Origin of the sequence: Cedecea sp. AS113 (assembly GCF_037152415.1) — a bacterium.
Taxonomy (GTDB): domain Bacteria; phylum Pseudomonadota; class Gammaproteobacteria; order Enterobacterales; family Enterobacteriaceae; genus Cedecea.
In genome coordinates this window covers 1-112985 of sequence record NZ_JBBCMI010000012.1, presented here as the reverse complement: position 1 = coordinate 112985, position 112985 = coordinate 1, and the positions used below count along the sequence as shown (strand labels likewise).

110 protein-coding genes, 6 tRNA genes and 1 pseudogene (1 of these 117 running past the window's edge) are annotated in these 112985 nt (G+C 55.1%); 52 read left to right on the top strand and 65 right to left on the bottom strand.

Going from position 1 to position 112985, the window contains the following annotated elements; genetic code table 11:
* Window positions 1–62: the beginning of a histidine phosphatase family protein gene (locus tag WFN87_RS15430; RefSeq protein WP_336983711.1), read on the bottom strand. It extends 553 nt beyond the left edge of the window; 62 of the gene's 615 nt are visible here — the first part of the coding sequence; the start codon lies at window positions 60–62; its stop codon lies beyond the left edge, outside the window.
* Window positions 63–128: 66 nt separating this feature from the next.
* Between WFN87_RS15430 and WFN87_RS15425 the strand changes: the two genes are divergently transcribed.
* The 3 genes from WFN87_RS15425 to WFN87_RS15415 all read left to right on the top strand — a co-directional run bounded on the left by WFN87_RS15425 (window position 129) and on the right by WFN87_RS15415 (window position 1234).
* The gene (locus tag WFN87_RS15425) at window positions 129–431 is read left to right on the top strand and encodes a metalloregulator ArsR/SmtB family transcription factor (RefSeq protein WP_166995667.1); all 303 of its coding nucleotides are present in this window, start codon (window positions 129–131) and stop codon (window positions 429–431) included.
* Between the two features lie 8 nt (window positions 432–439).
* Window positions 440–964, top strand: a complete 525-nt coding sequence (locus WFN87_RS15420; RefSeq protein ID WP_008458218.1) for a rhodanese family protein — start codon at window positions 440–442, stop codon at window positions 962–964.
* Between the two features lie 90 nt (window positions 965–1054).
* A complete protein-coding gene (locus WFN87_RS15415) occupies window positions 1055–1234 on the top strand; it encodes a hypothetical protein (protein ID WP_008458219.1) in 180 nt (59 codons plus the stop codon).
* 112 nt (window positions 1235–1346) lie between these two features.
* Here WFN87_RS15415 and WFN87_RS15410 read toward each other — a convergent pair whose 3' ends face one another.
* Window positions 1347–1634 carry a DUF2623 family protein gene (locus WFN87_RS15410; RefSeq protein ID WP_008458220.1) on the bottom strand — a complete coding sequence of 96 codons (288 nt, stop codon included), beginning with the start codon at window positions 1632–1634 and terminating at the stop codon, window positions 1347–1349.
* Window positions 1635–1985: 351 nt separating this feature from the next.
* Here WFN87_RS15410 and WFN87_RS15405 point away from each other — a divergent pair, with 351 nt between their 5' ends.
* Entirely contained in the window at window positions 1986–2441 is a 456-nt protein-coding gene (locus tag WFN87_RS15405; protein ID WP_008458221.1) for an L-alanine exporter AlaE, read from the top strand.
* A 43-nt stretch (window positions 2442–2484) separates the two neighbouring features.
* Here WFN87_RS15405 and WFN87_RS15400 read toward each other — a convergent pair whose 3' ends face one another.
* Window positions 2485–2829, bottom strand: a complete 345-nt coding sequence (locus WFN87_RS15400; RefSeq protein WP_008458222.1) for a DUF2002 family protein — start codon at window positions 2827–2829, stop codon at window positions 2485–2487.
* Between the two features lie 160 nt (window positions 2830–2989).
* Between WFN87_RS15400 and WFN87_RS15395 the strand changes: the two genes are divergently transcribed.
* On the top strand, window positions 2990–3319 hold the full coding sequence (locus WFN87_RS15395) for a DUF883 family protein (protein ID WP_008458223.1): 330 nt from the start codon (window positions 2990–2992) through the stop codon (window positions 3317–3319).
* Window positions 3320–3390: 71 nt separating this feature from the next.
* Here the strand turns inward: WFN87_RS15395 and pdxR are convergent, their stop codons facing one another.
* Window positions 3391–4767, bottom strand: coding sequence for a MocR-like pyridoxine biosynthesis transcription factor PdxR (gene pdxR / locus WFN87_RS15390; RefSeq protein WP_336983710.1), 1377 nt, complete (start codon window positions 4765–4767; stop codon window positions 3391–3393).
* Between the two features lie 87 nt (window positions 4768–4854).
* Between pdxR and WFN87_RS15385 the strand changes: the two genes are divergently transcribed.
* The 14 genes from WFN87_RS15385 (at window position 4855) to leuA (ending at window position 21593) form a co-directional block, all read left to right on the top strand.
* On the top strand, window positions 4855–5286 hold the full coding sequence (locus WFN87_RS15385) for a carboxymuconolactone decarboxylase family protein (RefSeq protein WP_008458225.1): 432 nt from the start codon (window positions 4855–4857) through the stop codon (window positions 5284–5286).
* A gap of 717 nt (window positions 5287–6003) precedes the next feature.
* Complete coding sequence (gene nrdH, locus WFN87_RS15380; RefSeq protein WP_008458226.1) at window positions 6004–6240, top strand: glutaredoxin-like protein NrdH; 237 nt, start codon at window positions 6004–6006, stop codon at window positions 6238–6240.
* Complete coding sequence (gene nrdI / locus WFN87_RS15375; RefSeq protein WP_008458227.1) at window positions 6237–6647, top strand: class Ib ribonucleoside-diphosphate reductase assembly flavoprotein NrdI; 411 nt, start codon at window positions 6237–6239, stop codon at window positions 6645–6647. Before nrdH ends, nrdI begins: the two co-directional genes overlap by 4 nt.
* Window positions 6620–8764 carry a class 1b ribonucleoside-diphosphate reductase subunit alpha gene (nrdE, locus tag WFN87_RS15370; protein ID WP_336983709.1) on the top strand — a complete coding sequence of 715 codons (2145 nt, stop codon included), beginning with the start codon at window positions 6620–6622 and terminating at the stop codon, window positions 8762–8764. Before nrdI ends, nrdE begins: the two co-directional genes overlap by 28 nt.
* Window positions 8765–8798: 34 nt before the next feature.
* Window positions 8799–9761 carry a class 1b ribonucleoside-diphosphate reductase subunit beta gene (gene nrdF / locus WFN87_RS15365; RefSeq protein ID WP_008458229.1) on the top strand — a complete coding sequence of 321 codons (963 nt, stop codon included), beginning with the start codon at window positions 8799–8801 and terminating at the stop codon, window positions 9759–9761.
* 34 nt (window positions 9762–9795) lie between these two features.
* Complete coding sequence (locus tag WFN87_RS15360; RefSeq protein WP_336983708.1) at window positions 9796–10986, top strand: alginate lyase family protein; 1191 nt, start codon at window positions 9796–9798, stop codon at window positions 10984–10986.
* A 255-nt stretch (window positions 10987–11241) separates the two neighbouring features.
* The gene (gene proV / locus WFN87_RS15355; RefSeq protein ID WP_008458231.1) at window positions 11242–12441 is read left to right on the top strand and encodes a glycine betaine/L-proline ABC transporter ATP-binding protein ProV; all 1200 of its coding nucleotides are present in this window, start codon (window positions 11242–11244) and stop codon (window positions 12439–12441) included.
* A complete protein-coding gene (gene proW, locus WFN87_RS15350; protein ID WP_166879014.1) occupies window positions 12438–13517 on the top strand; it encodes a glycine betaine/L-proline ABC transporter permease ProW in 1080 nt (359 codons plus the stop codon). Before proV ends, proW begins: the two co-directional genes overlap by 4 nt.
* A gap of 55 nt (window positions 13518–13572) precedes the next feature.
* Window positions 13573–14565 (top strand): glycine betaine/L-proline ABC transporter substrate-binding protein ProX, encoded by a 993-nt coding sequence (proX, locus tag WFN87_RS15345; protein WP_008458237.1) that lies wholly within the window; start codon window positions 13573–13575, stop codon window positions 14563–14565.
* A gap of 208 nt (window positions 14566–14773) precedes the next feature.
* The gene (locus WFN87_RS15340; RefSeq protein WP_008458239.1) at window positions 14774–15952 is read left to right on the top strand and encodes an MFS transporter; all 1179 of its coding nucleotides are present in this window, start codon (window positions 14774–14776) and stop codon (window positions 15950–15952) included.
* A gap of 445 nt (window positions 15953–16397) precedes the next feature.
* On the top strand, window positions 16398–16928 hold the full coding sequence (gene mprA / locus WFN87_RS15335) for a transcriptional repressor MprA (RefSeq protein WP_008458241.1): 531 nt from the start codon (window positions 16398–16400) through the stop codon (window positions 16926–16928).
* A gap of 135 nt (window positions 16929–17063) precedes the next feature.
* Complete coding sequence (gene emrA, locus WFN87_RS15330) at window positions 17064–18236, top strand: multidrug efflux MFS transporter periplasmic adaptor subunit EmrA (protein ID WP_008458242.1); 1173 nt, start codon at window positions 17064–17066, stop codon at window positions 18234–18236.
* 15 nt (window positions 18237–18251) lie between these two features.
* Window positions 18252–19790, top strand: a complete 1539-nt coding sequence (emrB, locus tag WFN87_RS15325; RefSeq protein WP_008458243.1) for a multidrug efflux MFS transporter permease subunit EmrB — start codon at window positions 18252–18254, stop codon at window positions 19788–19790.
* 141 nt (window positions 19791–19931) lie between these two features.
* On the top strand, window positions 19932–21593 hold the full coding sequence (gene leuA, locus WFN87_RS15320; RefSeq protein WP_336983733.1) for a 2-isopropylmalate synthase: 1662 nt from the start codon (window positions 19932–19934) through the stop codon (window positions 21591–21593).
* On the opposite strand, the gene WFN87_RS15315 is transcribed toward leuA, so the two are convergent.
* From WFN87_RS15315 to WFN87_RS15225, 19 genes are all read right to left on the bottom strand, one after another.
* The gene (locus tag WFN87_RS15315) at window positions 21590–22354 is read right to left on the bottom strand and encodes a helix-turn-helix domain-containing protein (protein ID WP_166995650.1); all 765 of its coding nucleotides are present in this window, start codon (window positions 22352–22354) and stop codon (window positions 21590–21592) included. The genes leuA and WFN87_RS15315 overlap by 4 nt on opposite strands.
* Window positions 22355–22443: 89 nt before the next feature.
* A complete protein-coding gene (gene luxS / locus WFN87_RS15310) occupies window positions 22444–22959 on the bottom strand; it encodes an S-ribosylhomocysteine lyase (protein WP_008458247.1) in 516 nt (171 codons plus the stop codon).
* A gap of 156 nt (window positions 22960–23115) precedes the next feature.
* Entirely contained in the window at window positions 23116–24672 is a 1557-nt protein-coding gene (gene gshA, locus WFN87_RS15305) for a glutamate--cysteine ligase (RefSeq protein WP_008458250.1), read from the bottom strand.
* A 76-nt stretch (window positions 24673–24748) separates the two neighbouring features.
* Window positions 24749–25177, bottom strand: a complete 429-nt coding sequence (locus tag WFN87_RS15300; RefSeq protein ID WP_008458252.1) for a YqaA family protein — start codon at window positions 25175–25177, stop codon at window positions 24749–24751.
* Complete coding sequence (gene yqaB / locus WFN87_RS15295; RefSeq protein ID WP_039297558.1) at window positions 25174–25740, bottom strand: fructose-1-phosphate/6-phosphogluconate phosphatase; 567 nt, start codon at window positions 25738–25740, stop codon at window positions 25174–25176. Before yqaB ends, WFN87_RS15300 begins: the two co-directional genes overlap by 4 nt.
* A 354-nt stretch (window positions 25741–26094) precedes the next feature.
* Window positions 26095–26171: transfer RNA gene (locus tag WFN87_RS15290), tRNA-Arg, on the bottom strand.
* Between the two features lie 198 nt (window positions 26172–26369).
* A tRNA-Arg gene (locus WFN87_RS15285) sits at window positions 26370–26446 on the bottom strand.
* A gap of 200 nt (window positions 26447–26646) precedes the next feature.
* Window positions 26647–26723, bottom strand: a tRNA-Arg gene (locus tag WFN87_RS15280).
* Between the two features lie 200 nt (window positions 26724–26923).
* Window positions 26924–27000 (bottom strand) — tRNA-Arg (locus tag WFN87_RS15275).
* A 200-nt stretch (window positions 27001–27200) separates the two neighbouring features.
* Window positions 27201–27277: transfer RNA gene (locus tag WFN87_RS15270), tRNA-Arg, on the bottom strand.
* 4 nt (window positions 27278–27281) lie between these two features.
* Window positions 27282–27374 (bottom strand) — tRNA-Ser (locus WFN87_RS15265).
* A 302-nt stretch (window positions 27375–27676) separates the two neighbouring features.
* Complete coding sequence (gene csrA / locus WFN87_RS15260; protein WP_008458257.1) at window positions 27677–27862, bottom strand: carbon storage regulator CsrA; 186 nt, start codon at window positions 27860–27862, stop codon at window positions 27677–27679.
* Window positions 27863–28106: 244 nt separating this feature from the next.
* Window positions 28107–30734, bottom strand: a complete 2628-nt coding sequence (alaS, locus tag WFN87_RS15255) for an alanine--tRNA ligase (RefSeq protein ID WP_336983597.1) — start codon at window positions 30732–30734, stop codon at window positions 28107–28109.
* A 139-nt stretch (window positions 30735–30873) separates the two neighbouring features.
* Window positions 30874–31389: a regulatory protein RecX gene (locus WFN87_RS15250; protein ID WP_336983596.1), complete on the bottom strand. Its 516-nt coding sequence runs from the start codon at window positions 31387–31389 to the stop codon at window positions 30874–30876.
* Window positions 31390–31463: 74 nt separating this feature from the next.
* Window positions 31464–32528 (bottom strand): recombinase RecA, encoded by a 1065-nt coding sequence (gene recA / locus WFN87_RS15245; RefSeq protein WP_008458263.1) that lies wholly within the window; start codon window positions 32526–32528, stop codon window positions 31464–31466.
* A gap of 85 nt (window positions 32529–32613) precedes the next feature.
* Entirely contained in the window at window positions 32614–33123 is a 510-nt protein-coding gene (gene pncC / locus WFN87_RS15240) for a nicotinamide-nucleotide amidase (RefSeq protein WP_336983595.1), read from the bottom strand.
* Window positions 33124–33254: 131 nt separating this feature from the next.
* Window positions 33255–34133, bottom strand: a complete 879-nt coding sequence (locus WFN87_RS15235) for a metal ABC transporter substrate-binding protein (RefSeq protein WP_336819602.1) — start codon at window positions 34131–34133, stop codon at window positions 33255–33257.
* Window positions 34130–35014, bottom strand: coding sequence for a metal ABC transporter permease (locus WFN87_RS15230; protein WP_008458268.1), 885 nt, complete (start codon window positions 35012–35014; stop codon window positions 34130–34132). The genes WFN87_RS15235 and WFN87_RS15230 overlap by 4 nt, the downstream gene beginning before the upstream one ends.
* Window positions 35011–35706: a metal ABC transporter ATP-binding protein gene (locus tag WFN87_RS15225; RefSeq protein WP_166879725.1), complete on the bottom strand. Its 696-nt coding sequence runs from the start codon at window positions 35704–35706 to the stop codon at window positions 35011–35013. The genes WFN87_RS15230 and WFN87_RS15225 overlap by 4 nt, the downstream gene beginning before the upstream one ends.
* 401 nt (window positions 35707–36107) lie before the next feature.
* On the opposite strand from WFN87_RS15225, the gene srlA reads away from it, so the two are divergent.
* The 7 genes from srlA to gutQ all read left to right on the top strand — a co-directional run bounded on the left by srlA (window position 36108) and on the right by gutQ (window position 41031).
* Entirely contained in the window at window positions 36108–36656 is a 549-nt protein-coding gene (gene srlA, locus WFN87_RS15220; RefSeq protein WP_008458272.1) for a PTS glucitol/sorbitol transporter subunit IIC, read from the top strand.
* 9 nt (window positions 36657–36665) lie between these two features.
* Complete coding sequence (gene srlE, locus WFN87_RS15215; RefSeq protein WP_336983594.1) at window positions 36666–37634, top strand: PTS glucitol/sorbitol transporter subunit IIB; 969 nt, start codon at window positions 36666–36668, stop codon at window positions 37632–37634.
* A gap of 11 nt (window positions 37635–37645) precedes the next feature.
* Window positions 37646–38008, top strand: a complete 363-nt coding sequence (gene srlB, locus WFN87_RS15210) for a PTS glucitol/sorbitol transporter subunit IIA (protein ID WP_008458277.1) — start codon at window positions 37646–37648, stop codon at window positions 38006–38008.
* A 29-nt stretch (window positions 38009–38037) separates the two neighbouring features.
* Window positions 38038–38817 (top strand): sorbitol-6-phosphate dehydrogenase, encoded by a 780-nt coding sequence (srlD, locus tag WFN87_RS15205; RefSeq protein ID WP_008458279.1) that lies wholly within the window; start codon window positions 38038–38040, stop codon window positions 38815–38817.
* A gap of 57 nt (window positions 38818–38874) precedes the next feature.
* Window positions 38875–39234, top strand: a complete 360-nt coding sequence (gutM, locus tag WFN87_RS15200) for a transcriptional regulator GutM (protein WP_008458281.1) — start codon at window positions 38875–38877, stop codon at window positions 39232–39234.
* A 68-nt stretch (window positions 39235–39302) separates the two neighbouring features.
* Window positions 39303–40088, top strand: coding sequence for a glucitol operon DNA-binding transcriptional repressor SrlR (gene srlR / locus WFN87_RS15195; protein WP_008458284.1), 786 nt, complete (start codon window positions 39303–39305; stop codon window positions 40086–40088).
* Window positions 40069–41031: an arabinose-5-phosphate isomerase GutQ gene (gutQ, locus tag WFN87_RS15190; protein WP_336983593.1), complete on the top strand. Its 963-nt coding sequence runs from the start codon at window positions 40069–40071 to the stop codon at window positions 41029–41031. Before srlR ends, gutQ begins: the two co-directional genes overlap by 20 nt.
* Before the next feature lie 41 nt (window positions 41032–41072).
* Here the strand turns inward: gutQ and mltB are convergent, their stop codons facing one another.
* Window positions 41073–42149, bottom strand: a complete 1077-nt coding sequence (mltB, locus tag WFN87_RS15185) for a lytic murein transglycosylase B (protein ID WP_336983592.1) — start codon at window positions 42147–42149, stop codon at window positions 41073–41075.
* Between the two features lie 258 nt (window positions 42150–42407).
* Here mltB and WFN87_RS15180 point away from each other — a divergent pair, with 258 nt between their 5' ends.
* The 4 genes from WFN87_RS15180 to gloB all read left to right on the top strand — a co-directional run bounded on the left by WFN87_RS15180 (window position 42408) and on the right by gloB (window position 45827).
* Entirely contained in the window at window positions 42408–43346 is a 939-nt protein-coding gene (locus WFN87_RS15180; protein ID WP_336983591.1) for a LysR family transcriptional regulator, read from the top strand.
* Between the two features lie 346 nt (window positions 43347–43692).
* Window positions 43693–44247, top strand: coding sequence for an OsmC family protein (locus WFN87_RS15175; protein ID WP_008458291.1), 555 nt, complete (start codon window positions 43693–43695; stop codon window positions 44245–44247).
* 34 nt (window positions 44248–44281) lie between these two features.
* Complete coding sequence (gstA, locus tag WFN87_RS15170) at window positions 44282–44893, top strand: glutathione transferase GstA (RefSeq protein ID WP_008458293.1); 612 nt, start codon at window positions 44282–44284, stop codon at window positions 44891–44893.
* Between the two features lie 136 nt (window positions 44894–45029).
* Complete coding sequence (gene gloB, locus WFN87_RS15165) at window positions 45030–45827, top strand: hydroxyacylglutathione hydrolase (protein WP_336983590.1); 798 nt, start codon at window positions 45030–45032, stop codon at window positions 45825–45827.
* A 197-nt stretch (window positions 45828–46024) separates the two neighbouring features.
* Here gloB and WFN87_RS15160 read toward each other — a convergent pair whose 3' ends face one another.
* Window positions 46025–46651 (bottom strand): TetR family transcriptional regulator, encoded by a 627-nt coding sequence (locus WFN87_RS15160; RefSeq protein ID WP_166995630.1) that lies wholly within the window; start codon window positions 46649–46651, stop codon window positions 46025–46027.
* Window positions 46652–46710: 59 nt separating this feature from the next.
* Here WFN87_RS15160 and WFN87_RS15155 point away from each other — a divergent pair, with 59 nt between their 5' ends.
* A complete protein-coding gene (locus WFN87_RS15155; protein WP_336983589.1) occupies window positions 46711–47742 on the top strand; it encodes an MDR family NADP-dependent oxidoreductase in 1032 nt (343 codons plus the stop codon).
* Between the two features lie 213 nt (window positions 47743–47955).
* Here WFN87_RS15155 and trpS read toward each other — a convergent pair whose 3' ends face one another.
* Window positions 47956–48975: a tryptophan--tRNA ligase gene (trpS, locus tag WFN87_RS15150; RefSeq protein WP_336983588.1), complete on the bottom strand. Its 1020-nt coding sequence runs from the start codon at window positions 48973–48975 to the stop codon at window positions 47956–47958.
* Window positions 48976–49251: 276 nt separating this feature from the next.
* Here trpS and WFN87_RS15145 point away from each other — a divergent pair, with 276 nt between their 5' ends.
* A complete protein-coding gene (locus WFN87_RS15145) occupies window positions 49252–49923 on the top strand; it encodes an HAD-IB family hydrolase (protein WP_336983587.1) in 672 nt (223 codons plus the stop codon).
* A gap of 46 nt (window positions 49924–49969) precedes the next feature.
* Here WFN87_RS15145 and WFN87_RS15140 read toward each other — a convergent pair whose 3' ends face one another.
* The 5 genes from WFN87_RS15140 to WFN87_RS15120 form a co-directional block, all read right to left on the bottom strand.
* Complete coding sequence (locus WFN87_RS15140) at window positions 49970–51010, bottom strand: TerC/Alx family metal homeostasis membrane protein (protein WP_008458305.1); 1041 nt, start codon at window positions 51008–51010, stop codon at window positions 49970–49972.
* A 129-nt stretch (window positions 51011–51139) separates the two neighbouring features.
* Entirely contained in the window at window positions 51140–51910 is a 771-nt protein-coding gene (locus WFN87_RS15135) for an anti-sigma factor family protein (RefSeq protein ID WP_008458308.1), read from the bottom strand.
* Complete coding sequence (locus WFN87_RS15130; RefSeq protein ID WP_008458310.1) at window positions 51907–52419, bottom strand: RNA polymerase sigma factor; 513 nt, start codon at window positions 52417–52419, stop codon at window positions 51907–51909. The genes WFN87_RS15135 and WFN87_RS15130 overlap by 4 nt, the downstream gene beginning before the upstream one ends.
* A 20-nt stretch (window positions 52420–52439) precedes the next feature.
* The gene (locus tag WFN87_RS15125) at window positions 52440–52982 is read right to left on the bottom strand and encodes a cytochrome b (RefSeq protein WP_336983586.1); all 543 of its coding nucleotides are present in this window, start codon (window positions 52980–52982) and stop codon (window positions 52440–52442) included.
* Window positions 52979–54067 (bottom strand): catalase family peroxidase, encoded by a 1089-nt coding sequence (locus WFN87_RS15120; RefSeq protein WP_442892777.1) that lies wholly within the window; start codon window positions 54065–54067, stop codon window positions 52979–52981. The genes WFN87_RS15125 and WFN87_RS15120 overlap by 4 nt, the downstream gene beginning before the upstream one ends.
* A 577-nt stretch (window positions 54068–54644) precedes the next feature.
* Between WFN87_RS15120 and WFN87_RS15115 the strand changes: the two genes are divergently transcribed.
* Window positions 54645–56210 (top strand): methyl-accepting chemotaxis protein, encoded by a 1566-nt coding sequence (locus WFN87_RS15115; RefSeq protein ID WP_336983585.1) that lies wholly within the window; start codon window positions 54645–54647, stop codon window positions 56208–56210.
* A gap of 37 nt (window positions 56211–56247) precedes the next feature.
* Here the strand turns inward: WFN87_RS15115 and WFN87_RS15110 are convergent, their stop codons facing one another.
* Window positions 56248–56964, bottom strand: a complete 717-nt coding sequence (locus WFN87_RS15110; RefSeq protein WP_336983584.1) for a Type III secretion system effector HopBA1 — start codon at window positions 56962–56964, stop codon at window positions 56248–56250.
* 131 nt (window positions 56965–57095) lie between these two features.
* Window positions 57096–57512, bottom strand: a complete 417-nt coding sequence (locus tag WFN87_RS15105) for a hypothetical protein (RefSeq protein WP_008458321.1) — start codon at window positions 57510–57512, stop codon at window positions 57096–57098.
* Window positions 57513–57794: 282 nt separating this feature from the next.
* On the opposite strand from WFN87_RS15105, the gene mutS reads away from it, so the two are divergent.
* Window positions 57795–60356, top strand: a complete 2562-nt coding sequence (mutS, locus tag WFN87_RS15100) for a DNA mismatch repair protein MutS (RefSeq protein ID WP_336983583.1) — start codon at window positions 57795–57797, stop codon at window positions 60354–60356.
* A 68-nt stretch (window positions 60357–60424) separates the two neighbouring features.
* On the opposite strand, the gene rpoS is transcribed toward mutS, so the two are convergent.
* The 12 genes from rpoS to cysD all read right to left on the bottom strand — a co-directional run bounded on the left by rpoS (window position 60425) and on the right by cysD (window position 70193).
* Window positions 60425–61417, bottom strand: a complete 993-nt coding sequence (gene rpoS / locus WFN87_RS15095) for an RNA polymerase sigma factor RpoS (protein ID WP_008458325.1) — start codon at window positions 61415–61417, stop codon at window positions 60425–60427.
* A 56-nt stretch (window positions 61418–61473) separates the two neighbouring features.
* Entirely contained in the window at window positions 61474–62607 is a 1134-nt protein-coding gene (nlpD, locus tag WFN87_RS15090) for a murein hydrolase activator NlpD (RefSeq protein ID WP_034809052.1), read from the bottom strand.
* Between the two features lie 130 nt (window positions 62608–62737).
* On the bottom strand, window positions 62738–63364 hold the full coding sequence (locus tag WFN87_RS15085; RefSeq protein ID WP_008458329.1) for a protein-L-isoaspartate(D-aspartate) O-methyltransferase: 627 nt from the start codon (window positions 63362–63364) through the stop codon (window positions 62738–62740).
* Window positions 63358–64119 (bottom strand): 5'/3'-nucleotidase SurE, encoded by a 762-nt coding sequence (gene surE / locus WFN87_RS15080; RefSeq protein ID WP_336983582.1) that lies wholly within the window; start codon window positions 64117–64119, stop codon window positions 63358–63360. Before surE ends, WFN87_RS15085 begins: the two co-directional genes overlap by 7 nt.
* Window positions 64100–65146, bottom strand: coding sequence for a tRNA pseudouridine(13) synthase TruD (gene truD, locus WFN87_RS15075; RefSeq protein WP_008458331.1), 1047 nt, complete (start codon window positions 65144–65146; stop codon window positions 64100–64102). The genes surE and truD overlap by 20 nt, the downstream gene beginning before the upstream one ends.
* Window positions 65146–65625, bottom strand: coding sequence for a 2-C-methyl-D-erythritol 2,4-cyclodiphosphate synthase (gene ispF / locus WFN87_RS15070; RefSeq protein ID WP_008458332.1), 480 nt, complete (start codon window positions 65623–65625; stop codon window positions 65146–65148). The genes truD and ispF overlap by 1 nt, the downstream gene beginning before the upstream one ends.
* Window positions 65625–66335, bottom strand: a complete 711-nt coding sequence (gene ispD / locus WFN87_RS15065) for a 2-C-methyl-D-erythritol 4-phosphate cytidylyltransferase (protein ID WP_336709423.1) — start codon at window positions 66333–66335, stop codon at window positions 65625–65627. The genes ispF and ispD overlap by 1 nt, the downstream gene beginning before the upstream one ends.
* Before the next feature lie 19 nt (window positions 66336–66354).
* Window positions 66355–66681, bottom strand: a complete 327-nt coding sequence (gene ftsB / locus WFN87_RS15060) for a cell division protein FtsB (RefSeq protein ID WP_008458337.1) — start codon at window positions 66679–66681, stop codon at window positions 66355–66357.
* Between the two features lie 185 nt (window positions 66682–66866).
* On the bottom strand, window positions 66867–67190 hold the full coding sequence (locus WFN87_RS15055; RefSeq protein WP_008458338.1) for a DUF3561 family protein: 324 nt from the start codon (window positions 67188–67190) through the stop codon (window positions 66867–66869).
* 50 nt (window positions 67191–67240) lie between these two features.
* Window positions 67241–67846 carry an adenylyl-sulfate kinase gene (cysC, locus tag WFN87_RS15050; RefSeq protein ID WP_336983581.1) on the bottom strand — a complete coding sequence of 202 codons (606 nt, stop codon included), beginning with the start codon at window positions 67844–67846 and terminating at the stop codon, window positions 67241–67243.
* Window positions 67846–69273, bottom strand: a complete 1428-nt coding sequence (cysN, locus tag WFN87_RS15045) for a sulfate adenylyltransferase subunit CysN (protein ID WP_166995608.1) — start codon at window positions 69271–69273, stop codon at window positions 67846–67848. The genes cysC and cysN overlap by 1 nt, the downstream gene beginning before the upstream one ends.
* 11 nt (window positions 69274–69284) lie before the next feature.
* A complete protein-coding gene (gene cysD, locus WFN87_RS15040; RefSeq protein ID WP_008458345.1) occupies window positions 69285–70193 on the bottom strand; it encodes a sulfate adenylyltransferase subunit CysD in 909 nt (302 codons plus the stop codon).
* Between the two features lie 278 nt (window positions 70194–70471).
* Between cysD and WFN87_RS15035 the strand changes: the two genes are divergently transcribed.
* Window positions 70472–71512, top strand: a complete 1041-nt coding sequence (locus WFN87_RS15035; RefSeq protein WP_166995606.1) for an aminopeptidase — start codon at window positions 70472–70474, stop codon at window positions 71510–71512.
* Between the two features lie 31 nt (window positions 71513–71543).
* Here the strand turns inward: WFN87_RS15035 and cysH are convergent, their stop codons facing one another.
* The 3 genes from cysH to cysJ all read right to left on the bottom strand — a co-directional run bounded on the left by cysH (window position 71544) and on the right by cysJ (window position 75927).
* Window positions 71544–72275, bottom strand: coding sequence for a phosphoadenosine phosphosulfate reductase (gene cysH / locus WFN87_RS15030; protein WP_166995604.1), 732 nt, complete (start codon window positions 72273–72275; stop codon window positions 71544–71546).
* 134 nt (window positions 72276–72409) lie between these two features.
* On the bottom strand, window positions 72410–74122 hold the full coding sequence (gene cysI, locus WFN87_RS15025) for an assimilatory sulfite reductase (NADPH) hemoprotein subunit (RefSeq protein ID WP_336983580.1): 1713 nt from the start codon (window positions 74120–74122) through the stop codon (window positions 72410–72412).
* Entirely contained in the window at window positions 74122–75927 is a 1806-nt protein-coding gene (gene cysJ, locus WFN87_RS15020; protein ID WP_336983579.1) for an NADPH-dependent assimilatory sulfite reductase flavoprotein subunit, read from the bottom strand. Before cysJ ends, cysI begins: the two co-directional genes overlap by 1 nt.
* A 302-nt stretch (window positions 75928–76229) precedes the next feature.
* On the opposite strand from cysJ, the gene queD reads away from it, so the two are divergent.
* The 4 genes from queD (at window position 76230) to WFN87_RS15000 (ending at window position 78839) form a co-directional block, all read left to right on the top strand.
* The gene (gene queD / locus WFN87_RS15015) at window positions 76230–76595 is read left to right on the top strand and encodes a 6-carboxytetrahydropterin synthase QueD (RefSeq protein ID WP_162473299.1); all 366 of its coding nucleotides are present in this window, start codon (window positions 76230–76232) and stop codon (window positions 76593–76595) included.
* Window positions 76596–76706: 111 nt separating this feature from the next.
* Entirely contained in the window at window positions 76707–77981 is a 1275-nt protein-coding gene (locus WFN87_RS15010; protein ID WP_336983578.1) for an FAD-dependent oxidoreductase, read from the top strand.
* A complete protein-coding gene (locus WFN87_RS15005) occupies window positions 77978–78250 on the top strand; it encodes a ferredoxin family protein (RefSeq protein WP_336983577.1) in 273 nt (90 codons plus the stop codon). Before WFN87_RS15010 ends, WFN87_RS15005 begins: the two co-directional genes overlap by 4 nt.
* Before the next feature lie 13 nt (window positions 78251–78263).
* Window positions 78264–78839, top strand: a complete 576-nt coding sequence (locus WFN87_RS15000) for a glycerol-3-phosphate responsive antiterminator (protein WP_008458359.1) — start codon at window positions 78264–78266, stop codon at window positions 78837–78839.
* On the opposite strand, the gene WFN87_RS14995 is transcribed toward WFN87_RS15000, so the two are convergent.
* The 5 genes from WFN87_RS14995 to WFN87_RS14975 form a co-directional block, all read right to left on the bottom strand.
* Window positions 78823–79689, bottom strand: coding sequence for an electron transfer flavoprotein subunit alpha/FixB family protein (locus tag WFN87_RS14995; RefSeq protein ID WP_336983576.1), 867 nt, complete (start codon window positions 79687–79689; stop codon window positions 78823–78825). The genes WFN87_RS15000 and WFN87_RS14995 overlap by 17 nt on opposite strands.
* Window positions 79686–80465: an electron transfer flavoprotein subunit beta/FixA family protein gene (locus tag WFN87_RS14990; protein ID WP_336709410.1), complete on the bottom strand. Its 780-nt coding sequence runs from the start codon at window positions 80463–80465 to the stop codon at window positions 79686–79688. The genes WFN87_RS14995 and WFN87_RS14990 overlap by 4 nt, the downstream gene beginning before the upstream one ends.
* Complete coding sequence (locus tag WFN87_RS14985; RefSeq protein WP_205246576.1) at window positions 80443–81798, bottom strand: MFS transporter; 1356 nt, start codon at window positions 81796–81798, stop codon at window positions 80443–80445. The genes WFN87_RS14990 and WFN87_RS14985 overlap by 23 nt, the downstream gene beginning before the upstream one ends.
* A gap of 70 nt (window positions 81799–81868) precedes the next feature.
* Entirely contained in the window at window positions 81869–83323 is a 1455-nt protein-coding gene (locus WFN87_RS14980) for an FAD-binding oxidoreductase (RefSeq protein ID WP_008458367.1), read from the bottom strand.
* 70 nt (window positions 83324–83393) lie between these two features.
* A complete protein-coding gene (locus tag WFN87_RS14975; RefSeq protein WP_008458368.1) occupies window positions 83394–84179 on the bottom strand; it encodes an SDR family oxidoreductase in 786 nt (261 codons plus the stop codon).
* Between the two features lie 349 nt (window positions 84180–84528).
* Here WFN87_RS14975 and WFN87_RS14970 point away from each other — a divergent pair, with 349 nt between their 5' ends.
* Both WFN87_RS14970 and WFN87_RS14965 read left to right on the top strand, forming a co-directional pair.
* A complete protein-coding gene (locus tag WFN87_RS14970; RefSeq protein ID WP_336983575.1) occupies window positions 84529–85827 on the top strand; it encodes an MFS transporter in 1299 nt (432 codons plus the stop codon).
* A gap of 26 nt (window positions 85828–85853) precedes the next feature.
* Window positions 85854–87332, top strand: a complete 1479-nt coding sequence (locus tag WFN87_RS14965; RefSeq protein ID WP_336709405.1) for an FGGY-family carbohydrate kinase — start codon at window positions 85854–85856, stop codon at window positions 87330–87332.
* A 45-nt stretch (window positions 87333–87377) separates the two neighbouring features.
* Here the strand turns inward: WFN87_RS14965 and queE are convergent, their stop codons facing one another.
* Complete coding sequence (queE, locus tag WFN87_RS14960; protein ID WP_336983574.1) at window positions 87378–88049, bottom strand: 7-carboxy-7-deazaguanine synthase QueE; 672 nt, start codon at window positions 88047–88049, stop codon at window positions 87378–87380.
* 262 nt (window positions 88050–88311) lie between these two features.
* Here queE and WFN87_RS14955 point away from each other — a divergent pair, with 262 nt between their 5' ends.
* The 3 genes from WFN87_RS14955 to WFN87_RS14945 are packed head-to-tail and all read left to right on the top strand — an operon-like array spanning window position 88312 to window position 90601.
* Window positions 88312–89025: a nucleoside recognition domain-containing protein gene (locus tag WFN87_RS14955; RefSeq protein ID WP_008458376.1), complete on the top strand. Its 714-nt coding sequence runs from the start codon at window positions 88312–88314 to the stop codon at window positions 89023–89025.
* Window positions 89018–89485: a YjiG family protein gene (locus WFN87_RS14950; RefSeq protein WP_008458378.1), complete on the top strand. Its 468-nt coding sequence runs from the start codon at window positions 89018–89020 to the stop codon at window positions 89483–89485. Before WFN87_RS14955 ends, WFN87_RS14950 begins: the two co-directional genes overlap by 8 nt.
* 3 nt (window positions 89486–89488) lie before the next feature.
* Window positions 89489–90601, top strand: coding sequence for a M20 family metallopeptidase (locus WFN87_RS14945; RefSeq protein WP_336983573.1), 1113 nt, complete (start codon window positions 89489–89491; stop codon window positions 90599–90601).
* Window positions 90602–90695: 94 nt separating this feature from the next.
* Here the strand turns inward: WFN87_RS14945 and WFN87_RS14940 are convergent, their stop codons facing one another.
* Window positions 90696–91523 carry a MurR/RpiR family transcriptional regulator gene (locus WFN87_RS14940; protein WP_336983572.1) on the bottom strand — a complete coding sequence of 276 codons (828 nt, stop codon included), beginning with the start codon at window positions 91521–91523 and terminating at the stop codon, window positions 90696–90698.
* A gap of 176 nt (window positions 91524–91699) precedes the next feature.
* On the opposite strand from WFN87_RS14940, the gene WFN87_RS14935 reads away from it, so the two are divergent.
* Together WFN87_RS14935 and WFN87_RS14930 are read left to right on the top strand one after the other, a co-directional pair.
* Window positions 91700–93256 carry a PTS transporter subunit EIIC gene (locus WFN87_RS14935; protein WP_166995581.1) on the top strand — a complete coding sequence of 519 codons (1557 nt, stop codon included), beginning with the start codon at window positions 91700–91702 and terminating at the stop codon, window positions 93254–93256.
* Window positions 93253–93951, top strand: coding sequence for an N-acetylmannosamine-6-phosphate 2-epimerase (locus tag WFN87_RS14930; protein WP_336983571.1), 699 nt, complete (start codon window positions 93253–93255; stop codon window positions 93949–93951). Before WFN87_RS14935 ends, WFN87_RS14930 begins: the two co-directional genes overlap by 4 nt.
* Before the next feature lie 133 nt (window positions 93952–94084).
* Here WFN87_RS14930 and eno read toward each other — a convergent pair whose 3' ends face one another.
* The 5 genes from eno to rlmD form a co-directional block, all read right to left on the bottom strand.
* Window positions 94085–95389, bottom strand: coding sequence for a phosphopyruvate hydratase (gene eno, locus WFN87_RS14925; protein ID WP_008458382.1), 1305 nt, complete (start codon window positions 95387–95389; stop codon window positions 94085–94087).
* 87 nt (window positions 95390–95476) lie between these two features.
* Complete coding sequence (gene pyrG, locus WFN87_RS14920; RefSeq protein ID WP_008458383.1) at window positions 95477–97114, bottom strand: glutamine hydrolyzing CTP synthase; 1638 nt, start codon at window positions 97112–97114, stop codon at window positions 95477–95479.
* Window positions 97115–97339: 225 nt separating this feature from the next.
* Complete coding sequence (gene mazG, locus WFN87_RS14915) at window positions 97340–98131, bottom strand: nucleoside triphosphate pyrophosphohydrolase (RefSeq protein WP_008458385.1); 792 nt, start codon at window positions 98129–98131, stop codon at window positions 97340–97342.
* A 100-nt stretch (window positions 98132–98231) separates the two neighbouring features.
* Window positions 98232–100463, bottom strand: a complete 2232-nt coding sequence (gene relA, locus WFN87_RS14910) for a GTP diphosphokinase (RefSeq protein WP_008458386.1) — start codon at window positions 100461–100463, stop codon at window positions 98232–98234.
* Between the two features lie 51 nt (window positions 100464–100514).
* Window positions 100515–101828 carry a 23S rRNA (uracil(1939)-C(5))-methyltransferase RlmD gene (gene rlmD / locus WFN87_RS14905; protein WP_336983598.1) on the bottom strand — a complete coding sequence of 438 codons (1314 nt, stop codon included), beginning with the start codon at window positions 101826–101828 and terminating at the stop codon, window positions 100515–100517.
* 61 nt (window positions 101829–101889) lie between these two features.
* On the opposite strand from rlmD, the gene barA reads away from it, so the two are divergent.
* A complete protein-coding gene (gene barA / locus WFN87_RS14900) occupies window positions 101890–104646 on the top strand; it encodes a two-component sensor histidine kinase BarA (protein WP_336983570.1) in 2757 nt (918 codons plus the stop codon).
* Between the two features lie 56 nt (window positions 104647–104702).
* On the opposite strand, the gene WFN87_RS14895 is transcribed toward barA, so the two are convergent.
* Window positions 104703–105275: a TetR/AcrR family transcriptional regulator gene (locus WFN87_RS14895; RefSeq protein WP_008458392.1), complete on the bottom strand. Its 573-nt coding sequence runs from the start codon at window positions 105273–105275 to the stop codon at window positions 104703–104705.
* Window positions 105276–105457: 182 nt separating this feature from the next.
* On the opposite strand from WFN87_RS14895, the gene WFN87_RS14890 reads away from it, so the two are divergent.
* Both WFN87_RS14890 and WFN87_RS14885 read left to right on the top strand, forming a co-directional pair.
* Window positions 105458–106585, top strand: a complete 1128-nt coding sequence (locus WFN87_RS14890) for an MBL fold metallo-hydrolase (protein ID WP_008458394.1) — start codon at window positions 105458–105460, stop codon at window positions 106583–106585.
* 42 nt (window positions 106586–106627) lie between these two features.
* The gene (locus WFN87_RS14885; RefSeq protein ID WP_008458396.1) at window positions 106628–106969 is read left to right on the top strand and encodes a helix-turn-helix domain-containing protein; all 342 of its coding nucleotides are present in this window, start codon (window positions 106628–106630) and stop codon (window positions 106967–106969) included.
* Window positions 106970–107015: 46 nt separating this feature from the next.
* On the opposite strand, the gene WFN87_RS14880 is transcribed toward WFN87_RS14885, so the two are convergent.
* From WFN87_RS14880 to syd, 4 genes are all read right to left on the bottom strand, one after another.
* Entirely contained in the window at window positions 107016–107465 is a 450-nt protein-coding gene (locus WFN87_RS14880; protein ID WP_039297682.1) for a flavodoxin, read from the bottom strand.
* A 17-nt stretch (window positions 107466–107482) separates the two neighbouring features.
* On the bottom strand, window positions 107483–108262 hold the full coding sequence (gene truC / locus WFN87_RS14875; RefSeq protein WP_166995574.1) for a tRNA pseudouridine(65) synthase TruC: 780 nt from the start codon (window positions 108260–108262) through the stop codon (window positions 107483–107485).
* Window positions 108262–108591: a YqcC family protein gene (locus tag WFN87_RS14870; protein ID WP_008458400.1), complete on the bottom strand. Its 330-nt coding sequence runs from the start codon at window positions 108589–108591 to the stop codon at window positions 108262–108264. The genes truC and WFN87_RS14870 overlap by 1 nt, the downstream gene beginning before the upstream one ends.
* 651 nt (window positions 108592–109242) lie before the next feature.
* Complete coding sequence (gene syd / locus WFN87_RS14865) at window positions 109243–109788, bottom strand: SecY-interacting protein (protein WP_166995572.1); 546 nt, start codon at window positions 109786–109788, stop codon at window positions 109243–109245.
* A 64-nt stretch (window positions 109789–109852) separates the two neighbouring features.
* Between syd and queF the strand changes: the two genes are divergently transcribed.
* From queF to WFN87_RS14850, 3 genes and pseudogenes are all read left to right on the top strand, one after another.
* On the top strand, window positions 109853–110695 hold the full coding sequence (gene queF / locus WFN87_RS14860; RefSeq protein ID WP_336709394.1) for an NADPH-dependent 7-cyano-7-deazaguanine reductase QueF: 843 nt from the start codon (window positions 109853–109855) through the stop codon (window positions 110693–110695).
* Window positions 110696–110810: 115 nt separating this feature from the next.
* The gene (gene ppnN, locus WFN87_RS14855) at window positions 110811–112175 is read left to right on the top strand and encodes a nucleotide 5'-monophosphate nucleosidase PpnN (RefSeq protein ID WP_008458407.1); all 1365 of its coding nucleotides are present in this window, start codon (window positions 110811–110813) and stop codon (window positions 112173–112175) included.
* A 509-nt stretch (window positions 112176–112684) separates the two neighbouring features.
* Window positions 112685–112985, top strand: a pseudogene (locus WFN87_RS14850) (hypothetical protein); the annotation flags it as partial.

The following is a 112985-nucleotide window of genomic DNA, read 5'->3' as shown; positions in this document are numbered from 1 at the left end:
CCCTGAATAATCCCCTGTTGATTCCCCTCACTTTCGCCATGCCGTACCAGAATTGCCCGCACGCTCTTTCCTTTGTTGAAAATTTAATTTAGCATTTACTAAATTTAGAGTTATCTAAAGTAAAAATCATGACACCTGAACTTTCCCAGCTTCAGTCCAGTGCGGACGAAGCCGCCAAATTGCTAAAAGCCATGAGTAATCCCCGGCGTTTGCTGATCCTCTGCCTGCTGCTCGACTCCCCAGGCACCGGGGCCGGAGAACTTGCCGCCGCCGCAGGATTGAGCCCCTCAGCGACCTCCCAGCATCTGACGAAAATGAAGGATGAAGGGCTCATAGCGCACCAGCGTAATGCTCAGCGTGTGCTTTATTTCATCAAAAATAGCGCGGTACGCGAAGTGATCGCGACGCTGAAAACCATTTACTGCCCCTGAGGAACATCATGACTATTTCATCCATCTTGCCAGAAGAAGCGAAAAAGCTCATTGCCGGCGGTGCCGCGCTGATCGACATCCGCGAACCGGATGAACATGCCCGTGAGAACATTCCAGAGGCGCATCTGATGCCGCTTTCCGCCATTGAAAACGGCGCCAGGCTGGGGCCGCTAGATCCTCACGACGTGGTGATTTTCCACTGTCAGTCCGGAATGCGTTCTTCTCAGCATGCCCAAAAGCTGGCGGCGCTTGCCGAACCGGCCCAGGTCATGCTGCTGGCCGGGGGCCTCGAAGCATGGAAAAAAGGCGGGCAGGAGATTCTGGCGGATAAAAGCCAGCCTCTGCCAATCATGCGGCAGGTACAAATCGTGGCGGGGACGTTAATCCTGCTTGGGGTCGTGCTCGGGTACAGCGTTAATAGCGGATTTTTCCTGCTTTCCGGCTTTGTTGGAGCAGGTTTGTTGTTCGCAGGTATCAGCGGATTTTGCGGTATGGCACGTCTACTGGCCTGGCTGCCGTGGAACCGGCGCTAGCGTATCTTGCTTTATCCGCCTCGATTTCTGATCTATGGTTATCAGGCGGCAAAACCGCATTAAATTCCCTTAGCATTCAGAGGTTTTTCTATGTTCAAACCAGGTGATGTGGTGCAGCCCAAACAGGGCGGCCCTAAGCTACAGGTGGTTGAGGTTCAGGGAGAAGATTTGATTTGCGTCCCGGCCGCGACCTTAGGTGCGGATCAACTGACGCTGAAAGCAGATTCGGTTTCGCTGTACCAGGAAGAAGGCGATTTCGGCGTTTGCTAAGCAACAAAAAACGGCGTGAGGTTAATCACGCCGTTCTTCTCAATAAAAGTGCCCCTATCCTTGTCGTCGCCATTCATAAACAACCGGGCACGGCGGCAATCCAGGCCAGCAATCAATAGCCCTTCTCATAACCCGCAAAGAAACATCGAACCACAACGTCCGCGTTGACCTCTTTCAGAAAGTCAGCCACAGACTCTTTATCCAGCTGATAGCGGCGAGTTAACACCCCGGCTTCCCAGGCTGCACGCTGGCGATCGCCGGTCTGCTCGGCCATATGGTGAGTAAAGCCCAGCACAAAGCCGCGTTTGTAATCCGCGCAGAAACGCTCCACGTTAACTGCGCTGTCGGCCTGTCGGGCTTTCATTCCGGCCATCAGGCCCTTACCAAAATGGTTATCCATCAGCGACTCCTCATCACTCGCTATATAAATAATTATATAACGATTCTAAGCGCGATGGATATCCCTAAAACCCGGAGTTTTTGGGGGATGTTGTGCATTAAGACGTAATTAAATCATCTCGTTGATAATCAATAAGAAATTAAAAACGGAACCACAAAATCAGGAAATGCCAGCGGCAAAGTGTGTTTCAACGCACTTTATCGACAAAAAACCTATAAATAAAAATTTATAGCTAATTGATGAAAACATTGCAGTGACATACTCTACACACAGTGATTTACATGTTTTATAACACCAATAATTAGCCATAAAAGTAGCGCAAGCGACTACTTTTAAACCGGAGTCAACATTATGTTTTCCCCTGAGTCACGCTTACGCCATGCCGCCGCAGATATTTTTGCAATGGTAGTGTATTGCTCGGTAGTGAACATGATGATTGAGATCTTCCTCTCAGGCATGACCTTCGAGCAGTCGCTCTCTTCCCGCCTGGTCGCCGTGCCGGTCAACATTATTATCGCCTGGCCCTATGGCTTCTACCGCGATGCCTTTATGCGTACCGCGCGCCGCATGACCCCGGCGAGCTGGGCGAAAAACCTGGCTGACGTGCTGGCTTATGTGACTTTCCAGTCCCCGGTTTACGTGCTGATTTTATGGAGCGTGGGCGCTGACTGGCACCAGATTGTGGCTGCCGTGACCTCGAACCTGTTGGTGTCGATGATGATGGGTGCCGCTTACGGCTACTTCCTGGATTTCTGCCGCCGACTGTTTCGCGTCAGCGGCCAGATGGGCGTGAAAGCGGGCGCCTGAGTCCCGACATGCAAAGGCGACTGGCCTGAAGCCAGTCGTTCACTTATTCAGATTCGCCAAATAACCCTGTCAGATATCTTTCCAGCGCAATACGGGAACTGAAACCATGCGGAATACCGTAGTGCTCGTGCGTTTCGCCGGCAAGATAGAGCGGGAACTGCTGGTAGTGATCGCAGGTTTTCATCTCTGAAGCCGGTTCGGCCAGCGACTGGCTGCGCTCTCTCAGGGTAGGGTGAATAATCAGAGCGGTGCGCCCCATGCGCGCTTCGCGGTTAACATAAACGTAATTCTCACCACGACGGTAGCCGTAGGTTTTTGCCGTTACCACATCCATGGTAAAACCCGATTTCTCAAGTACTCGGGCCACCTCATCCGGTCGTAAATACATAGATTTTCCTCGTCATCATTTACTGCATCGCAACCATACAATAAGCAGCATTGGCAACGCTTTCGGAATTGTCCAGAAAGGCCGGCAAAGGCTTTGCGCCGCCCCATAACTAAAATCCATGGTCTACACTTAGCGTTACATCTTAAAAAGGGAGACAATAATGGCTAGCCGAGCAAACAAAAATAACGTTGACGATCAGGTAGACGAAATCAATAACGATGTCAGTCAGCTGGCAGATACGCTGGAAGATGTATTGAAATCCTTCGGCAGTGATGCGAAAGATGAAGTTGATGCCGCACGTAAAAAAGCCGAAGCGCTTCTGAAAGAGACCCGTGCAAGGATTAACGGTAATCAGGGCCGAGTGACGCAAGCCGCGCGAGATGCTGTTGGCTGCGCAGATTCCTATGTTCGCGACAAACCCTGGCAGAGCGTGGGGATTGGCGCAGCGGTAGGTATTGTCCTTGGGGCATTACTGGTGTCACGCCGCTAACCCCAGGCGTTTAACAGTCGATAAATGAGACTAAATGCGCGTTGTAACCCCGGCCCCATTCGCCGGGGTTTTTACTTTATGGCCAACCGCAGTTGAAGCGCATAGCGCTGGGCTATTTCATACGAACTGATATTGGTAAAACTCAGCAGCAAACCACCGGGCCCATGATGTTCAATTCGCCAGTGGCTGAGTGCCTGGACGGCAAGTCCTGCGGCTCTGGCTTTGCCCTCGATAATGAACTCGTCACCTTCGACTTGCATCACCATCTGAATGCCGCCTTCCTGAGGCACAACCGTAAACCCTTGCTCACGTAGCGCCTCCTCGAGCCATAACCGGCGTTCAGCGTAGCACTGACGCATTTTTTTTAAGTGCCGCCAGAAATGCCCCTCCCGCAAGAAGTCGGCGATAGCCTGCTGAATAAGTATTGGAGCGGTACAGGGTTGCCTGCGAGCCTGACGCTGAAAATCTTCTACCGCGTGGGAAGGCACCACCAGCCATGCAACACGCAGGGCCGGAAACATCGACTTACTGAAAGTCCCCGCGTAAATAACCCTCTGCGGGCTGTCCAGACTTTTTAGCGGCGGCAAGGGCTTGCCGTGGTAGCGAAACTCGCTGTCGTAATCATCTTCAATGATCCAGCTTTGTTCCCGACTGGCCCATTCCAGCAGCGCGTGTCGCCGTGAAAGAGAGAGCGCCACGCCTGACGGACTTTGGTGCGCAGGCGTCAAAAGTGCAAAACGGGCATTGGGAAAATGGTTCACGCCGTAATCAACCTGCATGCCCTCATCGTCCACGGGGATCGCCCGGATCGCCATCCCCGCTTTTACAAAATCAGGCCGAACAAAGCGGTAACCCGGATCTTCCAGCCAGATGCCATCCCCGGGCCGCGCAAGCGTGGCGAGGATCAGGGCAATACCAGCCTGGAAGCCGGGGGTAATAAAGATTTGCTCCGGCTGGCAGTCAATGCTGCGGGAGAAGCGCAGGTAATCCACAATCGCCTGCTTCAATGAGGCTTCCCCGCTGGGTTCCGGCAGCATCAGGTCAAAACGAGTTTGCTGCCGCAAACGCCGCCCCATAAGCCTCGCCCAAATAGCCCGGGGGAAGAGATCCAGCGCGGGCAGCCCCATCTGAAAAGGCCTGGGTGCGCCCTGCGGGTGAGCGGCCGAAATGTTTTGACCACCGGGATCGTGCTTCACCGATGGACTCACAAAAGTGCCCGCCTGCCCACGTCGCTCCAGCCAGCCCTGAGCCACCAGGTCGCCATAAGCGTTCTCAACCGTGGCTCTGGCAACCCCCAGCTCTAGCGCCAGCGTCCGGCTGGACGGCAGGCGACTCCCTGCCGCCAGTTCACCGCTGTTTATCGCCTGCTTTAGCTGACGGGCAATTTGCTGGTAGCGCGGCTGAGCGGGATGAGAGGTCACGGTAAGCGGCGCAAATTTTTGTTTCATGGTCTGGTTTTTTAGTTAATTTATGGCTCTCTTTGATAGTCCATCATAGTGGTAAATTGTCCTCACACCAACCTGAGGAGCCACACCATGATCGAATTACGTCAGCCTTACTATGAACTCTCCCCCAACGTGATCAAACCGATGCGGCAGGCGCTGCAGGGGCTGGAAAACGGCCCCCTGAGCAACGAGCTGATCGAGTTGGTTTTCCTGCGTGTGTCGCAGATTAACGGCTGCGCCTATTGCCTGGAGATGCATGCCAAAGCGCTGCGTAAATCCGGCGTTGACCAGGTGAAGCTGGATTCACTGGCGGGGTGGAAAGTCAGCCACCAGTTTACGGAGAAAGAACGTGCGGCGCTGGCATGGGCAGAAGCGCTCACCCTGATTGCCGACAGCAATGCCGAAGATGATGTGTACCAACCGCTGCTGCAGTTTTTCAGCGCCGAGGAGATTGTAGATTTGACCCTGGCGGCCAGCATGATGAATGCGTTTAACCGCGTTGCGATTGGGATGCGGCAGTAAGAGATTTTTTTGTCTTTGAGACACAAACACGTTCTATGTAGCCTGGAGAATATTACGTTCACTTCCAGGCCTGTTTGATATGCAGCCACTGTAACGGTGAGCGTCTTAGGGGAGTCACCGTCACTCCCCTAAGAACCCGGACTCCCGGCGAAATAAATCGCCTCTGTTTTATCTCCCAGTCCTGGGTCGGAGATAAAACAGAGGCGATTTAAGCCGGAGCCGAGCCTCGCTTTTAACCTGCAGCCACACGGGACGTTAACGTTGCTGCAAGTCTTACAGCCACGCCCTTGTTCCCGGCTCTCAGCACCCCCGGTTATGACCCAACTCAGACGGGGTTGAGCTGTCGGGAACGAATCGCGAACGACCCCGAATGTTTGGGTGATAACCGGTGGGTTTACCGCTTCAGCGGCGACGAGCTCGCAGGGCGACGGGGGTTGTCAGGGGCCCCCTGACACGTTCACGTGCTTTGAACATGCATAGGAAACAGGATTACAAGTGACCGGAATCTCAACCGTTCTTTCATAGATAAAGCTCTTTCTACTGAAAAAGATCCCCCTTCCCCTACACTTTTCAACCCCCTACAAAAAATCACAGAAACACTATATCTTGCGTGGTTGAAAATTTTAAAATCAACATCTAGTATTTCTTTCAGTACGAACACACCACCCGCTGTCCACTTTATGCGGCGTTCCATTATTCTAAAGGGAAATACGAATCATGCGCATTACTATTTACACTAAAGATGACTGTGTTCAGTGTCATGCTACAAAACGGGCGATGGAGAGCCGGGGTTTTGCCTTCGACATGATCAACCTCGATCAGTATCCGGAAGCGGCTGACGACCTGCGGGCCAAAGGCTTTCGTCAGCTGCCGGTGGTGGTAACCGAAGCCGAAAGCTGGAGTGGTTTTCGCCCGGATATGATCAATCGCCTGTGCGTTGCTGCCAGCGCATGAGCACCCTCGTCTACTTCTCCAGCGAGTCGGAAAACACCCTGCGTTTTATCGAACGCCTGGGACTGCCCGCCTTACGCATTCCCCTGGAGGTAAAAGCGCGCCTGGAAGTGACGGAACCCTACATTTTAATCGTGCCCAGCTATGGCGGCGGCGGCATTGCCGGGGCGGTACCGCCGCAGGTGATCCGCTTCCTGAACAACCCGAACAATCGCGCGCTGATCCGCGGCGTGATCGCCAGCGGTAACCGCAGTTTTGGCGAAGGGTTTTGCCGGGCCGGGGACGTCATTTCACAAAAATGCCAGGTGCCTTACCTCTACCGTTTTGAGCTACTGGGCACCCCGCAAGACATCGACAACGTGCGTAAGGGAGTAAGCGAATTTTGGCAACGACAGAAGCAGTCCGTTTAGCAACGGAAAGCGTGGACTACCACGCCCTCAACGCCATGCTCAACCTCTATGACAAAGAGGGAAATATCCAGTTTGATAAAGACAAACGGGCCGTGGAAAGCTTCTTTGCCCAGCACGTCTTACCGAACACCGTCAGCTTCCCTAGCCGGCAGGCAAAGCTGGACTATCTGGTGGCCGAGCACTATTACGACGATGCCGTGCTAACCCGCTATTCGCGTCCATTTATCCTTGAACTGTTCGACAGAGCGCACGGCAGCGGCTTTCAGTTCCAGACCTTTTTAGGCGCGTGGAAGTACTACACCAGCTACACCCTGAAAACCTGGGACGGGAAGCACTATCTGGAACATTTCCCGGATCGCGTTTGCATGGTGGCATTGACCCTGGCGCAGGGAGATGAGCCGCTTGCCACACGCCTGATGGAAGAGATGCTCAGCGGCCGTTTCCAGCCTGCCACGCCAACGTTCCTCAACTGCGGTAAGAAGCAGCGGGGCGAGCTGGTTTCCTGCTTCCTGCTGCGGATTGAAGACAATATGGAGTCGATTGGCCGCGCGGTTAACTCGGCGCTCCAGCTGTCCAAACGTGGCGGCGGCGTTGCCTTCCTGCTTTCCAACCTGCGTGAAGCCGGGGCGCCCATCAAACGCATTGAAAACCAGTCATCGGGCGTGATCCCGGTAATGAAGATGCTGGAAGACGCGTTTTCCTACGCCAACCAGCTTGGCGCACGCCAGGGCGCGGGCGCGGTTTACCTCAACGCGCACCACCCGGATATCCTGCGCTTCCTCGATACCAAGCGGGAAAATGCCGATGAGAAGATCCGCATTAAAACGCTGTCGCTCGGGGTGACTATTCCGGATATCACCTTCCAGCTAGCCAAAACCAATCAGCAGATGGCGCTGTTTTCGCCTTACGACGTGGAAAGAATCTACGGCAAGCCGTTTGGCGACATCAGCGTCAACGATCTTTATCAGCAAATGGTGGAGGACGATCGGATTCGTAAGAGCTGGATCAACGCTCGCGACTTCTTCCAGACGCTGGCGGAGATCCAGTTTGAGTCCGGCTACCCGTACATCATGTTTGAGGACACGGTTAACCGGGCAAACCCGGTTGCCGGGCGTATTAACATGAGTAACCTCTGCTCGGAAATTTTGCAGGTAAACAGCGCCTCGACCTACGATGAAAACCTGGATTACGCGCAAACGGGCAAAGACATATCCTGCAACCTTGGTTCGCTGAACATCGCCCATGCCATGGACTCTGAGGATTTTGGCCGCACCGTGGAGACCGCCATTCGCGGCCTGACGGCGGTGTCTGATATGAGCCATATTCGCTCGGTGCCGTCGGTTGAAGCCGGGAATGCCGCCTCCCACGCTATTGGCCTCGGGCAAATGAACCTGCACGGCTACCTGGCGCGCGAGGGCATTGCCTACGGCTCAGCCGAAGGGCTGGATTTCACCAATATCTATTTCTACACCATCACCTGGCACGCGCTTCGCGCTTCCAATGCTTTAGCCCGGGAGCGACAGCAGCGTTTTGCCGGTTTCGAACAGTCGCGCTATGCCAGCGGCGAATATTTCCGACAGTACCTCGAACAAACGTGGGAGCCAAAAACGGAGAAAGTCCGGGCGCTGTTTGCCAAAGCAGGGATTGCGATTCCAGGGCGCGAACAGTGGCAGCAGCTATGCGACGACGTACGCGAGCACGGCCTGTATAACCAGAATTTGCAGGCTATCCCGCCGACGGGATCAATCTCTTACATCAATCACGCGACTTCGAGCATCCACCCGATTGTCTCCCGGATTGAGATCCGTAAAGAGGGTAAAACCGGGCGTGTGTACTACCCCGCCCCGTTTATGACCAACGACAATCTTGAGTTTTACCAGGACGCCTACGATATCGGCCCGGAAAAGATCATCGACACCTACGCCGAGGCCACCCGACACGTTGACCAGGGGCTTTCGCTGACGCTGTTCTTCCGCGATACCGCCACCACCCGCGACATCAATAAAGCGCAGATTTATGCCTGGAAGAAAGGCATTAAAACGCTCTACTACATTCGTCTGCGGCAGCTGGCGCTGGAAGGCACCGAGGTGCAGGGCTGCGTGTCCTGCGCGCTATAACGCAAAGTACCAGGCTAAAGGACAAGGAAAGAAAATGACGCAACTGACGCGCGTAAGCGCCATCAACTGGAACAAAATCGAGGACGATAAAGACCTCGAGGTCTGGAACCGCCTGACCAGTAACTTCTGGCTGCCGGAGAAGGTGCCGCTCTCTAATGATATTCCGGCCTGGCAATCGCTCAGCGAGCAGGAGCAGCAGCTCGTTATCCGCGTGTTTACCGGACTGACGCTGCTGGACACTATTCAGAATACCGTGGGTGCCCCCGCGCTGATGGCCGATTCGCTGACGCCACACGAAGAGGCGGTGATGTCGAATATCAGCTTTATGGAAGCGGTGCATGCCCGTTCCTACAGCTCGATATTTTCCACGCTCTGCCAGACCAAAGATGTGGACGCCGCCTACGACTGGAGCGAGCAGAATGAAGCCCTGCAGCGTAAAGCCTCGATTATTCTGGGCCATTACCGGGACAACGACCCGCTGAAGAAGAAAATTGCCAGCGTGTTTCTCGAGTCCTTCCTGTTTTACTCCGGCTTCTGGCTGCCGATGTATTACTCCAGCCGCGGCAAGCTGACCAACACCGCCGATCTCATTCGGCTGATCATCCGCGACGAGGCGGTGCACGGCTATTACATCGGCTACAAGTACCAGAAAGCGCTGGCGCAGCAGAGCCGCGAGCGCCAGACCGAGCTGCAAAACTTTGCCCTCGATCTGCTGATGGATCTCTACGATAACGAGCTGGCGTACAGCGAAACGCTTTACCGTGAACTGGGCTGGGAAGACGAAGTGAAGGCGTTTCTGAGCTACAACGCCAATAAAGCGCTAATGAACCTGGGCTACCAGGCGCTGTTCCCGGCGGAGATGGCGGAAGTTAACCCGGCCATTCTCGCGGCGTTGTCCCCCAATGCCGATGAGAACCACGATTTTTTCTCCGGCTCAGGCTCCTCCTACGTAATGGGCAAGGCGGTGGAAACCGAGGACGAGGACTGGGATTTCTAGTAATCTGGCCATTGAGCATTTTGCGAGGTGGCTTATGTCGTTATTTCGTTGTTCTGTTTTGGCGCTGCTTTGCGGCAGCGCACCGTTAGCCTTTGGCGCCCCGCTGCTGCTGGACACGGCACAGCTGGCGCACAGTAAGCAAGAGATTAGCCAGCAAAACCCGGCCCTGATGCCCGCCTGGCAAGCCCTTAAGCATAAAGCCGACCAGGCGCTAATTCATCCGCTCTACAGCATCACCCAAAAAAGCCCCGGCGCACCGGCAGGCGATCCTCACGACTATTACAGCTTTTCTGACTACTGGTGGCCCGATCCTAAAAGCCCCGACGGCCTGCCGTGGGTGCGAAAAGATGGCCAGATCAATCCCGTCGCCGTCGGCAAGCAAAGCGATAAAGCCCGCCTGAACAGCATGACCGATGACGTATGGAATCTGGCGCTGGCCTGGCAGTTATCCGGTAAAGATACCTACGCGGAAAAAGCCCGCCAGCAGCTGGTGAATTGGTTTATCACGCCGGAAACCCGGATGACGCCGAATCTCGCTCACGCCCAAACCATTCCCGGGAGAAAAGGCGTGCGCGGCACTGGTATTCTCGACGGACGCGGCTTTGTGCGGCTTATTGATGCCATTGAGCTGCTGCACGACGGCGGAAAGCTGGATGATAAAACCTGGCGCTCGCTCAGGCAGTGGTACCGGGATTATTACCAGTGGCTGACCACCAGCGAAAACGGCCAAAAAGAGGCTGCGGCTGAAAATAATCATGGCACCTGGGACGACGTTCAGGCCGCCGCGATTGCCCTGTGGCTGGGGGATAAGGACGCGGCCAAACAGCGTTTGATTTCTGCCACCCAGCGCATTCCGGTGCAGTTTGACGCCAAAGGCGTGCCGGTGACGGAAATTGAGCGCACGCGTTCCTGGCACTACAGCAACTTTATTCTCGATGCCTGGAACCCGTTAGGGCTGTTGGGTGAAAAAGTTGGGGTCAACGTCTGGCAGGCCAAAAGCGGTGAACACAGCCTGCAAAATGGCTACCTGTACATCGCCCAGTTTGTCGATAGCCAAACCCCGTGGCCGTACCCCAATATCGAGCCGTTCAAGCCCGATGAGGCGCTGGAAAATATGGTGACCGCCGCACATGCCTGGCGGGAAAATAATACATTTAAAGACAAAGCCCAATGGCTGCTTAACCGGAATAAAACTGCCGTCATTAATTTAATTGCTCAGCCGTAATACGCCTGTCATTTCAGCCTGAATCACCCAAATTCAGGCTGAATATTCACCTCATTGACAAAAAATATTCCACCGCACTTATTCCCTCTCAGGCCAGTGCTCATGGGAAATTTCTCCCACATTCATCGCGCGGATATTTTGACATCACAGAATCGAGGGTTGCCTCAGATTCTTAGTATGTTAGGGTATATACCGGTCATTATTTCCATCAGGAATCATCTATAAATAAATTAAATACAGGAAGCCGTTTATTGCATGGCAATTAAATTAGAAGTGAAGAATTTATATAAAGTATTTGGCGAACATCCACAGCGCGCGTTCAAATACATTGAGAAGGGCATTTCCAAGAGTGAATTACTGGAAAAAACGGGTCTGTCGCTTGGCGTAAAAGACGCCAGTCTGGCCATTGAAGAAGGCGAGATTTTTGTCATCATGGGGTTGTCCGGCTCAGGAAAATCCACCATGGTTCGCCTTCTCAATCGCCTGATTGAACCCACCCGTGGACAGGTACTGATTGACGGCATTGATATTGCCAAAATATCAGACTCAGAACTCCGCGAGGTGCGCAAAAAAAAGATCGCAATGGTCTTCCAGTCCTTTGCTTTAATGCCGCATATGACGGTGTTAAATAATGCCGCTTTCGGTATGGAGCTTGCGGGAATTCCGGTCAAAGAACGGCATGAAAAAGCGCTGGATGCGCTACGTCAGGTCGGACTTGAGAATTATGCCCATGCTTATCCCGATGAATTGTCCGGCGGGATGCGTCAGCGCGTAGGTCTAGCCCGTGCGCTGGCCATAAATCCAGACATATTACTTATGGATGAAGCCTTCTCCGCGCTTGACCCCTTAATTCGGACCGAAATGCAGGACGAATTAATTAAGCTGCAGGCAAAACATCAGCGCACCATCGTGTTTATTTCCCACGATCTCGACGAAGCCATGCGTATTGGCGATCGCATTGCCATTATGCAGGGCGGCGAAGTGGTGCAGGTCGGTACGCCGGATGAAATCTTAAATAATCCGGCCAACGATTACGTGCGCACCTTCTTCCGAGGCGTGGACATCAGCCAGGTCTTTAGCGCCAAAGATATTGCCCGCCGCAGCCCGGCTGGGCTACTGCGTAAAACCAGCGGCTTTGGCCCTCGTTCGGCGCTGAAACTGCTGCAGGATGACGACCGCGAATATGGCTATGTCATTGAGCGCGGACAAAAATTCCTTGGCATCGTCTCTACCGATTCACTAAAAGCGGCACTGGCGGCGGGCGAAGGTCTGGACCATGCGTTTCTGGCTTCCCCGGAGGCGGTTTCCGCCGAAACCTCGCTGAGCGATCTGCTCTCTCATGTCGGCCAGGCTCCGTGCGCGGTGCCGGTGGTCAGCGAAGAGGGGCAGTACGTGGGCATCATCTCAAAAGGGGTGCTGCTGCAGGCATTAGATCGTGAGGGGGCAAGTCAATGAGTGACGCAACTAATCCATGGGATACCGGCAGCGCGGCAACAGACGCCGCAACCAGTCAGGCAACAGGTTCTGCAGACGCATGGGGCGCTCCGGCGTCGGATGCGGCCACCAGCGGAGGCGCTGACTGGCTGAATTCGGCCCCGGCAGCCGCGCCTGAACATTTCAATATTCTGGATCCGTTCCACAAAACGCTGATCCCTCTCGACAGCTGGGTGACGGAGGGGATCGACTGGGTGGTGACCCATTTCCGCCCGGTGTTCCAGGGCATTCGCGTGCCGGTGGATTATATTCTCAGCGGCTTCCAGCAGCTGCTTTTGGGGATGCCCGCGCCGGTCGCGATTATCGTCTTTGCGCTGATTGCCTGGCAAATGTCCAGCCTCGGCATGGGCGTTGCCACGCTGATTTCGCTGGTCGCCATTGGCGCGATTGGGGCCTGGTCGCAGGCGATGGTCACTCTCGCGCTGGTGCTGACGGCCCTGCTGTTTTGTATGGTGCTCGGCCTGCCTCTCGGGATTTGGCTGGCGCGCAGCGAACGTGCGGCGAAAATCGTTCGCCCCTTGCTGGATGCCATGCAGACCACCCCGGCGTTTGTTTACCTGGTGCCTATCGTGATGCTGTTCGGCATCGGCAACGTGCCTGGCGTGGTGGTGACGATTATCTTTGCCCTGCCGCCTATCGTGCGCCTGACTATCCTGGGCATTAAGCAGGTGCCGGAAGATTTGGTCGAAGCGGCGCGCTCATTCGGTGCCAGCCCGCGCCAGATGTTGTTCAAAGTGCAGCTTCCGCTGGCGATGCCAACCATTATGGCCGGCGTTAACCAGACGCTGATGCTGGCGCTGTCGATGGTGGTTATCGCGTCGATGATTGCCGTGGGAGGGCTCGGCCAGATGGTTCTGCGCGGCATTGGCCGCCTTGATATGGGTCTGGCTACGGTCGGTGGCGTGGGGATCGTGATCCTGGCCATTATTCTCGACCGCCTGACTCAGTCCATTGGGCGCGATTCCCGCTCCCGTGGCAACCGCCGCTGGTATACCACCGGCCCGCTGGGTCTTGTGACCCGTCCCTTCATGAAATAAGCCTGGCGGCGGCTTCGGCCGCCCCTCGCCCCATCACCATTAAAAAGGAATAACGATGCGACACAACGCTATTTTAGCCACAGCTCTTGCGACACTCGTTACCACCAGCGCTTTTGCCGCAGACCTGCCGGGCAAAGGCATTACCGTTCAGCCGGTACAGAGCACCATCGCCGAAGAAACCTTCCAGACGCTGCTGGTCAGCCGCGCGCTGGAGAAAATGGGCTACACCGTGAACAAGCCAAGCGAGGTGGACTATAACGTAGGCTACACCTCTATCGCTTCCGGCGACGCCACCTTCACCGCCGTTAACTGGCAGCCGCTGCATGATGATATGTACGCCGCTGCGGGCGGGAGCAAGAAATTCTACCGGGAAGGCACCTTCGTGACCGGCGCGGCTCAGGGCTACCTTATTGATAAGAAAACCGCTGACCAGTACCACATCACCAATATCGAGCAGCTTAAAGATCCGAAAATCGCCAAACTGTTCGACAGCAACGGCGACGGCAAAGCTGACATGATGGGCTGTACGCCAGGCTGGGGCTGCGAGGCGGTGATTAATCACCAGAATGAAGCCTATAAGCTGGCGAATACCGTGACCGTGAACCACGGCAACTACTCGGCGATGATGGCCGACACTATCGCGCGCTTCAAAGAAGGTAAGCCGGTGCTGTATTACACCTGGACACCGTACTGGGTGAGCGATGTGCTGAAGCCGGGCAAAGACGTGGTGTGGCTGCAGGTGCCGTTCTCTTCCCTGCCGGGCGAGCAGAAAGATATTGATACTAAACTGCCTAACGGGGCGAACTACGGCTTCCCGGTGAACACCATGCACATTGTTGCCAACAAGGCCTGGGCCGAGAAAAATCCACAGGCGGCGAAGCTGTTTGCCGTCATGAAATTACCGCTGGCGGATATCAATGCCCAGAATGCGATGATGCATAACGGTAAGTCTTCTGAGGCCGACATTAACGGCCACGTCGACGGCTGGATTAAGGCGCACCAGGCGCAGTTTGACGGCTGGGTGAAAGAGGCACTGGCGGCGAAATAAACCGCCCCTCACCCTGACTTTCTCCCCAAAAGGGAGAGGGAATAAACAGACAAACACCTTTTCTCTTCTCCTTCTTTTCTCCCTCTCCCTTCCAGGGAGAGGGCCGGGATGAGGGTCAATAACCGCACGATCCGACACCCACCTTCGCTTCTGCTGTCATCATTTTTCGCTATTATTCAGACCTCTCTTTGGCAAGTTGAAGATAATAATGAAAAACAATACTCACGGACTCAGCCCGGCGCTGATCGTCCTGATGTCCGTCGCGACCGGCCTCGCGGTTGCCAGCAACTACTACGCGCAGCCGCTGCTCGACACCATCGCAAACGCCTTTTCGCTCTCGGTGAATCAGGCCGGATTTATCGTTACCACTGCACAGCTCGGCTATGCCGCAGGGCTGTTGCTGCTGGTGCCGCTTGGGGATATGTTCGAGCGCCGGGGGCTGATCGTCTTTATGACGCTGCTGGCAGCCGGTGGGATGCTGATCACCGCCACCAGCCAGTCCCTGTGGATGATGATTCTGGGCACCGCGCTGACCGGGCTCTTCTCCGTGGTCGCGCAGATTCTTGTGCCGTTTGCCGCGACGCTCGCGGCACCGGAAAAGCGCGGGAAGGTTGTCGGGACTATCATGAGCGGGCTGCTGCTCGGGATTCTGCTGGCGCGAACCGTCGCGGGTTTATTGGCAAGCCTTGGCGGCTGGCGCACCGTTTATTGGGTTGCCAGCGTGCTGATGGCGCTGATGGCGCTGGCCCTGTGGCGCGGGCTGCCGCAGGTGAAGCAGGACAGCCACCTCAACTACCCGCAACTGCTGACCTCAATCTTCAGCCTGTTTATTAAAAACAGCCTGCTGCGTACCCGCGCCTTGCTGGGCTGCCTGACCTTCGCCAACTTCAGCATTCTCTGGACGTCGATGGCGTTCCTGCTGGCCTCGCCGCCGTTTAACTATTCCGAAGGGGTTATCGGCCTGTTCGGCCTTGCGGGAGCCGCTGGCGCGCTCGGCGCTCGCCCCGCAGGCGGGCTGGTTGATAAGGGCAAAGGGCACCACACCACCACCATTGGTCTGCTGCTGCTGTTACTTTCCTGGGCCGCAATTGCTTTCGGTCAGTTCTCTGCCCTCGCCCTGATTGTGGGTATCCTGGTGCTGGATCTCACCGTCCAGGGCGTCCACATCACCAACCAGAGCCTGATATACCGCATGATGCCGGAAGCCCGTAACCGACTGACCGCCGGGTACATGACCAGCTACTTCATCGGCGGCGCGGCGGGTTCTTTGATTTCAGCGAGCGCTTACCAACATGCCGGCTGGAACGGGGTGTGCATTGCCGGCGCCAGCGTCGCCCTACTAAATTTGGTAGTGTGGTGGCGCGGATACCAGCGGCAGGCCGATTAGCGCAATATTGTCGCTTCCCGTAAGGGAAATTGAAGATGTAATGGCGGGGACAGTCTGTTAAGGTTGTCCCCGTTTACTAATTCGAGTGACATTAACGTAGGTTATTTATTAACACCCTATATGGATAGACCCGCAACTGTTTCAGCTGACAACCGCCAGGGGGCGCAATTGTTCTTCAGTCTGAAAGCAGCGTTTCCATTGCCATTTCTCCTGTCCTCAAGGCACAAAGCCTCCGGCTTCGCTGCCGTTAAACGCCGTTATACCACTCGAAACCCATTTTCTCTCCCCACGCTGCTTAGCGCTCTGGGCTACGGCTTAGCGTGGTTTACGCCGATGGTGGCAACAACCAAACGTATATAAACGTATACAAACGTATAAATAATACATTTACTTTATTTGTCACCATCGTTACTATATCGGCTGCAACTAATGAGGTTATGCCAAAATGGATAGTTCGTTCACGCCCATAGAACAAATGCTGAAGTTCCGCGCCAAACGTTATCAGGAGTTCCCGTACCAGGAAGTTCTGTTGACGCGTCTTTGTATGCACATGCAGGGTAAACTGCTGGAAAACCGCAATAAGATGCTGAAGGCGCAGGGGATCAACGAGACCTTATTCATGGCACTCATTACCCTTGAGTCCCAGGAAAATCACAGCATCCAGCCTTCTGAGCTGAGCTGCGCGCTGGGTTCATCCCGCACCAACGCCACGCGTATTGCCGATGAGCTAGAAAAACGCGGCTGGATTGAGCGCCGTGAAAGCGACAATGACCGCCGCTGCCTGCATCTGCATTTGACCGAAAAAGGTCACGAATTCCTGAGACAGGTACTGCCACCGCAGCATAACTGCCTGCATCAACTGTGGTCCGCTCTGGATGCTGACGAAAAAACACAGCTGGAAACAATCACCCGTAAGCTGCTCAACCGCCTCGACCAGATGGAAGAGGACAAAGTGATCCTTGAAGCTCTGAGCTAAGCTTTTACCGTCTGTACGTCTGACCACAATCCGATTTCAAAACAACGCTCAGGCCAGCAATCTCCTTGCTGGCCTGTCAGGTCTAACAGGTCGGCTCAGCTGACCGGAAATAATAATAACCAGGTGGAGATTAGCATGAGCGCAAATGCGGAGACTCAAGCCCCGCAGCAACCGGCTAACAAGAAGGGGAAACGTAAAAGCGCCCTGATCTTGTTGACCTTGCTCTTTGTCATTATTGCTGTGGCATATGGAATCTATTGGTTTTTGGTGCTGCGTCACTTTGAAGAGACCGATGATGCTTATGTGGCAGGCAACCAGGTGCAGATCATGGCCCAGGTCTCCGGTAGCGTCACCAAAGTCTGGGCGGACAATACCGATTTTGTGAAACAGGGTGATGTGCTGGTCAGCCTCGACCGCGCCGACGCCGAACAGGCGTTTGAAAAGGCCAAAACCCAACTGGCCTCCAGCGTGCGGCAGACTCGCCAGCTGATGATCAACAGCAAGCAATATCAGGCCAATATCGAACTGCAGAAAACGGCTCTGGCCCAGGCGCAAAGCGACCTGAACCGCCGTATTCCGCTGGGCAGCGCCAACCTGATTGGCCGCGAAGAACTGCAGCACGCCCGTGATGCCGTCACCAGCGCTCAGGCTCAGTTGGATGTGGCCGTGCAGCAATACAATGCTAACCAGGCCATGATTCTCGGCACCAAACTGGAAGAGCAGCCTGCGGTTCAACAGGCGGCGACCGAAGTGCGTAACAGCTGGATGGCGCTGCAGCGTACCACCATCGTCAGCCCGATGACCGGCTATGTTTCCCGCCGTGCCGTGCAGGTTGGCGCCCAAATTAGCCCGTCCACCGCGCTGATGGCCATCGTGCCGGCCAGCGGTATGTGGGTTGACGCTAACTTTAAAGAAACCCAGCTGGCGCATATGCGCATTGGCCAGTCGGCCACCATCGTCAGCGATATCTACGGCGATGACGTGAAGTACACCGGGAAAGTTGTCGGCCTGGATATGGGCACCGGCAGCGCCTTCTCGCTGCTGCCAGCGCAGAACGCCACCGGGAACTGGATCAAAGTGGTTCAGCGTCTGCCGGTACGTATTGAACTGGACGCCAAACAGGTTGAACAGCATCCGCTGCGTATCGGCCTGTCCACGCTGGTGAATGTGGATACCAGCAATCGCGACGGGAGCGTACTGTCCTCTCAGACCCGCACCACGCCGGTTTACGAAAGTAACGCGCGTGAGCTGAATCTGACGCCGGCTAACCAGCTTATTGACCAGATTATTCAGGCCAATGCGGGTTAATAAAGCGGAGGGTGTATGGCACAACAAAAACCGCTAGAAGGCGCCCAGCTGGTCATTATGACCATCGCCCTGTCGCTGGCGACCTTTATGCAGGTGCTGGACTCCACCATCGCTAACGTGGCTATCCCGACGATTGCCGGTAACCTGGGCTCATCCCTGAGCCAAGGGACGTGGGTTATCACCTCGTTTGGGGTGGCAAACGCCATCTCAATCCCGATCACCGGCTGGCTGGCAAAACGCTTCGGGGAAGTGAGGCTTTTCCTGTGGTCGACCGTGCTGTTTGCTATCGCCTCCTGGGCGTGCGGCATGTCCAACAGCCTGACGATGCTGATCTTCTTCCGCGTTATCCAGGGGATCGTTGCCGGGCCGCTGATTCCGCTGTCCCAGAGCCTGTTGCTGAGCAACTACCCGCCCGCCAAGCGCAGCATTGCGCTGGCGCTGTGGTCGATGACGGTGATCGTGGCGCCAATTTGCGGCCCGATTCTGGGCGGCTACATCAGCGACAACTATCACTGGGGCTGGATCTTCTTCATCAACGTGCCGATTGGTATCGTCGTGGTGCTGATGGGCCTGCAGGCCCTGCGAGGCCGCGAAACCCGCACCGAGCAGCGCCGCATTGATGGCGTAGGGCTGGCCTTGCTGGTGCTGGGGATCGGTAGCCTGCAGATCATGCTCGACCGGGGTAAAGAACTGGACTGGTTTAACTCGACCGAAATCATCGTGTTGACGGTGATTGCGGTGGTCACCATCAGCTTCCTGATTGTCTGGGAGCTGACCGACGATAATCCGATAGTCGACCTGTCGCTGTTTAAGTCGCGAAACTTTACCATCGGCTGCCTGTGTATCAGTCTCGCCTACATGCTCTACTTCGGCGCGATTGTGTTGCTGCCGCAGCTGTTGCAGGAAGTGTATGGCTATACCGCAACCTGGGCCGGGCTTGCGTCCGCGCCGGTGGGGGTCATCCCGGTGCTGCTGTCGCCGATTATCGGCCGCTTCGCGCACAAGCTCGATATGCGCCGTCTGGTGACCTTCAGCTTCATTATGTATGCGGTGTGCTTCTACTGGCGCGCGTATACCTTTGAGCCGGGGATGGACTTCGCCGCGTCGGCCTGGCCGCAGTTTATTCAGGGCTTTGCGGTGGCGTGTTTCTTCATGCCGCTGACCACGATTACCCTGTCTGGCCTGCCGCCGGAGCGCCTTGCCGCGGCGTCGAGCCTGTCGAACTTTACCCGTACGCTGGCGGGTTCGATTGGGACGTCGATAACCACCACGCTGTGGACGAACCGCGAGTCACTGCACCATGCGCAGCTCACGGAGTCTGTGACGCCGTATAACCCGAACTCGGTTGAAACCTACAACCAGCTTCAGGGCTTGGGCATGTCGCACCAACAGGCTTCCGGCTACATCGCCCAGCAGATCACCAACCAGGGGCTGATCATCTCCGCCAACGAGATTTTCTGGTTCTCGGCAGGGGTGTTTATTCTGCTGCTTGGGCTGGTGTGGTTTGCCAAACCGCCTTTCGGGGCGGGCGGTGGCGGCGGTGGCGCACACTGACATTCCTCCCTAAAGGAGCCTTCGGGCTCCTTTTTCTTTGCCTCAACCTGGCGGTTTCGCCACACAGGTTGTCAGCTTTGCGCCAGCCCCTGCCCAGATTATTCGTCAGGATAAACAGACCACATGACCTGGAGAATCCTGATGCTGACCAACCCATCGCAAAAATACCTCGCCCATGCGCCGATTCAGTTACCCGACCGACAGTGGCCGGATAGAACCCTGACGCACGCTCCTCGCTGGCTTTCCACTGACCTGCGCGACGGCAATCAGGCGCTGGCCGAGCCGATGGACGCGGCCCGCAAGCTGCGCTTCTGGGATTTACTGCTGAAGTGCGGCTTCAAAGAGATCGAGGTCGCCTTCCCTGCCGCCTCAGAAACCGACTTCCAGTTTGTGCGTCAGCTGATTGAAGAAAATCGTATTCCTGAAGATGTCACCATTCAGGTGCTGACCCAGGCGCGCAGCGACCTGATTGAACGCACCTTTGCATCCCTGGCAGGCGTACACAGCGCCACGGTACATCTGTACAACGCCACCGCCCCACTGTTCCGCAGGCTGGTCTTCCGCCAGAGCAAAGAAGAGATCGTTCAGTTGGCGGTCACCGCCACGCGCCAGGTGCGAGCGCTGTGTGAGGCTAACCCGCAGACGCGCTGGCGCTATGAATATTCCCCGGAAACCTTTTGCTTCACCGAACCGGATTTTGCTCTTCAAATTTGTGAAGCGGTGGCGGATGTCTGGGAACCATCTCCCGATCGACCAATGATTATCAATTTGCCCGCCACCGTGGAGGTGAACACGCCCAACGTCTATGCCGACCAGATTGAGTATTTCTGCCGCCATTTCTCCCGCCGGAATGCGGTGTGCATCAGCGTACATCCACATAACGATCGCGGCAGCGGCGTGGCCAGCGCCGAACTCGCGATCCTCGCCGGTGCGGATCGGGTGGAAGGCTGCCTGTTTGGCAACGGCGAGCGTACCGGGAACGTCTGTCTGGTCACGCTGGCGATGAACCTTTATAGCCAGGGGATTTCGCCGCAGCTGGATTTCAGCGATATGAAGCAGGTGGTGGAACTGGTTGAACAATGCAATCAGTTACCGGTGCACCCTCGCCATCCTTACGCCGGGAAGCTCGCTTTTACCGCTTTTTCCGGGTCGCATCAGGATGCCATTAAGAAAGGGTTTACCGCGCGGGGCGAGTCCAGCTCAGCGCGGTGGGAAATGCCCTATCTGCCCGTTGATCCGAACGATATTGGCTGCAGCTACGAAGCCGTGATCCGCGTCAACAGCCAGTCCGGGAAAAGCGGTGCCGCGTGGATGCTGGAGCAAAACCACGGCCTGGTGCTGCCGCGCGGTTTACAGCAGGACTTTAGTCGCCACGTCCAGGCGCAAACCGACAGGGAGGGGAACGAGATGACGCTGAGCGCCCTGTGGCAGCTGTTCCGCACACTGTACGGCCCGCATCAAACCGCCCCGCGTCAGTTGCTGGATTACCGGACGGAGAGCCAGGCCGATGGTTCACTCCGGCTGTGGGCCCACGTTCAGACGCACGGCGGCGTTATCGCTCTGCAGGGCAAAGGCAACGGTTTACTTTCCGCCGCAGCCGATGCCCTCAAATCTCGTTTTAACCTGGTATTTTCTATTGAGGATTATCATGAGCATACGCTCGGCAGGCACAGCGAAAGCCGCTCGGCCGCTTATCTCCGCTGCACCTTCAGGGAAGGCGTGAGCCGCTGGGGAACTGGCATTGATAACGATGTCTCGCGTGCGTCGCTCCAGGCGCTGTTAAACGCGCTGCCCGAGGGTTAATCAGAGAAGAAATATTCGCTCGGTGAAACGCCGAGCGTTCGCCGAAACATAGCGCTGAAGGCGCTGTGGCTTTCATACCCCAGATCCAGCGCAACGCGCAGCACGGACTGCCCCTGGGCAAGGCGCTCAAGCGCCGCCATCAGCCTTGCCCTGCGCAGCCATTCGCTAAACGCCAGACCCGTTTGCTGACGAAAATGGCGCAGCAAGGTTCTCTCACTGACGTTAAGCCGTTCAGCGGCCAGCGCGTTTGTCCAGGGCTGACCGGGTTCCGCCTGAATCTGGCGACACAGCGCCAGTAGCCCCGGTGACTGCGGCTCGGGAAGATTAAACGGCAGCGCGGCGGTGCCCCGAATCTCATCGAGGATAAGCTCGTAAATTCGCTCTGCCCGACTTCCCGCCGGGTAAGCTTCCGGTAACTGGAGCGAGCAGATAATCAGCTCGCGCAGTAAAGCGGATATCTGCACGACCTGGCAAACCGACGGTAAGTCAGCCCGGGCAAACGGATCAATAAACAATGTGCGCGCCGCTACGTGGCCGATGATTTGCAGGCGGTGCTGAGTGCCAGCGGGTAACCAGACGCCGCGCCCCGGCGGAACCACCCAAATCCCCTGCCCGGTTTCGACGCGCACAACGCCGCTCAGCGTATGCAGCAGCTGAGCGCAGTCGTGACTGTGCCAGGGCTCCGAGGCACCATGGCTGTAATCATGGGCAAAAGGAACCAGTGGCCGCGTGGCAAAACTGAATTTCAGGCTGGTGGACATAGTTCGTTTCGTGAGCAAAAAGATGACGATAGCATACCGCAGGCGTAAAAAAAGGAGCCATATGGCTCCTTTTTACTGTGTGCACAAAACTAGATGTGCAGTTCCTGCAGCTTCTCTTTCGGCAGAGCCAGCTCATCATTGCTGTTGACGCTGACGCCATGCTCAATGATGTGGCGCGCGATATCCTGCGCTTCCTGCAGAGAGTGCATCTGATAAGTCCCGCACTGGTAAACGTTCAGCTCTGGGATCTGGTTTTGCTCTTTCACTTTCAGCACGTCCTGCATCGCCGCTTTCCAGGCATCCGCCACGCGCTGCTCTGCCGGGACACCGATCAGGCTCATGTAGAACCCTGTGCGGCAGCCCATTGGGGAGATGTCGATGATCTCTACCCCGTTCCCGTTCAGGTGGTCACGCATAAAACCGGCGAACAGGTGCTCCAGAGTATGGATCCCTTTTTCCGGCATCACTTCCTTGTTTGGGACACAAAAGCGCAGGTCAAACACCGTAATGGTGTCACCGTGTGGCGTATGCATAGTTTTGGCTACACGGACTGCAGGCGCCCCCATACGAGTATGGTCGACTGTGAAGCTATCCAACAACGGCATCTGGTCACCTCCGATAAAATGATTTTTTTTAAAAATAATTGAAACTATTTTTACGCACGCGAGTCTGAGTATATGAAAGACGCGCATTTGTTATCATCATCCCTGTTATTCAGAGATGAATATTTGGCCACAAGTATGTGGCCATTTTCTTTTCTGTCAGGCATTCTTTTCCAGCCAGCTATCGAACGACTCCGTATCCGCCGCCTCAATATCCCGCTGACGCTGCCATGAAGCATCATGCTCTTTCTGCAGGGCATCCGCGGTTAAAATCTCCAACGGCTCCTGAATCAGCATCTGACGGTATTGTTCCGCCAGCGCAAGGCCGGTGCCACCAATCCCGTTATCAATCATAGAACGTAAAATACGTGCTGAATACGTTAATTCTGGATCGTCAAAGCTGGCAACCAGTTGGTCACAAACTTGCTGGTATTCCTGGCTGTCGGTCATGCCGTCCAGCGTTTCCGCCACGCGGCGTAAATCGGTGAACAGATCTTTGCCTACTTTTGACAGCGGGTGCTGAGCCGTTTCACAGCCAATACCAAGGGTAAGCCCGGGTTTGCGCCCTTCCAGAATCACTCGGTTCCAGTTGGTGCGGGTGCACAGCAGCTCGTCGCTGCTCATCTCCGGCGCATCCGCCAGTACGCACCAAATCATAAACAGGTCGAGGAAGCGAACCTGCTGCTCATCCACGCCGATTGGCGAGAACGGGTTGATATCCAGCGAACGCACTTCGATATACTCGATGCCGCCGCGCAGCAGCGCATCCGACGGCGATTCTCCGTCACGCGTCACGCGCTTTGGACGAATCGGCGCATAGAGTTCGTTTTCAATTTGCAGCACGTTGGTGTTGAGCTGCAGGTGCTTGCCGTCCTTCATCAAACCAATCTGAGCGTACTCTTCCGACGGGGTTTTAATCGCCCGCTTCAGCGCATCGACATAGGTGTTCAGATCGTTGAAGGTAATGCCCAGATTGCTCTGCGACTTGTTGGTGTAACCCAGATCGCTCAGGCGTAATGACGTGGCATACGGCAGGTAATACATGCCGCATTCGGTTTTCTCAAACGGCAACGCGCTCTCTTTGCCCTGCAGGAATGAAGAGCAAATAGCCGGAGAAGCACCGAACAAATAAGGGATAACCCAACCAAAGCGGTAATAGTTGCGGATCAGGCGGAAATAACCGGCAGAAATGGCCTCTTTGCCACTTTCTGCGTCCTGTACGCCGCATTTTGCCTGCCAGAAAGCCATCGGCAGGGAGAAATTGTAATGCACGCCGGAGATGGTCTGCATCAGCGCGCCATAACGATTTTTCAGCCCTTCGCGGTACAGCGTTTTAAAGCGCCCCGCATTAGAAGAACCGTACTGGGCCAGCTCGATGTTCTGACCGTCGTCGATGTAACACGGCATACTTAGCGGCCACATACGTTCCTCGCCCAGTTCACGCGCCGTGTGGCGATGAATGTCACGCAGGAAGGTCAGCATATGGTCAATGTCACCATCAACCGGGGTAATAAATTCCAGGAGGGCTTCGGCGAAGTCCGTGGTAATCCATTTATGTGTAAACGCTGAGCCAAGGCTTTCAGGATGCCCGGTGGTGGCTAAATCGCCTTCTGGCGTCACGCGCAGCGTTTCACGCTCAAGACCACGGCAAATGCCTTTTACTGCTTCAGGGTGTTTTTCCAGCCAGGCCAAAGCCTGTGATACGTCCGGGATCAAATTGACCTCCCGCCTGTCGAATTTATTTTAATAAGCATAATTGTTTTCGCCGGTGATGAAGACTCATCCCACGCAATTAGTGCCACCACGCCATGCCTTGTACCGTTGCAGCCGCGACAACGATGTAGCGTAGCGCTTTGCCAAGGCATAAAAAGAATATCACCGGCCCCCAGCTCAGGCGTAACCACCCGGCCAGCAGGCATAACAGATCGCCTATCAGCGGCATCCAGCTCAGTAACAACGTCGCTGGGCCAAAACGAGTCAACCAGTCGGTCGCTTTCCCCTGCCAGCGCGATTGTATACGCTGCGGGAAAAAGCGCCCCAGAATAACGTTAGTCATACCGCCAAGGCTATTACCGATTGTTGCTATTATCACAAGAACCGATACCGGGCCGCTACCGGCAACCAGAAGCGCCACAAGTACCGCTTCTGAGCTCCCCGGCAGCAGCGTCGCGCTCAGGAAACTGCTGGTGAACAGTGAAAGGAGCGATAGCGTGTCGCTCACAGTAGGCGCACGTCCACAACATCCATTCCCGCGCTACGCGCCGCCTGAAGACCAAAGTCAGCATCTTCAAATACCACACATTTTTCCGGCGCCACGCCCATCAGTTCGGCGCAGCGTAAGAAGGTATCAGGTGCTGGCTTATGGTGTTTAACATGATCTGCTGCCACGACCGCCGCAAAATACTGACGTAAACCAAGATGCTTAAGCAGCGCTTCTGCAATATCGCTTTCGCTACCTGTGCCGACCGACATCGGACGGCGGCCATGCCAGGCTTTCACCACTTCAATCAGCGGCAGCGGACGCACGGTATCAAGCAGCATGGCTCGAACGGCAACAGTTTTTTCAGCCGCCAGACTGTGGGGATCGAGATCGGCATTGTGGCTTTCGATAATTGCAGCAGCAATTTTCCAGCTTGGCGCGCCATTCAGGGCAACCATCGCCTGCTCGTCGAAGCTCATGCCATAGCGGCCAAGGGTTTCGTGCCAGGCTTTACGGTGAGTCGGCTCCGTATCAAGGATCGTGCCGTCCATATCAAAGATTAAACCGTCATAGCGATCGTACATCTCACCCTCACTTCACTGAATGTCGAGGCGGTACTTTAGCGTAAATGGCTGAAATTGTCGCTGTCTGCGGGTAGAGGCGATATTGCGAATAAGGAGTATGAAAAGCTGAACGGTATGTTTGTAACAGGGGAATTTAAATGAAGTTTGAAGGGATGAATCGTGCTGGTGAGAAAGTAACGTTCTCTGTCACACCATCATCGCTAATGATGAGGAAGAAAATGGTGCATCCGGGAGGATGACTCACCGAAGGCTCGCCCTAAAGGGCCGTTGCTGAAGCAACGTTATCCTCCCTGGTGCTTGCGGAGAAATTGACTTTCTCTGTCACACCGTCATCGCTAACGACTGGGAAGAAAATGGTGCATCCGGGAGGATTCGAACCTCCGACCGCTCGGTTCGTAGCCGAGTACTCTATCCAGCTGAGCTACGGATGCATCGGGATTACTGCTTTTACTGCTGACTCAATGTCGCTCATCATGCCGCAACACTGATGAAGATGGTGCATCCGGGAGGATGACTCACCGAAGGCTCGCCCTAAAGGGCCGTTGCTGAAGCAACGTTATCCTCCCTTGTGTTGGCGGAGAAAGTAACTTTCTCTTTCACACCGTCATCGCTAATGATGAGGAAGAATATGGTGCATCCGGGAGGATTCGAACCTCCGACCGCTCGGTTCGTAGCCGAGTACTCTATCCAGCTGAGCTACGGATGCATCGGGATTACTGCTTTTACTGCTGACTCAGCACTACCTACACTCTCAGGCAATACCGGAGAATATGGTGCATCCGGGAGGATGACTCACCGAAGGCTCGCCCTAAAGGGCCGTTGCTGAAGCAACGTTATCCTCCCTTGTGTTGGCGGAGAAAGTAACTTTCTCTTTCACACCGTCATCGCTAATGATGAGGAAGAATATGGTGCATCCGGGAGGATTCGAACCTCCGACCGCTCGGTTCGTAGCCGAGTACTCTATCCAGCTGAGCTACGGATGCATCGGGATTACTGCTTTTACTGCTGACTCAGCACTACCTACACTCTCAGGCAATACCGGAGAATATGGTGCATCCGGGAGGATGACTCACCGAAGGCTCGCCCTAAAGGGCCGTTGCTGAAGCAACGTTATCCTCCCTTGTGTTGGCGGAGAAAGTAACTTTCTCTTTCACACCGTCATCGCTAATGATGAGGAAGAATATGGTGCATCCGGGAGGATTCGAACCTCCGACCGCTCGGTTCGTAGCCGAGTACTCTATCCAGCTGAGCTACGGATGCATCGGGATTACTGCTTTTACTGCTGACTCAGTACTACCTACACTCTCAGGCAATACCGGAGAAGAATGGTGCATCGGGAGGATGACTCACCGAAGGCTCGCCCTAAAGGGCCGTTGCTGAAGCAACGTTATCCTCCCTGGTGCTCGCGGAGAAATTGACTTTCTCTTTCACACCGTCATCGCTAATGATGAGGAAGAATATGGTGCATCCGGGAGGATTCGAACCTCCGACCGCTCGGTTCGTAGCCGAGTACTCTATCCAGCTGAGCTACGGATGCAAAATGGCGGTGAGGCGGGGATTCGAACCCCGGATGCAGCTTTTGACCGCATACTCCCTTAGCAGGGGAGCGCCTTCAGCCTCTCGGCCACCTCACCACACGCCTCTTTCGAGTGCTTCGAGTTACTCGTAAGAGCTTCTCGTCGCTGCGTGGCGCACATATTACTTTCTGGGACTTATAAGTCAAACAATTTTTCCCTACTCGCTATCGATTGCACAAATCACGCTCGATTAGCGTAATTTGGAGACAAAAAGAGTGTTTTATCAACAGGCAAACGGCAATACGCGCGCAGAAACGGCACGCTGATAAGCGAAGCAAAAATGACGTTAACGGGAGAGAAAGGAAACAGCAGGCAGAAGAGGTGCGCCTCGCTGTAGATTTCAGCGAGGCGCGATATTTTTAGAAATTCGTTTGCTGGGATTTTTCAGCCTGGATACGTTGGTAGATTTCTTCGCGGTGTACAGAGACTTCCTTCGGGGCGTTAACACCGATACGGACCTGGTTGCCTTTTACCCCAAGCACAGTCACGGTCACCTCATCCCCAATCATAAGGGTCTCACCAACTCGACGAGTCAGAATTAACATTCTTTGCTCCTTGAAAGATTAAAAGAGTCGGGTCTCTGTATCCCGGCATTATCCATCATATAACGCGAAATCGTAACGAATGACAAATAGATAACACGCACTCTGTCATAGCATTACACTCTGTTATATCTAAGTTTAGCCGATATACACAACTTCAACCTGACTTTATCATTATTGATAGTGTGTAAATGGTAGTACGCCATAACTGAGAACAGTTATGGCGCAATTACACTTTTAGTTATTTTCAGAGTTTTGCCGTAACCCAGGCCTCAACGCCGGCCAGTGCGCCCGGCAATGCCGCTGCGTCTGTACCACCCGCCTGAGCCATATCAGGACGACCGCCCCCTTTGCCGCCTACCTGCTGTGCAACCATCCCCACCAGTTCCCCCGCTTTCACGCGGTCGGTCACCTCTTTGGAGACACCAGCAATCAGAGACACTTTCCCTTCTGCCACGGTGGCCAGAACAATTACGGCGGAGCCGAGCTGATTTTTCAGGTCATCGACCATGGTGCGCAACATCTTAGGCTCGACGTTGCTCAGCTCACTTACCAGTAATTTAACGCCTTTTACTTCAACCGCTTTGCTGGAGAGGTTTGCGCTCTCCTGCGAAGCCTGCTGTTCTTTCAACTGCTGCAGCTCTTTTTCCAGCTGGCGGGTACGTTCCAGCACCGAACGGACTTTCTCGTTCAGGTTCTGGCTGTCGCCTTTCAGCAGTTGAGCGATGTCGTGCAGCTGGTCGCTTTGCGCATGGAGATTGGCCAGTGCGCCTTCGCCAGTCACGGCTTCAATACGACGCACCCCAGCCGCCGTACCGGACTCCGCAACAATGCGGAACAGACCGATGTCGCCCGTACGGGATGCGTGAGTACCGCCACACAGCTCGGTGGAGAAGTCCCCCATGCTCAGAACGCGCACATGGTCGTCATACTTCTCGCCAAACAGCGCCATTGCGCCCTTCGCTTTCGCTGCTTCGAGATCCATGACGTTGGTCTCAACAGGCAGGTTGCGGCGAATCTGCGCGTTAACGATATCTTCTACGGCGCGGATTTCAGCCGGCTTCATCGCTTCAAAATGAGAGAAGTCGAAGCGCAGGCCTTTGTCGTTTACCAAGGAGCCTTTCTGAGCAACATGGGTACCAAGTACCTGACGCAGTGCGGCATGCAGAAGGTGCGTTGCGGAGTGGTTCAGACGAATACGAGCGCGACGAGCTTCATCAACTTTCGCTTCCACGCTGTCGCCGACTTTCAGCACGCCGGAAACCAGCTTGCCCAGGTGGCCGATGGCCTGGCCGTATTTCTGAGTATCGCCAACCGCAAAATCAACGCCGTTAGCTTTGACGGTACCTTTGTCGCCAACCTGGCCGCCGGACTCACCATAGAATGGCGTCTCGTTCAGCACCACGACAGCATCCTGACCAGCAGTAATCTGGTCAACGGATTTGCCGTCAACGAACAGCGCGGTCACTTTCGCGTTCAGGTCGAGACTGTCATAGCCTTTAAATTCAGACGCAGAATCCACGCGGATCATGCTGTTGTAGTCTGCGCCAAAACCGCTGGACTCGCGCGCGCGACGACGCTGCTCTTCCATTGCGGCTTCAAAGCCGGCTTCGTCAACTTTGATGTTGCGCTCGCGGCACACGTCAGCCGTCAGGTCCACAGGGAAGCCGTAGGTGTCATACAGGCGGAAAGCGGTTTCGCCATCCAGCGTGTCGCCCTTCAGCTTCGCCAGTTCGTCATCCAGCAGTGCGAGACCACGCTCCAGCGTGCGGGCAAACTGCTCTTCTTCGGTTTTCAGAACCTGCTCAACCAGCGCCTGTTGTTTGGCCAGCTCTTCGCCTGCGGAACCCATGACTTCGACTAGCGGGCCAACCAGCTTATAGAAGAAGGTGTCTTTCGCACCCAGCATGTTGCCGTGGCGAATAGCGCGACGAATGATGCGACGCAGAACGTAACCGCGGTTTTCGTTAGAAGGCGTTACGCCATCCGCGATCAGGAATGCACATGAACGAATGTGGTCCGCAATAACGCGCAGGGATTTGTTCGACAGATCGGTCGCGCCGGTCACTTCGGCAACGGACTTAATCAGCTTTTTGAACAGGTCGATATCGTAGTTGGAATTAACGTGCTGCAGAACAGCTGCAATACGCTCCAGACCCATACCGGTATCTACAGAAGGTTTTGGCAGAGGCAGCATCGTGCCGTCGATCTGACGGTTGAACTGCATAAACACGATGTTCCAGATCTCAATGTAGCGATCGCCATCTTCTTCAGGACTTCCCGGAGGGCCGCCCCAGATGTGATCGCCATGATCGTAGAAAATCTCGGTGCAAGGACCGCAAGGGCCAGTGTCACCCATCTGCCAGAAGTTATCGGATGCGAAGGCTGCGCCTTTATTATCGCCAATGCGAATAATGCGCTCCCGCGGCACACCCACTTCCTTTTCCCAGATATCATAGGCTTCGTCATCGGTTTCGTAGACGGTCACCCACAGGCGTTCTTTCGGCAGCGCAAACCAGTTTTCACCGGTCAGCAGTTCCCAGGCAAAGTTAATCGCATCGTGTTTGAAATAGTCGCCAAAGCTGAAGTTACCCAGCATCTCGAAGAAGGTATGGTGACGCGCGGTGTAACCGACGTTTTCCAGATCGTTGTGCTTGCCGCCTGCGCGGACGCAACGCTGAGACGTTGTAGCGCGGGAATAGTTACGTTTGTCGAGGCCCAGGAAAACATCCTTGAACTGGTTCATCCCGGCATTGGTAAACAGCAAAGTCGGATCGTTGTTCGGGACCAGGGAGCTGCTCGCTACAACCTGGTGGCCTTTACTATGGAAAAAATCGAGAAACGCCTGACGGATCTCAGCGGTGCTCTTGCTCATAATTATCCTGGAATCAAGCTAACGAAGAGTTGTAAAGCTGCCATGACGGCCGTAACGCAGACGGCTCAGGCCAGCTTACCTGGAAAAAAGTGGGAATAAGATAAGTTTTCTGGCGAGGGAAGTAAAATCCAGTGTGGCCCTAATCAGCAAAATTTCGCCAGATCTCCTGAATGTCTTCCATAAAGAAGCCACGATAGAGAAGAAAACGCTGCACTTTCGCCTTCATCTGCCACTCTGTTGGCAGCGGCGAGCCAAACTTGCGTTCGGCCAGTTCGCGCGCCAGCGGCTGCCAGTCAATTTCACAGGCTATCATCGCGGACTCCCCAATGGCCCGTTCGATGCCCTTTTGCTTCAGTTCTTGCCGAATACGCTGCGGTCCGTACCCTTTCCGACTGCGGCTGGCAATAAAACGTGACGCAAACTGCACGTCGTCCAGCCAGCGGTGTTCGTAACACCAGGCAATAACCTTATCAATGTCTTCCTGAGTGACCTCAGGTTCGTCCTCTTTAGCAAGTTTTGCCGCAAAGGCAGAAGGCGTTGCCAGCTTACGGCGCAGCTCATATTCGCTGTGGTCACGCATGGCAAGAATACGGGTCGCCTTATCCAGAAGGCGGGCAAAAGGGCTGCGGCGGGGAGAAGCGGTGTTGTCGGACATAGGGTCGTGTGGCAAAGATCGATATCAGGAGAGAGAAAGCACAAAGGGCCGCGTTAGCAGCCCTTTGTCTTGTTTTAGAAGTCTTCGTTAGTTTCGACCGCGTCTTCGTCGTGGTCATCAACCGTGAAGTCCGGCGTGCTGTCCTGGTTATTCAGCAGCATTTCGCGCAGTTTCTTCTCAATTTCTTCCGCCATCGGCTTGTTCTCTTTCAGGAAGTTGCTGGCGTTTGCCTTGCCCTGACCGATTTTTTCACCGTTGTAGCTGTACCATGCACCCGCTTTTTCAATCAGCTTGTGCTTCACGCCCAGGTCAACCAGCTCACCGTAGAAGTTGATGCCTTCGCCGTAGAGAATTTGGAATTCAGCCTGTTTAAATGGCGCGGCAATTTTGTTTTTCACGACCTTCACGCGGGTTTCGCTACCGACGACGTTTTCGCCATCCTTCACTGCACCGATACGACGAATGTCGAGACGGACAGACGCGTAGAATTTCAGCGCGTTACCGCCGGTCGTGGTTTCCGGGTTACCGAACATCACGCCAATTTTCATACGGATCTGGTTGATGAAGATCAGCAGCGTGTTGGACTGCTTCAGGTTACCCGCCAGCTTACGCATTGCCTGGCTCATCATACGTGCCGCAAGGCCCATATGAGAGTCGCCGATTTCACCTTCGATTTCCGCTTTCGGCGTCAGCGCCGCAACGGAGTCAACGATGATGACGTCAACCGCACCTGAACGTGCCAGCGCGTCACAGATTTCCAGCGCCTGCTCACCGGTATCCGGCTGGGAACACAGCAGGTTGTCGATATCAACGCCCAGCTTTTTGGCATAAACCGGGTCCAGCGCGTGCTCGGCATCGATGAACGCACAGGTTTTACCGCTTCGCTGTGCGGCCGCAATAACCTGCAGGGTCAGCGTTGTTTTACCGGAAGATTCAGGCCCGTAAATTTCTACGATACGGCCCATTGGCAGGCCGCCGGCGCCCAGCGCGATATCCAGAGAAAGTGAACCGGTAGAGATCGTTTCCACGTCCATGGAGCGGTCTTCACCCAAGCGCATGATGGAGCCTTTACCAAATTGTTTTTCAATCTGGCCCAGTGCTGCCGCTAACGCCTTCTGTTTGTTTTCGTCGATAGCCATTTCTACTCCTGTCATGCTGAGTGATGCGATAATTCGCAACCCCGCGTTCTCAATACTGTTTCGTTGAGGCAATTATACTGTACAGTCATACAGTATCAAGTTTATTTTTTAGAAAATCGTCCCACAGGCTCTGCAGGGCGAATTCCGTGGCCTGGCGGCGAACGGCATTGCGGTCGCCGTCAAAGCGCTGCACTTTTGCCAGCGTTCTGCCGTGCTTATCCGCAAACCCAAACCACACCGTACCGACCGGTTTTTCTGGCGTGCCGCCATCTGGCCCGGCGATACCGCTGACAGAAACCGCATAATCCGCTTTCGCGGCGGCAAGCGCTCCCTGAGCCATCTCAAGCACCACGCCTTTACTGACGGCGCCATAGGCTTCCAGCGTGGTTTCGTTCACGCCGATCAGCTGATGTTTGGCTTCATTGCTGTAGGTCACAAAGCCCCGCTCAAACCAGGCTGAGCTGCCGGCAACGTCAGTAATCACTTTCGCGATCCAGCCGCCGGTACAAGATTCTGCAGTAGTCACCGTGGCCCCAAGCTGTCCAAGGCCATTCCCTACCCGCTGGCTTAGCTCAAACAATGCGCTGTCTGTCATGCTGGCTCCGATTGTAGACATATCATTAGCCAACACGATAGCACTTTACGGGCATTGCAGGGGATTACATCGGGATACTCGGGAAGGATTCCAGAAATGGAACGGCCAGCGAAAGCTGGCCGGGAGAAAAACTACTTCATGCTGTTGGCGATGGTGTTCACGTTGTGCTTGAACGCCTTTTCGTAGGTACTTGCCGGGCCGCCAGGGCCTGAAAGCGCCTCAGGATAAAGCTCACCGCCGGGCTTAGCGCCGGTCGCGCTGGCAATTTGCTTCACCAGACGTGGGTCGGTCTGATTTTCGATGAAGTAGGTGGCGATATGTTCATCTTTCAACTGTTTAATCAGAGATGCAACGTCGCTGGCGCTGGCCTGAGCTTCAGTGGAAAAGCCCACTGGTGCCAGGAACGTGACGCCGTAAGCCTCACCAAAGTAGCCAAATGCATCATGGCTGGTCAGTACCTTGCGTTTAGCCTGCGGCACATCCGCAAAGCGTTTTTTCGCCCAGCCGTCTAGCTGCTTCAGGCGAGCTGCATAGCTATCGCCGCTTTTACGGATAGCCGCTGCATCCTGTGGGTCGGCAGCAACCAGCGCTGCAGCGATATTTTCCGCGTAGATTGCCCCGTTTGCCGCGCTGTTCCACGCATGTGGGTCAGTGATTGATTTACCGTCTTCTTCCATGCTGCGGGTGTTAATTCCCTGGGAAGCCACGATAACTTTGCCCTTGTAGCCGGACGCCGTCACCAGGCGATCCATCCACCCTTCCATGCCGAGCCCGCTTACAATCACCACATCCGCATTACGCAACGCGACGCTGTCTTTCGGCGAAGGTTCAAAGCTATGCGGGTCGCCATCCGGCCCCACCAGGCTGGTGACTTTGACGTGGTCGCCGCCAACCTGTTTAGCCATGTCGGCCAGCACGGTAAAACTTGCCACTACATTCAGCGTTTTCGCTGCAGCCATCTGGCTGGAGAGCGCCAGAGCCAGCGCAATACCAATCCCTAAACGTTTCATTTAACCCCCTTTATGATTGCCAATTTCCTACGCAGCAGGCTCCCTGCAAGCACGCTGCGCGGTCCGAAAAGTATTGAGATAAAGAATGCGACGCTCGCGGTAAGCACAATGGCCGGCCCGGCGGGTAACGAGGCGTAGAAAGACCACACCAGCCCTAACCAGGCACAAATCAGGCCACACACCACGGCAAGAGCGATCGAGCCCGGCAATGTCTTAGCCCAGCAGCGCGCGGCAATGGCGGGGAGCATCATCAGGCCAACGGACATTAATGTGCCGAGGATTTGGAAACCGGCCACCAGGTTAAGCACCAGCAGCGCCAAAAACGTGCCGTGTATCAGCGACGGCAGCAGCCGGTTGTTCACCTGTAAAAAGCTGCGGTCAAACGACTCCAGCACCAGGCCGCGATAAAGCAGCGCCAGTGCAATCAGCGTCACGCTTGCAATGAGCCCCACAAACTTAATAGCCTCACCATCCACGGCGAGAATTGAGCCAAATAGCAGGTGCAGTAGGTCAACGCTTGAACCGCGCAATGATATCAACGTCACGCCGAGTGCCAGCGACCCAAGGTAGAATCCGGCAAAGCTGGCATCTTCTTTTAACGGCGTCCGGGCGCTAACCCAGCCGGAAAGTAAAGCCACCAGCACGCCAGCGACAAACCCACCAATGCCCATTGCCACCAGAGACATACCGGCAACCAGATAACCCACGGCAACGCCGGGTAAAATGGCATGAGAAAGCGCGTCACCCACCAGACTCATACGACGAAGCAGAAGAAAAATGCCGAGCGGAACGGTACTCAGAGAAAGCGACAGGCAGGCCACCAGCGCGCGGCGCATAAAGCCGTAAGCCACAAACGGCTCAATAAAAAGGTGATAAATCATGCAGTTTGTACCAGGCGTGGGCGAAAGGAAGCATATTGCGCTAAGGCTTCGTCGGCGTTACCCCACTGGTAACCCTCCGGGGTGAGCAGCAAGACTTCAGGAAAATGCCGACGTACCAGCTCGTTGTTATGCAGCACGCTGATAAGCGTCTTGCCATCCCGGTGCATCTGGCACATCAGTTCCATTAAAAATTCACTGGTCTGCGCATCCACGCCGGTGAACGGCTCATCGAGCAGAACCAGCGGTGCGTCCTGAACCAGCAGGCGAGCAAACAGCATGCGTTGAAACTGTCCCCCTGAGAGCACATCAATCGGCCGCAGGTAATGGTCACTTAATCCCACGCGCTCAATCGCTTCCGTCACGCGTTCACGGTGCTGGCGACGAAGACCGGAAAACAGCCCGCGTCCCGGCCAGCTCCCCATACAAACCACGTCATAAACCGTGGCGGGAAATTGCCGATCCATCTCCCCTAACTGCGGCAGCCAGGCAATGCGCGGGCGCATATTGTCCTGAAACTTTACGCTGCCGGAAATGGGAGGCAGTAGCCCGGCCAGGGTTTTTAACAACGTCGATTTACCGCAGCCGTTCGCCCCAATCACCGCCGTCATGCTGCCGCGCTGAAACTGGCCGCTGAGGGCCGACACAACCACGTTGCCGTAATAGCCCAGCTCGAGATTCTGCAGTTCGATCATGGCAGGATAACCGCCCAATGAATGGCGCCCCACAGGCCGAGGATCAGCAGCGCGACAAGGGCCGCGCGAAATAGCCCGGAAAGGCTTAACAGTGAAGAGGGAGCTGCAACAGACATACCGGCACCAATATTGTTTCGTTATAACATAACATAATCTACCCAGTAGTCCTTGTAAATTCCTGTTTTACACCTCGGCATAAACGAACCCTCAATCAAGCCCCCTTTTCCCTTCCGTTAATCAGAACGTCATTTTTTCACCTCTTTCACCACTCAATAACCTTTCAAACTGACAGATTTATATTTCACAATGAGATCTAAATAACATATTTACGCATTTCAAAATGATTAATATGAGCCACCACCGGGAACAACGGTGAGCAGATAACCCTACAGGAGACAGAAATGATCGACATGATTACCCACGGGGCGGAGTGGTTTATTGGCCTGTTTCAGAAAGGCGGAGAGGTCTTTACCGGTATGGTGACCGGCATTCTCCCTCTGCTGATCAGCCTGCTGGTGATAATGAACGCGCTGATTAACTTTATCGGCCAGCACCGCATTGAACGTATGGCGCAGCGCTGCGCCGGCAACCCCGTTTCGCGTTACCTCTTGCTACCCTGCATCGGCACCTTCGTGTTCTGCAATCCGATGACGCTAAGTCTGGGGCGCTTTATGCCTGAGAAGTACAAACCGAGCTATTACGCCGCCGCATCGTATAGCTGCCATTCGATGAACGGTTTGTTTCCCCACATCAACCCTGGCGAACTGTTTGTTTATCTGGGCATTGCCAGCGGGTTAACGACGCTGGGCCTGCCGCTGGCCCCGCTTGCAGTGAGCTATTTGCTGGTTGGGCTGGTTACCAACTTCTTCCGCGGCTGGATAACCGATCTCACCACCTCGATTTTCGAGAAAAAAATGGGCATTGAGCTGGAACGCCAGGTCCGCCTCTAAGGAAAAATCATGACTCAAAGCATTCGTATTGAAAAAGGCCAGGGTGGATGGGGCGGGCCGCTGATCGTCCCGGTCGATCCGAGCAAAAAAATCGTTTACATCACGGCGGGTACGCGCCCGGCAATCGTCGATAAGCTGAGTGAAATGACCGGCTGCCAGGCGGTAGACGGTTTTAAAGACGGCGAGCCGCCGGAGGCAGAAATTGCGCTGGCAATCATAGACTGCGGGGGCACGCTGCGCTGCGGGCTCTACCCTAAACGCCGCATCCCGACCATCAATATCCACGCCACCGGCAAATCAGGCCCCCTGGCGCAGTACATCGTTGAAGATATTTACGTATCAGGCGTCCGGGAAGAAAACATTAGCTGGGCCGATGGCGAACCGCAGGCCGAACGCAAACCTGCGCCAGCGCGGGACTACGACGCCAGCAAAAAAATCACCGAACAAAGCGACGGCCTGCTGGCCAAAGTCGGTATGGGAATGGGTTCAGCCGTAGCCGTGCTGTTTCAGGCGGGGCGCGACACTATCGACACGGTTCTGAAAACGATTCTGCCTTTTATGGCCTTCGTGTCGGCGCTGATTGGCATCATTATGGCCTCCGGGCTGGGCGACTGGATTGCCCACGGCCTGGCCCCGCTGGCCAATAACCCTCTCGGTCTGATTACGCTCGCGCTGATTTGTTCCTTCCCCCTGCTCTCACCTTTCCTTGGCCCTGGGGCGGTGATTGCGCAGGTCATCGGGGTGCTGATTGGGGTGCAGATTGGCCTCGGACATATCCCTCCTCACCTGGCGCTGCCCGCGCTGTTCGCCATTAACGCCCAGGCCGCCTGCGATTTTATTCCTGTTGGCTTGTCTCTGGCGAAAGCGCGCCAGGAAACGGTGCGCGTCGGCGTGCCTTCTGTGCTGGTCGGGCGCTTTTTAACGGGCGCCCCTACCGTGCTAATTGCCTGGCTGGTGTCCGGCTTCATCTACCAATAAAGGAAAGCCCCATGCAAACCATTTACCAGACCACCATCGTCCAGATTGGAGAGTGCGCTCGCGAGGCGCTGGCAGACAACATGCTTATTACCTTTCGGGAAGGCGCCCCGGCGGATATTCAGGATTACTGCTTTATCCACTGCCACGGCGAGCTGACCGGCCAGCTAAAGCCAGGTATCCACTTTGAACTCAATGGCCAGCATTACGCCGTTACCGCCGTCGGCGACGTGGCCCAGCAAAACTTGCAGGAGCTCGGGCACATCACCCTGCGCTTCGATGGTGAAGCACGGGCGGAATACCCTGGCACCGTACACGTCGCTGGCCCGCTGCCTCAGGGCATTGAACCCGGCTGCCAGCTGAAGTTTGTTGCATAAACATTATCATTTAATCAAAGGAGTAAAACATGAATCAGGTTGCCGTTGTCATCGGTGGAGGCCAAACGCTCGGGGCGTTTCTCTGCCATGGGCTGGCCCAGGAAGGCTACAAAGTTGCCGTGGTGGATATTCAAAGTGAGAAAGCGGCCCGCGTCGCGCAGGAAATTAACGACCAGTACGGGCCGGGTTCTGCCTGGGGATTTGGCTCGGACGCCACCAGCGAGCAAAGCGTTACCGCGCTGGCTCACGGCGTGGACGAGATTTTCGGCCAGGTCGATCTGCTGGTTTACAGTGCGGGCATCGCCAAAGCGGCGTTTATTGGTGATTTCGCTCTGGGGGATTTTGACCGTTCGCTGCAGGTAAACCTTGTGGGGTACTTCCTGTGCGCCAGGGAGTTCTCCCGCCTGATGATTCGCGACGGGATTAAAGGCCGCATCATCCAGATTAACTCAAAGTCCGGCAAGGTCGGCAGCAAGCACAACTCCGGCTACAGCGCGGCGAAATTCGGTGGCGTGGGGCTGACGCAGTCTCTCGCCCTCGATCTGGCGGAATACGGCATCACGGTGCATGCGCTCATGTTGGGTAACCTGCTCAAGTCGCCAATGTTCCAGTCTCTGCTGCCGCAGTACGCGGAAAAACTCGGCATTCCTGCTGACGAAGTAGAGCAATACTACATCGACAAAGTCCCCTTAAAACGCGGCTGTGACTACCAGGATGTGCTTAACACGCTCCTGTTTTACGCCAGCGATAAAGCCTCTTACTGTACCGGACAGTCGATCAACGTCACCGGCGGGCAGGTTATGTTTTAACTCTCGGGTCACCGGTTGCCTCTGGCCCTCAGCCAGAGGCGGCCCAAAGGAGGATGCATGATGAATGCACTGATCGCCCTGGCGGCGATCGCCTGGCTAAGCCAGCTACTGCTCGGCGGCTGGCAAATTCGTCGTTTTAATCGGGCCTTTGACCGGCTCTGCCAGCAGGGTGCCGTTGGTGTAGGCCGTTCATCCGGGCGTTTTCGGCCCAGAGTGGTCATTGCCCTCGCCTTTGATGAGCGGCAAAACGTCCGCGATAGCCTGATAATGAAAGGCCTGACGGTTTTTGCCCTCCCACAGCCAGTAATGCAGTTACACGGCATGAATCGGCAGGAATTGCAGCCCGATGTGATCTTTCCCCATGATCGTGATTGTCAGAATGCTCTATCATTAGCGCTTAAACTGAAACAGGGTTAATTTCGTTTCGAATGCTTATTGCTTGCGAAATTACCGAATCGAAATTTATTGCAAGGTAATAAGAGCCTATGAAACCACGTCAGCGGCAGGCGGCGATCCTGGAACATCTGCAGAAGCAGGGAAAATGCTCGGTGGAAGATCTCGCCCAGCATTTTCAAACCACCGGCACCACGATCCGTAAAGATTTGGTGCTGCTTGAAACGGCTGGCACCGTGCTTCGCACCTATGGCGGCGTAGTGCTCAGTAAAGACGAACCCGATCCGCCCATTGACCACAAAACGCTGATCAATACCCAGCAAAAACAGCAAATTGCCGAGGCGGCGGTCAAGTATATCCACGATGGCGATTCCATTATTCTGGATGCGGGCAGCACCGTTTTGCAGCTGGTCCCGCTGCTCCAGCACTTCAATAACATTACGGTGATGACCAATAGCCTGCATATCGTCAACGCGCTGTCTGAGCTGGACAACGAACAAACCATCCTGATGCCCGGCGGCACCTTCCGTAAGAAATCGGCCTCGTTTCATGGCCAACTGGCGGAAAACGCCTTCGAACACTTCAGCTTTGACAGGCTCTTTATGGGCACCGATGGCATCGATCTCACCGCCGGGGTCACAACCTACAACGAGGTTTATACCGTCAGCAAAGCGATGTGCAACGCGGCGCGCGAAGTGATCCTGATGGCCGACTCCTCAAAGTTTGGCCGTAAAAGCCCGAATATTGTCTGCGGACTGGAGAGAGTGGATACGATCATCACCGACAGCGGCATTAGCCACGAATTCCTCACCGCGCTGCGTGAAAAAGGCGTGAAAGTGATTGTTACCGGAGAAGAAGATGCATCAGCGAATGATTGACGCCGCACGAGAAACCCTGCTGCTGGAATTACAGGAAGCGAGCCGCCTGCCGGACAGACTTGGCGAAGGTTTTGTCGCCGCCGCCAACGCCGTGCTCACCTGTCAGGGGAAAGTGATTGTTTCCGGCATGGGCAAGTCCGGGCATATCGGGAAGAAAATTGCCGCCACCTTTGCCAGCACCGGCACGCCCGCCTTCTTCGTTCACCCCGCCGAAGCGTTACACGGCGATTTGGGGATGATCGAAAGCCGCGACATCCTGCTGTTTATCTCCTATTCCGGCCATGCGAAAGAGCTGGATTTAATTATTCCTCGCCTGCAGGAAAAGGCCGTTAAGCTGATTGCGATTACCGGCAAAGCTGAGTCGCCGCTGGCGAAAGCGGCCTTTGCCACCGTAGATATTTCAGTAGAGCGTGAAGCCTGCCCGATGCGCCTGGCGCCGACCTCCAGCGCGGTTAATACATTAATGATGGGCGATGCACTGGCCATGGCCGTCATGCAGGAGCGCGGCTTTAACGAAGAGGACTTTGCGCGTTCACACCCTGCCGGTGCGTTAGGTGCCCGTTTATTAAATCGGGTTCATCATCTGATGCGCACCCACGAGCAGCTCCCACAGGTGGCGGACAGCGCCTCCGTCATGGATGCCATGCTGGAGCTAAGCCGCACAGGCCTGGGGCTGGTTGCCGTCTGCGACAAAGCGCAGCAAGTTGCCGGCGTCTTTACCGATGGCGACCTGCGCCGCTGGCTGGTGGGCGGCGGTAAGCTGGAAGCCGGGATCAAAGATGCCATGACGAAGAATGGCACGGTGCTGAATGCCGAGACCCGGGCGATAGATGCCAAAGAGATGCTGATGAAAAAACGCATTAGCGCGGCGCCGGTCGTGGATGAAAACGGCAGGCTGCTGGGGGCAATTAACCTGCATGATTTTCACCAGGCAGGTATTTGAGAACCGCCTTTATCGCCCCCAAACGGGGGCGATAAAACGTATTACTGAACGCGAGCCAGCGCGACGGCCTGCCCTAATTGCCATACCGCCATCGCATAATGGGTGCTGTGGTTGTAGCGGGTAATGGCGTAGAAGTTTGGCAGCCCGTACCAATACTGGTAACGATCGCCCATATCCAGGCGCAGCAGGCTCACTTCCTGATGGTTGCCCAAAGCGCCCTGCGGGCTCAGGCCGGACTGACCCAGCGCCGCCACGGAGTATTTGGTGTTGAAGCCGTTAGCCAGCCCCGGTACCTGCCCATTGGCCGGCACGGCAACCATGTCGCCCTTTTCCCAGCCGTGCGCTTTGAAATAGTTCGCCACGCTGCCGATAGCATCTTCCGGATCCCACAGGTTCACGTGCCCGTCGCCGTTGAAGTCCACCGCGTACTCTTTAAATGAGGAAGGCATGAACTGCCCGTAACCCATTGCTCCGGCGAAGGAGCCTTTGAGCGCCAGCGGATCGTCCCCTTCATTACGCGCCATCAGCAGGAAGGTTTCCAGTTCGCCCGCAAAGTATTGCGCGCGGCGCGGATAGGCAAAGGCAAGCGTCGCGAGAGCATCCACGATGCGTGTTTTACCCATCACGCGGCCCCAGCGGGTTTCAACCCCGATGATTCCGACGATGATTTCCGGCGGCACGCCATAAACCTGATAGGCGCGGTTCAGGGCCGATTCATACTGGTTCCAGAACTTAACGCCGTTCTGTACGTTATCCGGCGTGATGAATTTAGCGCGATAGCGTAGCCATGCCCCGTTCGGCCCGGCAGGCGGCGCGGTCGTCGGTGCCTGCTGATCCATCAGGCGCAGCACGTAATCCAGACGTTTGGCCTGGGACAACACTTCATGCAGCTGGCGACGGTCAAAGCCATGCTCATTCACCATTTTGTCGATAAACTTCTCTGCTTCCGAGTTGTAAGCAAAATCACCGGTTTGCATAAAGACATCGTGCTGTGGCTGGAGCAGGAAACCGCCAGACGGCGTGCCGCTGGTCGTCTGCTGTTCGGCGGTTTTCGGCTTACTGCTACAGGCAGAGAGTAAAACCAGCATAGGAAGAAGTGCTGCGGCTGAATAACGCATCTGATGGGCTGTCCCTGTGAATGTTCGCGAAAGTTTCGCAATAATGGTAATCCATAATTACTCATCTGAATATGTCTCTCTGGCCCCTCACGTCATACTCGACGGGTCTCTGGTCGCGACTTATTGGCAGCCCGGAGATGAATCTTCCCTCTGCCAAACCGCCGCAATGCGTTACCAGAAGCGTCGGCAGGGCATATCATTTAAAAAAGTGATCTAAATTGATATAACCGTTCAAAATAGCGAACAATAAGTCCTGAGATGAACAATAAATTTCAAGCGATGGAAGTCTTTGTGCAGGTGGTTGACGCCGGCGGATTCAGTCGTGCGGCGGAAGCCATGAAGCTGCCCAAAGTGACGGTGTCGACGCTGATTAAGACGCTGGAGACAACGCTGGGGGTCAGGCTGCTGAACCGTACCACACGTCACTGCAGCGTCACCGCGGACGGTGCCGCCTACTACGAACATTGTTTACGCATTTTGACGGAGATTCGCGTAGCGGAAGAATCGCTCTCAAGCACCAGGCTCAGTCCAAAAGGACGGCTGCGGGTCGATGCACCCACCGGTCTTGCCAGCGAAGTTCTGGTGCCCGCCCTGCCTGATTTCTTTGCCCGTTTCCCTGACATCAGGCTAGAACTGGGCTGCAGCGATCGCTCAGTCGATCTGATCGAGGAGGGCGTAGATTGTGCCGTGCGGGTCGGCGAGCTACGCAACTCTAGCTTGATTGCACGTCGCGTGGGCGTTATGCACTACATGACCTGCGCGGCCCCGTCCTACCTGAAGTGTCATGGCCGCCCCCTGCACCCGGACGATCTGGTGCATCATCAATGCCTGAATTATTTTTCGCCCCGCACTGGCCAGATTTTTGATTGGCATTTTTCCCGTGAGGGGGAACGTATCAAGCGTACTCTCACCGTCCCCATCGCACTGAATGACAGTTATGTATATACCGCGGCTGGCTTATCCGGCCTGGGCATCGTGCAAATGGCGGCATTCCTGATGGAACCCATGCTGAAAGATGGCCGTTTCGAGTTGATACTCGACGACTGGAGCAATGATCCGATGCCTATTCATGTGGTGTATCCGCAGAATCGCCATCTATCGACCAAGGTCCGCGTTTTTGTGGAGTGGATTGTCGAGCTTTTTGCGAAGCATCCAGGTATGGCCCCGGCGACAGCCCGTCGTGCCCGTCGCACTTAATTTCTCATGTCATGGCGTTGAGTTGCCACTGGCCCCCACCTCTTCGAAAACGATCCCACCTGCCTTGACCCCACCCCGCACATCCCAGCTAGCTTGAAGCCGGAGCCATAGCCCTACCCGGGAGGGTAACCCGACCGGGAAACTCTCCTGCCGGCTGGACATATCTTGAAGCTCGAGCCCCGAATTGGCTGCCTGTCATTGTTCGCTATTTCGAACAGTCATATCCATTTACATGGCTTTTTCCGACTACAGGCCATGTTTAAGATGGCCGCAAGAAAGCCGCCAAAACGGCAAGGCAATCTGACTTTGACAACCAGCCGCAGAGCGGCTTCTGGAGGATCATATGATGGGCAAAACCGTAAACGGTATCAACGTCGCCGACCTACAACAATTCGCCCAGGACGTGCGCGACAACCCGGCCAGGGGCGCAATCCGCTTCAACGTTAAAACGAAATGGCAGGGCCAGACGCGGACGGTAGCGAGCGTCGATCATTACGAACTGGGGGGCGAGAAACACGCACGCCATTTCGAGATTGCCGCCGACGAACCGGCCCAGCTGCTGGGACAGAATACCGCGCCTAACCCACAGGAACTGCTGATGGCAGCGCTAAACGCCTGCATGTCAGTCGGCTATGCGGCGAATGCGGCCGCCATGGGCATCACCCTCCACAGCCTTGAAATCGAAACTGACGGTGAACTGGACCTGCGAGGTTTCCTGGGCCTGGATGACAGCGTGAATCCCGGCTATGACGAAATCCGGTATGTGGTGCGCCTGCGCACTGATGCTACCCGCGAGCGGGTTGAGGAATTACACGCCCAGGCGACAAGAACGTCGGTCAACCTGGCGAACTTCTCCCGGGCGATCCGCATGGTCGAAACGCTGGAAATCCTCGAACCATAACCGCCAACAAGCTCAACATTAAATCTGAGGACTCATGAAACTCTATTACTCCCCTGGCTCTTGCGGGCTTTCCCCGGCCATCGCGCTGCGAGAGGCGTGCCTTGCCTTCGATCTGGTCAAAGTAGACTTCGCCACGAAGACGACTGTCGAGGGCAATTATCTCGATGTGAACCCGAAAGGCTTCATTCCGATTCTGGTGCTCGATAACGGTGACTTGATTACCGAAGGTGCAGTCATTCTGCAGTGGATCGCCGACCAGAACCCCGGCCTTAACCTGCTGCCCCCCTTCGGCACGCAGGAGCGCTATCGCGCGCTGGAATGGCTCAATGTCATCGCGACCGACCTTGCCAAAGGGATGTCGACGATGTTCCAGCCCTTTTTCGACGATGCGGCGAAAAACCGCTACGCCGAAGGATTCCTCAAAGGTCGGTTCGCCTTTGTTGAAGAGCATCTGTCGAACAACGACTATGTGCTCGGCAACGAATTTTCGGCACCTGATGCCTATCTCTATAACGTACTGAACTGGCCGCCCCGCGTTGGGATCGACATGTCCGTTTACCCGGCCATTGAGCGATTCATGCGGCGCATGGAACAGCGCCCCAGCGTTCAGGCCGCACGCGCGGCAGAAGGTCTGCCCCCGCGCTGAGCAGTAAGTAGATCGCAAGCCGCCGGCCAATACCCGGCGCCGGCGGCAGCGGTTATTCATTCGGGGTTCAATGCCTCAGCGGCGCTCTAATTTCCCATCAAACAGCGCCGCGCTTTATTGTTTCCAGGAGTCCAGGATGATCGTTGAAAAATGCAATGGGTTATCGGTGCAGATCCTGCCCGTTCTCGAAGATAATTATATTTTCCTTATAGAAGATTTACGGACAGGTGCCCTGGCCGTCGTTGATCCAACCGAGGCCAGTCCGGCACTGGATGTGCTTGAAGGGAGGCGCGTAGATCTGATCCTTAATACGCACCATCATTGGGACCACGTTTCAGGCAACACGGAGATCAAGCGAAAAACAGGGGCACGCGTCATTGGCCCGGCGGCCGAAGTGGATGATATCCCGGGTATCGATCGGGGCGTGATCGGAGGCGATACGGTAGCATTGGGGGAGCATATTGCCCTGGTTATCGACGTGCCGGGGAATACGAGCGGGCACATCGCCTTTTGGTTCAAGGAGGCCGGGCTTCTCTTTTCCGGCGACACCATCTTTCATCTTGGCTGCGGGCGTGTCCAGGAAGCTGTGCCGGCCCAGATGTGGACTTCGATCGATAAAATAAGATCGCTGCCGCCGGAAACGCTCATCTATTCCTCGCACGAATACGCCGCCGACAATGCCCGCTTCGCGCTCACAATCGAACCAGACAACGCCGATCTGCTGAAGCAGATCGCGCTGATAGAGAACAAGAGGCAAGCGGGCATGCCGACCGTTCCATCGACACTGGCAACGGAGCTCGCGGCCAATCCGTTTCTACGCGTCGATCGGGCTTCCATACGCTCCCGATTGGGTTGCATGGAGAGCGCCAACTGGGAAGTCTTTGCCAAACTACGCCGTATGAAAGACGCTTTCCGGGAGCTAAAAAATCTGTGAATGGTTTCGTAAATTTTTAGCTCACGTCGATATAACAGGCTAAACGAGATAGCTAAAGCTCTGTTACGTCCAAAAGTGGCGTAACAGATGCATAAGCCGGTTATTAAAAACCGCCACTCGTTGCCCAATGCCAGCCGGTTGAAGTTTCCTGGGAGGGAAGATTCAAAGACACACAGGCGGAAAGTAAAAGCGTGTGTTTATGCTGTCTGCCCTCTTAAGTACCCAAAAAGCAACTGAACCAATTCCCGCTTCAGCGCCGATGAACCGGTCAATCCGCGCAAGGCCGCCTGATGCACAATCCCTTCAATAGCAGCGGATAATGTCCACGCCGCTGTCTGAATATCATCGGCATTCCGTCGCGCCCCATACCGGGAAACAAGGGCGAGGTAGTACTCGTTATACTTTTTTTCAAATTCGGCGTGAGCCGAAATAGCCTCGTCGCTCCGGGGGGCTTCTTCCACCAGGGCCCGATGTAGAGCGGGATGTGCCCCATGTACCGACAGCATGCCTTCGATCAGCAGGTTGAAACTCTGGTTCACATCCTCGGTATTTTCACTGGCAGCCTGCAGGACGTTGATAACATCGCTGAAATGCTTCTTTCTAATGGCCTCTACGAGTACGAGCTTGTTGGGAAAGTATTGGTAAAGCGACCCGATGCTGACACCCGCAAACTCGGCCACTTCATTGGTGGTGAAGTATCGCCAGCCTTTTTCACCTAAAACCTGAGTCGCAGCCTCGACGATCGCGCTCACTGTCGCCTGAGAACGCTTCTGCTTTGGGAGCTTCCGCATCCCGTTATCGCACGGCTGAATGCGAGTAGACATCACTGTGCCTCCAACTCAAAATGTGAACTCCAGGCTCACATTATACAAGGATTGGTCAGGTGCATCCTCTGCCAGCCACAAACCGTGAACTCCGACTCAAGGTCAGACCCACCAGCCGCCCAAAGGTTTCTGACTTTGAGATAGTCGAAGTGGCTTTACCCGTTGCACAAAACGATGAGGTTCTGGTCAGGAACCGTTATTCGCGAGTCTCCGCCTCGCTGCGCATGATGATCAGCGAGGGCGCCGAAGCCATCCCTGGCGTACCGTTTCCGGCGCTGAAGCCGGGCGACACTCTGGCGGAGGAAACGCTCGGCGAGGTCCTTTCTTCTCCACCTGGGAGTGAACTCAGGCCGGGCGATCGGGTTCGGCATTTCATGGGCTGGCGCGAGTATGCCGCCGTCCCGCTCGCGGAGTGCGTCCGTGTTGATAGCCGAGTTTATCCGGACGTCGCGAGCCTTTCGCATGGCTCGACGGCTTATGCGGCATTGACGCGAGGCGTTGAAATCAGGCCCGGTGATACCGTCCTTATCACCAGCGCGGCCGGCGCAATAGGCTCTATGGCCGGGCAGATCGCCCGACAGCTTGGCGCTGGACGAGTGATTGGCAGCACAAGCTCCAGGCAAAAAGCCGAACGGCTTGTTAAGGAATTAGGTTACGACGCGGCGGTGATTCGGGGCAGCGGCAGCGACGTGGCACAGCTGCGTGAAGTCGCTCCGGAAGGCATTGATGTCGTGCTCGATTGCGTAGGCGGGGAACAACTGCAGTCAGCCATCGTGGCTGCACGCCCAGGTGCCCGAATTGCGATCGTCGGGGCTCTGTCGGGCCAGCTCGCTGATGCAGGAACGGGACGGGAAGCCCCCGTCGAGCTCGATTCAGTCCAGATCCTCCTGAAAAAGATCACGATACGCGGATACAGCGCTGACGACGACCCGGATGCTCACGCGGAATGGGATACGAGATTTGCAGAATGGCTTCAAACAGGGGATATCGTGTTTCCACATGTCATCGTCAATGGGATAGAGCGGGCCCCAGAGGCCATTCAGGCTATTGCGGAGGGCAGATACTTCGGCACCGTGTTTGTCGAGTTTTAGGGCTTGTCATCATGTTGCCGTAAGCATACCTGCCTGGATGCCACGTGCTATTTAAGCTTTGTGGTTTTTCAGCCCTGCAGGTACGCTTCACTGCCAGATTCTTCAAAAATTATGAGAGCACGGGCGGTTGTATTCCACCAGCCCTTGCTCTGTCAGGCTTCACCGGCTGGCTGACTAAAGCGTCGATGTTCGCCGTCTCGCGCCCTTCTGCCGTTAAAATAGCACCGGCAGCCCCAGCGCACGTTTCACTTCGTCCGCCGTTTGCTGCGTCAGCGCTCGTGCTTTTTCACTCCCGGCTTTCAACACCTCTTGCAAATAAGGCTTATCTTCGATAAAGCGATTTCGCCGCTCTCTGATCGGCGCCAGCAGGTTTTGCAGACAGGTTTCCAGCTCGTTTTTACACTGCCGATCCCCCAACCCACCGCGCTGATAGTGCTCTTTCATCGCCTCAACGTTCTCTTTGTCTTCATGGAAAGCATCCAGATAAGTAAACACCACATTGCCTTCAATTTTTCCCGGATCGTTAACGCGCAGATGATCCGGGTCGGTAAACATGGCGCTCACGGCCTGATGAATCTGCTGTTCGCTGGCGGAAAGGGTGAGCGTATTGCCCAGGGATTTTGACATCTTAGCGTTACCGTCAATGCCCGGCAGACGGCTGACCGGGCTGAGCAACGCTTTGCAGGGGGTTAATATCGGCGTCGGCGTCAGGCTATTCATCTTGTGCACAATTTCATTGGCCTGTTCGATCATCGGCAGCTGATCGTCCCCCACCGGCACCAGGCTGGCTTTAAATGCGGTAATATCCGCGGCCTGGCTTATCGGATAGACAAGAAAACCAGAAGGCAAAGAGCGAGCAAACCCCTTCTGGGCTATCTCGCTTTTTACCGTCGGGTTTCTTTCCAGCCGGGCGACGGTCACGATGTTCATATACAACATGGTGAGTTCGGCCAGCGCTGGCAGAGAGGATTGCAGGCAGATTGTGGTTTTCTGCGGATCAATGCCAACCGCCAGGTAGTCCGCCATCACCTGCAGAATGTTTTCGGCGACTTTCTCCGGGCGGCTGCCGTTGTCGGTTAGCCCCTGAAGGTCGGCGACCAAAATGTGCTGCTGGTGCTCATTCTGAAGCTGAACGCGTTTACGCAGTGAGCCGACGTAGTGCCCAAGGTGAAGCTGGCCGGTTGGACGGTCGCCGGTAAGAATGGTTTGCTGTAAAGCGTGTGAACTGCTCATAACTGCCTCCTGAGGCTGATAAATCTTGCCGGAGGGCGAACAGTTAAACGAAATAGCCGCCTTCCGGCGGCTATTAGAAAAGGGTGAACGAATTCCTGCCGCCTCTAAAGAGACAGCCACCAGCGGATAACGATAAGTGCGGTGTGATTTATGTTCATTCGGCTACCCTATCACATTTCGCGATGGTTTCCGTAGCGGGATTTAAAAGTTTATAATTTCCCCATCGCTCGCAAGATGCCCTCGCGACGAACAGATAAAAAGGAAAGTTGGGAATCTATGGTTGTTATGAATGATCCTTCGCCAGGCGTCCTGTCGGTTTTTGATTTTGACGGCACGCTGACCCATAGCGATAGCTTTGTCCCGTTCCTGCGGTTTGCCTTTGGGCGCAAAACCTTCGCGCGCAAGATGATGCGTATGGTCATTCCGACGCTCAAATGCCTGCGCCGGAAACTAACCCGCGATGAATTAAAAGAAATCCTGATTTCAACCTTCTTAACCGGCGTGAATGAGCAGTGGGTTAAGAATAAAGCCGAAGTGTATTGCGCGAAAAACTTCGAAAAAATGATGCGCCCGCGTGGGCTGATGGCGGTTGCCGCTGAGCTTCGTTCTGGCGCTGAAGTTACGCTGTGCTCTGCGTCTCCGGCCATCGTGCTGCTGCCGTTCGCCGAACGTCTGGGCGTGAAGCTCATCGGCACTCAGCTTGAAGTGGTGGACGGCGTGTTAACCGGCCGCATTAACGGCCATAACTGCCGCTGCGATCAAAAGATTCAGCGTCTGGAACAGATTTATGGCCCGCTTAACCAGCTGCACTTGCGCGCCTGGGGGGATTCAAGAGGGGATTATGAGCTGCTGACCGCAGCCAGGGATTACCACTGGCGCCACTTCCACCGCGCCAAATCTCGTCGTCGCTCACCTATCGAAAGATTACGCCTCGACAAACATCTCTGAATCTCGTCATCAGGACGCCCTCGCCCGAAGGCGTCCTTCATCCTGTTCAGTTCTTACTGTCGCTTGATTCCGCTTTTGCCGGGAACATGACGCTGAGGATGATGCCCACGGCCAGCACGCCCAACACAACGTACAGGCTGGCGGTGGCCGAGATGCTGTACCCGTGATGCCAGATATGTTCGCTGGCGTTAAGCCCGAGCTTAACGGCGATAAAGAACAGCAGCACCACCACCGCTTTTTCCAGGTGAACGAGATACTGTTTTAACGCTTCCAGCACAAAATACAGGGTACGCAAGCCAAGTATTGCAAACATCATTGCGCTGTAGACGATCAGCGGTTCACGGCTGACGGCAATAATGGCCGGGACAGAATCAAAAGCGAACATCACGTCAGACAGTTCAACCACCGCCACGCAAAGCATCAGCGGCGTAGCATACAGCGTGGCTTTTTTTACTCGCCCAACGGTGATGGCCTGGTTTTCTGGCTTCGCCAGCTCGTGGTCAACCTCAGCCTGGTTAAGCAGGAATTTGCGCCCGGCAAGCTTTGGCCAAAGAGGGAAAAAGCGTTTTACCAGCCGATAAGCCAGATGCTGAGAGTAGTCCTCAACTTCGTCCTCTCCATCGTTGCCTTTGAGCATCATCACCGCCGTCCACGCCACAATCAGCGCAAACACGATTTCAACATAAGGCCCCAGCGACAACAGCCCGGTGCCGATGGCCACAAAAATGCCTCTGAAAACAATCGCGCCGATAACGCCCCAGTACAACACGCGGTGCCGGTAGCGATCCGGAATGCCGAACCAGGCAAAAATCGCCATCATCACAAACAGGTTATCGACGGAAAGCACCTTCTCAAGCGCGTAGCCGGTGACAAACAGGCTGGCGACTTCTGCGCCGTGATGAAGATATAAAAAACCGGCAAAAAGCATTGCCACTGCAACCCAGAACACCGACCACAAAGCGGCACTTTTCAGCGAGATGGGCTCGTCTTTGCGGTGCATAAAAAGGTCGATAAAAATGGCACCCACCGAAAGCGCAAGAAATACCGCTACCGTTTCGGTCGGGAAGCCAATATGTGTAGATATCATGTTTTATCCTTCAGGAATGACGGAGGCAGCTTCGGGGGATCCGAGTGCCGCCTCACTCCATTCAGGATAAGACCTTCAGGCAAAAATGGTATATTTTTTCTGACATTGGCGAATAAACCGACGCCTGCATTAAATTGCTCGCGCATCCCCCGCGTACTGCGCTACCGCCTGTTGTAACCTCGCCGTCTGGCTGTCATTGGCCGGGCTTATCATCGCGTAGTTATAGCGGCGATCGCTCCAGTACTGCGCGGTCAGGTTATCGGCCTGTCGCTCCCCTTTCCCCAGCGTAAACATGCCGGAGGGCCGGATATAATACGCCACGCGCGTGCCCTGAGCGTCCCGGTAGACCACCAGCGCCGCCGGCCCCTGCTCGGTTACCATTAAACGCCCGCCCACCAGCGTAAAACCGTAATTATCGAGGTCTGGTGCCAGCGCCCCGTTAATAAAGTAGCGACTCATCCAGTTATTCACCTCCGCGCGATCGCTGGCCACAACGTCCAGCGCTTTCACGCTGCCACTGTTCACCAGACGATAGGCCTGCACGGCATCTTCCATCGGCAGAATTTGCCGCAGAACTTCGCTGGCATGCAGCTGCCACCCGGCCACGCCGCCCATGCCGACGGAGAACAGCAGGCTAAAAGCAACGGCTAACCGCCACCGGCGAGTGCGCTGGATTTGCTGCCGCGCCCGCTGTACTTCCGAAGCAGGGGCAGAAACCTGTGGCACAAATTCGTCCAGCGAAAGACGTAAACGCCGGGCATCGGCCTGCCATTTTTTGACCTGTGCGGCCTGCTCGGGGTGCTGCTGCAAATAGTGCTCAACCCACTTTTTGCGCTCGTCATCCAACTGCCCGTCAACCCAGGCATGGAGATCCTGCTCGTCAGGTATGCGCGATTTCATTTTAATCTCCTTAACGCCGGGGTGGATGGCGTGCCTTCATCCCATTTTTGCAGCTGTTTTCTGGCTCGGGACAAACGCGACATCACGGTTCCCAACGGAATATCCAGCGACTCAGCCGCCTCTTTATAGCTCAAACCTTCTACGCTGATGAGCAGCAGTAATGCGCGCTGCTCCACGGGAAGCTGGCTGAACATCGCCAGCATATCGTCGTTGATCAGCATCTCCTCCGTTGACGCGGCCACCGGGTGTTCATCGCCGGTAAACAACGACAAAATACGCTGATAGCGTCTTTTTCGCCGCTCGCCGTCAATGAATTGCCGGTAGAGAATAGAGAACAGCCAGCTGCGAAGGCTTTCCCTTGCCGCCAGATTCCTCTCGCGGGTAAATGCTTTCTCAAGGCAGGACTGCACCAAATCCTCCGCGGCATGAGGATTCCGCGTGAGCCATAGGGCGAAACGCTGCAGATGCGGCAGCATTTCCCGTACTTCCTGTTCGCTCAGTTTTGACATGATTTACTCCACTGGCGATGTTAGCCCCGGCCTTTGTAGCCCGTCATACTGCTGAACACGCCATCACGCAACAGCAGCGCATGAAATAATGCGGCGGTCAGATGCAGAATTACGATGACGAACAGCAGCAGAGCAAGCCAGGTATGCAGCGGCCGAAGCACGGCATAAAGCTCAATATTTTTCGCCACCAGCGCCGGTAGCGTGATGCCAGTCCCCAGCGTCACAGGATAGCCCGCTGCAGAGAGCATGGCCCAGCCTACCAGCGGCTGGGCTACCATCAGAAGATAGAGCAGCCAGTGGGATAAATGTGCCAGCGCTACCTGAAAACCTGGCAGATTCGCCGGGAGCGACGGCGTTTTATAACGAAGGCGGAGATAAACCCTCAGGATAACCAGCAGCAGAATGGCAACGCCAAGCGGTTTATGCAATGAGTATAAAAAAGCGTGTAATGCCGACACCGTGGACACCATCCCCACGCCGATAAACAGCATTGCCACGATCATCAGCGCCATCGCCCAGTGAACGACGCGCAGCAGAGGGTGAAAATACGTCACTTTGCTCATAACCGGCCCCCTTTATTTACCTGAGCTTCTTCATGCGTGCGGCGATTGAAGGATGATGAATAAGCCGCAGAGCGCGCGCTAAGCAGCGGATCGTCTGAGCCAGAAATACCTTCCGGCAAGATCAGAGGATCGTAGTTGATGTCCCGGCAGTTGCCGTCAGCTTGATCTTGTGCGGTAGTGAGCACCAGCGTGCCTGCGTTAAGTTTTTGGTGGCTATCGGGCCAGGCTTTTGTCGCATCGTTAATCACATCGCCCTTTTCAGCCACGCTGATAATCAAATCCCATTTCAGCGGCCCCTGCTGCAGGCGCTGCTTGATGTCCTGCTGCAGGAACAAAGGATTCGCTTTGTCCTCCGCCGTCACCGGCACGCCGGGGGTTTGCGACTGCATACTCCAGCGCACGCCATGAACGTCCCCAGTTTTATTGGTAAATAAGAAGGCGTTCAGGCTGTTGTAGCTGTCACTGGCCCAGCTCGACGTCGGCACATAGCCCTTCACCCAGGCAAAAAACGGCTTTGCCTCCGGGTGAGCGCTGATAAATGCTTTCATTTTGGCTGGATCGGGTTTGCCCGTTTTAGGATCGGGAATACCCGCCATTTGCTGATCGTAGAAGCCCTGCGGCGTTGCGACGCTAAAGAACGGCAGCGCGTTCATCCCGGTACGCCACTCCTGGCCATCACGGGTGATAAACTGCAGCGCCATACTGCGCACTGGCACCGCACCATCGGGCGCGTTGGGGTTACCGCCAGCAATTGCCAGGCGGCCAATGACCGGCGTATTGCCCGGCAGGAACACCGTTGCTTTCGACAGCGCGCTGGCGCTACCGTTGGAGTCAAAATATCCCACTACACAGACCCCTTTGGCATGATTGCGGCGGTAGCCGGGGTGCTCTCCTCCCGTTTTTTCCAGCGCATTAACCAGCTTGTCGGGGGATAAACGCCCCGGCGTCAGGGCCCCCCACGCCCAGGCAAACAGCAGGCAGAGGGCTAACGGAATGGCGACTATCACGGTGCCACGCAGTAAAAATTGCTGCGGGTAGCGTAAATTTTTAAACATCGCGCAGAAAGACGGACGAGGTTCTCGCATAGGATCGGCTCACAATAATGAAACGGTATTGGGTTTTGGAGCACATAGGACGAACGAAATGAGCATTTATTCCCAGGTAATTAAAAATTTTTATCGTCCGTATTCCACTATCAAAAGCAGGGGAATGATTGTTATTACTTTTTATATATTTCGGGAATGTGAACATTAAAAACACCGGTTCGGCCTTTTTCTTCAATAGGTAAAAAAGTTAAATTTTAAAAAAATAATAAACTTTTGTTAGCAGACGTAACGAACGTACCGAGTGAATGATTACAAGTCATCGACGCCAAGTTTAAAACATAGAAATAAAGTGAAACCACAAACTAAAAACAACATCATTTAACTTAGGGAGAGAAAAAATAAAAGCCATTGTTAGTTATGGAATAAAGTATTTCATCGCTACCAACACTGCGCGCATCGTTAAAAATCCGCCCTATTGACAACTTTTTGCCTGCAGATTAATTTCCTTTCCACCCTGTAAGCCAGCAAGACAACTTACCCTCCTGTATCCACTGCAGGAAAATACTCCGACAACACCATTAACATCACGCTCAATATTAATTAAAAGAGAGTTATTATGTTTAAAAACCTTTCCGTAGGTTCGCGAATAAGCGGCAGCTTTATCATTATTTTATTAACGCTGATTATGCTGACGCTGGTGGCGATTATGCAGGTAAATAAAATAAACAACGCGTTGATCGCCATCAACGATGTCAATAACGTTAAACAGCGCTACGCCGTTAATTTCAGGGGCAGCGTACATGACCGTTCAATTGCCATCCGCGACGTGACGTTGGTGCCGGCAGGCGAACTGCAGGGCGTTGTGGAACACATCCGCAAGCTGGAGCAGGATTACCAGGCCTCCGTTCAGCCGATGGAAGGCATCTTTGCCCAGGGCAGCGACGTGACGCCCGAAGAGCGTACTCAGTACGAAAAGATAAAAGAGGCCGAGCAGCAAACGCTCCCGCTGGTGAATGAGATTATCGTTCTTCAGCAAAAAGGCGATGTGGAGGGCGCGCGCCAGGTCATCCTCAATCAGGCTCGTCCTGCTTTTGTTAACTGGTTGGCCACCATTAACGGTTTTATCGACATGGAGACTCAGCTTAACGACGCTTTGGCTAATACGGCGCGCGGTATTGCGCGAACATTTCACCTTCTGATGCTTACCCTGGCGCTGGTTGCCGTGGCGATTGGACTGCTGATCACCTGGTCAACCACACGCAAAATCACGCTTTCCCTCGGCGGTGAACCGGTTGATTTACTGCGTATGACCAACGCCATCGCCGCCGGAGATCTGACGCAAACGCCCGAGCTGCGTAAAAAAGATTCCAGCAGTATTCTGGCCTCGCTCAGCCATATGCAGAATGCGCTGCGCCAGCTGGTGCTGGAAGTTCGCCAGAACGCAGAGGGTGTGGCGAGCGCCAGCGCGGAAATTGCCAAAGGAAGTAGCTCGCTTTCTGCAAGGACGGAGAACCAGGCTGCGGCGCTACAGCAAACATCAGCGGCGATGGATCAGGTGGCGAGCACGGTGCGGAACAATGCGGAAAGCGCGCAGTACGCCAGCAAACTTGCCAGCTCTGCCGCCAGCGAAGTCACCCAGGGAAGTGAAATGGTGCAGGGGATCGTCAGTACTATGGAGGAGATCACTCAGGAATCCGTACGTATTGCGGACATTACCTCCGTGATCGAGGGGATCGCTTTCCAGACTAACATTCTGGCACTGAACGCCGCCGTTGAGGCCGCCAGAGCAGGTGAACAAGGCCGGGGTTTTGCCGTTGTCGCCACTGAAGTTCGAGCCCTTGCTCAACGCTCTTCCAGCGCCGCGAAAGAAATAAAAGGCCTGATTACCGGCTCAGTGCAGCGGGTAAACAGCGGGGCGCAGGAGATCGATCAGGCGGCGGAAACCATGAGCAAGATTTTAACCACCGTCAGCCAGGTGAACAGCATTGTGAACGAAATTGCGCATAACTCAGCAGAACAGGCGACCGGCGTGAATGAGGTTGCCCAGGCCGTTGCGCAGATGGATAAAAACCTGCAGCAAAACGTCGCGTTGGTTGAGGTGACGTCCTCCACGGCAACCTCTCTCGATAGGCAATCTCGCGTTCTGCGTGAAACCGTCAGCGTTTTCCAGGTTGCCTCCTGAGCCTACAAAGTACGGGGAATCGCCATTCCCCGTTTTTTTATTTCGGGAAATTAATCACCAGGTGGCTATTGTCGTCTTTCTCGTTCAGCGAACAGCCTGGGGCTTTACCACTCGAGTCGAAAGAAACCACAGGGCCGGGACGCATATCTTTAGGGCCTTGTTCACGGCTATGGTGAAAATGACCGCCGCCGCCCCAAACCAGCGTTTTACGTGCGCCAATGGCACGCTCTTCTTTTTCTGCCGCAGCGTTCCAGGCAATATTGAGCGCCAGCCGTTTGTTCATGTATTTGATGGCTTCCATCGGCGTTTTCGGCGCAGCGCCGGGAATATGGCGGTCAATGCCGGCGACGGAAATACCCGCTTTGTGCGCTTCATAAAGTGCCCCGGCAACCTTATCTACCCAGGCCTCGCCGTGTTTTGACCAGGCGTTCATGATGAAGTTTTTTGTCGCCTCTTTGCCATGAGCCAGCGATTCGTGAAACAAGGCGTTATCGCTGTATTTCACAAACTCTACCGCCAGCAGATCCACACCAGCCTTTTTCAACTCGGGAATGGCATGGCCGACAAATTCAGGGATCGCAAGCTGACCATGCACGTCGCCCAGGTAAGCAAGCTTGTTATCCCGGAACAGGTTAGCCAGGGCCTGAACGGGATCGTTTACCGGCGGCTTAATTTTAATATCAGGGTGGATCCTTCCGCTGGTGTTAAGAGCGGCGGGCTGAACGCGATTTGACTGACCGACTGCAGAAAACATGGTTATCTCCGATGTTGGGATGTTTTCTGATAAGTGGGTCACTGAAAATTGAGTTCCTGAAAACAGGGTCAAAAAGATGTGTCTAAACGCAACATCCGGCAACTCAAATACGTTGCCGGATCGGGCGGGATCTATCTTTTATAGTAATTATTAAGGCTTTTAATGTAGTTCATACAGCCCATCACGCTGGGATCGGTGCTGTTGTATTTATAGTCTTTGATAATGCCTTTGCTGTCGGTAGAGATCTGAATTTTGCAGCTGTAGTTAACCGGCACAAACGTGGTTTGTGTTGTCGTGGCCTCAAACGGTTTACCGTTGACCGTACCGGTGGTCGTTTGCGGCGAAATATAAGGCTCGGCTCCCGTACTGTTCGTTATCCACGTATAAACTTTCGTGTCGTCAAACGTTTGCTGATTATCGGGGTAGCCTAATATTTTAAATGCGACGGTTTTATCCTGGCCCACGAGGCCACGCAAACCCTCATCAAGCTGTTGAAAAGAAACGCACCCCGTCACTGCCAGCACGCCCGCCAGTACCCACTTTCTCATAGACACCCTGGAATTTAACCGTTTAAACAGAATGAAGGCGAAAACGTTCGCCAAACTGCGGTATTACAGCCAGCCGCCGCTAGAACATATCAGAACAGCAACGCGTTGCGAGGCTTTCAGCAATGTCGTTTAACCGCTGTTTTCCTGCCTTTGATACTCCGTTATCATGGGCCATCTGCGGGGCGATTCCCGCGTGCAGTTTACGCCGTATTAGTGAGCAATAATGAGAACCAGAAACATCACTAACCACTTAAAATTCAACGAAATGGATATCATCACTCCATGAGTACTAGCGAAACCTTCGACGCCCATACCCCGATGATGCAGCAGTATCTGCGTCTTAAATCCGAGCACCGTGACATCCTGCTGTTTTACCGTATGGGTGACTTCTACGAGCTGTTCTATGACGATGCAAAACGCGCTTCTCAACTGCTGGATATCTCCCTGACCAAGCGCGGGGCTTCTGCGGGCGAACCTATTCCAATGGCGGGCGTGCCTCATCACGCGGTGGAAAATTACCTGGCTAAACTGGTGAACCTTGGTGAGTCCGTGGCCATCTGCGAACAAGTTGGCGATCCGGCAACCACCAAAGGGCCGGTTGAGCGTAAAGTCGTTCGCATCGTCACGCCGGGGACCATCAGCGACGAAGCGCTGCTGCAGGAGCGCCAGGATAACCTGCTGGCGGCAATCTGGCAGGACAGCAACGGTTTTGGCTATGCTACGCTCGACATCAGTTCCGGGCGCTTCCGCCTGACCGAACCGGAAGACCGTGAAACCATGGCCGCCGAACTTCAGCGCACCAATCCGGCGGAGCTACTGTATGCGGAAGACTTCGCTGAGATGAGCCTGATTGATGGCCGCCGTGGCCTGCGCCGCCGCCCGCTTTGGGAGTTCGAGATTGAAACCGCGCGCCAGCAGCTAAATCTGCAGTTTGGCACTCGGGACCTGACCGGCTTTGGCGTCGAGAACGCCCACCATGGGCTTTGCGCCGCCGGCTGTCTGCTGCAATACGTCAAAGATACCCAGCGCACTTCCCTGCCGCATATCCGTTCCGTGACCATGGACCGGCAGCAGGACAGCATCATTATGGATGCAGCCACCCGCCGTAACCTTGAGATCACCCAGAATCTGTCCGGCGGCGTGGAGAACACGCTGGCCTCGGTGCTGGACTGCACCGTGACGCCGATGGGCAGCCGTATGCTCAAACGCTGGCTGCATATGCCGGTGCGTAACGTCGATGTGCTCACCCGGCGGCAGCAAACTATTGCGGCCCTGCAGGAGCGCACCGCAGATATTCAGCCTACGCTGCGTCAGGTCGGCGACCTTGAACGTATCCTTGCCCGTCTGGCGCTGCGCACCGCTCGCCCACGCGATCTGGCACGTATGCGTTATGCCTTCCAGCAACTGCCCGCCTTGCGCGAGACCCTGTCTGACGTAAGCACCGACTACGTGCAAACCCTGCGCGAGCAGATGGGTGAATTTGTAGAGCTGCGCGAATTACTTGAGCAGGCGGTTATCGAATCGCCACCGGTGCTGGTGCGCGACGGCGGCGTTATCGCTCCCGGCTATAACGAAGAGCTGGACGAATGGCGAGCCCTGGCCGATGGCGCAACTGACTACCTGGATCGCCTGGAAATTCGCGAACGCGAACGCCTGGGCCTTGATACGCTGAAAGTGGGATTTAACGCCGTGCACGGCTACTACATCCAGGTCAGCCGCGGCCAAAGCCATCTGGTGCCGATCAACTATGTTCGCCGCCAGACGCTGAAAAACGCCGAGCGCTACATTATTCCTGAGCTGAAAGAGTACGAAGACAAGGTCCTGACTTCCAAAGGCAAAGCGCTGGCGCTGGAGAAACAGCTTTACGATCAGCTATTTGATTTGCTGCTGCCGCACCTGGAAGCGCTGCAAAGAAGCGCTACCGCGCTGGCGGAGCTGGACGTGCTGGTGAACCTGGCCGAGCGCGCTTATACCCTGAACTACACCTGCCCGACGCTGACGGACAAGCCCGGCATTAAGCTGGTCGGTGGCCGCCATCCGGTAGTGGAACAAGTGCTCAGCGAACCGTTTATCGCTAACCCGCTAAACCTTTCCCCTCAGCGTAGAATGCTGATCATTACCGGCCCGAACATGGGCGGTAAAAGTACCTATATGCGCCAGACCGCGTTAATTGCTTTGCTGGCCTATATCGGCAGTTTTGTGCCAGCTCAGCAGGCAGAAATTGGCCCGGTTGATCGCATCTTTACCCGCGTAGGCGCTGCCGATGACCTGGCTTCCGGTCGCTCAACCTTCATGGTGGAGATGACAGAGACCGCCAACATTCTGCACAACGCGACCGAACACAGCCTGGTCCTGATGGATGAGATTGGCCGCGGCACATCGACCTATGATGGCCTGTCGCTGGCCTGGGCCTGCGCCGAAAGCCTGGCCAACCGTATTAAGTCGCTGACGCTGTTCGCTACCCACTATTTCGAGCTGACCACGCTGCCGGAGAAAATGGAAGGCGTGGCTAACGTCCATCTGGATGCCGTGGAGCATGGGGATACCATCGCCTTTATGCACAGCGTGCAGGACGGCGCGGCGAGCAAGAGTTACGGCCTGGCCGTAGCCGCGCTGGCGGGTGTGCCAAAAGACGTGATCAAACGTGCGCGTCAGAAGCTGCGCGAGCTGGAAAGCATTTCCGGCAATGCGGCCGCAAGCCAGGTGGATGGGACGCAAATGTCGCTGCTGGCCACGGCGGAAGAGACATCCCCTGCCGTCGAGGCGCTGGAGAACCTGGATCCAGATTCTCTTTCTCCGCGTCAGGCGCTGGAGTGGATCTATCGGCTGAAGAGTTTGGTGTAGCCGTTACCAAACGGCACGCATAAAAAAAGCGATGATTTGCATCACCGCTTTTTTATTTGAAGAGTCGATTATTCGCGGAACAGCGCTTCGAGGTTCAGCCCCTGAGCCTGCAGGATTTCACGCAGACGGCGAAGGCCTTCAACCTGAATCTGACGAACGCGTTCGCGAGTCAGGCCGATTTCACGACCCACATCTTCCAGCGTCGCAGCTTCATAACCCAGCAGACCAAAACGACGGGCCAGCACTTCACGCTGCTTAGCGTTCAGTTCGAACAGCCACTTCACGATGCTTTGTTTCATGTCATCGTCTTGCGTGGTGTCTTCCGGGCCGTTGTCTTTCTCGTCCGCAAGGATATCCAGCAGCGCTTTCTCAGAGTCACCACCTAATGGGGTGTCTACCGAGGTAATGCGCTCGTTGAGACGCAGCATACGGCTAACGTCATCAACCGGTTTATCCAGCTGCTCGGCAATCTCTTCGGCACTCGGCTCATGGTCGAGCTTGTGGGAGAGTTCACGAGCAGTACGCAGGTAAACGTTCAGCTCTTTCACAATGTGAATCGGCAGGCGAATCGTACGGGTTTGGTTCATGATTGCCCGTTCGATGGTCTGACGAATCCACCATGTGGCGTACGTTGAGAAACGGAACCCACGTTCCGGATCGAATTTCTCAACCGCACGAATCAGCCCCAGATTACCCTCTTCAATCAGATCCAGCAGCGCCAGACCACGATTACTGTAGCGACGGGCAATTTTTACCACCAGACGCAGGTTACTTTCGATCATGCGTCGGCGGGAGGCTACATCACCGCGCAACGCGCGGCGAGCAAAGTAAACTTCTTCTTCGGCTGTTAATAATGGAGAGTAACCGATCTCTCCAAGATAAAGCTGAGTCGCATCTAGTACACGCTGTGTTGCACCCTGTGACAGCAGCTCTTCTTCTGCAAGGTCGTTATCACTGGGTTCCTCTTCTACAAGGGCTTTTTCGTCAAAAGCCTCAACTCCGTTCTCATCATATTCCGCGTCTTCGTTTAACTCGTTAACTTTCAGCGTATTCTGACTCATAAGGTGGCTCCTACCCGTGATCCCTGGGCAATACACTCAATGAATGTTTTGCCGGTTTATCGCTGCGGCAAATAACGCAGCGGGTTTACGGATTTCCCCTTGTAACGAATTTCAAAATGCAATCGTGTAGAACTGGTTCCGGTGCTACCCATGGTAGCTATTTTTTGCCCCGCCTTAACTTCTTCTTGTTCCCGGACCAGCATTGTATCGTTATGGGCGTAGGCACTCAGATAATCATCGTTGTGTTTGATGATGATTAGATTACCGTAACCGCGCAGCGCGTTACCGGCATATACCACGCGCCCTGCGGCGGTCGCGATAATGGCCTGTCCTTTACTGCCAGCGATATCGATCCCTTTGTTGCCCCCTTCGGTTGCCGCAAAGTTTTCGATGATCTTACCGTCGGTCGGCCAACGCCAGGTTGAAATTGGCGAGCTGTTAGACGTACTGCTGACGGTAGGTTCGGTAGAGCTAACCACAGGTGCCGTCACCGGTGCTGTGACAACAGTCTCAGCTGGCTTATTGCCCGGTAACATTTTAGTAGCACTCTGTTCACCTGAATCCTCAGAATACGTAATTGTCGGTTTAGAAGCAACTACCCTGGTTGAGTTTTGTTCAACCGGCGTCGCGACGCCCTGCGCGCGTGCATCGGCGGCGGTCACCGCGTTACCACCGGTGATTGGCGTGCCGGAGGCGTTGCCGACCTGGAGGGTTTGCCCTACTTCCAGACCGTATGGCGCCGGTACGTTGTTGCGCTGCGCCAGGTCACGGAAGTCGTTCCCGGTAATCCACGCAATGTAGAACAGAGTATCGCCGCGTTTAACGGTGTAGGTGCTGCCGCCCGCGTAGCTTCCTTTAGGGATGTTGCCGTACTGACGGTTGTAGACAATGCGGCCATTTTCAGTCTGTACAGGCTCTGACGCTACGGGCTGGGCCTGAGGCTGGCGAACCGGTTGAATTTGTGGCTGCTGCACGGGTTGAATCTGAGGTTGCTGGATCGGAGCGGACATTGTCGGTGGCTTCGTCACCAGCAGGCTGCCGGTTGAAGAGCCTGAAGAACTGCCATTGCCGCCAACGGAACTGATCGGCGCCTGGGTATTATTGTTGCTTGTACAGCCTGCAAGCCAAAGGCTGGTTAGCGTCAACATCGCCGCCCGGCGTAAAGTAAAAGTTGGGCTTCCCGCGCTCATTTATCCCCCAAAATGATAACAACCAGATATGCATAAAACACTGTAGAAAAGCGGCGTAATCCACGCCAGCTTTTGCTGAATTCGGCTACGTTACGCCGAATTGGCAGCAAAAAAACCGGATATTTCCGGATTATGCTAATTCGCCGCGTACTAAGGGCACAAAGCGAACAGCTTCTACCGTGTCGATTAAAAATTCATCCCCGTGGCGCCGCACGCGCTTCAAAAACTGCCGGTCGTCCCCCACGGGTAAAACAAGAATGCCGCCGTCATCCAGCTGCGACAGCAGCGCAGTGGGAATTTCCGGCGGTGCCGCTGTCACAATGATAGCGTCGAACGGCGCTTTTGCCTGCCAGCCCTGCCAGCCATCGCCGTGACGGGTCGAAATATTGTGTAAATCCAGCTGCTTCAGGCGACGCCTGGCGTGCCATTGCAGCCCTTTGATACGCTCAACGGAGCAAACATGCCCTACCAGATGCGCCAGAATCGCGGTCTGGTAGCCAGACCCGGTGCCAATTTCCAGCACTTTTGACTGCGGCGTCAGCTCCAGCAGCTCCGTCATCCTCGCTACCATATACGGCTGAGAGATAGTCTGACCAGACCCAATAGGTAACGCGGTATTTTCCCAGGCTTTGTGTTCAAACGCTTCGTCGACAAACTTCTCACGCGGCACCTGTGCAATAGCCTCAAGAACCTGTTCATTCTTGATGCCCTGGGCACGTAATTGATCGAGAAGAGCCTGTACGCGTTTGCTTACCATTGCGCCTCAACTCCGGCTTTTTCAAGCCAGTGGCCAACGACTTCATGGGCGCTATGTGCGGTTAAATCGACATGCAGCGGCGTCACAGACACATAGCCTTCGTCGACGGCGGCAAAGTCGGTGTCCGGTGCAACATCCAGTTTTTCCCCCGGTGGACCAATCCAGTACACCGTGTTGCCACGCGGATCTTCCTGGCGAATCACCTGGTCTGCCGGATGACGGCTGCCGCAGCGCGTGACGCGAATGCCTTTGATTTGGTCCAGCGGTAAATCTGGAACGTTGATATTCAGAATGCGCCCGGTGCGCAGTGGCTCCCGAGCCAGCGCCCGGAGAATAGAGCAGGTGACCGCCGCAGCGGTCTCATAATGCTCATGGCCATCCAGCGAGACGGCCAGCGCCGGGAGCCCCAAATGACGTCCTTCCGTCGCCGCCGCAACGGTGCCGGAATAGATAACGTCGTCGCCGAGATTTGGCCCGGCGTTGATGCCCGACACCACAATATCCGGGCGCGGATGCATCAAAGCATTGACGCCGAGATAGACACAGTCCGTCGGCGTTCCCATTTGAACGGAGATATCCCCGTTGGCGAGGGTAAAGGTTCTAAGCGATGACTCCAGCGTCAGTGAGTTTGATGCGCCGCTGCGGTTTCTGTCCGGCGCCACCACCTGCACCTCGGCAAATTCACGCAACGCCTTCGCCAGCACCTGAATACCAGGCGCATGGACTCCGTCATCGTTACTCAGCAATATTCGCATAATCACCCGCTGTGTTCATGAGTTCCCTGACAACGCTGGTGGCAAAACTTCCCGCCGGTAACCAGAAGTTCAGCTCGACGGTGACATCATCCCACCAGTTCCAGCTCAGCTCTTTCGGCTGAACCAGCATCGCACGGCGCGCCGCTTCCACTCGCTCACGCTTCAGCAGCCCCAGCAGAATCTCTTCATCCGCCACGGATTGCTGCTCAAAAGCCAGCGCTGCATTTTGCGTTCCCCACTCGCCATCGCCCGGCAGCGAAGCGGTGATCAGCAGTTCGCCGTCATTCACTCGCTGTTGCAGGCCAGGAAGTTCTTCCGGGGTCGCCACAAACCAGCTGCCGCGCCCTGCCAATTGTAGCGCATCGCCATCAACAACTTGATTAAAGTCTGTTTTTTTCAGGCGCTGGCTAACAATCTGATTAAACAACGCGCTGCGGGCTGCCGACAACCAAAAACTGCGTTTATTTCTGTCGCGCAACGGCGCATTGCTTTCAGCCCAGCGTTTCGCCTGATGCAGGTTATTGCCGCCGATGCCAAAACGCTGGCTGCCGAAATAGTTAGGCACGCCCTGCTCCGCTACGGCCTGCAGGCGCTGCTCCATCTCGTGGCGATCGCTTACCTCGCGCAGCACGAGGGTAAAGCGGTTTCCCTTCAGAGCGCCTAAGCGCAGCTTGCGGCGGTGGCGAGCAAACTCCAGCACCTGACAGCCTTCGAGCGTAAAAGCGCTCATGTCCGGCATCTCTTTGCCCGGCAGGCGAACGCAGAACCACTGTTCAGTCACCGCATGTTTGTCTTTTTGCCCGGCAAAGCTGACTTCGCGCGCATGAACTTTAAGGAATTTCGCCAGAGCATCGGCCACGAAACGTGTATTGCAGCCGCTTTTCAGAATGCGCAGCAGCAGATGTTCACCGTCACCGTCCGGGCCAAAGCCCAAATCTTCGATCACCACGAAATCTTCTGGGCTGGCCTTGATGACGCCGCTGCCCTGCGGCTTGCCGTGCAGCCACGTCAGGTTTTGCATGTCCATTACTTGCCGGCCTTGTGCAGCAGCGCCACGGCTTCGCAGGCAATACCTTCGCCGCGGCCGGTAAAGCCGAGTTTCTCGGTGGTGGTTGCTTTGACGTTGACGTCATCCATATGGCAGCCGAGGTCTTCGGCAATAAACACGCGCATCTGCGGGATGTGCGGGGCCATTTTCGGCGCCTGGGCGATAATCGTCACATCTACGTTCCCGAGGGTAAAACCTTTGGCCTGAATCCGGCGCCAGGCTTCACGCAGCAGCTCACGGCTGTCCGCCCCTTTAAAAGCAGGATCGGTGTCCGGGAACAGCTTGCCAATATCCCCCAGTGCGGCGGCACCCAGCAGCGCATCGGTCAGGGCATGCAGAGCAACGTCGCCGTCGGAATGAGCCAGCAGCCCTTTCTCGAACGGGACACGAACGCCGCCAATAATAATCGGGCCTTCGCCGCCAAAAGCATGAACATCAAAACCATGTCCAATACGCATTATACATTCTCCGTTTGGGTTAACCGCGTAAGATAGAAAGCCGCCAGGGCGAGATCTTCAGGGCGAGTCACCTTGATATTATCCGCCCGGGCGCTAATCAGTTCTGGATGAAAGCCGCAATATTCGAGGGCCGACGCTTCATCGGTAATAGTGGCACCTTCATCCAGCGCGCGCAGCAGGCAGCTGCGCAAAAGTTCGAGAGGGAAAAGCTGCGGCGTCAGGGCATGCCAAAGATCTTCACGATCAACCGTATGGGCAATCAGCCCTTTGCCTGGTTCGCCCCGCTTCATGGTGTCGCGAACCGGGGCCGCCAGAATACCGCCGACTTTGCTGCCGGTGGTAATCGCCAGCAGGTTATTCAGGTCGTCCCGGTGCAGGCAGGGGCGTGCGGCATCGTGCACCAGCACCCATTCAGCATTACCTGCGGCCTGCAGGCCAGCCAGCACGGAATCTGCACGTTGCTTGCCGCCAGTCACCACGGTGACGCGAGGATGGGTTGCCAGCGGTAAAGAGGAAAAATAGGTGTCGTTGGGGCTGAGAGCCACGATCACCTGGCCCACGCGCGGATGCGCCATCAGGCTAGCCACCGCGTGTTCGAGAATCGTTTTGTCGCCGATGTGTAGGTACTGCTTAGGACATTCCGTTTGCATACGGCTGCCGATACCGGCGGCCGGTACCACGGCAATTACGTCCGGGGAGGAGTCTGCCATGCCTTTCACTTATGCTGAGTTATCGATTATTTTGCCCGGCGTTGGAGGTATTACCGTTGGCTGCGCGTTTGGAGGCATCCGGTACCAGGCGGTAGAAAGTCTCTCCCGGCTTGGTCATGCTGAGTTCGTTGCGAGCGCGCTCTTCGATCGCTTCCTGGCCGCCGTTGAGGTCGTCAATTTCGGCAAAAAGCTGATCGTTGCGAGATTTTAGTTTGGCATTGGTTGCCTGCTGCGCAGCGACATCTTCGCTGACGCGCGTGTAATCGTGTACGCCGTTTTTTCCGAACCACAGCGAATACTGAAGCCAGACCAGCAAGGCCAGCAACAGCAGCGTTAGTTTACCCATCCTGCCCCCTGAAAAACGGCACAATCATCCCACAACTTTTTCGTCGACTCCACTGCGGCAAGCCACCCTGCGCGCCAAATCGCGCCAGAATTTACCACATAACGCGAATTCATGCGCGATTGGAGCAAGTTTAGCTTAACGTTGCCCATAAATAGTCTGTTACGGTTTGACGCAGTTCGGCACGGCTAACCCATAAGCCACATGAAGAGCACGCCGAACATCAGCGCTACGGAGAGCAGCGTAGCCACACAGCTGAACAGCAGCTTGCCACGCAAGATGGAGTGCAGGGCAATCCCCACCACCACCGCGACCGGCATCAGCGCCAGGAAGAATGGCCAGGTGTAGAGGAAGAAAAAGAGCGTGTTGGGGCCATAGACCAAAAAGGGAATACCTAGCGCCAGCAGCCACGACAAAAAGCCGATAAACGCCCCGGGCAGTGACCAGGTTGTTTCCTCGACCGTCGGACTGGGTTCAGCCTGAGAGATAACGATATTCGTGCTGTTGCGCATAACTGATTTCATAACCCTGATGGCCGGAAGCGTTGTGCTTCCGGGCGTCTTCAGCAATTGATGATATCGTCGCGACGCAGCAGGTCTAATATTTGGGCCACTAAATTTGTTACTAATTGTTCGCCGTCTAAGTGAATTTCGGCCCGCAACGGCGCCTCATACGCCGAATCAATCCCGGTAAAATTCTTCAGTTCCCCAGCCCTGGCCTTCTTATAAAGCCCTTTAGGATCGCGCGTTTCGCAAATGGCTAACGGCGTGTCCACAAACACTTCGTAGAAACGCCCTTCCCCGGCCCGCTCGCGCACCATTTGCCTTTCAGCCCGGTGAGGCGAGATAAACGCGCTAAGCACGACCAGGCCCGCATCCACCATCAGGCCAGCCACTTCGCCAACCCGCCGGATGTTCTCCTGGCGGTCCTCATCGCTAAAGCCCAGGTCGCTGCACAAGCCGTGGCGAACGTTGTCGCCATCAAGCAAGTACGTGCTTACACCAAGTTTATGCAGCTCTTGCTCAAGGGCACCGGCTACGGTCGATTTCCCGGAGCCGGACAAGCCGGTAAACCACAGCACCGCGCCGCGGTGCTTGTGCAAGGCTTCACGCTGCTCACGCGTCACCGGATGAGCATGCCAGACCACGTTTTCATCATGGTCGGCCATTATTTGCCTCCCAGCAGATCGCGCGCGCCCCAGTGTGGGAAGTGGCGACGCACCAGGGCATTAAGCTCAAGCTCAAACGCGCTGTAGGCCGAAGGTTCCTGATAAACCTCTGTCTGCGGCTCGCGCACCATGCCAGCGCCGACGGTCACGTTGCTCAGTCGGTCAATGAAAATCAGCCCGCCGGTCACCGGGTTGGACTGATATTTATCGAGCACCAGCGGCTCATCGAAGGTGAGATCCACCAGCCCAATTCCGTTCAGCGGCAAACTTTCTACCACGCGCTGAGTCAGCGAGTTAATTTCAACCTGGTACTGAATATTGTCGACGCGCGCACGGGTTTTCTTCCCGGCGATTTTGATATCAAAGCTCTGGCCCGGTACCAGCGGCTGTTCCGCCATCCAGACGACATCCACTTTCGCGCTCTGCACCGCGGCCAGCGATTCCGTCGCTTCCACCAGCAGATCGCCCCGGCTGATGTCGATTTCGTCTTTCAGCACCAGGGTAATCGCTTCCCCCGCGCCGGCTTGTTGCAAATCTCCATCAAAAGTCACGATTCGGGCGATGCTGGATTCGACGCCAGACGGCAGCACTTTGACGCGCTGGCCTACGCTAACGGTGCCGGAAGCGAGCGTCCCCGCATAGCCGCGGAAGTCGAGATTAGGGCGGTTCACGTACTGCACCGGAAAGCGCATTGGCTGCTGCTCCACGCCGCGAATAATCTCTACCGTTTCCAGCACTTCGAGCAGCGTCGGGCCGCTGTACCACGGCATTTGAGCGCTGGCGCTGGCGACGTTATCCCCTTCCAGCGCGGAAAGCGGCACAAAACGGATATCCAGGTCCGCCGGCAGCTGTTGAGCAAAGGTCAGGTAATCCTGCTTGATCTGCTCGAAGCTCTGCTCGCTGAATGCCACCAGATCCATCTTGTTGATCGCCACCACCAGATGCTTGATCCCCAGCAGCGTGGAGATAAAGCTGTGCCGACGGGTTTGATCCAGCACACCTTTGCGGGCGTCGATCAGCAGGATCGCCAGGTCGCAGGTTGATGCCCCGGTAGCCATATTGCGGGTGTACTGTTCGTGCCCCGGCGTGTCGGCAATAATGAATTTGCGTTTCTCGGTGGAGAAATAGCGGTAGGCCACGTCGATGGTAATGCCCTGCTCGCGTTCGGCCTGCAGGCCATCCACCAGCAACGCTAAGTCGAGCTTCTCGCCCTGCGTGCCGTGACGTTTGCTGTCGGTATGCAACGACGAGAGCTGATCTTCATAAATCTGGCGTGTGTCGTGCAGCAGGCGGCCAATCAGGGTGCTTTTGCCGTCATCGACGCTGCCGCAGGTCAAAAAGCGCAGCAGGCTTTTGTGCTGCTGGGCGTGCAGGTAGGCTTCGACGCCGCCTTCATCAGCGATTTGTTGTGCAATAGTGGTGTTCATCTGGCGGCTCCTTAGAAATAACCCTGACGTTTTTTCAGCTCCATCGAGCCGGCCTGGTCGCGGTCAATCATGCGTCCCTGGCGTTCACTGGTAGTGGAAACCAGCATCTCTTCGATGATCTCTGGCAGCGTCTGCGCGGTTGACTCCACCGCGCCGGTCAGCGGCCAGCAGCCCAGGGTACGGAAGCGCACCATACGTTGTTCAATCACTTCACCCGGCTGCAAATCGATACGATCGTCGTCAATCATCATCAGCATACCGTCGCGCTCCAGCACGGGACGCGGTGCCGCCAGATACAGCGGAACGATGTCGATATTTTCCAGGTAGATGTACTGCCAGATATCCAGTTCGGTCCAGTTAGAGAGTGGGAACACGCGAATACTTTCGCCTTTATTTATCTGGCCGTTGTAGTTATGCCACAGCTCAGGCCGCTGGTTTTTTGGGTCCCAGCGGTGGAAGCGATCGCGGAAAGAGTAAATACGTTCTTTCGCACGGGATTTCTCTTCATCGCGGCGCGCGCCGCCAAAGGCAGCATCAAAACCGTATTTATTCAGCGCCTGCTTAAGCCCTTCGGTTTTCATGATATCGGTATGCTTGGCGCTGCCGTGAACGAACGGGTTAATACCCATCGCTACACCTTCAGGATTGCGGTGTACGATAAGATCGCAGCCGTAGGCTTTCGCAGTGCGGTCACGGAATTCGTACATTTCGCGGAATTTCCAGCCGGTATCAACGTGCAGCAGCGGGAACGGCAGCGTACCTGGGTAGAAAGCTTTACGGGCCAAATGCAGCATGACCGAAGAGTCTTTCCCAATGGAATACATCATCACCGGATTAGAAAATTCGGCAGCGACCTCACGGATAATATGGATGCTTTCAGCTTCCAGTTGCCGCAAGTGAGTGAGTCGTTTTTGGTCCATAACCTTCCCTTAAGCAGATGCGCCGCGGCCGTTCATCGCAGCCGCTTGAGATTTAATCTAAGGGGACTATAAGTCTTGGGCTTATTTGTTATGAAATTACGAATTGGAATGACTAGTTCCCGAAAAGAATAACGCCGCGGCAAAGCTAACGACAAAATGTGCTTAACCAGTCGTTTTTTCGCGGGTTTAAGAGCAAATGAAATTGTTTAACCTGGCTCACAGTTTCATACTAACGGCGCTTAAAATTTCCGACTAATAAAGATGAATAAGGACGTACTATGTTTTCCGCATTGCGCCGCTCGGTGATTTGCCTGGCGCTGGGCGCGTGCTTTAGCTTTCCCGCAGTGGCGAAGGTCACGCAGCAAGGCGACCTTGCCGACCAGCAAACCCGCCATATCGCGACTTATTTTCCGGGCCGAATGACCGGCAGCCCTGCCGAAATGCTGGCCGCAGACTATATTCAGCAGCAGTTTAAAAGCTGGGGATACCAGAGCGATATTCGCCAGTTTAATACCCGCTATATCTACACCACGAAAGCGGGACATCAGACCTGGCATAACGTCGCTAGCAGCAGCGTGATTGCCGCCCGTGAAGGTAAACTGCCGCAGCAAATTATTATCATGGCGCATCTGGACACCTATACGCCGCTCAATGATAAAGACGTGGACAATAATCTCGGCGGCCTCACGCTGCAGGGCGTGGACGATAATGCTTCCGGCCTTGGCGTCATGCTGGAGCTGGCCGAGCGCCTGAAAGATATTCCTACCCGCTACGGCATCCGCTTTATTGCCACCAGTGGAGAAGAAATTGGCTCCCTGGGTGCGAAAAATATTCTGGAGCGCATGAGCAAAGCGGAGCAGGCCAACACGCTGCTGGTGATCAACCTGGACAGCCTGATCGTTGGCGATAAGCTCTACTTCAATAGCGGGGCATCAACGCCTGCGGCCGTGCGTAAACTGACCCGCGATCGCGCGCTGACGCTGGCTCATCGCGCCGGGATTCAGGCCACCAGCAATCCGGGACTGAATACGAAATACCCGAAAGGCACCGGCTGCTGTGGCGATGCTGAACCATTCGACAAGGCCGGGATCCCGGTGCTGTCCGTGGAAGCCACCAACTGGACGCTTGGGGCGAAAGACGGTTATCAGCAGCGCAGTAAAAACAAGGCATTTCCAGACGGTACCAGCTGGCATAACGCCACGCTCGACAACCTCGAGTATCTGGATAAAGCGCTGCCGGGCAGAATTAAGCGCCGCAGCCATGACACGGTGCGTATTCTGCTCCCGCTGGTGAAAGAGTTGGCGAAGGCCGGGAAGTGATTTTCCCCTCGCCGCAATGGCGAGGGGGTATTTATTCGTGCAAACCGCACTCGCGTTTCAGGCCAAAGAAGCGCGTCTCTTCTTCTGCCATGCCAGGTTCCCATTTACGGGTGGTGTGGGTATCGCCGACGGACAAATAGCCCTGATCCCAGAGCGGATGGTACTTCAGCCCGTGCTCGGTCAGGTACTGGTAAACCGTGCGGTTATCCCAGTCGATGATCGGCAGAATTTTAAAGACTTCACGCTGTACGGCCAGCACCGGCAAATTGGCGCGGCTGCCGGACTGTTCACGACGCAGGCCAGCAAACCAGGTTTGCGCCTCCAGCGTTTTCAGCGCGCGGTTCATCGGCTCAACTTTGTTGATGTCGTTGTAGCGCTCAATGCCCTCCACGCCCTGCTCCCACAGTTTGCCATAACGCGCTTCCTGCCAGGCCGGGCTTTCGGTCGCGCGGAACACCTGCAAATTCAGCTTCAGCTTGTCGGTAAGCTCGTCGATAAACTGGTAGGTTTCCGGGAACAGATAGCCGGTATCGGTCAGGATCACCGGGATATCGGGGCGCTGCTGCGTGACCAGATGCAGACACACGGCGGCCTGAATGCCGAAGCTGGACGAGAGCACAAATTCCCCTGGCAGATTTTCCAGCGCCCAGGTCACGCGCTGCTGCGCGCTAAGTTTTTCCAACTGAGCGTTGACTTCGGCGAGCGCCATGACGCGTTCGACTTTAGGAAGGGCGTTCAGTTCGTTTAAATCAAGTACGGACATACGTGCCTCACTTAGTAATCAATGACCCTTACCCCGGCCCTCTCCCTGGAAGGGAGAGGGGGAAGCGAAGCCAGGCAATCGTTATGCTAATCCCCTCTCCCCTTTGGGGAGAGGGTTAGGGTGAGGGGAAAAAACTAGTCCCACAAATCCCTGGCCGGATCGAGCACCGGGCGAATAATCCCAGCGCGTACGGTAAAATCACCAAAGCCTTCGTCGGTCTCACGTTCTTTCGCCCAGCGGCCCACCAGCTCATCAATCGAGCTGAGGATCTCCGGCTCGGTGATGTTTTCGCGGTACATGCGCGGAATACGCGTCCCGATACGGTTGCCGCCAATGTGCAGGTTGTAGCGCCCTGGCGCTTTCCCCACGAGGCCAATTTCGGCCAGCATCGCGCGGCCACAGCCGTTCGGGCAGCCGGTAACACGCATCACAATGTGCTCATCCGGCACTTTGTGTTTATCCATCACCTGCTCAACTTTGGTGACAAACTCCGGCAGGAAGCGTTCGGCTTCCGCCATCGCCAGCGGGCAGGTCGGGAACGCCACGCAGGCCATTGAGTTCTCACGCTGCGGCGTAACCGCATTCATCAAGCCAGACTCGGTTGCCAGCTTCTCAATTTTAGCCTTTTCGCTTTCCGGCACACCGGCGACGATCAGGTTCTGGTTTGCCGTCAGGCGGAAATCACCTTTGTGGATCCTGGCTATCTCCAGCAGACCGGTTTTCAGCGGTCGCCCAGGGTAATCCAGGATGCGGCCATTTTCGATAAACAGCGTCAGGTGCCATTTGTCGTCAATGCCCTTCACCCAGCCAATACGATCGCCGCGGCCGGTAAATTCGTATGCGCGGGTTGGCTCAAACTTGATGCCAGCGCGGCGCTCAACCTCCGCCTTAAACACGTCAACGCCAACGCGCTCAAGGGTATATTTGGTTTTAGCATTTTTACGGTCGGTACGGTTTCCCCAGTCGCGCTGGGTTGTCACCACCGCTTCCGCTACCGCCAGAGTATGCTCCAGCGGAATGTAGCCGAATTCGCTTGCCGTGCGGGCATAGGTATTTTTATTCCCGTGCTCGATGGACAAGCCACCGCCGACCAGCAGGTTGAAGCCAACCAGCTTGCCGTTTTCCGCAATCGCGATGAAGTTCATGTCGTTGGCGTGCAGATCCACGTCGTTCTGCGGCGGGATTACTACCGTAGTTTTAAACTTACGCGGCAGATAGGTCGGCCCCAGAATCGGCTCTTCGTCGGTGGTGGCGATTTTTTCTTTGTCCCACCAAATTTCGGCGTAGGCGCGGGTGCGCGGCAGCAGGTGCTCAGAGAGCTTTTTCGCCCATTCGTAGGCTTCCTGATGCAGCTCAGACTCCACCGGGTTAGAGGTACACAGCACGTTACGGTTCACGTCGTTGGCCGTCGCCAGCGCGTCCAGGCCCACCTCGTGCAGCATTTCATGCGCGGGCTTGACGTTCTTCTTCAGAATGCCGTGGAACTGGAACGTCTGGCGGTTGGTCAGACGAATGCTGCCGTAGATAGTCTTATCTTCGGCAAACTTATCAATAGCCTGCCACTGCTGGGTGGTGATAATCCCCCCCGGCAGGCGACAGCGGAGCATCATCGCGTGACGCGGCTCCAGCTTCTGCTCAGCGCGTTCGGCTCGAATATCACGGTCATCCTGCTGATACATGCCGTGGAAGCGGATCAGCAAGAAGTTGTCGCCGTTGAAACCGCCGGTCAGGCCATCCTGCAGATCTTCTTTAATGGTGCCGCGCAGAAAATCGCTGTCGCGCTTCAGGCGTTCGGCGTCGACCAGTTTGCCTTCGACCACCAGAGGGCCAGGGTGTTTTTCACTCATTAGTAGACATCTCGCTGATAACGGCGCTCAACGCGCAGCTCACTTAAAAATTCATCTGCCGCTTCGGTGTCCATGCCACCGTGGACGGCAACCACTTCCAGTAACGCCTGCTCAACGTCCTTCGCCATACGGTTGGCGTCGCCGCAGACGTAAATGTGGGCACCTTCCTGAATCCAGCGCCACAGTTCCGCGCCTTTCTCGCGCAGTTTGTCTTGTACGTATATTTTATGCTGCTGGTCACGGGACCAGGCTAAATCGATGTTCGTCAGCAGGCCGTCTTTGACGTAGCGCTGCCATTCCACCTGATAAAGGAAATCTTCGGTAAAGTGCGGGTTGCCAAAGAACAGCCAGTTCTTACCGCCAGCGCCGTCGCTGTCGCGCTGCTGAATAAAGGCGCGGAACGGGGCGATGCCGGTGCCGGGGCCAATCATAATGACCGGGGTTTCAGGGTTGGCCGGTAAGCGGAAGTTATCGTTATGTTCAATGAACACGCGCACTTCGCCATCTTCCTCAAGGCGGTCTGCCAGGAAACCTGAAGCGCCACCGCTGCGGGCACGGCCTTCGATGTCATAGCGCACCGCGCCCACGGTAATGTGGACTTCGGTTTCAGCTTCCGCCTGCGAAGAGGCAATAGAATAAAGGCGCGGCGTGAGCGGACGCAGCAGGCCAGTCAGCTGTTCAGCCGTCAGTTCTGCCGGGGCGTAGCGCGCCATGTCCACAATCGGCGTGGTCTGTGCGTAATGCTGTAATTTGGCTTTATCGCCCACCAGCTCCAGCAGCGCCGTATTGCGGGTCAGTTGGGCGTAGTTTTCAACGATATTGCCGGTGTTGACCGTCAGCTCGAAGTGCCACTGCAGCGCTTCGCTTAACGGCAGCGTTTTGCCATCGACGGTGACGCTTTCATCGCCTTTCAGCCATAGCAGATCCGTCAGCTCTTTCACCAGCGCCGGATCGTTCTGATACCAGACGCCAAGCGCATCGCCCGGCTGATAGCGCAGGCCGGAGTCGCCAAGATCGATTTCGATATGGCGCACGTCTTTATCGGAGTCACGGCCGGTGATTTTCTGGTTCACCGCAAGCGTGGCGGTCAACGGTGATTCTTTGCTGTAAGGGCTGGTGAAGATTTCGTTGCTCACGCCCGTGGCCGTCGCGGCAGCCTGAGCCGGTGTTTCGGCCGGGACGCGGGATTTCAGCAGTTCAACGATTTGGCTGCGCCATGCCTGGGCCGCAGGCTGGTACTCTACGTCGGTATCAACGCGATCCAACAGGCGCTCGCCGCCTAATTCAGCCAGTTTACTGTCGAAGTCTTTGCCGGACTGGCAGAAGAATTCATACGAGCTGTCACCGAGGCCAAAGACGGCAAACGCGGTGCCGTTCAACTTCGGTGCTTTTTTCGAGAACAGGAATTTGTGCAGGGCCACGGCCTCTTCAGGCGGCTCGCCTTCCCCTTGTGTGGAACTGACGACAATCAGCAGTTTTTCCTGGGCAATTTGTTTGAATTTGTAGTCGCCCGCGTTCACCAGATTGACGTTCAGCTTCGCCGCCAGCAGGTCGTCCCGCAGCTGCTCACTCACGCGGCGTGCGTTGCCGGTCTGCGACGCGGAAATTAGCGTAATCACTGGGACTTCTGCCGCAGGGGCCGGATCCGCCGCGACAGCACCAGGCTGCTGGTTAATCATTCCCCAGAAATAACCGGATAACCAGGCCAGCTGAGTGGTTGAAAAATCAGTGGTCGCCGCCTGAAGGCGTGCCAGCTGGTCCGGCGTTAACGGCAGCAAAGCGCTCGGTGGAACCTGAGAAGTCATACGTATTTAGCTTCCAGTAGCAAAGGGCAAAAAAGGGCTTACAGACTGTAATGAGTCAAGGTTAACCAGCAGGTTATCAACAATTAAAGAAGGGATGGAAATAATAAATAACTAAAACGACTAATCGTTTTTTCAGGTAAATCATAGTGTTAAAAGTGATTACCTAACTACCTGATGAATATAAGATTTCAGCGCATTCACCGCTATTTACACCATGCTGCAGGGCAATGCGCCGTTTAGTTAATGCGAAAAATAGTCCATTCCGCTATCATGCGGCGGTTTTTTGAATTCCAGAGAGTCGAATGATGTCCACCACCCTGTTTAAAGATTTTACCTTCGAAGCCGCCCACCGCCTGCCGCACGTCCCGGAAGGTCACAAATGCGGTCGCCTGCATGGCCACTCCTTTATGGTGCGCCTGGAAATCACCGGCGAGGTAGATCCTTATACCGGCTGGATCATGGACTTCTCCGAGCTGAAAGCCGCGTTTAAGCCAACCTACGATCGCCTCGATCACTATTATCTGAACGATATTCCTGGGCTTGAAAATCCCACCAGCGAAGTGCTGGCGAAATGGATTTGGGATCAGATGAAACCTGTTGTGCCACTGCTAAGCGCGGTGATGATCAAAGAAACCTGCACCGCAGGCTGCGTCTACCGCGGCGAATAAGCTAAAAAAAGTCCGGAAATCACTCCGGACTTTTCCTCTCTGCGTCCCCCATCAAGCTAATTTTCATCCCACTTTGGTAAGCTGCGACGTCGCAACTAAAAGGTGCACGGGATGGCCACTACAGATTTCGATATTATCGTCGTTGGCGCGGGGATCGCAGGCTCCTGCTGCGCGGTAGAGTGCGCGCGCGCCGGGCTAAATGTTCTGCTTGTTGAGCGGGCAGCTCAGCCGGGAGGCAAAAACCTGTCGGGCGGCAGGCTTTACACCGCCGCGTTTGATGCCCTCTTTCCTGATTTTTCTCGCGCCGCCCCACTCGAACGCTGTATCACCCATGAAAAACTCTCCGCGCTGACGGCAGAAACGTCCACGACGTTGAGTTTCCAGCACCCTTCGGCAGCGTCATACAGCGTGCTGCGTGCCCGGCTGGATCCGTGGCTGTTCCAGCAGGCTGAACAAGCGGGCGCGCAGTGCCTGACGGCGACTCAGGTCGATAGCCTGCATGTTGAAAGCGGCGCGGTGAGCGGCGTGGTGATCGAAGGCGAAGTGCTGAGCGCCAAAGCCGTGGTTATCGCCGAAGGGGCCAATACCCTGCTGGCGGAACAGCACAAGCTGTTGCACAAGTTACCCGAGCACAGCGTTGCCGTTGGCGTGAAAGAAGTGCTGGCGCTACCGAAAGAAGATCTCGAGAACCGCTTCTCGCTTGAAGGTAACGCCGGTGCCGCCTGGCTGTTCACCGGCGGCATCTGCGGTGAACAGCCTGCGGGCGGGTTCCTCTATACCAATCTCGATACGCTGTCTGTCGGCATAGTCTGCCCGCTCTCTTCAATTCGGGCTGCCTCTACTTCACTTCCCGATCTGCTGGAAAACTTCAAGCAGCACCCGACGCTGCGCCCGCTTCTGCGCCGTGCCGAGCTGGTGGAATACGGCGCGCATCTGATTCCTGAATGTGGCCTGAACGGGCTTCCCGAGCGCCTGGCCGGCCCCGGCTATTTGCTTGTGGGCGACAGCGCCCGTTTCTGTATCAATACCGGTTTCACCGTGCGCGGCATGGATTTGGCGGCGCTTTCGGCAAAAGCGGCGGCGCAAACGCTGATTCAAGCGCTACAAGAAAATATCAGTGTCGATCTTCATCAGGCGTACCGCCACCAGTTGGCGTGCACTTCGCTGTGGGCGGTGCTGGAGCGCTATCGCAAAATGCCTGATTTTTTACAAACGCCGGGGCTGTTTCAGGACTATCCGCACCTGCTGGCTGAGCTGCAGCGTGATATCTTTAATCCCCAGTATTCACCGCCGCCACGACTCAGCAGCCTGCTGTGGAAACATGCCCGCAAAACGGGTATTTCCAGACTGGTTAAAGACATTTTTCGCGGAGGGCGCAGCCTGTGAACCTGCATGAGAAACTGGCCAGGAACGCCTGGCAACCTGCGGAGAAACCACACATTGTCCCCGCAGATAATCCCGATATCGAACAGCTTACTCTGCTGGTACGAGCCTGCCCCGCCGGGCTATACCGACAGAAAGAAGACGGCAGCCTGCACATTGATACCACCGGCTGCCTGGAGTGCGGCACCTGCCGCCTGCTGTGCGACGAACAAACCCTCAGCCGCTGGCGCTACCCGCCCGCAGGCTGCGGCGTCCAATTACGCTTTGGTTAATGGAGTCCAAGCTGTGTCCCTGATGTCCCTACTCAAGCAACACCCGCTGATTGCAGCGGTAAAAGATAACCAGAGCCTGCAGCTGGCGCTGGAATCCGACTGCCAGGTAATTTCCGTACTGTACGGCAATATCTGCACCATTACCGGCATCGTGCAGCAAATTAAGAAGGCGAATAAATACGCGCTGGTGCACGTCGATTTACTGGAAGGGACATCGAATAAAGAGATTGTGATTAACTTTCTGAAACTGGTGACCCAGGCCGACGGCGTGATCAGCACCAAAGCGCCAATGGTGAAAGCGGCCAGGGCGCAGGGGTTCTTTGCCATTCACCGGCTGTTTATCGTCGATTCCATCTCTTACCACAACATCGATAAACAGGTGGCCCAGTCGAACCCGGACTGCATCGAGATCCTGCCGGGATGTATGCCGAAAGTGATGAAATGGGTCACAGAAAAAATCGACCTGCCGGTGATTGCCGGTGGCCTGGTGTGCGACGCGGAGGACGCCAACAACGCACTCAGCGCCGGGGCGTTGGCTATCTCCACCACCAATACCGGCGTCTGGCAGTTGGCTAAATATCTTCCCTGACACAGGTTTGCAGCTCGGTTAGTACCGGCAGCAGGTCATCGACGATCCCCACATCGGCGTGGCGGAAAATCGCCGCCTGCGGATCGTTGTTGATGGCAACAATGAACCGGCTGTGAGCAATACCGCTGATAAAGGCCGGTGCGCCGGAGACACCTGCCGCAATACAAACGTCTGCGGCAACCTGGGTACCGGACATCCCCAGCAGTTTGTCCATGCTGCACCAGGCGTGCATCACCGCTTCGCGGCTGGCGCCGGTTTCCATGCCCAGCCCGCAGGCAATCTTCTCTACCTGCGCCATGGCTAGAGGGCTGCCAACTCCCCGCCCCACCGCCAGCACAAGCCTGGCATCGGCCAGGCCGGATTCGGCTTCATCGGCAATTGCCCCGGATTCAAGCAGCCAGGCGGGCTTCTGTGCTGCCACGGGAATCGGTACATACTCGATCTCCGGCTGCCAGGTTTTGGCTCCCGGCGCGGCGACTACGCTCAGGCACCAGGGCTTATTGTGCAGTTGAAGCTCAGCCACCAGCGCGCCGCCATAGGCGTTTTTGCGCACCACCTGCCGGGCAAAATCCGCGTCGTTAATCGCGCTCCACGCCTCCCCTTGCAGCCGGTGAGCCAGCCGGGTGGCAAGCTCCGCGCCCTGCCAGCCAGAAGGGAATAACAGCATGTCTACTGGGGCAGGCACGAAATGGGTATACAACCCCTCCAGCAGCGGCTCGCTGAGTTCACTCTCCGGCAGCAGCCAGGCTTCGACATGTTCTGGTGCCATTTCACTGCACGCAATGAAATGCCCTATCTCACTGAGCGCCGACGCTTGCCTCGCTTCAGGCAGAACCAGGGCAATTTTCATGATTTCATCCTTTTACGTAGCCAGTCGCGGTAGAGGCTGCGGACCTTTTCGCGCACATCGCTGCCCTGAATGATTAAGCCGCCGCGCTGCCGCTGAGGGTGATCCAGCCCGACCAGAGGAGAGAATGCCTCCTCATGACCAGGGACTTTCACAGGCAAGACCTCAACGTCCGAAGCTTTCACCGCCAGCTTTTGTCGCAGGCCAGGCGTTCTCAGGCAGTAATCTCCACGGCTTTCAATCATCAGCACCGCAGGCAGCCGCACGGTCAGGCTGCGTTTTCCTGCGCCGTGCCGCTGTTTCAGGCAAAGCTGCTGCCGTTCAGCATCGAGCGTGAAATCATAGACCTGAGTGAAACACGGCCAGCCCAGCTGTTCGGCGAGGTAAAACCCCATCTGGCCGCTGTTACCTTCGGCGCTGCGTGAGCCCATGACCACCAGAGATTGAGAATGTTGCTGCTGCCATGCGGCCAGCAAGGCAGCCACTGAGGCGGGAGAAAAAGTCAGCTCGTCATCCGGCTGCAGCCGAACGGCTCGCAGGAACCCCAGCGCTTTGAACTGGCGAAGAAAGCTGTCCGCACGCTCGTGACCAATGCTTAAGGCGGTAAGGTTTAAGCCTTCAGCCTGACGCAGCAGTATCTCCGCGGCAGCAGCCTCATCTTCTCCCAGACAAGGGCGCGTTATCGAGGTGTCCAGGCTGCCCTGTCCGGCGGTCAGCCAGTCTTTTTCCGCCAGCATGGCGAGGTCTGGCTCGGCCTTAAAGGCTAACAGAATGTTCATGATTCACCCCCGGCGGCTGCTCTTTATTCCCGGACGCGGCCACAAGGCTCATGTTTCGCGTTTCCGGCGCCCAGAAGACGGAAACCAGCAGGCCCAGCATCAGAACCGCGCTCAGCAACAGCATGGTGTTTTGCACCCCGAAGGAGACCAGCGCCACCGGCAGCAGTCCGGTGCTAATTGCCGAACCCAGGCGGCTCATCGACGTCGCAAACCCTACGCCCAGCGAGCGAATATCCGTCGGGAAACTCTCAGCGGGGAGAACGCCGACCAGGTTGCTGACCGCCGAAATGGTCAGCGTAAAAACAAAGAACAGCAGCAGGATGAGGGTGCCGTGTTGTTCCGGCACCAGCGCCAGTGCGGTAAGGCTGAAGAACAGCACCAGAAAACCGCCGATCAGGAAGCCGCGTCTTGAGCAGCGGTGGGTCAGCACCAGGCCCGCGATCGCGCCCACCACCAGCACCACATTCAGCAACAGGCTGGCGGTCAGGCCATCCTGCATACCCAGCAGCCCGGTAATGGACGGCAGCCAGGTATAAATCGCAAACCACGGGATCACCAGGCAAACAAAGAACAGGCTATTAAACGCGGTACGCCGCCAGTATTGCCCGGAAAACAACGTGCGGAGATGGCGGGAAGTTGGCACCGCAATCTCATCGCTAATAACAACATGTTCGCCGAAGCAGCGGCGCACAATCTGATGCGCTTCGGACACCCGCCCCTGGCGAAGCAACCAACGAGGAGATTCCGGGGTGCCCCAGCGCAAGACAGTGATTAACAACGCAGGTAACGCGGCCGACGCCAGCAGCCAGCGCCAGGCTTCCGGCCCGCTCTCCACTAGCTGATGCCCAATGAGGCTCGCCAGCACATAACCCAGCGTCCAGACCACGCTAAAAGCGCCGAGCAGCACACCACGATGTTTGCGCGGGGCAAATTCGGCCAACATGGTGTGGCCCACGGAGTAGTCGCCGCCCAGCCCGATGCCAATCAGCACCCGCAGCAGAATCAACTGCTCTACGTTACTAACGAAAAATTGTAAAAAGGAGGCCAGTGTGATGAGCACGAAGCTGAAGTTAAAGATTTTCTGACGACCAATATGATCGGAGATCCAGCCCAGCACCAAGCTGCCCAGAAACAGCCCAAACAGCGCCGAGCCGCCCACTAATCCTTCCTGAAGCGGCGTCAGGCTCATTTGCGGCGCAATCATCACCAGCGCAAAGCCAATTACGCCGAGCACGTAGCCGTCCGTCAAGTGAGCGCCGAAGGTCAGCCCGGCAATGCGTAAATGAAAGCGATTAAGCGGCAGGTCATCCATACGAACCGGTTCGGCGTGCATACTGATTCCTTTGTCGATCCGTAAATGAAGAGGTCGGCTCCTGAGAGCCGACCCGTGCGGTTATGTGCGATTATTTTTCAATCGGCCAAATCGTGCCGGTGTTCATGATGCCGTTCGGATCGTACTGATCTTTCAGGCCCTGCATGATTGGCCAGGCGGTACCGTGCTCCAGCCTGGACCAGTGCACGCGGTGCTTGCCGATCCCGTGGTGGTGCACCATCGAGCCGCCGAGGCGAATCGTCTCTTCCACGATGATTTTGTTCAGCGGATTGTGGTACTTGTCGATCTCCTCTTCCGGCTTGCAACCCACCACGTTGTAGTCGTACACGAAGTACATGTTGGTGCCGTTGATGTAGCTGTGGGAAGAGTGGCCGCCCAGCATAGTGATATCACCCGCATGTGGGAACTCGTTGCGAATGCGCTCGATCACATTGTGGTAAATCTCATTAATGCAGCTCCAGCTGCCAGAAACTTCCGTGGTAAAGCCCATGTTGCCGGTTTTCAGGATCTGCACACGTTCGGCGGCCACTTTGTCTGGCCCCCAGTTCAGGTTGTTGAACCAGGTTTCGATGAGCTTGCTGTCCACTTTCTTGCATTCCGGGTGGCGGGCAACAATTTCTTCGATGCCCGCGCCGGTCGCTTCAGCCAGGCGCTTAGAGCCTTCTGCCATAAAGATCAGCACGCATTTGCCGTCGGCAAAATGGGTGAAGTGCTGGGTGCCATCTTCGGCGTCATACAGGCGGGCAATCGACGGACGGTAGCCTTCCACCATCACTTCACGCAGGATGTTGAACCCGGTCTTCATGTTGTCGAGGATGTAGCCGTAGAACAGGTTGTTTTCCGGCATGTACTTGAAGATTTTTACCGTTACTTCGGTGATGTAGCAGAGCGCCCCTTCGTTGCCGATGATCACGTGGCGAATGTCCGGGCCAGCGGCACGGCGCGGCACGTTTTTAATGCGAGTGATGCTACCGTCCGGGAATACGGCTTCCAGACCAACCACCATGTCCTCAATCGCCCCGTACAGGGTTGAGAACTGGCCGATGCTGCGGGTTGCCACAAGGCCGCCCATTTGTGCCAGCGGTTTGGACTGCGGCGAGTGGCCGGTGGTGTAGCCTTTTTCACGCAGGGCATCTTCCAGCACTTCCAGCGGCACGCCGCACTGGGCGGTGGCCTGCATGTTTTCAATGTCGATATCGACAATCTTGTTCAGCCCGGAGCCATCCAGCACCACGGAGTTTTTCACCACCGCTTCCAGGCCGCCTTCCGTTGCGGAAGCGCCGGTTCGCGGGATACAGGTGATGTGGTTGCTGTTCAGAAACGCCAGTACGCTGGAGACTTGCTCAGTGTTCTGCAGTTTCACTACCGCGGCCGGCAGCGGCTGAGTGTACACGCCATGAATATCCGCATATTTTCTGAACCGGTCGATACTGTTTTTCTGTAATACTTTTTCATCGGTAATAACCTGCTGCGGACCAACGATTTCTTTTAATTGATCCACAATTGCTTCGCGAGATAAAGACATGACAACTCCTTCCTGACAAATAAGGGAATACGGATATAAATAAGAGAAAGCAGGAACCACCCTGCGAAAACTACCTGACTAAATAACCACCATCAACGACTAACAAATGGCCATTAACATAATCTGAAGCACGGCTGGATAAATAAACCATTGCCCCCATAAGATCCTGCGTTTCACCCCAGCGGTTGGCTGGAATATGATCCAGTACGCGCTTGTTGGTTTCCGGATTTTTACGCGTTTCGGTAGTAATATCGGTGGCATAATAACCAGGCGCAATACCGTTCACCTGAATATTATATTGGCCTAATTCATCGCAATACGCTTTCGTTAAACCGGCCAGCGCGTGTTTTGTGGCGGAATAAGCCGGAGACCATTGGCCGCCAAGATAAGAAAATAGCGAACAGATATTAATAATTTTTCCGTGCTTTTGCGGAATCATCACTTTGGCCGCCTCGTGACTTAATTCGAACGCCGCGGTCAGGTTGATGTTGATCATCGGGTCCCAGTCGGCGCGGCCGAAATCCAGCACCTTGTTGAGCTTACAGATCCCGGCGTTGTTGACCAGAATATCCACCGAACCAAAGGTTTCCAGGCACTGGGCGATGACCTGAGCCGGGGCACCTTTCTCCGTGATATCCACGGTCATAAACGCCACTTTTACGCCTTGTTGTTCAATTAGTTGACGCGTTTCGCCTTTCTCTTCCACCACCGTTGGAATAAACACATTCGCGCCAGCCTTAGCCAGCGCCATGGCGAAGGCCTGCCCCAGCCCGCTGTTACCGCCGGTGACAATCGCCGTCTTCCCCTTGAGCGAGAAGAAGTCCAGTGAGAATTCGTTGAGTGCGCTGAGCGACATGATGAACTCCTTAAATTTTTTAAACGCAAAAAAAATGAGAAAAGCAAGCTCCCCCCGAAAGGGAAGTTACTTTTCTCATCGTCTCTAGTAACTGACTAAAATAAGTATCACAGCGGTGGGGGCATGTTGTGTGATCAATATCACAACTCATTAACAAGAGGGTTCTATCGCTAAATTATTCGCCGTGAAAACCAATATCGTGATATTTCTCACACTAAAAAAACACGCTGCATGTTAATAATCTCCGCAATTACTAGAGCCCATGAGAAAAGTAATCAGCCCTTAAAAGGGGATTGGTTACTTTTCTCTTTTTTTTGTCTTTAACAATCCTGATTACTGAGAGCACACCATGCGTGATTCAAATTTTCGTCGCTGGCTAACGCTGGCAATAATAAGTATCAGTGGTGGTGTAAGTTTTGACCTTGCTTATTTAAGGTATATTTACCAAATCCCCATGGCAAAATTCATGGGGTTTAGCAATACCGAAATAGGCTTAATTATGAGTACTTTCGGAATAACCGCAATTATCCTTTATGCGCCGAGTGGAATTATTGCTGATAAATTCTCTCACCGCGTAATGATGACGCTGGCGATGATTGCCACCGGCCTGTTGGGGATTGTGATGGCGTTCTATCCGCCGCTGTGGGTAATGATCGTCATTCAGGTCGCCTTCGCCGTGACCACCATCCTGATGCTGTGGTCGGTCTCCATTAAGGCGGCTTCCCTGCTGGGGGATCATAGCGAGCAGGGAAAAATTATGGGCTGGATGGAAGGCCTGCGCGGCGTCGGCGTGATGGCGCTGGCGGTATTCACCATGTGGGTGTTTTCGCGCTTTGCGCCGGAAGATGCCAACAGCCTTAAAGCCGTTATTCTTATCTACAGCGGCGTTTATATTGCGCTTGGCGTGCTGTGTTGGTTCTTTGTCAGCGACGGCTTTACCGGCCGCACAGAAGGTGCTCAGGCAGCCAAAAAACCGGCCTTCCAGCTCAAAGATATTCTGTCCGTTTTACGGATAAGTACCACCTGGTACTGCAGTATGGTGATCTTCGGGGTTTACACCATTTATGCCATCCTGAGCTATTCCACCAACTATCTGACCGAGATGTACGGCATGTCGCTGGTGGCCGCCAGCTACATGGGCATCGTGATCAATAAAATCTTCCGCGCCTTTTGCGGCCCGCTGGGCGGCATTATTACGACCTACAGCAGAATTAAATCGCCCACTCGCGTGGTGCAGTTGCTCTCTATTGTTGGCGCAGTCGCACTGGTAGCGCTGCTGGCGACCAACGCCAATCCTCAGTCCGTTGCGATGGGCATTGGGCTTATTTTACTGCTGGGGTTCACCTGTTACGCCTCACGCGGGTTGTACTGGGCCTGCCCCGGCGAAGCGAGAACGCCGCCCTATATTATGGGAACCACCGTGGGTATCTGTTCGGTCATCGGCTTCTTGCCGGACGTATTCGTATACCCGCTTGTCGGCCACTGGCAGGACACCCTGCCCGCAGAAGAAGCCTACCGCAACATGTGGCTGATGGGATTAGCCGCACTGTGCATGGTCATCGTGTTTGCCTTTTTGCTGATTCGCAAAATTCGCGCCGCCGACATCGCACTGGAAAAATTGGCATCGCTGGCCGCAACGGGCGAGTGATGAGGGAAAATTGAAGGAGAAAGGCAATGTCGAAGCAATACATCATTGGGATTGATGGTGGAAGCCAGAGTACAAAAGTCGTGATGTACGATCTGGCAGGTAATATCGTCTGCGAAGGCAAGGGGCTGCTGCAGCCGATGTACACGCCGGACGCGGATACCGCCGAACACCCTGACGACGATCTGTGGGACTCGCTGTGCCGCGCCGGGCAGGATTTAATGAGCCACTTCACAGGAGACATAAGTGCGATAGTTGGGATTGGCCTCGGCTCCATACGCTGCTGTCGCGCCTTATTAAAGGCCGACGGCACCCCAGCTGCGCCGCTGATCAGCTGGCAGGATGCCCGCGTCACCCGCCCCTACGAGCACACAAATCCTGATGTGGCCTGGGTGACTTCATTCTCGGGTTACCTGTCCCATCGCTTAACCGGCGAGTTCAAAGACAATATCGCCAACTATTTTGGCCAGTGGCCGGTGGACTACAAAACGTGGTCATGGAGCGACGACGGCGAAGTGCTGAAGAAATTTAATATTCCACGCACCATGCTGTTTGATGTTCAGATGCCGGGCACGGTCATTGGCCATCTCACAGAAAACGCAGCGAAGGCTACGGGCTTCCCGGCCGGATTACCGGTCGTTTGTACCACCAGCGATAAGCCGGTTGAAGCGCTTGGGGCCGGGCTGCTGGATGATGAAACGGCGGTGATTTCTCTCGGCACCTATATCGCGCTGATGATGAACGGCAAAGCGCTGCCAAAAGCCCCCGTGGCCTACTGGCCCATTATGTCGTCTGTGCCTGAAACGCTGTTGTATGAGGGCTACGGCATCCGCAAAGGAATGTGGACGGTAAGCTGGCTGCGCGACATGCTGGGCGAGTCATTGATTCAGGATGCCAAAGCGCAGAATCTTTCCCCGGAAGGGTTATTGAACAAGAAAGCCGCGCTGGTGCCGCCGGGCTGTAACGGCTTAATGACCGTGCTGGACTGGCTGACCAATCCCTGGGAACCGTTTAAGCGTGGGATCATGATAGGTTTTGATTCCAGCATGGACTACGCGTGGATTTACCGCTCGATCCTCGAAAGCATCGCCCTGACGCTGAAAAACAACTACGACAATATGTGCCATGAGATGGACCACTTTGCCAAACATGTGATCATCACTGGCGGCGGCTCCAACAGCGACCTGTTTATGCAGATCTTTGCCGACGTGTTTAACCTGCCGGTCAGGCGTAACGCGATCAACGGCTGCGCAAGTCTGGGTGCGGCAATCAACACCGCCGTCGGGCTGGGGCTGTATACCAGCTATGAAACCGCCGTCGAAAAAATGGTGCGGGTCAAAGACGTGTTTATGCCCGTTGAAAGCAACGCTAAACGCTATGAGGCGCTAAACAAAGGCATTTTCAGGGAGTTAACGCAGCACACTGACGTTATTCTGAAAAAATCGTATCAGGTGATGCACGGCGAGTTAGATAACACGGACTCGATTCAAAGCTGGTCCAACGCTTAACTAGCGGTTTACGCCGGGTGTGATGGCTACACCCGGCTTTGCTCATCAGGCAATATTCAAATACTTGTGCGTCTGCATCGACAGGCGCCAGTTGCGCGCGATGCAGGTTTCGATGCACAGACGCGTCGCGTCCTCTTTTTGGCTTATAGGCTGCAACGCGATGATGCGGCTTTTCTCATCCGTCAACGTAGCCAGCAGTTCGTCCAGCGCTTCGACGTCACGCATACGCCCAACCGGGTGCTTAATTTCATCCGCGCGCCCCAGCGCCTGGGAGAGAATGTCGTACCCGCCGCGCATGTTCACCTTCGGGGAAACCGTCACCCAGGTATTTGCCGTGCAGCGCACTTCATGCGTGCCGCTGGTTTCTATCTGGCAGCTAAACCCGTTTTTCTCGAGCAAATCTGTCAGCGGCGTGAGGTCGTGAATGCACGGCTCACCGCCGGTGATCACCACATGCCTCGCGGTATAGCCCTGGCGGCCAATCACGGTAACTAGATCTTCGGCGCTTGCCGCGCCCCATTTATCGCTTTCTTTAGTTTTGGCCAGGATACTGAACAGCGACACTTCACGATCCGCGAGCTTATCCCAGGTATGTTTGGTATCGCACCAGGCGCAGCCTACCGGGCAACCCTGCAGACGAATAAAAATGGCGGGCACGCCGGTAAAATAGCCTTCCCCTTGCAGGGTCTGGAACATCTCGTTAATCGGGTACTGCATAATCATCTCAGTCATAGTCACAAAAAGTAATTATCGCAGAACTGGCGATGGAGATCATGCGAAAGCGGCTGCACCACGGCGATACCTGATGCCCATGTCGCGCAAACATTCTCTATTCTCACGGTTACTGTGTGCCAGTTCTCAACTTTCTTATGGTGATTAAACGTTCGTTCCTCATGTTGATCGTCGTCATAACAGCACGTATTGCTAACTTCTAGCATCCCTCTGGCTTTCCCCCTGAAATTACATAAGGAAATGATAAATGGATGATTCTTCTGTTCCCGGACAACAAAGAGTTGGGCCCGCCGCCTGGTTTAGCCTGCTGTTTGCGATGGTCTTTTTTTCTGGCCTGTTAGGCGGAAAAAACTGGTACGGGGTGTTTGACTTCACCACGCTAAACGGCGCCTTTGGCAAAGTGGTCAGCGGCGTTAACCCGGCCGGAGAATCGCTGGATGTTGCCAAAAGCGCCTTCCGCGGCAACGGCGGGTATGGCGCAATGGACGGTTTTCTCTTCGCTTTCGGCCTGATTCCCGCCGTGATGTTTGCGCTGGGCATGATTAACGTGCTGGAACACTACGGCGCGCTGCGGGCCGCAAGAAAACTGCTGACCCCTCTCCTTCGTCCCCTGATGGGCGTGCCCGGTGCCACGGGCCTTGCGCTAATCGGCAGCCTGCAGAGTACCGACGTTGGCGCGTCACTCACCCGCGTGCTTGCCGATGAAGGCCAGATTACCGAAAAAGAAAAAACCGTGTTCACTATGTTCCAGTTTTCCGCTGGCGCCATGATCACCAACTTTTTCTCTTCCGGGGCCGTGCTCTTCACGCTGATCGCCGTTGACGGCAGCCAGGCCGTGCCAAGCTCTATCGGCATGTGCGTCGCCGTGATGTTCATGATGAAAATCGTAGGGGCAAACATGATGCGCCTGATCCTGAACGTCACAGAACGGAAAACAAAAACGGAGGCGCAACATGGCTGATGCAGCAAAACCGATGATCACCGATGTCTTTGTTGCCGGCGCGCGCAAAGGCTGGACCATCGCCACAACCAGTACGCTACCTAACGTGTTGATGGCATTCATTATTATCTATGCGCTTGAGCTGACGGGCGCGCTGCAGGGCATGGCGTGGCTGTTTGGCCCGGTAATGAAACTCTTTGGACTGCCCGGTGAAGCCGCTGCAGTGCTCATCGGCGGCTGGATGTCGATGGGCGGCGGCGTAGGCGTCGCTATCAGCCTGTTTGAAAGAGGCATTCTCAGCGGCGAACACCTGGCGATTCTCGCACCGGCCATCTATTTGATGGGCTCTCAGGTGCAATACGCCGGGCGTATCCTCGGCGTGGTCGGTATTCCGGCGAAACGCATTCCTCTGATGATAGCCCTTTCCGTACTCAACGCATTTTGCGCCATGCTGATCATGCGCGTGCTTATTCTGGAGTAACCCATGGATCTGAAACAGTATCTTCAAGAGTTAAAAAGCGTCGTGAATATCGACTGCGGCACCGCCACCGTTGCGGGTGTGGAAGAAGTCAGCCGTATCTTTCAGCAATGGTATCTGTCAGAAAACTGGCACTGCGACAGCGTCGACCTGGGGAACAAAGTGGGGCCGGGCTTGTTCGCCACGAATAAGCCTGACGCCACACAGTACGACGTTTTGCTGGTGGGGCATATGGATACCGTCTTCCCGCCGGGAACCGTCTCAGAGCGCCCTTTCAGCATTGAAGGCGACCGCGCCTATGGGCCAGGCGTGTCAGACATGAAAAGCGGGTTGTTATCTATTCTTTGGGCTCTACGCGGCCTGGACAAAGCCGATCTTGATCGGTTAGCTATCGCCGTGGCCATGAACCCGGACGAAGAAACGGGTTCAGCCCATTCACACGAATGGATGGGCGGCATAGCAAAACGCAGCCGCTGCGTGCTGGTGTGCGAGGCGGCAAGAGCCGACGGCTCTCTGGTGAAAGCCAGAAAAGGCATGGCCCGTTACCGCCTGACTTTTAAAGGCGTAGCCGCCCATGCGGGCAACGATCCGGAAAAAGGCCGTTCTGCGGTGAAAGCGCTCGCCCACGCGGTGCTGGCAATCAGCGATCTGGCCGATATGACGAAGGGTACCACGTTGAACACCGGCGTGATTTCCGGCGGCGTTGGGGCGAATATCGTGGCGGATCGCGCGGAGATGATTGTCGATCTCCGCTTCAATGATAACGACGAATATCTGCGGGTTAACGAGGCCGTTCAGTCGTTCCGCCACCGCCAGTTCGAGCCTGATGTGTTAACCATCGTCGAACAGCAGGCACAAACGCCCGCGATGTCACCTTCCGCTGAAACGGAAAAGCTGATGAAGCTGGTGGAAAAAGCCGGTCAGGCTATCGACGTGGAAGTTCGCTGGCAGGCGGTGGGAGGCGGCTCAGACGCCAACCACACGGCGGCCCTGGGCGTACCTTCCCTGGACGGGTTTGGCCCTGTCGGCGCAGGATTCCATTCCCCTTCCGAATATCTGGAGCTCAACAGTATCGAACCACGGGTTCGACTGCTGCGCGAAGTGATCCGCTCGCTATAAAAAAAGGCCGGGGAATTCCCGGCCTTCTCTCTTATTGGTAAGCCTCTGTCGCCGGACGCCCATACGGCAAAAAAAAGCATTCTGCAGTGAGAGCCTAGATCAGCAGCGGCAGGGTGGCGCTGGCGGTCTGCTGACTGGCCAACGCGTAATGGCTACCGTGGGTGACCAGTTCATTAACCAGGGCTTCGACCAGCAGCATCGCCCCCACTTTTGCGTTCAGCGAACCGGCGCTCAGAGGCCCTTCAGGCTTGGCAGCAACGAGCAAAAGGTCGGCCAAATCTGCCAGCGGGCTACGCAGCGTGTTGCTCAGAAGAATGACCCTGGCGTGGCGCTTTTTGGCAATTTTCACCGCATTAAGCAGGTCTTTCGTGGAACCTGAGCTGGAAATAACAATCGCTAAATCCTGCTCCCCCAACGTTGCCGCGTTCATCGCAGCCCGGTGCATATCGCTAAAGAGCTGGGCAGACTTACCCAAACGTAGAAGCTTGTAATGCAGGTAATCACCCATAATAGCGCTGGCGGCAACGCCGTAAATCTGTACGGATGATGCTTCATGTAATGCCAACCCCGCCTGTCTGAGCGCCTCGCGATTTATCAATTTCCCGGTATCAATGAGGGCCTGAACGGACTCTTGCACCAGCTCATCAATGCTGTCCCCCTGCGAGACGGCCTGAGGTTGCTCCTGCTGGACATCAAGCGCAACCGCCATTTTAAATTCGGTATAGCCCTTACAGCCCAGATGACGGCAAAGGCGCGTCACGCTCGCCTCACTAGTATCGCTCTCTTTTGCCAGCTCCGTGATGGTCAGGTACAGCACTTTTTGCGGCTGGGTCAGAATGAAATCCCCCAGTTTTTGCAGCGTCGGGCTATAGCCCGGTAGCCCCTGTCGCAGGTGCAGCAAAATATTCTCATTGTCCGTCATCAACACTCGTCCCGCCTTACTGAATCAACTCTGCATAGTGTGGCGGAAAGCGGTCTAACAGCGCCAGCATATTCGATTAATTGTGATGACGATCGGTATTATGGTAAAAATTTTCAGATCATAAAAAACATTATGATAAAAATTTTCATCACAATAATCTTTCGTGAGGAAAATTTATGTCAGTGTTAAGCGGGACCTCCTCGGGGGGCTGGTTTGAAAAAGCGCAGCGGTTCGGTAAATCGTTCATGCTGCCCATTGCGGTGTTGCCCGCGGCGGGTTTGCTATTGGGGATAGGCGGCGCACTGTCTAACCCTAATACGGTCAAGGCCTACCCGTTTCTTGATGTTGCCTGGCTACAGGGCATTTTTACCATCATGGCCAGCGCAGGATCGATCGTGTTTGCTAACCTTGCGGTGCTTTTCGCCGTGGGGATAGCCGTGGGACTGGCAAAAGGAGACAAAGGCACTGCCGGGCTGGCCGCGCTGCTGGCCTATCTGGTGATGAATGCCACTATTAATGCACTGCTAACCCTGACAGGCGCCCTTGCCTCATCGAATCCTGGCGCTGTCGGGCAGGGAATGGCTCTCGGCATTCAGACGCTTGAGACCGGCGTGTTCGGTGGCGTGGTTATCGGGCTAATTACCTCATGGCTGCACAATCGCTATAACAAAATTGCACTGCCTCAGTTCCTCGGCTTCTTCGGTGGCTCGCGATTTATCCCCATTATCAGTTCTCTGGCGGCAATTCTGGCGGGGGCGGGGATGACAATTGTCTGGCCGCATTTCCAAAAGCTTATCTTTGGTATGGGTGGCCTGGTAGACGCTACGGGCTATTTGGGTACTTTCATCTACGGGTTTGTGCTGCGGATGCTTGGCCCATTCGGCCTACACCATATTTTTTACCTGCCGTTCTGGACCACAGCGCTGGGCGGGAGTGAAATGATTAATGGTCATCTGGTGGAAGGCACGCAGCGTATCTTCTTTGCTCAGTTGGCCGACCCGAATACCCAGCAGTTTTACATCGGTACCGCGCGTTTTATGTCTGGCCGATTTATTACCATGATGTTTGGCCTGCTGGGCGCCTGCCTGGCGATGTATCACACCGCTAAACCAGAAAACCGCAAGCGGGTCGCGGGGTTACTGCTCTCCGCGGCGCTAACATCCTTCCTCACCGGCATCACCGAGCCAATTGAGTTTTCATTCCTGTTTATTGCGCCTGTGTTGTATGTCATCCATGCGGTGTTTGACGGCCTGGCCTTCATGATGGCGCATATTCTACACATCACGATCGGCCAAACGTTCTCAGGCGGCTTTATCGATTTCATCCTGTTCGGCGTGCTTCAGGGCGAGGCGAAAACGCACTGGCTGTATGTGCCCCTGGTCGGTATTCCCTGGTTCTTCCTGTACTACTTCACCTTCCGCTTTGTTATCACCCGCTTCAATTTCAAAACGCCGGGCCGGGAAGATGTTTCGACGGAAACCCAGGAGATCAACGCCAGCGAGCGGTCACAGCAGATTATTACCGCCTTGGGGGGCAAAGAGAACATTGCCGAACTGGATTGCTGCGCGACCCGACTTCGAGTGACCCTGAACAACGGAGATAGGGTCGATGAAACCCTGCTGAAACAGACGGGAGCACGCGCCGTTATTGTTCGCGGCAACGGCGTCCAGGTGATTTACGGGCCCCACGTCACCATCATCAAAAATGAAGTAGAGGAGCTACTCGCATTATGAAACCCTCCATGTTGTCGCAGATTCAGGGGAAGCTTATCGTCTCCTGTCAGGCGTTGGAAAATGAACCGCTTCACAGCCCGTTTATTATGTCTCGTATGGCGCTAGCCGCCCTTCAGGGTGGCGCGGCGGCTATTCGTGCTAACAGTCTCGTCGACGTACAAACGATTATGGAAACCGTAGATTTACCGGTAATTGCCATCATCAAACGAGATTACCCAGGCAGTGATGTTTACATCACGCCAACGTTGAAAGAAGTTGATGAGCTTATGGCCGCGAAGCCGGCGATGATTGCTCTCGACGCCACTGCCCATCAGCGGCCGGCCGAGTTGACATTGCCAGCGCTGGTGGCAGCAATTCGCCAGCGTTACCCGGACTTACTCCTGATGGCGGACATTGCCACAGTAGAAGAAGCCCGACAGGCGGCGAAGCTCGGTTTTGACTGCGTGGGGACAACGCTGCACGGATATACGCCGGAAAGCGAAGGTCAAATTCTCGCAGCCGATAACTGCCGTTTCTTACGTGAGGTCGTGAGCGCCGTTGACGTGCCAGTTATCGCTGAAGGAAATGTAGACACGCCGGAAATGGCGGCGTATTGCCTGACGCTGGGGGCGTATGCGGTCGTGGTGGGGGGCGCAATTACTCGCCCGCAGCAAATCACCCGTCGTTTTGTCAACGCCATTTCAGGCGCGGAATAGTCAATCAGAGTCGGTTCAGCTCTGGGGTTGAACCGGCTGATTAACGCGTTAGCCAGGTCCATTCAGAATATTCACAAGACGAAAAAAAACCCGCCGAAGCGGGTTTTTCAAAGTCTAAAGCAGCAGTAAGAACTTACTGACCTTTAACTTCTTTCAGACCATTGAACGGTGCTGGGGTGCCCTGTGCAGCCAGTGCTTCTTCGATACGAATCAGCTGGTTGTACTTAGCAACACGGTCAGAACGGCTCATAGAACCGGTTTTGATCTGGCCAGCAGCGGTGCCCACAGCCAGGTCAGCGATGGTCGCATCTTCGGTTTCGCCAGAACGGTGAGAGATAACCGCAGTGTAGCCAGCGTCTTTCGCCATTTTGATCGCAGCCAGAGTTTCGGTCAGGGAACCGATCTGGTTGAATTTGATCAGGATGGAGTTAACGATGCCTTTTTCGATACCTTCTTTCAGGATCTTGGTGTTGGTTACGAACAGATCGTCACCAACCAGCTGGATTTTGTCGCCCAGCACTTTGGTCTGGTATGCGAAACCAGCCCAGTCAGATTCGTCCAGACCGTCTTCGATAGAAACGATTGGGTAATCTTTGGTCAGGTTTTCCAGGAAGTGAGTGAACTCTTCAGAGGTGAACGCTTTGTTGCCTTCGCCAGCCAGAACGTATTTGCCGTCTTTGTAGAACTCAGACGCTGCACAGTCCATTGCCAGGGTAACATCTTTGCCCAGCTCGTAGCCTGCTGCTTTAACCGCTTCAGCGATAACAGCCAGCGCTTCTGCGTTGGAACCCAGGTTAGGCGCGTAGCCACCTTCGTCACCCACAGCAGTGTTCATGCCTTTGGACTTCAGCACTTTTGCCAGGTTGTGGAACACTTCAGAACCGATACGTACCGCTTCTTTCAGAGTTTTCGCGCCAACAGGCTGAATCATGAATTCCTGGATATCAACGTTGTTGTCAGCGTGCTCACCGCCGTTGATGATGTTCATCATTGGCAGAGGCATAGAGAATTTGCCTGGGGTGCCGTTCAGTTCAGCGATGTGAGCGTAAAGCGGCAGGCCTTTAGAGGCAGCAGCAGCTTTAGCAGCAGCCAGGGAAACAGCCAGAATGGCGTTTGCGCCAAACTTGGATTTGTTCTCGGTGCCATCCAGATCGATCATGATCTTATCGATGTTAGCCTGGTCTTTAGCATCTTTGCCAAGCACAGCTTCAGCGATCGGGCCGTTAACCGCAGCAACAGCTTTCAGTACGCCTTTACCCATGAAACGAGATTTGTCGCCATCGCGCAGTTCCAGAGCTTCACGGGAACCGGTAGAAGCACCTGATGGTGCAGCTGCCAGACCAACGAAACCGCCTTCCAGGTGAACTTCGGCTTCAACAGTCGGGTTACCGCGGGAGTCGATGATTTCACGACCGATCACTTTCACAATTTTGGACATAGTAGGTTTTCCTCAAGTCACAACGTTAAACTAAAACTCCAGACAAACAACGCGCGAAAATGTCGCGCGTTGCCGTTCTAACTCTGCTTACTTCGCCTGGCGTTTCTGGTACTCACCGGCGGCTTTCACGAAGCCTGCAAACAGTGGGTGCCCGTCACGCGGAGTCGAAGTGAATTCCGGGTGGAACTGGCAGGCAACAAACCATGGATGATTTGGCACCTCGATGATTTCCACCAGTTGGTCATCACCGGAACGACCTGCAACACGTAAACCAGCTGCTTCAATCGGTTTCAGCAGCATGTTGTTGACTTCGTAGCGATGGCGATGGCGTTCAACAATAGTTGGCTCACCGTACATCTGGCGAACCAGGCTACCGTCGGTCAGCTGGCACTGCTGGCCGCCGAGGCGCATGGTGCCGCCCAGATCGCTCTTCTCGCTGCGCACTTCAACATTGCCTTCTTCATCGCGCCACTCGGTGATCAACGCCACCACAGGGTACTTACAGTCTGGCACAAATTCAGTGGAGTTGGCGTTATCCATGCCCGCCACGTTACGGGCGAACTCGATAAGCGCAACCTGCATACCCAGGCAAATGCCGAGGTACGGGATGTTGTTTTCACGGGCATAGCGCGCGGTGGCAATCTTGCCTTCAACGCCGCGGTAGCCGAAGCCGCCAGGGATCAGAATCGCATCCAGACCTTTCAGCAGCTCAACGCCACGGGTTTCAACATCCTGTGAATCAATCAGCTTGATGTTCACGGTCAGACGGTTTTTCAGCCCGCCGTGTTTCAGCGCTTCAATCACCGACTTATAGGCATCCGGCAGTTCAATGTACTTGCCGACCATACCGATAGTGATTTCGCCCGTTGGGTTGGCTTCTTCATAGATAACCTGTTCCCATTCTGCCAGATTGGCTTCCGGCGCGTTCAAGCTGAATCGTTTACAAATATAATCGTCCAGCCCCTGGGATTTCAACAGGCCTGGAATTTTATAGATAGAATCGACGTCTTTCAGAGAGATTACCGCTTTCTCTGGAACGTTACAGAACAATGCAATCTTCGCACGTTCGTTGGCCGGTACAACGCGGTCAGAACGGCAGATCAGCACGTCTGGCTGGATACCAATGGAAAGCAGTTCTTTTACGGAGTGCTGAGTCGGCTTGGTTTTCACTTCACCGGCTGCGGCCATGTAAGGCACCAGCGTCAGATGCATGTAGAGCGTGTGCTCACGGCCCACTTCTACCGCCATCTGGCGAATCGCTTCAAGGAACGGCAGGGATTCGATGTCACCGACGGTGCCGCCGATTTCAACCAGCACCACGTCGTGGCCTTCGCCGCCTTCCAGAATACGTTCTTTAATGGCGTTGGTGATGTGCGGGATAACCTGCACGGTCGCGCCAAGATAGTCACCACGGCGTTCTTTACGCAGAACGTCAGAGTAGATACGGCCGGTGGTGAAGTTGTTGCGGCGGCTCATCTTGTTACGGATGAAACGCTCGTAGTGACCCAGATCCAGGTCGGTTTCAGCGCCGTCTTCGGTAACGAACACTTCCCCATGTTGAATAGGGCTCATGGTACCCGGATCGACGTTGATGTACGGATCGAGTTTCATGATGGATACGTTGAGGCCACGGGCTTCAAGAATAGCTGCGAGGGAGGCTGCGGCAATGCCTTTACCCAGAGAGGAAACGACCCCGCCGGTCACAAAAATATAGTTCGTTGTCATGCTGAACCTGAGAAGTTAGGTTTAAAGACGATGGAATAACCAGGACGGGAAAGTAGTATACCCGAACAGCATGGGCGCCACAAACATTCATTCTGTTCCCCGGAAATCAATCCGGCCCCACAGTCAGGCTAAGAAAATAGCCCTTCCGTGAGAAATGTTTTTGACGCAAATCAATCGCTTGTTAAATAAAAAGCGCTAAAAAGTGCAGCTGATAGCAAAAACGCTTTAGATTTCAGTTTCCTGGCGTTTCACTTCTTGCCAGGCTTTTTCCATAATTTCCAGCCCGGCCTGCTCCATGGTTAACCCCTGAGCGGCGACAATCGCCTCCACTTTTCGGAAACGGGCCTCGAATTTTCGGTTAGCTTTTTGTAACGCCACCTCAGCCTTGGTGCCCAAATGGCGAGCCAGATTGACGGTGGCGAACAATAAATCACCCACTTCTTCTTCCAGCTTTGCCTCGTCCACCACGGCCTGCTGGGCTTCAAACATGACTTCGTCGATCTCTTCGTGCACTTTATCCAGCACCGGGCCAAGCGTCTTCCAGTCAAAGCCGACGTTTGAGCAGCGTTTCTGGATTTTTTGCGCTCGCATCAACGCGGGCAGCGCCTCTGGGATGTCGTCCAGCGCCGAGTGTTGTGCCTTCTGCGCGCGCTCTTCAATTTTGATTTGCTCCCACTTCGCCAGCACTTCACCGCTGGTCGCGGCGTCGCCGTCAGCAAAGATATGCGGGTGGCGGCGTTCAAGCTTGTCGCCAATCTCCTGGCAGATATCTTCAAAATTAAAGCGCCCTTCTTCCTGCCCCATCTGGGCGTAAAACACCACCTGGAACAGCAGGTCACCCAGCTCGCCGCGCAGGTCGTCAAAATCTTCACGATTAATGGCGTCAAGCACTTCATAGGTTTCTTCGAGCGTGTAAGGGGCGATGGTGGCAAAGGTTTGCTCGCGATCCCACGGGCAGCCGTTTTCAGGGTCACGCAGACGCTGCATGATCCCGAGCAGGCGGTCGATTTGAGTCATTGTAATTCCTTGTTTTTTTTACCCTCACTAGCCTCCTCTCCCTAAAAGGGAAAGGGGGCTGGATCGAGTAGAATTGTTCTTAGGGGCGAGGGGCAATCAATTAGCCGTGCAGCCTGCGGGCATCGATAATGTCCGGCACCTGGTTGAGTTTGCCCAGCACGCGGCCAAGCACCTGCAGGTTATAGATCTCGATAGTCATATCGATGGTGGCAAGCTGCTGTTTCGTGTCACTGCGGCTGGCCACGCCAAGCACGTTGACTTTTTCGTTCGCCAGAATCGTGGTGATGTCGCGAAGCAGGCCGCTGCGGTCGTTCGCCGTGACGCGCACCACCAGCGAATAACCGCTGGAGTAGCTTTCCCCCCAAACAGCATCGACGATACGTTCCGGCGCGTGGGATTGTAGCTCGGCCAACTGGTCACAGTCGGCACGGTGAATCGAGATCCCGCGCCCCTGGGTAATAAAGCCGACGATTTCATCCCCCGGAATCGGCTGGCAGCAGCGGGCGATATGGTGCATCAGATTCCCTACGCCCTCAACGACCACACGACCATTGTCTTTACTGCGCGACTGCGGCGGCGAATAGCTTTTTTGCGTCAGCTGACGTAGCGCGGCGGCATCCTGCTCCTCGGCGCTTGGCTTATTAAACTGCGCCTGCAGGTAGTTGCTCATCTGGTTGAGGCGGATGTCGCCCCCGCCGATAGCCGCCAGCAGCTCTTCAATTTCGTTGAAGTTGTAGCGCGGCAGCAGCGTTTTCTCTGCTTCCTTCAGGCTGATGCCCAGATGCTCAATCTCATCGTCCAGGATCTGGCGTCCGGCAAGAATGTTCTTGTCCCGGTCCTGCTTGCGGAACCAGTTGTGGATCTTCGCGCGCCCGCGGCTGGTAGTGATGTACCCGAGGTTAGGGTTCAGCCAGTCGCGGCTAGGGTTCGGCTGCTTCTGGGTGATGACCTCGATCTGGTCACCCATTTGCAGCTGATAGGTAAACGGCACGATGCGCCCGCCAATTTTCGCCCCGATGCAGCGGTGCCCGACATCACTGTGAATATGGTAGGCAAAGTCCAGCGGCGTCGAGCCAGCAGGCAAGTCAACCACGTCCCCTTTCGGCGTAAACACATACACGCGGTCGTCAAAGACCTGGCTGCGGACTTCGTCAAGCATTTCGCCCGAGTCGGACATCTCTTCCTGCCAGGCGATAAGCTTACGCAGCCACGCAATGCGGTCTTCATGGCCGGAACTGCCGCTGCGCGCATTGCCTTCTTTGTACTTCCAGTGCGCGGCCACGCCCAGCTCAGACTCTTCATGCATCTGCTTGGTGCGGATCTGAATCTCTATGGTTTTGCCGTTCGGACCAAGCACCACGGTATGAATAGACTGGTAGCCGTTCGGTTTAGGGTTTGCGACATAGTCGTCAAACTCATCCGGCAAATGGCGGAAGTGAGTATGCACTATCCCCAGCGCCGCGTAGCAATCCTGCAGGCGCTCGGCGACGATACGCACCGCACGCACGTCAAACAGCTCGTCAAACGCGAGGTGCTTTTTCTGCATTTTGCGCCAGATGCTGTAGATGTGTTTTGGTCGGCCATAAACTTCAGCCTTTACGCCCTCTTCTTTCATCGAAGAACGTAATGTGCCGACAAAATCGTCGATGTACTGCTCGCGATCGATCCGGCGTTCGTGCAGCAGCTTCGCGATACGCTTATATTCTTCCGGGTGCAGGTAGCGGAAACAGTAATCTTCCAGCTCCCATTTGAGCTGGCCAATACCGAGGCGGTTCGCCAGCGGGGCGTAAATGTTGGTACATTCTTTGGCCGCCAGTACGCGCTCATCTTCCGGCGCATCTTTCACTTCACGCAGATGGGCGATACGTTCCGCAAGCTTGATGACCACGCAGCGGAAATCATCCACCATCGCCAGCAGCATGCGGCGAACGTTATCCACCTGGTCGGAAGAAACAGAGTCGTTATGGGTCGCTTTCAGGTGGCGGATCGCGTCCATGTCGCGCACGCCGTGAATCAACGTCACCACCTGCTTGCCGACGCTTTCCAGCATCACTTCTTCGCTGACTACGCCAGCATCCGCCAGCGGGAACAGCAGCGCGGCACGCAGCGTATCGTTGTCCATGCTCAGCATCGAGAGGATTTCGACCATTTCCACGCCGCGCCACAGCAATAATTCAGCGTCAGGATGACCTTTGGTCTGGCGTTCACAATACGCCCAGGTTTCGGCTAAGCGTTCACACGATTGCTGGTTGGAAATCCCGAGGCTTGCAATCCATTTTTCGGGCGCAAATTCGCCAGCTTTGTTGAGATGTGCACTTCTTACCGCAACCATTATCCTCTCCTGTCGGGCTAACGCTCAGGCCAATAAGCCTGATTAACCCTTTCAATTACGCTCAAAGAGCGCCATAGACTCCAGATGCCCGGTGTGGGGGAACATATCGAGCATGGCCAGTCGTTTAATGTGGTACCCGGCGGCCAGCAACGTTTCGCTGTCGCGCGCAAGCGTGGTGGGGTTGCAGGAAACGTACACCACGCGGCTCGGCGCCAGTTTGATGACGTGCTGCATAACACCCGCCGCACCGGCACGCGCCGGGTCGAGCAATATTTTAGTAAATCCTTGTTGCGCCCAGGGCTGACGCGTCACGTCATCTTCCAGGTTTTCATGGAAGAATGTCACGTTTTTCAGCGCATTACGCTGAGCATTATATTCACCTTTCGCCACCAGCGCAGCAACGCCCTCGACCCCCACGACCGCGGCGGCTCGTTTTGCCAACGGCAGGGTGAAATTCCCCATTCCGCAGAACAAATCTAGCACCCGATCCTCAGGCTGCACCTCCAACCACTCGATCGCCCGCGCCACCATTTGCTGATTCACCGCGTCGTTAACCTGGATGAAATCTCGTGGACTAAAGGTTAAGCGTAGCCCGTCTGAATGATACCAGGGCTCTTCCTCGGCCAGGGATTCCAGACTGTCACTGTCCGGGGCGAGGAATAACGCCACCTGATGGGAATGCGAAAACTGTTCCAGTTTTTCCCTATCGTCTTTGCTGAGCGGGGCCAAATGGCGCAGCACCATCAGCGGCCCACCGTCGGCCAGAACCAGTTCCACGTGCCCTAACCGGTTCACGATACTTAATTCAGACAAGCACTGGCGTAAAGGATTCAGTAATGCTTCAAGCCGGGGCGCCAGGACGGGGCAATGATGAATATCCACCAGCGCTTTATCGCTCGCCTTACGAAAACCCATCTGTAAGGTTTGCGTGCGGGGCAGATAATTCAACCCCAGCCGCGCGCGACGCCGGTATCCCCATGCCCCGGCAGAAATAATTTCATCCACCTGACGAGGCTGTTCGCGCTCGCCCATCATCCGCCCAAGCGCCTTAGATTTTGCCTCCTGCTGCAGCGCCACGCTCGCGTGCTGCTGCTGGCAGCCGCCGCAAATCCCAAAATGCGGGCAACGCGGCTTCACCCTTTCCGGGCTGTCGTTTAAACGGCGCTTTACCTCAGCCTGAGCGTAGCTACGCTTATCTTCGGTAATGCGAACCTCAACCTGTTCGCCGGGCAGTGCTCCACGAATAAAGAGCGCTTTGCCTTTGTGGCGCGCGACGCCCTGACCAAATGGATCGAGGTCGGTGACGGTCACGGTAAGTAATTCACGATTCGTATCGCGTCGCTTTGCAGAGTAGAATTGCGCCATGATGTAAGTAGATGTGTTCTCAAATGTCACTGTTGCTTTTATTGTCCCATATCGGAACCCCATGACCAACTACAGCCTGCGCGCACGTATGATGATCCTGATTCTGGCCCCGACGCTGTTGGTCGGTTTGCTGCTCAGCATCTTTTTCGTTGTCCATCGTTACAATGACTTACAGCGTCAGCTGGAAGATGCCGGCGCCAGTATTATTGAGCCCCTGGCGGTCTCCAGCGAATACGGCATGAACTTCCACAGCCGGGAGTCGATTCGCCAGTTAGTCAGCGTGCTGCACCGCCGCCATTCGGATATCGTGCGGGGCATTTCAATTTACGATGACAGTAACAAGCTGTTCGTCACCTCTAATTTTCAGCATAACGCCGCTCGCCTGAAGCTGCCCGACGGGGAAAAGCCCCCGAAAGATCTCACCGTCACCCGCGCGGGCGACATTATGATCCTGCGAATGCCGATTATTTCCGAAAGATACTCACCGGATGAGTCCGCTGAAACCAACGTCAAACAAAGCAACAGCACCCTCGGCTACGTCGCCATGGAGCTGGATCTCAAATCCGTTCGCCTGCAGCAATACCGCGAAATATTTATCTCCACTTTGATGATGCTGTTCTGTATCGGCATTGCGATGCTGTTTGCCTATCGCCTGATGCGCGACGTGACCGGGCCGATCCGCAATATGGTAAATACCGTAGACCGCATTCGCCGCGGGCAGCTCGACAGCCGCGTGGAAGGGTTTATGCTGGGCGAGCTGGATATGCTGAAAAACGGCATTAACTCGATGGCAATGTCGCTGACGGCGTATCACGAAGAGATGCAGCACAACGTCGACCAGGCCACATCCGATCTGCGTGAAACCCTTGAGCAGATGGAAATTCAGAACGTGGAGCTCGATCTCGCCAAAAAGCGGGCTCAGGAAGCCGCCCGTATAAAATCTGAGTTTCTGGCAAATATGTCCCACGAGCTGCGAACGCCGCTCAACGGCGTTATTGGCTTCACTCGTCTGGCCTTAAAAACCGACCTGACGCCAACCCAGCGCGATCACCTCTACACGATTGAACGCTCGGCCAATAACTTGCTCACCATCATCAATGACGTGCTGGACTTCTCCAAGCTCGAAGCGGGCAAGCTGCTGCTGGAATCCATTCCCTTCCCGCTGCGCAACACGCTGGATGAGGTGGTAACTCTGCTGGCACATTCCGCCCACGACAAAGGCCTTGAGCTGACGCTAAACATCAAAAATGACGTGCCGGATAATGTGATTGGCGACCCTCTGCGCCTGCAGCAGGTGGTCACCAATCTGGTGGGTAACGCGATTAAATTCACCGAAACCGGCAACATCGACCTGCTGGTGGAAAAAAGGGCGGAAGGTAACAACAAAGTTCAGATTGAAATGCAGATCCACGACACCGGCATCGGCATTCCTGAACAGGAACAATCGCGTCTCTTCCAGGCCTTCCGCCAGGCGGATGCCAGTATTTCCCGCCGCCACGGTGGCACCGGGCTGGGGCTGGTGATCACCCAGAAGCTGGTGAATGAAATGGGCGGTGATATCTCCTTCCACAGTAAACCGAATCGGGGCTCAACGTTCTGGTTCCACATCAGCCTGGATCTGAACCCGAACGCCGTAAACGACAGGCAAGTGCTGGACAAACTGGCAGGTAAACGCCTCGGCTACGTCGAGCCAAACGCGACCGCCGCGCAGAGCACCCTGAATTTGCTGCAAAATACGCCGCTGGACGTCGTGCACAGCCCGTCCCTCACCGGACTGCCTGATGAGCATTACGATATTCTGCTGTGTGGCATTCCCGTCACCTTTACAGAAACGCTCACGCAGGCAAACCCTAAGCTCGCCAAAGCGGTCACCATGGCAGATTGCCTGATTCTGGCCTTGCCCTGCCATACCCAGGTCGGGGCGGAAGAGCTTAAGCGCCAGGGCGTGGCGGGCTGCCTGTTAAAACCGATCACCTCTACGCGCCTGTTCCCGATGCTGCTTGAAAGCTGCCCGAAAGCTAATCTGGCTCTGCCGTTCGTTGAACATAGCGATAAGCTGCCGATGGCCGTCATGGCGGTGGACGATAACCCGGCCAACCTGAAGCTGATCGGCGCGTTACTCGAAGACAGAGTTCAGCAAGTTGTGCTGTGTGAAAGCGGCACGCAGGCGCTGGAGCGCGCCCGACAAATGAACATCGATATTATCCTGATGGACATTCAGATGCCGGAAATGGACGGCATCCGCGCCTGCGAGCTGATTCGCCAGTTGCCACATCACCAGCAAACCCCGGTGATTGCTGTTACTGCCCACGCGCTGGCGGGGCAAAAAGAGAAACTCATGAGCGCCGGCATGAACGACTATCTCGCCAAGCCGATTGAAGAAGAAAAGCTGCATCGCCTGCTGATGCGCTACCATCCGGGCAATATCGGCCAGCTTCCCGTTCAGCAGGAAGACCCCGTCCCGCCGGCAATTAATATCAATAAGACGCTGGACTGGAACCTGGCGCTGCGGCAGGCCGCCAACAAAGCCGATCTCGCCCGGGAGATGCTTGACATGCTGCTGGCGTTTTTACCGGAAGTGAGAAATGTCCTCGAAGAACAGCTGGTGGGCGACAAGCCCGAAGGATTAATTGATATCGTGCATAAACTGCACGGAAGCTGCAGCTACAGCGGTGCCCCTCGGATGAAAAAACTCTGTCAGACGCTCGAGCACGAGCTGCGTCACGGCGTAGCACCAGAGGAGATGGAGCCTGAAATTCTGGAGCTACTGGACGAAATGGATAATGTCGCGCGGGAAGCGAAGAAGTATCAGATTTGAGTTTAAACCAGGTACGAAGAGGGATCCCGCACGCCCTCTTCGCTTTTACAAAAAAGTTAGCCTTTAGTCATGCCGCGCCACATCACGTCGAAGCCGGCAGATTTGTATTCATCCCTGCGTGAAGGATCGCGTCCGGCAAATTCCATCGTGGTTTCGGCCAGGCCAAAGAAAATAGCGTCGGCAAATGCCGACTCAATGCCGGTCAGCGCCTCGTTGGTGATACATTCCTTCGACAGGTCACGCAGATCCGGGTAAGCAAGGTAAACCATTTCCAACGTTTCGGACGTGATCTTGCCGGAAACCGCCAGCTGGCGCATCGCTTTACGCGCATTCATATTTACCAGCCCCCAGTCGATGTAATTCCCCCACACCGTCCTGGTGCGCTCTTTGCTTGAGGCATGTCGATCGTAGGTCTTCATCAGCTCGTTGCCAAGATCTTGCTTATGATGAAGATAAACGGCGTTCAGCAACTCGTCTTTAGTCGGGAAATAACGGAACAATGTCCCTTCGGCAACGCCCGCCTTTCTGGCAATTAAAGAGGTCGCCGCCCCTAATCCCAGTTCCGCTATCGCATCGGTTGCCGCATCGAGTAATGCTAATCGTTTATCTTCACTTTTTGGACGAGCCACGGTTCCTCACAAGCCAGTTATCTGAGTGGATAGGATTTCAACCATCGGGATCGCCGCGATCGCTGAATGTCATGTTCTTTATCATACCGTAAATTTTGTTGACGGTTGACCTTGCCTGCCTATAATGAGTGTTTACTCACTCAATAGCAATATAACCCGCACAGTTTCTACGAGAATTCTTTATGGCTGCCGCGCAATCTGGCAAGCGTTCGTTAACCCTAAAATTCATGGTCGTGATTATGTTATTAGGCCTTACTGCCACTAGTGCTGCGCTGTTCCCGATGACTGAATTTGGCAAACTGCCGCAGGGCAGCCGCCTTGAACGCATCCAGCAATCCCCCCAGTACCGCGACGGCAAGTTCCACAATCAGCAGGACACGCCAATGATGACCGACAAACGCGGTCGCATTGCGGCGCTGTGGGATTTCTTTTTCGCCCGGCCAGATACGGTAAAACCCGATCGTCCCCTGCCGCTGATCAAAACCGATCTGGCAAAGCTTGATAAACAGCAGGATCTGGTGGTGTGGCTGGGCCATTCCTCCTGGTTTATTCAGCTCGGCGGCAAGCGCATTCTTATCGATCCGGTATTCAGCCACTATGCCGCCCCGTTCGCCTTTCTGAACAAAGCGTTTGCGGGCGATTATCCGTGGCGAGCGGAAGATATGCCGGACATAGACACTTTGATCATCTCTCACGATCACTGGGATCACCTGGACTACCCCACGCTGCGGGCGCTTAAGCCAAAGATTAAGCAGGTAGTCACCCCGCTTGGCGTTGGCGCACATTTTGAAGCCTGGGGCTTCGATCCCGCGCTTATCCACGAACTGGACTGGCAGGAAAAAGTCGCCATTGACGATGAATTAACGATTCACGCCCTGCCGGCACGTCACTTCTCTGGCCGCGGGTTAACCGGCAACAAAACGCTGTGGGCAAGCTTTATGTTCGTCACGCCGCAGCGAAAAGTTTATTACAGCGGCGATTCCGGCTACGGCCCGCATTTCAAACAGATCGGTGAGCAATTTAGCGATATCGATCTCGCGATCATGGAAAACGGCCAGTATGACGAAGGCTGGAAATACATCCACATGATGCCGGAAGAAGCCGCTCAGGCGACGGAAGACCTGGGGGCGAAAACCATGGTGCCAGGGCACGCAGGCCGGTTTGCATTGGCGAACCACAGCTGGGACGAGCCTTTCCGCCGCATAGCCACCGCCAGCAAAGGCCGCAGCTATCAGCTGCTCACGCCGGAAATGGGACAAATACTGGAAGTCAGTCAACCGCGCCAGGCCTTCGATGCCTGGTGGGAATAGCGTTATCAATTATCGAACGAGCAAGATGTAGAAGGAGGTGATATGTCCATGCCTAAAGATTTTATGGAATCTCTGCTTGAGTGGGTCGATGGCAACATGCAGCGCCCGCTGCGTATTGAAGAAGTCGCCAGGCAGTCCGGCTACTCGAAGTGGTACCTGCAGCGGATGTTCTCAGACTGGGCGGGGAAAAGCCTCGGCGCCTACATTCGTGAACGTAAATTGCAGTTAGCGGCAGAAGATCTGAAAAATACCGAGGACAAAATCCTCGATATCTCAGTGCGCTACGGTTTTGATTCGCAGCAATCTTTTACCCGCACGTTCGGGAAACGGTTCAATACCTCTCCCGGCGCCTACCGTCGCGAGCACGAACCCCCGCTTAATTAAGACCTTTTCTGGGTGGGTATGCGCCGCTTACCCACCCTGTTTTCACTTACTTCAGTAAAGTCGCCCACTGCTCAACCCACGGGCCGGAAACCACTTCAGGCTCCGGATGGTCGTTGGCGTCAATCGTTAAAACCTCAGCAATGCGGGTTGCGCCCTGCTCCTGCAATAAAGCGTCAAACTGCTTGCCGCCGCCGCAGAAGTGGTCGTAGTTACTGTCACCCAGCGCAATCAAGCCGTAATGCAGTTCAGGCTGGTAACCCAGCTGATCTTTGATGGCCTGAAAAAGCGGAACAATGCTGTCCGGCAGATCGCCCTGCCCCGTCGTGGACGTGACCACCAGCGCATAATGGTTGCGGTAATATTGCCACTCGGTCAGGTCGGGATCTTCAAACACCTTTGCCTGATGGCCGTGTTTTTTCAGAATGGTTTCGGCTTCTTCCGCCACTAACAGCGCATTGCCGTACATCGTGCCTACAAAAATACCCACTTCGGCCATCGGTAACTCCTTAAGAATTAGGGACAAGGCTTATCCTGGCAGCTCGCCGGATCACACTCACTATTTTCAACATCCGGCAACAGACCGCGCCAGCCAAATTGTGTCAGCATTTGCATCCAGGTCTCATCCAGCCCCGCTTTTAGCGTCAGCGGTTCCCCGGTAACAGGATGCTTTAAAGAGAGCTGGCTGGCATGCAGCATCAGGCGCTGGCAACCGAAATGCTCCGCCGCCCCGCGATTCTGACGCAAATCGCCGTGTTTGGAATCGCCAATAATGGGATGCCGAAGATGCGCCAGATGCCGCCGAAGCTGGTGTTTACGGCCAGTCTTTGGCTCAAGCTCCACCAGGCTGTAGCGCGCGCTTGGATAGCGCCCCACCGCCACCGGCATTTCGACCGTTGCCAGCCCGCGATAATGCGTCACTGCGGGCTGTGGCCCTTTGTCCTGGTCGCTAAATTTATCGGCGATTTTATCCAGCTCTTCAACCAGCGGATAATCCAGCACGGCTTCGTCCTGCAGCCAGCCGCGCACCACGGCATGGTAGCGTTTCTGCATTTGATGCTGCTCAAATTGCTGTGACAGCAGACGACCTACTTCGCTGGACAGCCCCATCAGCAGCACGCCAGAGGTTGGTCTGTCGAGGCGATGAACGGTAAAAACGTGCTGGCCAATCTGGTCGCGGACGGTTTGCATCACCACGACTTTTTCGTGTCTGTCCAGCCAGCTGCGGTGAACCAGCCAGCCGGACGGTTTGTTCACGGCAACCAGCCATTCATCCTGGTAAATAATCTCCAGCATCAACCCTGTTCCGCGTCAAACAGTGCATCCAGCTCAAGCAGCACGGCAAGGAGAGGTTCACGCACGGCATGCGTCGCATCCAGCGCCATCTCATAATAAGGGGCGATAGCAAAGGCGTCAGGCAGAGGATGCTGGCTGTCCAGCAGCGCGTGCATACGAGGGATCAGGACCCATTGTAACCATTCGTGGGGCTGCAGCGTATCCATGCAGAAAGGCTGCGTGCTCTCGAATGCTGTGGGATCGGGAGGCAGGCCCTGCCAGAGGGAATGATCGCGCAGGATCTGCTCAATGGTGAGTAAATGATGGCGAACCAGCGTCTGGCGCTCCATGAAAACCTCATTCGTCAGTGGAAAAGAGCGGTACAGAATAACACTTCTTCGCTGCCCGTGAAAAAGGCATAAAAAAAGGGAGCACTGTTTACACAGTGCTCCCGGTTCGTTTCGCAGCTAATCCAGCTACTTTTTATGCTCCCTGCTCATCCATGACAACTTTGTCCTCTGGTCTCCTGACCAGCAATCCATCGCCAGGGCTTCCTGCTGCCATCATCCTGATGGGTGTCCAACATCATCCTGACGCGAAATCCTTAAGTCTTCCTGACCCACCGCACTCCTGTTACGGCTCTCATTCTCCGTCCTGGAGGTGTCCTTTAACTCTGCCTGAGTTATCCATGCTTCATCTGTGAAGCCTTCCTTGTTCGCCATCCCGGCGGGTTCCTTTTGTAAGAAGCGACATCATCCTAATGTCTCCTTCATTACGTCGACATCCTGTCGATGGGTATAGAATCCCCTATTTGCCCGCATGTGACAAGGGATGCAGCGGTGCTGCGGGCAAAAACTTTCATTCGGAACTTTCCTAAAACAAAAATAACTCATTGTTTTATAAGGGTATCGACAAATGGGAGTCGCTTTCATCTGCCGTCAAATGTAGCGATCTCTCACATGGCTTGTAAGAGATCTCTCACAAGGCCTTGGGCAAAAAAGCTAGATCACCTGTGGCGTTAAGGCATTCAGAAAGTCAGGAAGAGAGGCGGAAAGCACGGTCCGCTGCGGGGTGCCGATTCTTTCAAGCACCACTTCACCTGTCAAGTTGCAGAGTGAGACAACTTCCATTTCATCGTCAGTCGTCGCTAAAAATAGCGTCGGAGATAACTTCAAACGCTTCTGCGTCACCAGATGACCAATCAAATTTTCCTGCACGCGAACAAAGTCGTCCTCGCTCCACGCCTGCAGCAGCGTCAGCGCAGTATTCCCATGTACGGCGGGCATATCGCCGGCAAATTGCGTGGTGTAAAACGCTTCAACGGCAGGTTGGAGGGAAATATCCAATGCTCGCTCTACGGCGCTTAAATCCGCTTCAGGTATAAACGGCTGGGGCTGCCAGCGCACGTCTCCCCCGGTGGTCGTTACAATGCACGGCGAAGGAATGCCGTACAGTGCTTCACTGGCAGGCCAGCCTCCCGTTTCCTCCTGCCACTGGTCGCAAAAACGGCGGGTAAACTCTTTAAGGGCAAAGGCGACTTCGTTCATTAATTTCTCACTCGCGTAGGCTGGGGTACAATAAAAGCCAATTGTACCTTTATCTCGGTGAAACATGTCCTACGAAAATCACCAGGCTCTAAGTGGCCTGACGCTGGGTAAGCCCACGGCTTATCAGGATCAATACCAGCCTTCGCTACTGCAGGCCGTACCGCGCAGCCTGAATCGCGACCCGCTTGGCCTCCACGCCGACAGCCTGCCATTCAGCGGCGGCGACATCTGGACGCTCTACGAACTCTCATGGCTGAACAGTAATGGCCTGCCTCAGGTCGCCGTGGGCCATGTGCAGTTAGACGCCAATAGCGTCAACCTTGTGGAGTCCAAAAGCTTTAAGCTCTACCTGAACAGCTTTAACCAGACCCGCTTCGCCGACTGGGAAACCGTCCAGGCAACGCTGAAGCGTGATTTAAGCGCCTGCGCCGAAGGCGACGTCAGCGTGGTGCTGTTCCGCCTGCATGAGCTGGAAGGCCAGGAAATCGCAGCGTTCAGCGGAGAATGCATCGATGAGCAGGACATCACCATCGACAGCTACGACTTCAATGCAGATTATCTGCAACAGGCCGCGGGGGATGAGATCGTGGAAGAGACGCTGGTTAGCCACCTGCTGAAGTCCAACTGCCTGATCACCCACCAGCCAGACTGGGGCTCCGTACAGATTCGCTATCGTGGTCCAAAAATCGATCGCGAAAAGCTGCTGCGCTATCTGGTCTCCTTCCGCCATCACAACGAGTTTCATGAGCAGTGCGTAGAGCGCATCTTTAATGACCTGCAGCGCTTCTGCCAGCCGCACTCGCTCAGCGTTTACGCACGCTACACGCGTCGGGGCGGGTTGGACATTAACCCGTGGCGGACGAATACCGATTTCCATCCTGCTTTTGGCCGCCTGACCCGCCAATAAGTGCGAAATAGCTCCCAGCGCCAAAAGTGAATGTGGTTTACGGGTTGTTAAAGTGAACAAGCCAGGGCTATTGTAATCTGTGAGAACGGCACTTTTCGTTCCGTAAGGAGTTCACTTGATTACACATATTAGCCCGCTTGGCTCAATGGATATGTTGTCGCAGCTGGAAGTCGATATGCTTAAACGCACCGCCAGCAGCGACCTTTATCAACTGTTTCGTAACTGCTCACTGGCGGTCCTTAATTCCGGCAGTCAAACCGACAGCAGCAAAGAGCTGCTTTCTCGCTACCAGAACTTTGACATCAATGTGTTACGCCGTGAACGTGGCGTAAAACTCGAACTGATTAACCCCCCGGAAGACGCCTTTGTTGACGGCCGAATCATCCGCGCGCTGCAGGCTAACCTGTTTGCCGTCCTGCGCGATATTCTGTTTGTTAACGGCCAGATTACCAACGCAGGCCGTTTTCAGCATTTGAACAAAGAAAACTCTATTCATATCACCAACGTGGTGTTTTCTATTTTACGAAATGCCCGCGCGCTGCACGTGGGTGAAGCCCCGAACCTGGTGGTTTGCTGGGGCGGGCACTCCATTAACGAAAACGAATACCTGTATGCCCGCCGTGTGGGCACTCAGCTCGGCCTACGCGAGCTGAATATCTGCACCGGCTGCGGGCCGGGGGCGATGGAAGCACCGATGAAAGGTGCTGCCGTCGGCCACGCCCAGCAGCGCTATAAAGAAGGGCGTTTTATCGGCCTGACGGAACCTTCGATTATCGCCGCCGAGCCGCCTAACCCGCTGGTCAACGAACTGATCATCATGCCGGATATTGAAAAACGCCTTGAGGCGTTCGTGCGTATTGCCCACGGCATTATTATCTTCCCTGGCGGGGTCGGTACCGCAGAAGAGCTGCTCTACCTGCTTGGCATTCTGATGAATCCGCACAACCACGATCAGGTACTGCCGCTGATCCTCACCGGGCCGAAAGAGAGCGCGGATTACTTCCGTGTGCTGGATGAATTCATCGTTAGCACCCTGGGCGAGAAAGCACGACAGCATTATAAAATCATCATCGACGACGCAACTGAAGTCGCCCGCCTGATGAAAAAAGCGATGCCACAGGTGAAAGAGAACCGCCGTGAAACCGGTGATGCCTACGGCTTCAACTGGTCCATTCGCATCTCGCCGGATCTGCAGATGCCGTTTGAACCGACCCACGAAAACATGGCTAACCTGCAGCTCTACCCGGATCAGCCTGCGGAAAAGCTGGCCGCCTCGCTGCGGCGCGCCTTCTCAGGCATCGTTGCCGGCAACGTGAAGGAGCCAGGTATTCATGCCATCGAAAAATACGGCCCGTACAAACTGCACGGGGACCCGGACATGATGAAACGCATGGATGTTCTGCTGCAGGGCTTTGTCGCCCAGCACCGCATGAAGTTGCCCGGCAGCGCCTACATTCCCTGCTACGAAATAGTGCGTTAACCTTCCAGGGCGGCCAGCGGTCGCCCTTCTTTTTCCTCTTCCACGTTCATTATTTACAATGAAGATAACCATTTAAAACCGCGTCTAAAATGCTTCTGCAATATATTTGTTAAGCTCTCCCCCCTGATTTATATCGTGCTTTTAAATAAATAACGCTCTGGTTTTACATATTACTCTATATAATCTCATTCACATTAATGGCAACGACCTAATAGATCCCCCATTTCAATAATATAAAATCATCATCTGCCGCCCCCAAGAAATATCAAGTCTCATAGAGTTGTTGTCTTTCGTACCAAACCGATCATTTACAATGCTTACAACTATTTATCAAATATGCATTATCATGATGAAAACAAGCTCGCAGCACCTCGCCGCACATCTCTTTATTCAGAAGCATTAAAACAAACGATCGCACTATATTTAAAACATCATTGCAGCATGCGCAGTTTAATTAAGAGAGAAAAAACATTAATTAAGAGAAAAAAACACTGAGCAGCCTGTAAGCCATGCTTAAATACGCTCCCAATCAAAACTTTGCAGTGGTGGCTTTTATGCCTGCTCGTGGCCTAACTCATAACTTGCTCTTAGCTGTTTTCATCGCTCTGCCCATGCACGCTTTTGCTGGCCCGGTGATTAATGTGGGTCCGTTAAATGAGTATATCTATTCCGGTAAAAATACCCTCGCCAAACGCATTTATAACTCCGGGGATGCCACGGCATTTGTACGCGTTGAGGTTAGTGAAATAGTTTATAACGAGCACAGCCCGGCAAAGGAAATTCCGCTTGATAATGCGGCCATTGTTAACG

What these genes read in the sequence shown, in the direction of transcription:
- cysI (WP_336983580.1), bottom strand. Translation starts at nt 74,122, where the DNA reads ATGAGTGAAAAACACCCTGGCCCTCTGGTGGTCGAAGGCAAACTGGTC.
- WFN87_RS14880 (WP_039297682.1), bottom strand. Translation starts at nt 107,465, where the DNA reads ATGGCCGAAGTGGGTATTTTTGTAGGCACGATGTACGGCAATGCGCTG.
- WFN87_RS15410 (WP_008458220.1), bottom strand. Translation starts at nt 1,634, where the DNA reads ATGGATAACCATTTTGGTAAGGGCCTGATGGCCGGAATGAAAGCCCGA.
- WFN87_RS15035 (WP_166995606.1), top strand. Translation starts at nt 70,472, where the DNA reads ATGTTTTCCGCATTGCGCCGCTCGGTGATTTGCCTGGCGCTGGGCGCG.
- WFN87_RS15235 (WP_336819602.1), bottom strand. Translation starts at nt 34,133, where the DNA reads ATGAAACGTTTAGGGATTGGTATTGCGCTGGCTCTGGCGCTCTCCAGC.
- WFN87_RS15055 (WP_008458338.1), bottom strand. Translation starts at nt 67,190, where the DNA reads ATGCGCAACAGCACGAATATCGTTATCTCTCAGGCTGAACCCAGTCCG.
- WFN87_RS14970 (WP_336983575.1), top strand. Translation starts at nt 84,529, where the DNA reads ATGCGTGATTCAAATTTTCGTCGCTGGCTAACGCTGGCAATAATAAGT.
- queD (WP_162473299.1), top strand. Translation starts at nt 76,230, where the DNA reads ATGATGTCCACCACCCTGTTTAAAGATTTTACCTTCGAAGCCGCCCAC.
- ispD (WP_336709423.1), bottom strand. Translation starts at nt 66,335, where the DNA reads ATGGCAGACTCCTCCCCGGACGTAATTGCCGTGGTACCGGCCGCCGGT.
- WFN87_RS14990 (WP_336709410.1), bottom strand. Translation starts at nt 80,465, where the DNA reads ATGAACATTCTGTTAGCCTTTAAGGCCGAGCCAGACCTCGCCATGCTG.
- WFN87_RS15120 (WP_442892777.1), bottom strand. Translation starts at nt 54,067, where the DNA reads ATGCGAGAACCTCGTCCGTCTTTCTGCGCGATGTTTAAAAATTTACGC.
- gstA (WP_008458293.1), top strand. Translation starts at nt 44,282, where the DNA reads ATGAAACTCTATTACTCCCCTGGCTCTTGCGGGCTTTCCCCGGCCATC.
- mltB (WP_336983592.1), bottom strand. Translation starts at nt 42,149, where the DNA reads ATGCGTTATTCAGCCGCAGCACTTCTTCCTATGCTGGTTTTACTCTCT.
- WFN87_RS14985 (WP_205246576.1), bottom strand. Translation starts at nt 81,798, where the DNA reads ATGCACGCCGAACCGGTTCGTATGGATGACCTGCCGCTTAATCGCTTT.
- WFN87_RS14980 (WP_008458367.1), bottom strand. Translation starts at nt 83,323, where the DNA reads ATGTCTTTATCTCGCGAAGCAATTGTGGATCAATTAAAAGAAATCGTT.
- WFN87_RS15400 (WP_008458222.1), bottom strand. Translation starts at nt 2,829, where the DNA reads ATGTATTTACGACCGGATGAGGTGGCCCGAGTACTTGAGAAATCGGGT.
- WFN87_RS14870 (WP_008458400.1), bottom strand. Translation starts at nt 108,591, where the DNA reads ATGGAGCGCCAGACGCTGGTTCGCCATCATTTACTCACCATTGAGCAG.
- WFN87_RS14995 (WP_336983576.1), bottom strand. Translation starts at nt 79,689, where the DNA reads ATGAAAATTGCCCTGGTTCTGCCTGAAGCGAGGCAAGCGTCGGCGCTC.
- trpS (WP_336983588.1), bottom strand. Translation starts at nt 48,975, where the DNA reads ATGAGCAGTTCACACGCTTTACAGCAAACCATTCTTACCGGCGACCGT.
- WFN87_RS14890 (WP_008458394.1), top strand. Translation starts at nt 105,458, where the DNA reads ATGGCTGCCGCGCAATCTGGCAAGCGTTCGTTAACCCTAAAATTCATG.
- WFN87_RS14885 (WP_008458396.1), top strand. Translation starts at nt 106,628, where the DNA reads ATGTCCATGCCTAAAGATTTTATGGAATCTCTGCTTGAGTGGGTCGAT.
- mutS (WP_336983583.1), top strand. Translation starts at nt 57,795, where the DNA reads ATGAGTACTAGCGAAACCTTCGACGCCCATACCCCGATGATGCAGCAG.
- WFN87_RS15105 (WP_008458321.1), bottom strand. Translation starts at nt 57,512, where the DNA reads ATGAGAAAGTGGGTACTGGCGGGCGTGCTGGCAGTGACGGGGTGCGTT.
- srlD (WP_008458279.1), top strand. Translation starts at nt 38,038, where the DNA reads ATGAATCAGGTTGCCGTTGTCATCGGTGGAGGCCAAACGCTCGGGGCG.
- luxS (WP_008458247.1), bottom strand. Translation starts at nt 22,959, where the DNA reads ATGCCGTTGTTGGATAGCTTCACAGTCGACCATACTCGTATGGGGGCG.
- ftsB (WP_008458337.1), bottom strand. Translation starts at nt 66,681, where the DNA reads ATGGGTAAACTAACGCTGCTGTTGCTGGCCTTGCTGGTCTGGCTTCAG.
- truD (WP_008458331.1), bottom strand. Translation starts at nt 65,146, where the DNA reads ATGGACATGCAAAACCTGACGTGGCTGCACGGCAAGCCGCAGGGCAGC.
- truC (WP_166995574.1), bottom strand. Translation starts at nt 108,262, where the DNA reads ATGCTGGAGATTATTTACCAGGATGAATGGCTGGTTGCCGTGAACAAA.
- mazG (WP_008458385.1), bottom strand. Translation starts at nt 98,131, where the DNA reads ATGACTCAAATCGACCGCCTGCTCGGGATCATGCAGCGTCTGCGTGAC.
- WFN87_RS15160 (WP_166995630.1), bottom strand. Translation starts at nt 46,651, where the DNA reads ATGTCTACTCGCATTCAGCCGTGCGATAACGGGATGCGGAAGCTCCCA.
- WFN87_RS15130 (WP_008458310.1), bottom strand. Translation starts at nt 52,419, where the DNA reads ATGTCAAAACTGAGCGAACAGGAAGTACGGGAAATGCTGCCGCATCTG.
- rlmD (WP_336983598.1), bottom strand. Translation starts at nt 101,828, where the DNA reads ATGGCGCAATTCTACTCTGCAAAGCGACGCGATACGAATCGTGAATTA.
- cysJ (WP_336983579.1), bottom strand. Translation starts at nt 75,927, where the DNA reads ATGACTTCTCAGGTTCCACCGAGCGCTTTGCTGCCGTTAACGCCGGAC.
- eno (WP_008458382.1), bottom strand. Translation starts at nt 95,389, where the DNA reads ATGTCCAAAATTGTGAAAGTGATCGGTCGTGAAATCATCGACTCCCGC.
- WFN87_RS15125 (WP_336983586.1), bottom strand. Translation starts at nt 52,982, where the DNA reads ATGAGCAAAGTGACGTATTTTCACCCTCTGCTGCGCGTCGTTCACTGG.
- WFN87_RS14930 (WP_336983571.1), top strand. Translation starts at nt 93,253, where the DNA reads ATGAAACCCTCCATGTTGTCGCAGATTCAGGGGAAGCTTATCGTCTCC.
- WFN87_RS15175 (WP_008458291.1), top strand. Translation starts at nt 43,693, where the DNA reads ATGGGCAAAACCGTAAACGGTATCAACGTCGCCGACCTACAACAATTC.
- pdxR (WP_336983710.1), bottom strand. Translation starts at nt 4,767, where the DNA reads ATGAAACAAAAATTTGCGCCGCTTACCGTGACCTCTCATCCCGCTCAG.
- WFN87_RS15385 (WP_008458225.1), top strand. Translation starts at nt 4,855, where the DNA reads ATGATCGAATTACGTCAGCCTTACTATGAACTCTCCCCCAACGTGATC.
- queE (WP_336983574.1), bottom strand. Translation starts at nt 88,049, where the DNA reads ATGCAGTACCCGATTAACGAGATGTTCCAGACCCTGCAAGGGGAAGGC.
- nrdF (WP_008458229.1), top strand. Translation starts at nt 8,799, where the DNA reads ATGACGCAACTGACGCGCGTAAGCGCCATCAACTGGAACAAAATCGAG.
- WFN87_RS15010 (WP_336983578.1), top strand. Translation starts at nt 76,707, where the DNA reads ATGGCCACTACAGATTTCGATATTATCGTCGTTGGCGCGGGGATCGCA.
- srlB (WP_008458277.1), top strand. Translation starts at nt 37,646, where the DNA reads ATGCAAACCATTTACCAGACCACCATCGTCCAGATTGGAGAGTGCGCT.
- surE (WP_336983582.1), bottom strand. Translation starts at nt 64,119, where the DNA reads ATGCGAATATTGCTGAGTAACGATGACGGAGTCCATGCGCCTGGTATT.
- WFN87_RS14975 (WP_008458368.1), bottom strand. Translation starts at nt 84,179, where the DNA reads ATGTCGCTCAGCGCACTCAACGAATTCTCACTGGACTTCTTCTCGCTC.
- srlA (WP_008458272.1), top strand. Translation starts at nt 36,108, where the DNA reads ATGATCGACATGATTACCCACGGGGCGGAGTGGTTTATTGGCCTGTTT.
- WFN87_RS15180 (WP_336983591.1), top strand. Translation starts at nt 42,408, where the DNA reads ATGAACAATAAATTTCAAGCGATGGAAGTCTTTGTGCAGGTGGTTGAC.
- cysC (WP_336983581.1), bottom strand. Translation starts at nt 67,846, where the DNA reads ATGGCCGACCATGATGAAAACGTGGTCTGGCATGCTCATCCGGTGACG.
- WFN87_RS14950 (WP_008458378.1), top strand. Translation starts at nt 89,018, where the DNA reads ATGGCTGATGCAGCAAAACCGATGATCACCGATGTCTTTGTTGCCGGC.
- proW (WP_166879014.1), top strand. Translation starts at nt 12,438, where the DNA reads ATGAGTGACGCAACTAATCCATGGGATACCGGCAGCGCGGCAACAGAC.
- WFN87_RS14940 (WP_336983572.1), bottom strand. Translation starts at nt 91,523, where the DNA reads ATGACGGACAATGAGAATATTTTGCTGCACCTGCGACAGGGGCTACCG.
- relA (WP_008458386.1), bottom strand. Translation starts at nt 100,463, where the DNA reads ATGGTTGCGGTAAGAAGTGCACATCTCAACAAAGCTGGCGAATTTGCG.
- WFN87_RS15360 (WP_336983708.1), top strand. Translation starts at nt 9,796, where the DNA reads ATGTCGTTATTTCGTTGTTCTGTTTTGGCGCTGCTTTGCGGCAGCGCA.
- WFN87_RS15420 (WP_008458218.1), top strand. Translation starts at nt 440, where the DNA reads ATGACTATTTCATCCATCTTGCCAGAAGAAGCGAAAAAGCTCATTGCC.
- recA (WP_008458263.1), bottom strand. Translation starts at nt 32,528, where the DNA reads ATGGCTATCGACGAAAACAAACAGAAGGCGTTAGCGGCAGCACTGGGC.
- WFN87_RS15250 (WP_336983596.1), bottom strand. Translation starts at nt 31,389, where the DNA reads ATGTCCGACAACACCGCTTCTCCCCGCCGCAGCCCTTTTGCCCGCCTT.
- leuA (WP_336983733.1), top strand. Translation starts at nt 19,932, where the DNA reads ATGCTGACCAACCCATCGCAAAAATACCTCGCCCATGCGCCGATTCAG.
- srlR (WP_008458284.1), top strand. Translation starts at nt 39,303, where the DNA reads ATGAAACCACGTCAGCGGCAGGCGGCGATCCTGGAACATCTGCAGAAG.
- WFN87_RS15140 (WP_008458305.1), bottom strand. Translation starts at nt 51,010, where the DNA reads ATGATATCTACACATATTGGCTTCCCGACCGAAACGGTAGCGGTATTT.
- proX (WP_008458237.1), top strand. Translation starts at nt 13,573, where the DNA reads ATGCGACACAACGCTATTTTAGCCACAGCTCTTGCGACACTCGTTACC.
- pyrG (WP_008458383.1), bottom strand. Translation starts at nt 97,114, where the DNA reads ATGACAACGAACTATATTTTTGTGACCGGCGGGGTCGTTTCCTCTCTG.
- WFN87_RS14965 (WP_336709405.1), top strand. Translation starts at nt 85,854, where the DNA reads ATGTCGAAGCAATACATCATTGGGATTGATGGTGGAAGCCAGAGTACA.
- WFN87_RS15145 (WP_336983587.1), top strand. Translation starts at nt 49,252, where the DNA reads ATGGTTGTTATGAATGATCCTTCGCCAGGCGTCCTGTCGGTTTTTGAT.
- proV (WP_008458231.1), top strand. Translation starts at nt 11,242, where the DNA reads ATGGCAATTAAATTAGAAGTGAAGAATTTATATAAAGTATTTGGCGAA.
- gloB (WP_336983590.1), top strand. Translation starts at nt 45,030, where the DNA reads ATGATCGTTGAAAAATGCAATGGGTTATCGGTGCAGATCCTGCCCGTT.
- WFN87_RS15425 (WP_166995667.1), top strand. Translation starts at nt 129, where the DNA reads ATGACACCTGAACTTTCCCAGCTTCAGTCCAGTGCGGACGAAGCCGCC.
- WFN87_RS14945 (WP_336983573.1), top strand. Translation starts at nt 89,489, where the DNA reads ATGGATCTGAAACAGTATCTTCAAGAGTTAAAAAGCGTCGTGAATATC.
- queF (WP_336709394.1), top strand. Translation starts at nt 109,853, where the DNA reads ATGTCCTACGAAAATCACCAGGCTCTAAGTGGCCTGACGCTGGGTAAG.
- cysD (WP_008458345.1), bottom strand. Translation starts at nt 70,193, where the DNA reads ATGGACCAAAAACGACTCACTCACTTGCGGCAACTGGAAGCTGAAAGC.
- WFN87_RS15395 (WP_008458223.1), top strand. Translation starts at nt 2,990, where the DNA reads ATGGCTAGCCGAGCAAACAAAAATAACGTTGACGATCAGGTAGACGAA.
- cysN (WP_166995608.1), bottom strand. Translation starts at nt 69,273, where the DNA reads ATGAACACCACTATTGCACAACAAATCGCTGATGAAGGCGGCGTCGAA.
- pncC (WP_336983595.1), bottom strand. Translation starts at nt 33,123, where the DNA reads ATGACAGACAGCGCATTGTTTGAGCTAAGCCAGCGGGTAGGGAATGGC.
- barA (WP_336983570.1), top strand. Translation starts at nt 101,890, where the DNA reads ATGACCAACTACAGCCTGCGCGCACGTATGATGATCCTGATTCTGGCC.
- gutM (WP_008458281.1), top strand. Translation starts at nt 38,875, where the DNA reads ATGATGAATGCACTGATCGCCCTGGCGGCGATCGCCTGGCTAAGCCAG.
- emrB (WP_008458243.1), top strand. Translation starts at nt 18,252, where the DNA reads ATGGCACAACAAAAACCGCTAGAAGGCGCCCAGCTGGTCATTATGACC.
- yqaB (WP_039297558.1), bottom strand. Translation starts at nt 25,740, where the DNA reads ATGTACGATCGCTATGACGGTTTAATCTTTGATATGGACGGCACGATC.
- gutQ (WP_336983593.1), top strand. Translation starts at nt 40,069, where the DNA reads ATGCATCAGCGAATGATTGACGCCGCACGAGAAACCCTGCTGCTGGAA.
- WFN87_RS15340 (WP_008458239.1), top strand. Translation starts at nt 14,774, where the DNA reads ATGAAAAACAATACTCACGGACTCAGCCCGGCGCTGATCGTCCTGATG.
- cysH (WP_166995604.1), bottom strand. Translation starts at nt 72,275, where the DNA reads ATGTCCGTACTTGATTTAAACGAACTGAACGCCCTTCCTAAAGTCGAA.
- nrdI (WP_008458227.1), top strand. Translation starts at nt 6,237, where the DNA reads ATGAGCACCCTCGTCTACTTCTCCAGCGAGTCGGAAAACACCCTGCGT.
- WFN87_RS15115 (WP_336983585.1), top strand. Translation starts at nt 54,645, where the DNA reads ATGTTTAAAAACCTTTCCGTAGGTTCGCGAATAAGCGGCAGCTTTATC.
- ispF (WP_008458332.1), bottom strand. Translation starts at nt 65,625, where the DNA reads ATGCGTATTGGACATGGTTTTGATGTTCATGCTTTTGGCGGCGAAGGC.
- nrdH (WP_008458226.1), top strand. Translation starts at nt 6,004, where the DNA reads ATGCGCATTACTATTTACACTAAAGATGACTGTGTTCAGTGTCATGCT.
- WFN87_RS15225 (WP_166879725.1), bottom strand. Translation starts at nt 35,706, where the DNA reads ATGATCGAACTGCAGAATCTCGAGCTGGGCTATTACGGCAACGTGGTT.
- nlpD (WP_034809052.1), bottom strand. Translation starts at nt 62,607, where the DNA reads ATGAGCGCGGGAAGCCCAACTTTTACTTTACGCCGGGCGGCGATGTTG.
- WFN87_RS15135 (WP_008458308.1), bottom strand. Translation starts at nt 51,910, where the DNA reads ATGAAATCGCGCATACCTGACGAGCAGGATCTCCATGCCTGGGTTGAC.
- emrA (WP_008458242.1), top strand. Translation starts at nt 17,064, where the DNA reads ATGAGCGCAAATGCGGAGACTCAAGCCCCGCAGCAACCGGCTAACAAG.
- mprA (WP_008458241.1), top strand. Translation starts at nt 16,398, where the DNA reads ATGGATAGTTCGTTCACGCCCATAGAACAAATGCTGAAGTTCCGCGCC.
- srlE (WP_336983594.1), top strand. Translation starts at nt 36,666, where the DNA reads ATGACTCAAAGCATTCGTATTGAAAAAGGCCAGGGTGGATGGGGCGGG.
- WFN87_RS14935 (WP_166995581.1), top strand. Translation starts at nt 91,700, where the DNA reads ATGTCAGTGTTAAGCGGGACCTCCTCGGGGGGCTGGTTTGAAAAAGCG.
- rpoS (WP_008458325.1), bottom strand. Translation starts at nt 61,417, where the DNA reads ATGAGTCAGAATACGCTGAAAGTTAACGAGTTAAACGAAGACGCGGAA.
- WFN87_RS14955 (WP_008458376.1), top strand. Translation starts at nt 88,312, where the DNA reads ATGGATGATTCTTCTGTTCCCGGACAACAAAGAGTTGGGCCCGCCGCC.
- WFN87_RS15405 (WP_008458221.1), top strand. Translation starts at nt 1,986, where the DNA reads ATGTTTTCCCCTGAGTCACGCTTACGCCATGCCGCCGCAGATATTTTT.
- alaS (WP_336983597.1), bottom strand. Translation starts at nt 30,734, where the DNA reads ATGAGCAAGAGCACCGCTGAGATCCGTCAGGCGTTTCTCGATTTTTTC.
- csrA (WP_008458257.1), bottom strand. Translation starts at nt 27,862, where the DNA reads ATGTTAATTCTGACTCGTCGAGTTGGTGAGACCCTTATGATTGGGGAT.
- WFN87_RS15315 (WP_166995650.1), bottom strand. Translation starts at nt 22,354, where the DNA reads ATGTCCACCAGCCTGAAATTCAGTTTTGCCACGCGGCCACTGGTTCCT.
- WFN87_RS15230 (WP_008458268.1), bottom strand. Translation starts at nt 35,014, where the DNA reads ATGATTTATCACCTTTTTATTGAGCCGTTTGTGGCTTACGGCTTTATG.
- WFN87_RS15085 (WP_008458329.1), bottom strand. Translation starts at nt 63,364, where the DNA reads ATGGTAAGCAAACGCGTACAGGCTCTTCTCGATCAATTACGTGCCCAG.
- WFN87_RS15415 (WP_008458219.1), top strand. Translation starts at nt 1,055, where the DNA reads ATGTTCAAACCAGGTGATGTGGTGCAGCCCAAACAGGGCGGCCCTAAG.
- WFN87_RS15110 (WP_336983584.1), bottom strand. Translation starts at nt 56,964, where the DNA reads ATGTTTTCTGCAGTCGGTCAGTCAAATCGCGTTCAGCCCGCCGCTCTT.
- syd (WP_166995572.1), bottom strand. Translation starts at nt 109,788, where the DNA reads ATGAACGAAGTCGCCTTTGCCCTTAAAGAGTTTACCCGCCGTTTTTGC.